Genomic DNA, 114296 nt, shown 5'->3' with positions numbered 1-114296 from the left:
TACTTGTTGAAGTTGATCAGCCATGCGCCGGCCTGATGCGCCACTTCTTTGCGCAGCGGGTTGGATTCCGCCATGGTATCCAGCGCCGAAGTGATCACGTAGCCATCGATGCCTTTAACAAGCCACACGCCCGCCAGCAGGAAGCACACCGCCATGATCAGCGTTGCAATTTGCGCCGCGGCGCGTGACCGCAGGTGGATCTCGCCGGTGGTACGCATCTGCAGGTAGGTCGCGCCCTGCGTGACCAGCATGGTCAGACTGACTACGCCAGCCAACAGACCGAACGGATTCAGCAATTGGAAGAAGTTGCCGGTGTAGAACAGGCGCAGGTACTCGTCCACATGGAACGGCACGCCCTGCAGCAGGTTGCCGAACGCCACGCCGAACACCAACGCAGGCACGAAGGAACCGATGAAGATGCCCCAGTCCCACATGTTGCGCCAGCGGCTGCTCTCCAGCTTGGAACGGTAGTCAAAACCGACCGGGCGGAAGAACAAGGCGGCCAGCACCAGGATCATGGCGACGTAGAAGCCGGAGAAGGCCGCTGCGTACACCATCGGCCAGGCGGCGAACAACGCGCCGCCGGCGGTGATCAGCCACACCTGGTTACCGTCCCAATGCGGGGCGATGGAGTTAATCATCACCCGGCGCTCGGTATCGGTTTTACCGATGATGCGCACCAGGATGCCGACGCCCATGTCGAAACCGTCGGTGACGGCGAAGCCGATCAGCAACACGCCAACCAGCACCCACCAGATAAATCGCAGTACTTCATAGTCAAACATACGTGGACTCCTGTTTAGCGCGCTTCCTGCACGGCGGCAGTCGGTTGTTCAAAGTGGTAGCGGCCGGTTTTCAGGCTGCTTGGACCCAGACGCGCAAACTTGAACATCAGGTACATTTCAGCCACCAGGAACAGGGTGTACAAGCCGCAAATCAGCCCCATCGAGAACAGAATGTCGCCCGCGGTCAGCGAAGAGTTGGCGACTGCGGTCGGCAGCACCTCACCAATCGCCCACGGTTGACGGCCGTATTCTGCTACGAACCAGCCGGCTTCCACCGCGATCCACGGCAGCGGCAGGCCATACAGCGCCGCACGCAACAGCCATTTTTTCTGGCCGATGCGACCGCGCACCACGCTCAGGAAGGACAGGCCGATAATCAGCAGCATCAGCACGCCACAGGCCACCATGATGCGGAAGGCGAAGTACAGCGGTGCCACGCGTGGGATAGAGTCCTTGGTCGCCTGCTGGATCTGCGCTTCCGTCGCGTCGCTGACGTTCGGGGTATAGCGCTTCAGCAGCATGCCGTAGCCCAGGTCTTGCTTGGTTTTATTGAATTCCGCACGCACCGCAGGATCGGTATTGCCGCCGCGCAGCTCTTCCAGCAGCTGGTAGGCTTTCATGCCGTTGCGGATGCGCACTTCATGCTGCGCCAGCAGATCTTTCAGGCCGGTAACCTGAGTGTCCGTGGAGCGGGTGGCGATCAGGCCAAGCGCATACGGGATCTGAATAGAGAAGGAGTTTTCCATCTTGTCCTGATCGGGAATGCCGAACAGGGTGAAGGATGCCGGCGCCGGCTGGGTGTCCCACTCCGCTTCGATGGCGGCCAGTTTGGTTTTCTGTACGTCGCCCATTTCGTAGCCGGATTCGTCACCCAGCACGATCACGGACAGCACCGCAGCCATACCGAAGCTGGCGGCGATGGCAAAGGAGCGTTTGGCGAAAGCGATGTCGCGGCCTTTCAGCAGGTAGTAAGCGCTGATGCCCAGCACGAACATGGCGCCGGTGGTGTAGCCCGCAGCCACGGTGTGAACGAATTTCACCTGCGCAACCGGGTTAAGCACCAGCTCGGAGAAGCTGACCATCTCCATGCGCATGGTTTCGAAGTTGAAATCCGAAGCGATCGGGTTCTGCATCCAGCCGTTGGCGACCAGGATCCACAGTGCGGACAGGTTGGAGCCGAGGGCCACGAACCAGGTTACCGCCATGTGCTGCACCTTGCTCAGACGATCCCAGCCGAAGAAGAACAGGCCGACCAGCGTCGATTCAAGGAAGAACGCCATCAGACCTTCGATAGCCAGTGGGGCCCCGAAGATATCGCCGACGTAGTGAGAGAAATACGACCAGTTAGTCCCGAACTGGAACTCCATGGTCAAACCGGTGGCCACACCCAGAGCAAAGTTAATCGCAAATAACTTTCCCCAGAATTTGGTCATGTCTTTATAGATTTGTTTGCCAGACAGGACATATACCGTTTCCATAATTGCCAGCAAGAACGCCATACCGAGCGTTAATGGGACAAATAAGAAATGGTACATCGCCGTTAAAGCAAACTGTAAGCGCGACAGTTCGACAATATCAAACATCTTGACTCCTTGCTCCTCGCAGGAAGACTCCGACACGCGGTTATCGGCACGCTTCTTTCAAAGCCGCCAGTAACGCCCCGCAGTGAATGCCCTTAAACACAACAAATTTGATCCAGCTTCTCCGCTTTCAACCGCACACTCGGCCAATAGCCCCTCGGGCCGCCGACAAGCACGCCACTGAAAACCGACAACGGGTAACAAATGCAACAAGATCAACCATCCATAATCACAACATGGATGATACTCGCCCAATCCCACACAATAAATAGGTTTTTACGTGACGTGGGTTAGACTTTTGGTTACAGGTCAAATCTTAGCCGAAAGAGGTACTTCGGGCTAATTTGATCTGAGACAATTTAAGCCTATCCGCATCTTATTTCCATATTCATCAGCACATTTCGCATAATTTTCTTAGGGGTATGTTGCGCAATGGTTTAATTGTTTTTTAATGATATTTTTGTGTTAAATAAATGTAATTTAAAAGAGCCGCCATTGTATTATTACGCGCTTATTATGCGACATAATTAACCTTTTATTTCCAATAAGCCGTGACAGTGATAGCAGTCACAAAACAACAAATCTCTCTCCAATATTAGTCTATTTCTCGCGATGGGATCGTAAAGGTTGCTATTTTGTAGCAAAATGACCACTTATGTTAAAATTGCATTGAGTGACAATAACTTATGAAAAAAATCATCTTTGCCTCTGTTTTGGGACTCTCGGGAAACGTCATGGCCGCCGAAACGGTTAATATCACCCTGCTGGGCACCTCCGATCTGCACGGCACCTTCGTGCCCTGGGACTACGCCAGCGACACGGAAAATCTGGCGGGCAGCCTGAGCCAGATAGCCACTCAGGTCAAAAAGGTACGGGCCGAGCAGCCCAACCTAATCCTGGTGGACGCCGGCGACACCATTCAGGGCAACTTTGTCGAAACCTTCAAACATGAGGCCGTCAGCCCGATGATGCTGGGCCTCAACGCGCTCAATTACGATGTCTGGGTGATGGGCAACCACGAGTTCGACTTCGGCCTGCCGGTGCTGGCCACCCCGCTCAAGCAGTTCAAAGGCGCGGCGTTGGCGGGTAATATCGTTTGGGACAACGGTAAACCCTATCTGCCCGCCTACACCATCGTCGAACGCCAGGGCGTGAAAATTGGCATTATCGGCATGGACACGCCGATGACCGCCGAATTCGCCAAGGGCACCGACCGCATCAAAGGACTGAATTTCACCGATCCGGTGCAGGCGGTGAAACAGGTCATCAGGCAAATCGACGGCCAGGTCGACGCCATCGTGCTGGTGGCGCATATGGGCATCGACAACGAAAACCAGCGCCCCGGCACCGGCGTGGCCGACATCGCCAACGCCAACCCGGAGCTGGCGGCGATCGTCGCGGGGCACATGCATGTGAAGATCGACAAAGCGGTGGTTAACGGTGTCATCATCACCGAGCCGGATAAATACGGCCGCGCGCTGTCGCGTATCGATCTTCAGTTTGAACGCCGCGACGGCAAATTCACGCTGATTGACAAAAACAGCTACACCTATCCGATCAAAGAGCTGGCGCCGGACAGCGCCATGCAAGCGCTCTACCGGCCGTACCATGACATTTTGCGCGCCAACGCCAACCGGGTCGTGGCGAAGCTGAGCGGCAGCGATCTGGTGCCCGCCGACGAATTCCGCGGCATTCCTCAGGTGCACGTGCAGGATACCGGCATCAGCGCGCTGTTCCAGCAGGCCGCCCGCCACTATGCGCCGCTGGCGCAGGTGATCGCCCTGCAGATCGACAACGATCGCGCCAAGCTGGACGTTGGCGACATCAAGGCCAAGGATATTGCCTTTAACTATCAATACGCCGGCGGCGAGATCACCGTGTATCAGCTCAACGGCAAAGCGCTTAAACGCTACATGGAGTGGTCCGCCGGCTACTTCAATCAGCTGCAGCCGGGCGATGTCACCTACAGCTTTAACCCGGCGCGACGTTCGTCCAAATATTCCACCAACGATTTCTTCGACGGCGTCACTTACACCATCGACCTGCGCCAACCCGCCGGCTCGCGCATCGTCGATCTGCGCCTGGCTGACGGCACGCCGGTCACCGACGATATGCCGATCCGTCTGGGCATGAACAGTTATCGCATGGGCCACCTGACGCAACAGGGTGGCGCGCTGGAGGGGCAATCCTTCCCGGTGCTGTTCGACAGCAAAGCGCAATACGGTGAAGAAGAAGGCACCATTCGCCACCTGACTCTTCGCTACCTGACGGAGGTCAAACACGGCCACTATCAGGGCGTGCCACCGCAGCGCTGGAAGCTGATCGGCATGGAAGGTTACGAACCGCAGCGGGCGATCGTCAAACGGCTGCTCAATGAGGGCGCTATCCAGGTGCCGACCACCGACGACGGCCGCTACACCAACGTCGCATCGATCAACGTCAAAGACGCGCTGTTCCGCAACACCGACGATTATCGCACCGCCCTCACCTCGCTGGAGCAACAGCGCCAAGCCGCTAGGGATCCGGTGCAACAGCGTCGCCTGCAGGATCGGATCGTATTGATCAAGGCGCTCAACGACTTCTGATCTTCGCCCCATAAAAAAGGCCACCCAATGGGTGGCCAAACATGTCGAGATATTGTTATTTCGTACTAAATTCTTAGCGCTTCAGCACCGCTTTTACCGCGTCGCCGATGTCCGCCAGGCTGCGAACGGTTTTCACGCCGGCTGCTTCCAGCGCAGCGAACTTCTCGTCCGCCGTGCCTTTGCCGCCTGCGATGATGGCGCCCGCGTGGCCCATACGCTTGCCTTTCGGCGCGGTCACGCCGGCGATGTAGCCGACAACCGGTTTGGTAACGTGTTCTTTGATGTAAGCTGCCGCTTCTTCTTCAGCGCTGCCGCCGATCTCGCCGATCATCACGATCGCTTCGGTCTGCGGATCCTGCTGGAACATCTTCAGGATATCGATGAAGTTGGAGCCCGGGATCGGGTCGCCGCCGATACCCACGCAGGTGGACTGGCCCAGACCGGCATCGGTAGTTTGTTTCACCGCTTCATAGGTCAGGGTACCGGAGCGGGAAACGATGCCCACTTTGCCCGGCAGGTGGATGTGGCCAGGCATGATGCCGATTTTGCACTCGCCTGGGGTGATCACGCCTGGGCAGTTCGGCCCGATCATGCGCACGCCGGCTTCGTCCAGCTTCACTTTCACGGTCAGCATGTCCAGGGTCGGGATGCCTTCGGTGATGGTGATGATCAGTTTGATACCGGCATCGATCGCTTCCAGAATGGAGTCTTTGCAGAACGGTGCTGGAACGTAGATGACGGAGGCGGTAGCGCCAGTCGCTTCAACCGCTTCGCGCACGGTGTTGAACACCGGCAGACCCAGGTGCTGAGTGCCGCCTTTGCCCGGGGTGACGCCGCCAACCATTTTGGTGCCGTAAGCGATAGCTTGTTCGGAGTGGAAAGTCCCCTGGCTACCGGTGAAGCCCTGGCAAATTACTTTGGTGTTCTTATCGATTAAAATGGACATTATTTACCCTCCACTGCTGCAACAACTTGCTGAGCCGCATCAGTCAGGCTGGTCGCAGCAATGATATTCAGGCCGCTGTCCGCCAGTTTCTTGGCGCCCAGTTCGGCGTTGTTCCCTTCCAAGCGCACCACCACCGGGACGTTAACGCCCACTTCGGCCACTGCGCCGATGATGCCGTCGGCGATCAGATCGCAACGTACGATACCACCGAAGATGTTAACCAGAACTGCTTTCACCTTGTCGTCAGACAGGATGATTTTGAACGCTTCGGTCACGCGCTCTTTGGTCGCGCCGCCGCCAACGTCCAGGAAGTTGGCCGGTTCGCCGCCGTGCAGTTTAACGATGTCCATGGTACCCATCGCCAGACCGGCGCCGTTAACCATGCAGCCGATGTTACCGTCGAGGGCAACGTAGTTCAGTTCCCACTGAGCCGCACGGGATTCGCGCTCGTCTTCCTGGGAAGGGTCACGCATTTCACGCAGTTCCGGCTGGCGGAACAGGGCGTTGCCGTCGGCGCCCAGTTTGCCGTCCAGGCATACCAGATCGCCCTGCTTGGTGATCACCAGCGGGTTGATCTCAACCATCGCCAGATCGCGCTCCAGGAACAGCGTCGCCAGGCCCATGAAGATCTTGGCGAACTGGCTGACTTGCTTACCGGTCAGGCCCAGTTTGAAGGCCAGCTCACGGCCCTGATAAGGCTGTGGGCCCGCCAGCGGATCGATGGTCATTTTGTGGATCAGTTCAGGGGTTTCTTCCGCCACTTTCTCGATTTCCACGCCGCCTTCGGTAGACGCCATGAACACGATACGACGGGTCGCGCGGTCTACGACGGCGCCCAGATACAGTTCCTTATCGATGTCGGTCGCCGCTTCAACCAGGATCTGGTTAACCGGCTGGCCCAGCGCGTCAGTCTGGTAAGTCACCAGACGCTTGCCCAACCAGGCTTCCGCGAAAGCACGGATATCTTCTTTGCTGTTGACGACTTTAACGCCGCCCGCTTTACCGCGGCCGCCAGCATGAACCTGACATTTCACCACCCACGGGCCGGAGCCGATTTTGGATGCGGCTTCTTCTGCTTCACGCGGAGTGGTACAGGCGTAACCGGTTGGTGCCGGCATGCCATACCGAGCAAACAGCTGTTTTGCCTGATATTCGTGTAAATTCATGATGTTCTATCCATTCAGTTCTGAAGGTTTTTAGCCGGACCATTATTACGCGGTAAACCGCATGGTTTTCCGGCCACATAGCACAGAGTGCGGGCGCGGCATGCCGCGCCCGGCAAGGGTTACTAGACGTCCAGCAGCAGACGAGCCGGATCTTCCAGCATCTCTTTGACCGTCACCAGATAACCGACGGATTCTTTACCGTCGATCAGGCGGTGGTCATAAGACAGCGCCAGATACATCATCGGCTGGATCACCACCTGACCATTGACCGCCATTGGGCGATCTTTGATGGCGTGCATGCCCAGGATGGCGCTCTGCGGTGGGTTGATGATCGGGGTGGACATCAGCGAGCCGAATACGCCGCCGTTGGTAATGGTGAAGTTACCGCCAGTCAGCTCTTCAACGGTCAGTTTGCCGTCGCGGCCCTTAACGGCCAGCTCTTTGATTTTCTTCTCGATGTCAGCCATGCTCATGGCGTCCACATCACGCAGTACCGGCGTCACCAGGCCGCGCGGGGTAGAAACCGCGATGCTGATGTCGAAGTAGTTGTGGTAAACCACGTCGGAACCGTCGATCGACGCGTTCACTTCCGGGAAGCGCTTCAGCGCTTCAACCACCGCCTTGATGTAGAAGGACATGAAGCCCAGACGCACGCCGTGGCGCTTCTCGAAGGCTTCGCCGTACTGCTTGCGCAGGTCCATGATCGGCTGCATGTTGATTTCGTTGAAGGTGGTCAGCATCGCGGTGCTGTTCTTCGCTTCCAGCAGACGCTCAGCGACGCGTTTGCGCAGGCGGGTCATCGGCACGCGTTTTTCGGAGCGGCCGGCCAGAGCTGGCTGCGGTGCGGCTTCAGCGGCAGCGGCCGGTTTGGCAGCAGCGCCACCTTTGGCCAGGTGCGCTTCCACGTCTTCACGCGTGATGCGGCCACCCACGCCGGTGCCTTTGATGGCGCCGGCATCGAGATCGTGCTCGGCAATCAGGCGGCGAATCGCCGGGCTGAGCGCGTCATTGCTTTCTTCTTCCAGGCTCGCGGTAGCGCGCTGTGCAGGCGTGGCCTCTTTCTCCTGGCTCTTCTCAGCGGTCGGCTTGCCGGAGCTGTCGCCCGGACGGATGCGGCCGAGCAGCTGGCGAGACAGCACGGTCGCGCCCTCTTCTTCCACGATAGCATCGAGAATACCCGCTTCACTGGCCGGCACTTCCAACACTACTTTGTCGGTTTCGATTTCAACCAGGACTTCATCACGCTGCACACTGTCGCCCGGTTTTTTGTGCCAGGTGGCTACGGTCGCATCGGCAACCGATTCAGGAAGGTCAGGAACCAGAATATCTACGCTACTCATTTAGCTTTCCCTTAAGTTTTTTATCATCTGCTTGCCGGCCCCTCGGCCGGCAAGCGAGCGAACATTAGTCAATATTCAGCGCGTCGTTCACCAGAGCCTGCTGCTGCTTCTGGTGTACGGACATATAGCCCACCGCCGGAGAAGCGGAAGCCGGACGTCCTGCGTAACGTAAAGAAGCCCCGAACGGCACCACTTCACGGAAGTTGTGTTGGCTGCAGTACCAGGCGCCCTGGTTCAGCGGCTCTTCCTGACACCAGACGAAATCATGCACGTGCGAGTATTGCTCCAGCACGGCCTGCACGGCCTGATGCGGGAACGGATACAGCTGCTCGATACGCACGATGGCCACGTCTTTCTGCTCGTTCTTGCGACGCTGTTCCAGCAGGTCGTAGTAGACCTTGCCGGAGCACAGCACGACGCGCTTGACCGCTTTCGGATCCAAGTCGTCGATCTCGCCGATCGCAGGCAGGAAGGTACCGTTGGCCAGTTCGTCCAGCGAAGAAATCGCCAGCGGGTGACGCAGCAGCGACTTCGGCGACATCACCACCAGCGGACGGCGCATACCGCGCAGCGCCTGACGACGCAGCATATGGTAAACCTGCGCCGGCGTGGACGGGACGCACACCTGCATGTTCTGCTCTGCGCACAGCTGCAGATAGCGTTCCAGACGCGCGGAAGAGTGCTCAGGACCCTGGCCTTCATAGCCGTGCGGCAGCAGCATCACCAGGCCGCACATACGGCCCCATTTTTGCTCACCGGAGCTGATGAACTGGTCGATAACGACCTGAGCGCCGTTGGCGAAGTCACCGAACTGCGCTTCCCAGATGGTCAGCGTGCGCGGTTCCGCCGTAGCGTAGCCGTATTCGAACGCCAGCACCGCTTCTTCGGACAGCACGGAGTCCCAGACCTTGAATTCACCCTGGCCGCTGTGGATATTCGCCAGCGGAACGTAGACCGAACCATTTTTCTGGTTGTGCACGACCGCGTGACGGTGGAAGAAGGTGCCGCGGCCGGCGTCTTCGCCGGAGATGCGGATTGGAATGCCTTCATCCGCCATGGTGGCGTAGGCCAGCGTTTCGGCGGCGCCCCAGTCGAACGGCTTGTTGCCCGCGGCCATCTCGGCGCGGTCCGCGTAGATTTTCGCCACGCGCGACTGCATTTCGATCGCTTCCGGCACGGTGCTGATGCGGCGGCCCAGCTCCTGCAGGCGCTTCATCTCAACCTTGCTCGGGTACTCTTCGTCCCACTCGTGGTTCAGGTACGGCGACCAGGTGAAGGAGTGCAGGTTCATCGGACGCCACTCTTCAACCACGCAATCACCGCGATCAAGCGCGTCGCGGTACAGGTTGACCATTTCCGTGGCATCTTCCAGGCTGGCCACTTTCTGCTCGGTCAGAACGTCAGCGTAGATTTTGCGCGGCGTAGGGTGTTTCTTGATCTTCTGATACATCACCGGCTGGGTAGCGCTCGGCTCATCGGCCTCGTTGTGCCCATGGCGGCGGTAGCAGACCAGATCGATCATCACGTCACGCTTAAAGGTGTTACGGAAATCCAACGCCAGGCGGGTGACAAAGGCCACGGCCTCCGGATCGTCCGCATTAACGTGGAAGATCGGCGCCTGAACCATTTTGGCGATGTCGGTGCAATATTCGGTAGAACGCGCATCCTGCGGGTTGGAGGTGGTGAAACCAACCTGGTTGTTGATGACGATGCGCACGGTGCCGCCCACTTCGTAGCCGCGAGCCTGAGACATGTTCAGGGTTTCCTGAACCACGCCCTGGCCGGTGATGGCCGCGTCACCGTGGATGGTGATCGGCAGCACCATGTTGCTGCGCGCTTCGTCCAGACGATCGCGACGAGCGCGTACCGAGCCCATGACCACCGGGCTGACGATCTCCAGGTGCGACGGGTTGAACGCCAGCGCCAGGTGAACCATGCCGCCTTCGGTTTCCACGTCGGAAGAGAAGCCCTGGTGATATTTCACGTCACCGGTGCCGAGGTGTTCTTTATGCTTGCCGGCGAATTCGTCGAACAGATCGGCCGGCTTTTTGCCCAGCACGTTGATCAACACGTTCAGACGGCCGCGGTGGGCCATGCCCAACACCACTTCGCGCGTACCGTTCTTACCGGCGTGGCGCACCATTTCTTTCAGCATCGGCACCAGCGCGTCGCCGCCTTCCAGCGAGAAGCGTTTAGCGCCCGGGAATTTGGCGCCCAGGTAACGTTCCAGGCCTTCCGCCGCGGTCAGCTCGTTCAGGAAACGGCGTTTTTCGTCGGCGGTAAAGCTGGCGCGCCCCACCACCGACTCAATGCGCTGCTGGATCCAGCGTTTCTCTTCGGTGTTGGTGATGTGCATGTACTCAGCGCCGATCGACCCGCAGTAGGTCTGCTTCAGCGCGGCGTACAGATCGCCCAGCTTCATGGTTTCTTTGCCGATGGCGAAAGAGCCCACGTTGAAGGTTTCCTGGAAATCGGCTTCGGTCAGGTTGTGGTAAGCGGGATCAAGGTCAGGAACTTGCTCGCGCTGCCACAGGCCGAGCGGGTCGAGGTTGGCATGCTGATGCCCGCGGAAGCGGAAGGCGTTGATCAGCTGCAGTACCTTGACCTGTTTGGCGTCGGTTTCCGGATCGGTGATGGTGGTGTTATAGCGCGCGGAGTCTTTCGCCAGGCGGCGGAAGTAATCGCGCGTTTGAGAGTGAAGCTGATCGGGTTTGACACCCGCGGTTGGTAGCTGTTGAAAAATGGAACGCCAGCTATCTTCAACGGAACCCGGATCGGTTAAGAAGTCTTCATAGAGCTGCTCTATGTAAGACTGGTTCGCGCCCGCCAGATAGGAGGAATCCAGCCAGGCCTTCATTGCGCCGTTCTGCATCATGATCCCTTAAGCTTTGAAGCTTTAGTTTTCGCCGTGGTTAACATAATTACCGTGATGAATACGGTTTGCCGTAAAACGGTTCACTCGACGTACTTGCGGCCATGACGGCCCGATACGTTCTGTTATGGACCTTGCGGTCCCTTACAAGGAACCTCTAAAAACCGGCGGAAGAACCAGGCTGCATAGCGCCGCAGCCGCGGGTCAGTTTTTAGAGGTTCCCTCCCCTATGGGATGTGCGCCGGAAAAGAGCCCGGCGCAGCATCTCATTCCGTTTATGCGCCGCGTTGCAGCAGCATGGACTTGATATGCCCGATAGCACGCGTCGGGTTCAAGCCTTTAGGACATACACTGACACAATTCATAATGCTATGGCAGCGGAAAACACTAAAAGCGTCGTCCAGATCATCTAAACGTTCTTGCGTTTCCGTGTCACGGCTGTCGATCAGGAAGCGATACGCCGCCAACAGACCGGCAGGCCCGATGAACTTGTCCGGGTTCCACCAGAACGATGGGCAAGAGGTCGAGCAGCAGGCGCACAGAATGCACTCGTACAGGCCGTCCAGCTTGGCGCGCTGCTCCGGCGACTGCAGGTGCTCGCGCGCCGGCGGGTTCTTGCCGTCGTTCAGCAGGTATGGCTTGATCTTTTCATACTGGGTATAGAACTGGCCCATATCCACCACCAGATCGCGCACCACCGGCAGGCCCGGCAGCGGACGGATCACGATCTTGCCGTTGCCTTTGCGCAGCGAAGAAATCGGGGTGATGCACGCCAGGCCGTTTTTACCGTTCATGTTCAGGCCATCGGAACCGCAGACGCCTTCGCGGCATGAGCGACGGAACGACAGGGTCGGATCTTTTTCTTTCAGCTGGATCAACGCATCCAGCAGCATCATGTCGCGACCTTCTTCCGCTTCCAGGGTGTAATCCTGCATGTGCGGTGCGTCATCGACATCCGGGTTGTAGCGATAAATGGAAAATTCGAGTTTCATCTGTCGATCTCCGCAATTAGTAAGAACGCACTTTCGGCGGGAATGCCGGGCGCAGCTTCGGTTGCATGTTCACTTCACGACGCGTCATGCTTTCCGATTGCGGCAGATACAGCGAATGGCACAGCCAGTTGGCATCATCGCGTTCCGGGTAGTCGAATCGGCTGTGTGCGCCACGGCTCTCGGTACGGAAGTTGGCCGACACGGCGGTGGAATACGCGGTCTCCATCAGGTTATCCAACTCCAGGCACTCGATGCGCTGGGTGTTGAACTCGCTGGAGGTATCGTCCAGGCGTGCGTTCTTCAGACGTTCACGGATCACTTTCAGTTCTTCCAGGCCCTTGGCCATCGCATCGCCTTCGCGGAACACCGAGAAGTTGTGCTGCATGCAAGACTGCAGCGCTTTGCGAATCTCGACAGGGTCTTCGCCGGAACGGGTGTTGTTCCAACGGTTCAGGCGGTCCAGCGAGGCTTCCACGTCGGAGTCACTGGCGTCACGGCTCACGCCCTGCTCTTCCAGCGATTCCTGCAGGTGCATGCCGGCAGAACGGCCGAACACCACCAGGTCGAGCAGCGAGTTGCCGCCCAAGCGGTTGGCGCCGTGCACCGATACGCAGGCGATTTCGCCCACGGCGAACAGCCCCGGGATCACCACGTCTTCGCCTTTCTCGTTCACGGTCAACGCCTGGCCGGTCACCTTGGTCGGAATACCGCCCATCATATAGTGACAGGTCGGGATAACCGGGATCGGCTCTTTCACCGGATCGACGTGCGCGAAGGTGCGCGACAGTTCCAGAATGCCCGGCAGGCGGGATTCCAGCACCTCTTTACCCAGGTGATCCAGCTTCAGCTTGGCGTGTGGGCCCCAAGGACCGTCACAGCCGCGGCCTTCGCGGATTTCGATCATGATCGAACGGGCAACCACGTCGCGACCCGCCAGATCTTTGGCGTTCGGCGCATAACGCTCCATGAAGCGCTCGCCGTGTTTGTTCAGCAGGTAACCGCCTTCGCCGCGGCAGCCTTCGGTCACCAGCACGCCCGCGCCGGCGATGCCGGTCGGGTGGAACTGCCACATTTCCATGTCCTGCACCGGCACGCCGGCGCGCAGCGCCATGCCGACACCGTCACCGGTGTTGATGTGGGCGTTGGTAGTGGACTGGTAAATACGGCCTGCGCCGCCGGTCGCCAGCACGGTGGCCTTGGCTTTGAAATAAACCACTTCACCGGTTTCGATGCAGATAGCCGTGGTGCCGACCACCGCGCCGTCCTGGTTTTTCACCAGATCAAGCGCATACCACTCGGAGAAGATGGTGGTGTGGTTTTTCAGGTTCTGTTGGTACAGGGTGTGCAGCAGCGCATGGCCGGTACGGTCGGCTGCGGCCGCGGTACGCGCCGCCTGCTCGCCGCCGAAGTTCAGCGACTGGCCGCCGAACGGGCGCTGATAGATGCGGCCGTCGTCCAGACGAGAGAACGGCAGGCCCATGTGTTCCAGTTCCAGAATCGCTTCCGGGCCGGTTTTACACATATATTCGATGGCGTCCTGGTCACCGATATAGTCGGAACCTTTCACCGTATCGTACATATGCCATTCCCAGTTGTCCTCGTGGCTGTTGCCCAGCGCGACGGTGATGCCGCCCTGTGCGGACACGGTATGGGAACGGGTCGGGAAAACTTTGGACAGCAGGGCACAGGTCGAGCCCGCTTGGGAAATTTGCAGCGCGGCACGCATGCCCGCACCGCCGGCGCCGATTACGACGGCATCAAACTCTCTGACTGGCAGTTTCATTTAAGCACCCCACACTACGATTGTTCCGTACAGTAAATAGACCAGCAACGCGACCACGACAGCCAGCTGCAACACCAGGCGAACCGCCAGTGGCTTGACGTAGTCCGTCAGCACCTGCCACAGCCCGATCCAGGCGTGTACCAGAATCGACAGCAAGGTCAGCAGAGTGAACACTTTCGTAATGGAAGTGGCGAAGAAACCGCGCCAGATGTCATAAGTGAGTTCCGGAGCCGTGACGAAGAAGCCCAGGATATACAAGACGTACAGGGTGATGATGATAGCGGAAGCGCGCAGCAGCAGCCAATCGTGCACGCCGTTGCGCCCTAATGCAGAAACGTTGTTTACCATACGAGGACTCCAGCCAGAACTGACAGCACGACGGTCAGACCGATCGCCACCTGGGCGGAACGGGTACCGGCGGCCAAACTCTCTTCGATGTAGCCAAAATCCATTAACAAGTGACGGATGCCACCGCAAATGTGATAGGCCAGCGCAGTGAGGATGCCCCAGAATATGAATTTGACGATGAAGCTATTCATGATGGCGGCCGCCTGCAGGAATCCCTCTTGGGAAGAGAGTGACAGGCCCAGCAGCCAGAGGAGGATACCCACGGCAACGAAGGTAATTACGCCAGAGACTCGGTGTAAGATAGACGCTATCGCAGTTACGGGGAACCGGATCGTTTGCAGATCCAAGTTGACAGGTCGTTGTTTTTTCACGTATTTGCCCACACAGCTCTTATTATTTTCCTTCCTCCGGGCCTGGGCGGGGATCAGACAGCGTTAAGAGCCTAAAACCCTTACACGTCACGCGCTCAAACATCAACATCCTCTGTGCTCAAACGGCGCGCATTTATAACGCTGGGTGCTCCTACTTCAGGGTAATCCGGAGACCTGGCGGCAGTATAGGAGGATCACATTCTGATTACAATTCTCATACAACCGCTTTGATAACATTTCCCCCGAACAGTGATTCAGATCACGGATTTCACAATTAGTGCAAAATTAATTATCTGATTTGACAAGAGATCAACATTTCCATTACATATAGGGGCACAAACGGTCCTATGATGCGCTATGGGTCAGCAGATACACTTCCCCCCGGGTTCGAGTTATGCAACAGTGTATTTGACGAACCTATCCCAATAGCCGTTGTTTCCCGCTCGATTTTGCCGGCGTCAAAAAGCAAATAAAGCAAATAAAAACAGATTATTGGGATAGGTTCACATCTCTTCGAACAGCTCATAGGTAAGATTAACAGACTATAACGAATTACTATGAATCGTTAACAACTGGTCACCCGTCTCGTTCGCCTGGTCAGCACTCTGTACCCTACCCGCGCACAGTTGCGCAGTCGCTCACAGAGTTAGCGTCCGCACCATTTTTTTGCGGGCAACCTGCAGAGATTTAAGGTATTTCAGTTGTTAGTGGTTTTTAAAATAAGGCGCTAAGGAGACAGTAAATGACTGATAAGAAAGCGACGCTAATCATTAACGACAGCGAAGCTCCGATCGAACTGGGCGTATTGACACCGACACTGGGCCCCGATGTCCTCGATGTCCGCGCTCTGGGTTCCAAAGGTTATTTCACATTTGATCCCGGCTTTACCTCCACCGCTTCTTGCGAATCCAAGATTACCTTCATCGACGGCGACAAAGGCGTGCTGCTGCACCGCGGCTTCCCTATCGAGCAGCTGGCGAAAGAATCTTCCTATCTGGAAGTGTGCTACATCCTGCTGTACGGCGAGACCCCAACGCCGGAAGAATTCGAAACCTTCAAAACCACCGTCACCCGCCACACCATGATCCACGACCAGATCACCCATCTGTTCCGTGGCTTCCGTCGCGACTCGCACCCGATGGCGGTACTGTGCGGCGTGACCGGCGCGCTGGCGGCGTTCTACCATGATGCGCTCGACGTCAACAACGAGCGTCACCGTGAAATCACCGCGTTCCGCCTGCTGTCCAAAATGCCGACCGTGGCGGCGATGTGCTACAAATATTCCCTGGGCCAGCCGTTCGTTTACCCGCGCAACGATCTGTCCTACGCCGGCAACTTCCTGCACATGATGTTCGCCACCCCGTGCGAAGAGTATGTGGTGAACCCGGTGCTGGAACGTGCCATGGATCGCATCCTGATCCTGCACGCCGACCATGAGCAGAACGCCTCTACCTCTACCGTGCGCACCGCCGGCTCTTCCGGTGCCAACCCGTTCGCCTGCATCGCGGCCGGCATCGCCTCCCTGTGGGGACCGGCGCACGGCGGCGCCAACGAAGCGGCGCTGAAAATGCTGGAAGAGATCAAGACCGTCGACCACATTCCGGAATTCATCAAGCGTGCCAAGGACAAGAACGACTCCTTCCGCCTGATGGGCTTCGGCCACCGCGTTTACAAGAACTACGATCCGCGTGCTACCGTGATGCGTGAAACCTGTCACGAAGTGCTGAAAGAGCTGAACAAGAAGGACGACAACCTGCTGCAGGTGGCGATGGAGCTGGAACACATCGCGCTGAACGACCCGTACTTCATCGAGAAGAAACTGTACCCGAACGTCGACTTCTACTCCGGCATCATCTTGAAGGCGATGGGCATTCCTTCTTCCATGTTCACCGTGATCTTCGCCATCGCGCGTACCATCGGCTGGATCGCCCACTGGAACGAAATGCACGACGAAGGCATCAAAATTGCCCGTCCGCGTCAGCTGTACACCGGCTATGCCGAGCGTGATTTCAAATCCCAGCTGAAAACCAAGTAAGCCGCTTTCCCGGCTGAAACCGCACAGCGCCGCCCCTTCGGGCGGCGTTTTTTTTGCTTATTTCTGGCAGCCCGGGCACCAATAAAACGGCCGCGACGACAGTTCGGTACGCACGATCATCCCACCGCAGCGCTCACAGGGCTCGCCACTGCGATGAAATACCTTGAAGCGAAACAGCGCGCCGTGATGCCGGTTGTCATCTGCCTGCCCGCGCGTTTGGTAAGAAAGACGCGGCACAGCCAGCAACGCCTTCGCCAAGCGGCGCAGCGCTTCTGGCGTCAGGTCCTGCGGTTTGTGCTGCGGCGCCAGTTCAGCCTGCCACAGGATTTCGGCGCGCAGATAATTGCCTAATCCGGCAAGAAACGCCTGATCGAGCAGCATGCCCCCCAATTGCCTGCGGCGAAAACGCGGCGTCAGCAACCGCTTCGCCACATCGTCTACCGTCAACGACATGTCCAACACGTCGGGGCCGATGCGTTGCAAAAACGGGTGTTGCTCTATTTCCTCGCGCGGCCCGACGGTAATGTCTGAAGCGCTGTAGAGCAATATCGCGTTGCTGGCGGTTTCCAGCCGCACCCGCAGATCGCGCCTGGTCTCCGGCGTTTCCCCGGCCGCCGCCACTTTCCACACGCCGTACAGCTGGTTATGGCTGTACATCGTCAACCCATTGGAAAAATGGGTCAGCAGCGCCTTGCCGCGCGGCTCGATGGCGACGATGCGCTCGCCGAGCAGACGCTGACGGTAGTGTTTCAGCTGGGGAAAAGCGAAATCGACGGCGGTCAGCGGCTGGTCGATCACCGCCGCCGCCAGTTTGTCCGCCGCCCGGCGAATCTCCGGTCCTTCCGGCATAGATCACTCCTTGCAGTGACCCGGCGCAGCGCGCTACGCCGGGGATGACATGATTAATGCGTGGCGCCGCCCACCACCTTCAGATCGTGCTCCACCTGCAAAGCGATGGAAACGGCCAGCTCCAATGCAAACAGCACCGTCGAGGCCGCCATGCTCGGCGCACCGGGGTGTGCCGCCGCCTGCTCAGGCAGATACGGGATATGGATAAACCCGCCCTTCACCTCGCGCTGGCCGCTCAACCGGTGCAGCAGCCCATACATCACATGGTTGCACACGTAGGTGCCGGCGGTCTGCGAAACGGTGGCCGGAATGCCGGCCTCGCGCATCGAACTGACCATCGCTTTGATCGGCAGGGTGCTGAAATAGGCCGCCGGGCCACCGGCGACGATCGGCTCGTCCACCGGTTGCTGCCCCTGATTGTCGGGGATACGCGCATCGTCGACGTTGATCGCCACCCGTTCAATCGTGATGTCGGTGCGGCCGCCGGCCTGGCCGATAGCCAGCACCATCACCGGCTGCACTTCGTCGATCGCCGCATTGAGCGCGTCCAACGCCGCGCCGAACACGCACGGCAGCTGGCGCGCCACGATGCGCGTGCCGACCAGCTCCATATCATTGAGCTGCTTCACCACTTCCCAGGAGGGATTGAGGCGCTCGCCGCCAAACGGCTCGAAGCCGGTAATCAATACTTTTTGCATCCTTACTCCTACAGGAACATCAGGAAATACAGCAGGAACACGTTAACCAACAGCAGCAGCACGCCGGTCGGCACCTGCGCCTTGATCACCGCATTCTTGTCCGGCAGCTCCAGCAGCGCCGCCGGCACGATGTTGAAGTTCGCCGCCATCGGCGTCATCAGGGTGCCGCAATAGCCGGAGAACATGCCGATCGCCGCCATCACCGCCGGGTTGCCGCCGTGCTGCAACACCAGGATCGGAATGCCGATGCCGGCGGTGACGATCGGGAAAGCGGCGAAGGCGTTACCCATCACCATGGTCAGCACCGCCATACCGATAGCGTAGACCGCCACGGCGATAAAGCGGTTATCGACCGCCAGATACTCCTGGGTCAAATGCGAAATCGCGGTGCCGACACCGGCGACGGTAAACAGCAGCCCCAGCGTGGCGAGGATCTGCGGCAAAATAAACGCCCAGCCGATCGAATCCAGCAAGCGCCGCGCTTCCTGCACCGGCTGCAGCGCCTTCTCGTGGGTCATTTTCACCGCGATCGCCAAGCCAATCAGGCAGCCGACGGTCATCGAGAACAGGGTAATCAGCGTCGCATGGTTGCCGCTGCCGAACACCGCAGTTTGCAACGCCGGCACGTTGTTGAACAGCAGCACGCCGATCACCGTCACCACCGGGATCGCCAGCGCGGGGATAAACAGCTTGTTGCCCAAACGTTTGGCGCTGGCTTCGCGCTCCTGCGGCGTCCGCTGGTGATAGCTGCCGAGGCGCACGCCGCCGAAGCCGGCAATCAGGGCCATCACCACCACTACCCCGCCAACGATGATATGCAGCATGCGTTTTTCGTTGCTGCCCTCGCCCAGCACGTCGCCCAGCAGGCGGTAAGTCCAGTCGCCGACCAGGAACACCAGGCCGTACAGCCCCCAAAACAACCCGGTAGTGATGCGGCGCGGGTTGGCACGATCGCGGAAGGACATCACCGCCACGATCAGCAGCACCGCACCGGCCAGCCAATAAAGGTATTGTTGCTGGAAGTTCATCGTGCTCCCCCCTTCGCCTGCAGCGCCGCCTGATTCAGCTGCGCCAGTTCGGCGCTCAGCTGTTTATCCATTCGATACAGCCGGAACGCGTGGATCAGGAAAGCGAAAATGGCGGTCGGAATGCCCCACAGCGCGATATGCAGCGGCTCGGTCTGAATGCCGCCGGACTCCAGCATAAAGTTGTGCATGAAGATGATCGCACCGAAGGCCACGAAGATATCTTCGCCGAAGAACAGCCCGACGTTGTCGGTCGCGGCCGACATGGCGCGCAGGCGGTGACGCGTGCGCTCCGGCAACTCGCCGTAGCGGTTTTCCGTCGCCCCTTCCGCCATCGGTGCCAACAGCGGCCGCACCATCTGCGGATGCCCGCCCAGGCTGGTCAGCCCCATCGCCGCGGTAATCTCACGCACGAACAGATAGACGATCAGCAAACGGCCGGCGGTGGCGCTTTTGATCTTGGCGATCCACGCCTGCGCCCGCTCTTTCAGGCCGTGGCGTTCCAGCAGGCCGATCACCGCCAGCGGCAGCAGCAGGATCAGCGGCAGGTTACGGGTGTTGAGAAAGCCCTCACCGAGCTTTTCCAGAATGACGTCCAGCGGCATCAGCGCCGCCAAACCGGTGATGATGCCGGCGGCGATCACCACCAGCACCGGGTTGCAACGCAATACAAACCCGACCACGATGGCGGCGATGCCGATCAGTGGCCAGAGATTCACGGCCTGTTCCATAGTCTTCCCTCGATATTTTCTAATAGTTTTTTGCTTGTGATGTTGTGTCTTGCTTTACTGCTCCGCGCTGACGCGGATGCCCTGCTGAACAAAACTGTCCCGCAGCTTGCGCGCATACGCCAGCGCATGCTCACCGTCCCCATGCAGGCAGACGGTTTCTGCCTGAACGGCGGTCCAGACGCCATCCACGCTGCGCACCCGGTGATGGCGCACCATCTCCAGGGTTTGCGCCAGCGCCTGTTCGTCATCTTCGATCAGCGCCCCCGGCAAACCGCGCGGCACCAGCGTGCCATCGGCCTGATAGCCGCGATCGGCGAACACCTCCTGCCGGGTAGTCAGACCGAGTTTTTCCCCGGCGCGAATCAGCTCGCTGCCGGCCAGCCCCACCAGCCGCAGCGCCGGATCGACCGCCTGCACCGCTCGGGCGATCGCTTCCGCCAGCGCCGGCTCAACCGCCGCCTGGTTGTACAGCATGCCGTGCGGCTTAACGTGCACCATCACCCCACCCTCGGCGCGGGCGATGGCCGCCAGCGCCCCGAGCTGATACACCACCTGCGCGTACACCGTTTCCGGCGGCAGCTGCATGCGGGTGCGGCCGAAATTTTCCCGATCGGGAAAACTCGGGTGAGCGCCGATCGCCACGCCGTACTGCAATGCCCAGCGCACCGATTGACGCATGGTCTGTGCATCGCCGGCGTGGAAGCCACAGGCGATGTTGGCCGAACTCACCAATTGCAGCAGCGCCTGGTCGTTGGCGCAGCCTTCGCCGAGATCGGCGTTCAAATCAACGATCATGTAACCCCCAGGCAATCTGTCGAAGGAAGAGATCCTGCTCGGCTTTGGCGCGCTGCGCCTCCGTCAGTGAGCAGAGAACGAAGTGGATCGGTTCGCCGAGACGGATCTGCGCCAAGTGGTAGAGATCGGCCTCGATCACGCAGGCGATACGCGGGTAACCGCCGGTGGTTTGCGCATCGGCCATCAGCACGATCGGCTGGCCGTTGTGCGGCACCTGCACCACGCCGGGCAGCAGGCCGTGCGACAGCATCTCGCGGTCGGTGGTGCGCTCCAGCGGCGTGCCGCCGTGCAGGCGGTAGCCCATGCGGTTGCTCTGCGGACTGAGCTGCCAGGCGGTGCGCCAGAACGTGTCCTGCGCCTCTTCGCTGAATTCAGCGTACTCCGGCCCCGGCAGCGCGCGGATGCGGTTGGTGAACAGAAGCTGCTTCACGCCGCAGCGGTGTTGCGGCAGCGCGGCGGATTTGCCCAGCGGCAGCCGATCGCCGTCCTTCAGGTTACGGCCTTCGTGGCCGCCAAAGGCGGCTTTCATGTCGGTGCTGCACGAGCCCAGCATTTCCGGCACGGCAATGCCGCCCGAGATCGCCAGGTAGCTGCGCATGCCGCGTTTCGGCGTGCCCAGCGCCAGCCGCTGCCCCTTTTTCACCGGGTAGCGCCAGCCGGTCCACAGCGGCTTGCCGTCCAACTGCGCGTCGCAGCCGGCGCCGGTCAGGGCAATCCAGCCAGGGCGGGTAAACTCGGCGCTGAACTGGCCGAGGGTGATCTCCAGCCCGGCGGCCTCCGGCGCATTGCCCACCAGCAGGTTGGCGATCTTCAACGCCGGTTGATCCAGCGCCCCGCCGGTGCTGATGCCCAGACGGCGGAATCCCTCGCGGCCCAAATCCTGCACCGTGGTATAGATGCCGGCACGCAGAATAATCAGCATACGCCCTCCTTCTGCGGCACGAAGCGCACGTTATCGCCCGGGCGCAGCAGCGTCGGCGGCATTTCATGCGGATTGAACAGCGCCAGCGGCGTGCGGCCGATCAGCTGCCAGCCACCGGGCGTCACCAGCGGATAGATGCCGGTCTGGCCGCCGCCGATGCCGACGGAGCCGGCCGCCACCGCCAGACGCGGTTCGGCTCGGCGCGGCGTCGCCAGTTGTTCCGGCATGCCGCCCAAATAGGAGAAACCCGGCTGAAAGCCGAGGAAATAGACTACGTAGGCCGCCGCCGCGTGGCATTCCACCACCTGCCGCGGCGTCATGCCGGTATGGCGCGCCACTTCATCCAGATCGGGGCCTTGCTCCCCGCCGTAGACCACCGGAATATCCACCTGGCGCGATTCCGGCGTCAGGCTCTCTTTGCTTTCCCAACCTTGCTGCAGCAACGCGAGCATCGCTTCGGCGTCGGCCTGCGGCGTATGCAGCAACAGCGTCAGGTTATTCATCCCCGGCACCACTTCCCGCACGTCGGGGTGGTGATTCAGCTTTTCCGCCAGCGCCCAGATGCGCTGCTGGCTCGGTAAGGTCACCGGCGGCGACAGTTCAAGCACTACCGCTCTTTCACCCAACAGGTAATAACGTGCTTGTTGCACCCTTATTCTCCTTATTATTATCGCGATGAAAAACACACCAGTTATGCGTGACGCGGCCCCGGCTGTCAATAGAACGCAACCATAAGGAAAATAAGGAAATAGCGCGGTAAAAGGATTCAGCCGGCGCACAGGCCGGGCTGGATCCGGGGAAGAAAAAAATCAGGCGGGATTCGGGATATCGATAAAGGTCACATCGAAGCCGTGGTGCTGCGCCAGCCAATCGCCCAGCGCTTTCACGCCGCCGCGCTCGGTGGCGTGGTGGCCAGCGGCGAAGAAGTGCACGCCCATTTCGCGTGCGCTGTGAATGGTCTGTTCAGACACTTCACCGCTGATGAACGCATCGACACCGAAGCGCGCTGCGCTGTCGATAAAGCCCTGGCCGCCGCCGGTGCACCAGGCCACTCGGCGAATGTGCTCAGGCGCGTTATCGCCGCAGTGCAGCACCGCGCGCCCCAGCCGGTTTTCGATACGTTGCTGCAGCGCTTCGCCGGTCAGCGGCTGTTCAAATTCGCCGTGCGGCACCAGCGGCTCGACGTCGCCAATCACCCGAATGCCCAGCGCCTGCGCCAGCTGCGCGTTGTTGCCCAGCACCGGATGCGCGTCCAGCGGCAGGTGGTAGCCGTACAGGTTGATATCATGGGTCAGCAGCGTTTTCAGGCGGTTCCGCTTCATGCCGCGCACCGCCGGTGCCTCGTTTTTCCAGAAATAGCCGTGGTGCACGATAATCGCGTCGGCCTGATGCGCCACCGCGGCGTCCAGCAGCGCCTGACAGGCGGTGACGCCGGTCACGATGCGCTGCACGTGCGGGCGGCCTTCCACCTGCAATCCATTGGGGGCGTAGTCCTGAAACGCCGCGGCGTTCAGTTCCGTGTTGATCAGTTGTTCCAGATCGAGGTTACGCATTCTCTTCTCTCTTCATAGTCAAAATGTCTGCCGGTCGCCCTGCGTCATCAGGATGAATTTCACGCCCAGATCGTTGCCCTGCGCCAGCTGTTGCGCAATGGCGGCGCGCGCGTCTTCGCCCTGCTTCAGGCTGGGCTTGATGTGGCTGATCACCACCGGCAGACCATTCAGCGAGCCTTCGCCGCCGCTGTACTGCGTCAGGTTCTTCAACTCCTTCAGCAGCCAGGCCGGCGTCAAATGGCCGTACAGATGTTTGTCCTCCACCTCGTTAGGGTAAGAGGTTTCGATAATCATGCCCTTGAGCTTTTTCTGCTCGACAAGCGGCCCCAGCACGCGCCAGACGGTATCGAGATCGCGCGACTGCTCCACCTTATCCGGCCCGGTATCGCCGAAATAGGCGAAGAATTCGTTGCCGTTGGAAATCAGCAGCATCGACGACGGATAGCGATCGTGGCTGAGCGGGTACATCACGCCGGTCAATCCGGTCAGGCCGAGAGTAAACCGCTGCTGCGGCCGCACCGTTTGCAGCCGGTAGGTGCCCAGCCGCGAACCGTTGCCGGCGTCGGTAAAGTTCGGCCACGCCTTCCAGTTGAAGTAGTGATTACGCAAGGTCAGCACGGTGTCCGCCTGGGCGTAAACGGTTTTTTTATTGTCCTCAGGCGAGCCGACGATCAGCCCTGCCACGTGGTCCAGATGGCCGTGGCTGATAAAGTAACTGCCGATCAACTGCCGGAACACATAGCCCTGCGGCGTGTAAGGCGCGGCCAGCTCGGGCGTCACCTGCGGGAAACTGCCCTTCGCCAGCCCTTTGGCGATGCCCGGCAGCAGCGAACCGGCGTCCAGCGCCACATATTGCGGCTGATTGTCGCTGCGGATCAGGTAGGAGGTCAGGTTGCCGTCGCTGACGCCGCCGTCAACGCCCAGCGCTACCACGTCAAAGCCGGCGATCGCCAGCGCGGAATAGCCGCTCAGGCACAGGGCCAGCACCTTTTTCATCATTGCATCGCTCCTTGCAGTTGCCTCAAGACTCTCCCCGTTTTGCCGCCTCGAACGCCGCCAGCGTCTCCAGCCGGACTTGCTTGTGATCGACGATCGGCAGCGGATAGTTCAGTGTACACCGCTGCTTTTCCGCCCAGCGATGGGGATGATGGATGTCATTGTCGGGCACATCCGCCAGTTCCGGCAACCATTTACGGATAAAAGTGCCTTGTGGATCAAAACGTTCACCCTGAGTGGTCGGGTTGAAGATGCGAAAATACGGCGCGGCGTCGGTGCCGGTGGACGCCGCCCACTGCCAGCCGCCGTTGTTGGCCGCCAGATCCCCATCCAACAGTTGCGACATGAAATAGCGTTCCCCGGCGCGCCAGTCGATCAGCAGATCCTTCACCAGAAAACTGGCGCTGATCATGCGCAGCCGGTTGTGCATCCAGCCGGTGGCATTCAGCTGGCGCATGGCGGCATCGACGATCGGATAGCCGGTCTCGCCCCGCTGCCAGGCCTGCAGCGTCGCCGCGTCATCGCACCAACGCACCTTGTCCGTCCAGGCGATAAACGGCCGATGGCGGCACAGATCGGGATAGGCCACCAGCAGATGGCGATAGAACTCGCGCCAAATCAGCTCGTTGAGCCAGGCAAAGGCACCGCTTTCGCGATCTTCCAGCAGCTGCGGGCATTCGGCGCGCAGGCGGTTGAAGCACTGGCGCGGCGACAACACGCCGATCGCCAGATAGGGCGACAGGCTGCTGGTGCCGGCGAGGGCGGGCAGATCGCGCTGCCGGAGGTAATCCTGCACCTGCTCGCGGCAAAAGGTGCGCAGCCGCTGCAGCGCGGCCTCCTCGCCGGCGGGATAACCATCCCCCGTCTCCGCCGTAGGGTAATCGAACGCCGCCGGCGCCTCAGGCGCAGGCAACGCGCCACCGGCGCGGATCTTCGGCGCCGGCAGGCAACTCACGTCGGACTCAGTCAGGCGTTGAAGAAAGGCGTTGCGAAACGGCGTATAGACCTTGTACATCTCGCCGCCGCCGGTTAACACGCTGCCCGGCGGCAACAGCAGGCTGTCATCGAAACCGTGGCACCTCACCCGGCCACTCAACCGCTGTTCCAGCCGCGCATCGCGCCGCCGTTCGTTCAGTTCGTACTGGCGATTGTAAAACAGCGCATCCACCTGCTCCCGCTCGCAATAGTCCGCCAGCCAGTCGATCGACGCGGCAAAGTCCTCACAGGAATGGCAATGCAGCGCAATGCCCTTTTGCGCCAGCGCCTGCTGCACCGCCTGCAGGCTGGCGTGGATCAGCGCCGCCTGCCGCGGCGCCATCTCATGTTGCCGCCACTGCTGCGGCGTGGCGATAAACACCGCCAGCACCCGGGCTTCGGGATCGCTGCAGGCGGCGTGCAGCGCTTTGTTGTCGGTGATACGCAGATCGTTACGCAACCAGACCAGATGCGTGGTCATAAAACTCCTTGTCAATCAATGGCCGTAACGCAAACGCAGCGCCTCCGGATAAGGTTCGAAATAGCGTTGTTCCGCCAGATAACGGTCGGGGTATTCCGCCATGTAATGCTTGAGCAGCGCGATCGGCGCCAACAGCGGCTGCATGCCCTGCCGGTAGCGGTCGATCAGGTGCGCCAGCTCCTGGCGCTGCGCCGTACTGAGCTGACGGCGGAAATAGCCCTGCACGTGCATCAACACATTGGTGTGGTTGCGGCGCGTTGCCTTGTGCGCCAACAGCGCCATCAGGCGGCTGCGGTATTCCACGGCGAAGGCCTCCAGCGAGTCCCAGCGGTGAATATCGGCGACGAAGCGCCCCAGCTCGCGATACGCCGGCTGCGAATGCGCCAGCAGCGACAGCTTGTAGCGGCTGTGAAACGCGATCAGCCCGCCGCGGGTCAGCCCCTGACGCCACAGCATGTTCAGCTCGTACAGCGCATACACCCGTTCAATGAAGTTTTCCCGCAGTGCCGCATCCTGCAATCGTCCGTCCTCTTCCACCGGCAGCCACGGCATCTGGCGCAGCAGTTCGGCGGTAAACAGACCGACGCCGTTTTTACGCGAGTCCTTGCCGTTTTCGCTGTAGACCCGTACCCGCTCCAGGCCGCAGCTCGGTGACTTGGCGCAGACGATGTACCCACACAGATGCTGCAAGGCCGCCACGCGCTGCGCGGAGAAGCCGCGCATCTCCTCGGTCAGATCCACGCCGGCGTCGTTGCTGTAGCGCATCGCCGGCCACGGCTGCGCCTGCTTCACCAGGCGCAGCGCCGGGCGCGGCGTGGGCAGGCCAATCGCCATTTCCGGGCAAACAGGCTCAAAGCGCACATAGGGCGCCAACTGTTCCACCGCAAAGGCCAGCCGCTTGTGGCCGCCGTCGAAACGCACCGCTTCGCCCAGTAAACAGGCGCTGATACCGATAGGGATCTTGTCGCTCATACCGCTCTCCCGTGTTGTTGGCCGATGAGGAAAGTGTAGAAGAATGGCTTGCCGAATACGACCTTGCGCTTGATAGGGGTGGCTATAGGCATAAAAAAACCCCCGCCGTAGGGCGAGGGTTTTTCGTGAATCGGCAATGGCTCAGTAGAAATCGCAGGACGCCAGTTCCGCCTGCTGCAGCCAGACCGGCTTATCGCTGGTTTTTGACCAGACGCGGTGCAGGTAGCTGTAAAAACGCCCGCGATCGCTGCGGAACAACATCACCGGCAGGGCCAAAATGCCCGCGAGGACGACTGCGCTGCGGCGCAGGAGAATCCGATGCAGTGAATAAGCGTGATAGGTAGTAGACATGCGAACCTCCTTAAAAACGCCTGCCGTTGATTTGTCAGGGAAAACGGCGTCGGCGTATCAAATGAACAATCGGTAATTTGGTAACTGGACAAAATTTTAGCGCACTTGATGAAAGTTTACTACTCATCCGACCACTAAATCGCACAAAAAATCGCTAATCGCCACGGCGATTCGTAATTTTGTTACATTCAGGTTAATTTTTAACTAAACATCGGTTACATTGTGGTTATTATTCGGGTTGTTATTTCCCGCTTACGCCCGTTCTCCCTCCCCCATCAGGGGCAATCTCGCCACCGGCCTGATGGTTGAAACACCGAATTTCCGCTGAAATTTCAGCCATTTTTATACTTTTTTTACACCCGCCCACGCGATTTTTTCATCTTCTTTCTACCCCTCTCCCTACACTGCCCCTATCAAAAACAACACCTCTGGAGGTGTCCCGTGAGTTTCAGCGTTATTGGTGGTGCGCTGTTGGTTCTGCTGCTGTTGGCCTATTTGGTCTACGCCCTGTTTAACGCGGAGGATTTCTGATGGCGGCTTCAGCCTTTTTACTGATCGCCAGCTTCCTGCTGGTGCTTCTGCTGCTGGCCCGGCCGCTGGGCGGCTTTATGGCGCGCCTGATCGAGGGTGAGCCGCTGCCTGCGCTGCGCGGGGTGGAAGCCGGGGTCTGGCGCGCCTGCGGCATCCGCGCCACCGAAATGAACTGGTGGCAGTACGCGCTGGCGATCCTGGCGTTCAACCTGCTCGGCCTGGCGCTGCTGTTCGCCCTGCTGATGACGCAGGGCTCGCTGCCGCTCAACCCGCAAGGCTTCCCGGGCCTCTCCTGGGATCTGGCGCTCAACACCGCCGTCAGCTTCGTCACCAACACCAACTGGCAGGCCTACAGCGGCGAAAGCGCCCTCAGCTATTTCAGCCAGATGGCCGGGCTGGCGGTGCAGAACTTCGTCTCCGCCTCCACCGGCATCGCCGTGGCCTTTGCGCTGATCCGCGCCTTTACCCGCCGCGCCGGCAAGACCGTCGGCAACGCCTGGGCCGATCTGTTCCGCATCACGCTGTATGTACTGCTGCCGATCGCGCTGTTGATCGCCCTGTTCTTCGTCAGCCAGGGCACGCTGCAAAACTTCCTGCCTTACCTGCACGTCACCACGCTCGAAGGCGCGCAGCAAACGCTGCCGATGGGGCCGGTGGCCTCGCAGGAAGCGATCAAGATGCTCGGCACCAACGGCGGCGGCTTCTTCGGTGCCAACTCGGCGCACCCGTTCGAGAACCCAACCGTGCTGACCAATTTCGTGCAGATGCTGGCCATCTTCCTGATCCCCTGCGCGCTGTGCTTCTCCTTCGGCCAGTTGGCCGGTGAAAACCGCCAGGGCCATGCGCTGATCTGGGCAATGGCGCTGATCTTCGTGGTGGCGGTGGTAGTGGTGATGTACGCCGAACTGGCGGGCAACCCGCACCTGAGCGCGCTGGGCGCCGACAGCAACATCAATATGGAAGGCAAAGAGTCGCGCTTCGGCATTCTTGCCACCAGCCTGTTCTCGGTGGTGACCACCGCCGCGTCCTGCGGGGCGGTTAACGCCATGCACGACTCTTTCACCGCGCTGGGCGGCCTGGTGCCGATGTGGCTGATGCAGATCGGTGAGGTGGTGTTCGGCGGCGTCGGCTCCGGCCTGTACGGCATGCTGCTGTTCGTGCTGCTGACAGTGTTTATCGCCGGTCTGATGATCGGCCGCACCCCGGAATATCTGGGCAAGAAAATCGACGTTTACGACATGAAGATGACCGCGCTGGCGATCCTGGCCACGCCGACGCTGGTGTTGCTGGGCAGCGCGCTGGCCATCGGCACCGACGCGGGCCGTGCCGGCATCCTCAACCCGGGTGCCCACGGCTTCAGCGAAGTGCTGTACGCCCTGTCCTCCGCCGCCAACAACAACGGCAGCGCCTTCGCCGGGTTGAGCGTCAATACGCCGTTCTACAACCTGCTGCTGGCCTTCGCCATGTTCTTCGGCCGCTTCGGGGTGATCCTGCCGGTGCTGGCGATCGCCGGTTCGCTGAGCGCCAAGCCACGCCAGCCGGCGGGCAACGGCACCCTGCCGACCTATGGGCCGCTGTTTATCGGCCTGCTGATCGGCACCGTGCTGCTGGTGGGCGCGCTGACCTTCGTGCCGGCGCTGGCGCTGGGCCCGGTGGCCGAGCATTTGCAGCTTTGGTTGGCAAACTAACAGACGTCACAGAGAGAGAATAAGAGATGACTCGCAAACAACGCGCGCTGTTTGAACCGGCCCTGGTGCGCACCGCGCTGATCGATGCGCTGAAAAAACTGGACCCTCGCGTTCAATGGCGCAACCCGGTGATGTTCGTGGTGTATATCGGCAGTATTCTGACCACCGCCATCTGGCTGGCGATCCTCACCGGCCAAACCGACGGCGCCGCCGCCTTTACCGGCAGCGTCTCCCTGTGGCTGTGGTTCACCGTGCTGTTCGCCAACTTCGCGGAAGCGCTGGCCGAAGGGCGCAGCAAGGCCCAGGCGGAAAGCCTGAAGGGCACCAAGAAAACCAGCTGGGCGAAAAAACTGGCCGGCCCGCGCCGCGACGGCGCCACGGAGAAAGTGGCCGCCGAAAGCCTGCGCAAGGGCGATATCGTGCTGGTGGAAGCCGGCGACACCATCCCGTGCGACGGCGAAGTGCTGGAAGGCGGTGCCTCGGTAGATGAAAGCGCCATCACCGGTGAGTCCGCGCCGGTGATCCGCGAGTCCGGCGGCGACTTCTCCTCGGTCACAGGGGGCACCCGCGTGCTGTCCGACTGGTTGGTAGTGCAGTGCAGCGTCAACCCGGGGGAAACCTTCCTCGATCGCATGATCGCCATGGTGGAAGGCGCCAAACGCCGCAAAACGCCGAACGAGATCGCACTGACTATCCTGCTGGTGGCGCTGACCATCGTGTTCGTCCTGGCCACCGCCACCCTGTTCCCGTTCTCGCAATACAGCGTGGAAGCGGCCGGCAGCGGCAGCGTGGTCACCATCACCGTGCTGGTCGCGCTGCTGGTCTGCCTGATCCCCACCACCATCGGTGGCCTGCTGTCCGCCATCGGCGTGGCCGGGATGAGCCGCATGCTCGGCGCCAACGTGATCGCCACCAGCGGCCGCGCGGTGGAAGCCGCCGGCGACGTGGACGTGCTGCTGCTGGATAAAACCGGCACCATCACGCTGGGCAACCGCCAGGCTTCGGAGTTCCTGCCGGCGCCGGGCGTGAAAGAGCAAGAACTGGCGGATGCCGCGCAGCTGGCCTCGCTGGCGGACGAAACGCCGGAAGGCCGCAGCATCGTGGTGTTGGCCAAACAGCGATTCAACCTGCGCGAACGCGATCTGCAGGCGCTTAACGCCACCTTCGTGCCCTTTTCCGCCCAGACCCGCATGAGCGGCGTCAACGTGCAGGAGCGCATGATCCGCAAAGGTGCAGTGGATGCCATTCGTCGCCACGTCGAATCCAATCAAGGGCACTTCCCGCGGGCGGTGGACGATCTGGTGGAAAGCGTGGCGCGCACCGGCGGCACGCCGCTGGTGGTGGCGGAAGGCGCCCGGGTGCTGGGCGTGGTGGCGCTGAAGGATATCGTCAAGGGCGGCATTAAGGAACGCTTCAATGAGCTGCGCAAGATGGGCATCAAAACGGTGATGATCACCGGCGATAACCCGCTGACCGCGGCGGCGATCGCCGCCGAAGCCGGGGTGGACGACTTCCTGTCGGAAGCCACGCCGGAAGCCAAGCTGGCGCTGATCCGCCAGTATCAGGCGGAAGGCCGCCTGGTGGCGATGACCGGCGACGGCACCAACGACGCCCCGGCGCTGGCGCAGGCCGATGTGGCAGTGGCGATGAACTCAGGCACCCAGGCCGCTAAAGAGGCGGGCAACATGGTCGATCTGGATTCCAACCCGACCAAGCTGATCGAAGTGGTGCACATCGGCAAACAGATGCTGATGACGCGCGGCTCGCTGACCACCTTCAGCATCGCCAACGACGTCGCCAAATACTTCGCCATCATTCCGGCGGCGTTTGCGGCCACCTATCCGCAATTGAACGCGCTGAACGTGATGCACCTGCACTCCCCGGCCTCCGCCATCATGTCGGCGGTGATCTTCAACGCCCTGGTGATCGTGTTCCTGATCCCGCTGGCGCTGAAAGGGGTGAGCTACAAACCGATGAGTGCCGCAGCCCTGCTGCGCCGCAACCTGTGGCTGTACGGGGTCGGCGGTCTGCTGGTGCCATTTGTCGGCATCAAACTGATCGACCTGATCCTGGTCGCGCTGCACGTCGCCGGTTAACCATTGAGGGAAATGAACATGACGTATTTACGACCTGCGCTGGTGATGTTGATCCTGCTGACGCTAATCACCGGCATCGCCTATCCGTTGCTGACTACCGGACTGGCGCAGCTGCTGTTTCCGGGCGCGGCCAACGGTTCGCTGCTGTACCGGGACGACAAGGCAGTCGGCTCCGCGCTGATCGGCCAGAACTTTACGCGCGCCGACTATTTCTGGGGCCGCCCATCGGCCACCGGCGATTCGGCCTATAATCCACTGGCCTCCGCCGGCAGCAACCTGGCGGCCACCAACCCGGCGTTGGATAAGGCTATCGCCGAGCGCGCAACGCAGCTGCGCCAGGCCAACCCTGCGATGAGCGGCCCGATCCCGGTCGATCTGCTGACCGCCTCCGGCAGCGGGTTGGATCCACAGATCTCGATCGCCGCCGCGCAATATCAGCTGGCACGGGTCGCGGCGGCGCGGCATCTGCCGCCGGAACAGGTCGCCAAACTGATCGAAGACAACACCGATCGGGCCACGCCCAACTTTATGGGGGAATCGGTGGTGAACGTGCTGAAGCTGAACCTGGCACTGGACGCATTGAAGTAACGCGCCGTATTCAGCATAGTGATAGGGTTCGGCATGCCGAACCCCTTTTTGCTTGGTAACACAAGGAATTGTCATGGTCGAAGAAGAGCAGCAGCGCCCCGATCCCGATAGCCTGCTGGCGTTGGCCAATGAAAAACCGCGCGGCCGGTTGAAGGTATTCTTCGGCGCCTGCGCCGGCGTCGGCAAAACCTACGCCATGCTGCAGGAAGCCCAGCGTTTGCGCGCTCAGGGGCTGGACGTGCTGGTCGGCGTGGTGGAAACCCACGGCCGTAGCGAGACCGCCGCCCTGCTCGACGGCCTCACGCTGCTGCCGCAAAAACGCATCCAGCATCGCGGCCGGCTGGTGCATGAATTCGATCTCGACGCCGCGCTGGCGCGCCACCCGGCGCTGGTGTTGATGGATGAACTGGCGCACAGCAACGCTCATGGTTCGCGCCACCCCAAACGCTGGCAGGATGTGGAAGAGCTGCTGGATGCCGGCATCGACGTTCTGACCACCGTCAACGTACAGCATCTGGAAAGCCTGAACGACGTAGTGGGCGGCGTGACCGGCGTGCGGGTGCGCGAAACGGTGCCCGACCACGTGTTTGACGAAGCCAGCGAAGTGGTGCTGGTCGATCTGCCGCCGGACGATCTACGCCGGCGGCTGCACGAAGGCAAAGTGTATATTCCCGGCCAGGCCGAGCGCGCTATCGAGCACTTCTTCCGCAAAGGCAACCTGATCGCCCTGCGCGAGCTGGCGCTGCGCCGCACCGCCGATCGGGTCGATGACCAGATGCGCGAGTTTCGCGACACCCAGGGGCGCGAGAAAGTGTGGCACACCCGCGACAGCATTCTGCTGTGCGTCGGCCACAACAGCGGCAACGAAAAGCTGGTGCGCATCGCCGCCCGGCTGGCGGCGCGGCTCGGCTGCCACTGGCATGCGGTCTATGTGGAAACCCCCAAGCTGCACCGGCTGCCGGAAAACCAGCGCCGCGCCATTCTGCGCGCGCTGCGGCTGGCGCAGGAACTGGGGGCAGAAACCGCCACCCTGGCCGATCCGTCCGAAGAGCGCGCGGTGCTGCGCTACGCCCGCGAGCATAACCTCGGCAAAATCATCATCGGCCGCCGCAGCGAGCAGCGCTGGAAGCTGCGCGGCAGCTTCGCCGATCGCCTCGGCCGGCTGGGCCCGGATCTCGATCTGGTGATCGTGGCGCTGGAGAGCGACACCGCACAACCGCCGCCGGGCAAGGAGCACGACGGCCGCAGCTTCAATGATAAATGGCGCATGCAGCTGCGCGGTTGCGTGGTCGCGGTGGCGCTGTGCGCGCTGATTACCCTGCTCTCGCAGTGGCTGCTGCCGGGCTTCGATCAGGCCAATCTGGTGATGGTCTATCTGCTCGGCGTGGCGATCGTCGCCCTGTTCTTCGGCCGCTGGCCGTCGGTGCTGGCGGCGGTGATCAACGTCGCCAGTTTCGATCTGTTCTTTGTCCAGCCCGAATGGTCGTTCGCCGTCAGCGATATGCAGTATCTGCTGACCTTCGGCGTAATGCTCGCCGTCGGCATCATCATCGGCAACCTGACCGCCGGGGTGCGTTATCAGGCTCGGGTGGCGCGCTACCGCGAGCAGCGGGCGCGCCACCTGTACGAAATGTCGCGTGGGCTAAGCCGCGCGCTGACCGTAGCCGACATCGCCAACACCAGCCGCCACTTCCTCTCCAGCAGTTTCCAGGCGAAAACCGTGCTGTTGCTGCCGCAGGAAGACGGCCGCCTGCAACAGATGGTCGGCGAGGAAGGCGGGCTGCTGTCGGTAGACGAAGCCATCGCGCGCTGGAGCTTCGACAAAGGCTTGCCGGCCGGCGCCGGCACCGACACCCTGCCCGGCGTGCCTTACCAGCTGCTGCCGCTCAATACCCCCAAGCAGACCTTCGGCCTGCTGGCGATCGAGCCCAACAACCTGCGCCAGCTGATGGTACCGGAACAGCAGCGGCTGCTGCAGACCTTCGCGGTGCTGATCGCCAGCGCGCTGGAGCGGCTGCACCTGGCGCGCAGCGCCGAAGAAGCCAAGCTGGACGCCGAGCGCGAACAGCTGCGCAACTCGCTGCTGGCGGCGCTGTCACACGATCTGCGCACGCCGCTGACCGTGCTGTTCGGCCAGGCGGAAATCCTCACGCTGGACCTGGCGGCCGAAGGCTCCAACCACGCTACCCAGGCCAGCCAGATCCGCCAACAGGTGCTGAGCACCACCCGGCTGGTGAACAACCTGCTGGATATGGCGCGCATCCAGTCCGGCGGTTTCAGCCTGCGCAAAGAGTGGCAGTCGCTGGAAGAGATCGTCGGCGCCTCGCTGCACATGCTGGAGCCGCTGCTCAGCCAGCATCCGATCGTGGTCGAGCTACCGCCGGAACAGATCCTGGTGAACTGCGACGGCAGCCTGCTGGAGCGGGTGTTCACCAATCTGTTGGAAAACGCCAATAAATACGCCGGCGTCGAGGCTACCATCGGCATTCGCGCCCGCACGCTGCCCGATTGGCTGGAAGTCGAGGTCTGGGATAACGGTCCGGGCATCCCTGCCGATCAGCTGCAGCTAATTTTCGACAAATTTTCACGTGGTAATAAAGAATCGGCGATCCCCGGCGTCGGCTTGGGGTTAGCGATTTGCCGTGCCATTATTGAAGTACATGATGGCCGCATCTGGGCGGAAAACGGCGCCAACGGCGGCGCCAGCTTCCGTTTCGTGCTGCCGCTGGAAAAACCGCCCGAGATCGACGGCGACGCCTTCGATCTGTAATCAACGCAGGGGAAACGTGAGCATAACGCCAACCAACATTCTGATTGTTGAAGATGAAAAAGAGATCCGCCGCTTCGTGCGCACCGCGCTGGAGAGCGAAGGCCTGCGGGTATTTGAAAGTGAAACGCTGCAGCGCGGACTGATTGAAGCCGGCACGCGCAAACCGGATCTGATCATTCTTGATTTGGGCTTGCCGGACGGCGACGGGCTGAGCTACATCCGCGATCTGCGGCAATGGAGCGCCATTCCGGTGATCGTGCTGTCCGCGCGCAACGCCGAAGAGGACAAAATAGCCGCGTTGGACGCCGGTGCCGACGACTACCTCAGCAAACCGTTCGGCATCGGCGAGCTGCTGGCGCGGGTGCGGGTCGCGCTGCGCCGCCACTCCGCCAGCCAACAGGAAAGCCCGCTGATAAGTTTTTCGGAAATCACCGTCGATCTGGTGAATCGCCGGGTGCTGCGCAACAACGAAGATCTGCACCTGACGCCGATCGAGTTTCGCCTGTTGGCGGAGCTGTTGGCCAACGCCGGCAAAGTGATCACCCAACGGCAGCTGCTGAGCCACGTCTGGGGGCCGAACTACGTGGAGCACAGCCACTATCTGCGCATCTACATGGGCCACCTGCGGCAGAAGCTCGAAGCCGATCCGGCTCGGCCCAAACACCTGCTGACCGAAACCGGCGTCGGCTATCGCTTCATGCCTTAACCCGGCTGGCGCGCCTTTACGCCGCCGGCCCCTTCTTCAATCCGACCATAAATTCTTTAAACGCATCGCGCAGCGGAGCGAACACCGGGTGTTTGCGGTTTTCTATCATCACCTCGGAGAACAGCTTTAATCCCACGGCGAAGGCCGCGCTCTGCTCGGGGCCGAAGTTCAGATCGTCACGCGCCCGGATGCGCTCGACGATATCGAGAATATCGTCGTGGTTGGTCACTTCAAAACTCAGCGGCGCTTTCTCGACGGGATTGCCCTGGCGATCGCTCAGGGCTTCAACGGTAATATTGAAACGGTGGCCGGGCATCAGTTCTTCTCCTGTTGTTGCGTGGGTTGAATATGCATTTCGCTTTCGATCGCCGCCACAGCGGTCAGCAACGCGGCGTTGATGCGCTCCACCTGCTGCGGCGTGAGATCGGCGCGCATCACGTTGCCGCGCAGCAGGCTGCGCAGACGGTTCATGGCGTCGTAAATGCCTTCCGCCAGATTGCCGTGCCGATGATGTTCGCGGCCGGCGCCCGCCAGGCGCGCCAGAATGACTTCAACCACCTGTTGATGCTTTTGCAGCTCACCCTCACCCGCCGCAGTAATGCGGTAGCTTTTACGGCCGTTGCCGGTGGTGAGCGGCTCAAGGAAATCCTGTTCTTCCAGCAGCGTCAGCGTGGGGTAAATCACCCCAGGGCTCGGCACGTACAGACCGGAAGAGGCTTCCTCGATCGCCTTGATCAGCTCATAACCGTGGCTGGGCTTGCGCGCCACCAGCGCCAACAGCACCAGGCGCAGATCGCCGTGTTCGAACAGGCGATGACGCCCACCGCGGCCACCGCGCCCTCGGCCGTGCTCTTCGCCGTCGCCGCCGAAATGATGACGCCCTCCGCGATGGCGGCGGCCCTCGCCCGCTTCGCATTCATGGTGGTGATGGTGACGGTGTAAACCTAATCGATGAAACATAGGGTGATACCTCGCTTTAACAGGGAACATCAATACGAGGTTGTTTAGATATATCTAAACAGCGTCGATAACGCTAATCTAGATCGATATATCTAAATGCGCAAGCGCGGGCCAAGAAAAAGATATATCTAAATTACAGGCATAAAAAAAGCGCTGTAAAAACAGCGCTTTCATCAATCAGGAAAAATGATTACTTGGCGGAAGCCAGCACTTCGCTGACGATCTCGACCGCTTCGTGCTCAATCTTCTCGCGGTGTTCCGCCCCGAGGAAACTCTCGCAGTAGATCTTGTAAGCCTCTTCGGTACCGGAAGGACGGGCCGCGAACCAGCCGTTGTCGGTCATCACTTTCAGGCCGCCAATCGACGCGCCGTTGCCCGGTGCCGCGGTCAGACGTGCGGTGATCGGATCGCCTGCCAGGGTATTGGCCTTGACCATCTCCGGCGACAGCTTGGACAGCGCCGCTTTTTGCGCCGCAGTCGCCGGCGCCTGGATGCGGTTGTAGCTTGGCGCACCGAAGCGCTTGGCCAGATCGTCATAGTGATGCTGCGGATTCTCACCGGTTACCGCAGTGATTTCAGCCGCCAGCAGGCACATGATGATGCCGTCTTTGTCCGTCGACCAAGGCTGGCCGTTGAAGCGCAGGAACGAGGCCCCGGCGCTCTCTTCGCCGCCGAAGCCCAGGCTGCCGTCGAACAGGCCGTCCACGAACCACTTGAAGCCGACCGGCACTTCCACCAGCTTGCGGCCCAGGTCAGCCACCACGCGATCGATCATCGCGCTGGACACCAGCGTTTTACCTACCGCGACATCGGCACCCCACTGCGGGCGATGCTGGAACAGGTAGTTGATGGCTACCGCCAGATAGTGGTTCGGGTTCATCAGGCCCTTCGGCGTGACGATGCCGTGGCGGTCGTAATCCGGATCGTTGGCGAACGCCAGATCGAATTTGTCGCGCAGCGCCAGCAGGCCGGCCATCGCCGACTCGGACGAGCAGTCCATGCGGATGATGCCGTCGTGGTCCAGGTGCATAAAGCGGAAGGTCTGATCGATGGAATCGTTCACCAGCGTCAGATCCAGGTTGTAGTGCTCCGCCACGCGCTGCCAATAGGCGATGCCGGAACCGCCGAGCGGATCCACGCCCAGCTTCAGGCCGGCGCGTTGGATGGCCGGCATATCGACCACCTCAACCAGACCTTCAACATAAGGCTGCACCAGATCTTTGGCGTGCAAGTGGCCGCTGTTCCAGGCTTTATCCAGCGACTGACGCTGAACGCCTTTCAGCTGTTGCGCCAGCAGTTCGTTGGCACGCTTTTCGATCACCGACGTCAGGTTGGTGTCAGCCGGGCCGCCGTTCGGCGGGTTGTACTTGATGCCGCCGTCTTCCGGTGGGTTATGGGACGGCGTAATGACGATGCCGTCGGCCTGCGCGCCGCCGCGGCGGTTGTGGCACAGAATGGCGTGCGATACCGCCGGCGTTGGCGTGAAGCCGTTGTTTTCCTGCACGATCACATCGACGCCGTTGGCGGTCAACACTTCCAGCACGGAAATGAAGGCCGGCTCGGACAGCGCATGGGTATCTTTGCCCACGTAGCACGGGCCGGTAGTGCCCTGCTGATGACGAACTTCGGCGATCGCCTGAGCGATGGCGAGGATGTGCGCTTCGTTGAAGCTGTGGCGCTGCGCGCTGCCGCGGTGGCCGGAGGTGCCAAACTTCACCGCATGTGCGGAATTGCCGGCTTCCGGTTGCAGCACATAGTACTGCGACGTCAGCTGGGCTACGTTGATCAGATCGCTTTGGCGGGCGGGCTGCCCGGCACGTGGATTATTCGCCATCGACATATCTCCCTCATCCCTGTCGGTGGCCGGGCAAATACGTCGCGCACGGCCATCATGACGGGCTGTTCGCTAAATTAGACGGTACCGCAAACTTTCTCGATCAGTTCCGCCGGGAACTGCATGGCCTGCATGATGTGTTCGATCATGCTGCGTTTGCGGCCGGTATTGGTATTGGTGATCACCCAGTAAGGGGTGCCCGGTACATGCTTCGGCTTGGTATGCGTGCCGTTGGCCAGCAGGGTCTGCTGATCGCCGGCAAAATAGGTGCGGGTACGGCCGGTCAACGCATCGGTGGCGGCGGCGAAACCGGCGGCATCGAGGGTATACAGCGTGGACAGCACCAGCATGAAACGGTTGACCGCTTTGTTCTGCTCGGCATATTCATCCGACAGCAGCAGCTCACGCATGGCGCGCACGCGATCGCGCGGACGCTGTGCCGGCGCCGTTTTTTCCAGCTCGACGGACTGCGGCGCACTGGCAGCAGGCAACGCGCGCACCGGTTGCCCTGCGGTGAATTTCAACATGCGGCGTAAAATATCGGACGCGCTTTCACCGATGTGTTGCGTGTGGCTGGCAATATAACGGTAAAGCTCTTCGTCGACTTCAATAGTTTTCATCTTTATCCAATACTGTTTTTTCTACTTAGAACCTGAAGCCAGATCCTGCATTCAAGCCATGGGATTATAAGGTTAAAAGCGCTGGGGCGAACACAACAATGTGCCTCCGGACGGAAAATGCAGACTAATACCTATAGCCGGCGCTGCCAAGCCCGCGCCGCGAAAATTCCGCATGATTCATCGTGCGATTCAATCATGATACCCTAATCTGAATCTCTCTCAGCATGAACTTCGCCATGAAATTACATTATCAACTGCTGGCCACCGAGTCAGACGCGCTGCCGGTGCTGCTGATCCACGGGCTGTTCGGCAATCTGGACAACCTGGGCGTGCTGGCGCGCGATCTGCATAAACAGCACAGCGTGATCAAAGTCGATCTGCGCAACCACGGCCTCTCCCCGCGTGCCGACGACATGAACTATCCCGCCATGGCGCAGGACCTGCTGGCGCTGCTCGACGAACTGCAGCTGGAGAAAGCGATCGTCATCGGCCATTCGATGGGCGGCAAAGCGGCGATGGCGCTGACCGCCATCGCGCCCGAGCGCGTCGCCAGGCTGATCGTTATCGACGTCGCGCCGGTGGATTACCAGGCCCGCCGCCACGACGAGATCTTCGCCGCGCTGAAGGCCGTCAGTGCGGCCGGCATCACCCAACGCCAGGCGGCCGCTCAGCTGATGCGCGAGTACCTGCAGGAAGAAGGCGTGATCCAGTTCCTGCTGAAGTCCTTCCACAACGGCGAGTGGCGCTTCAACCTGCCGGTGCTGATCGAACGCTACGAAGACATCACCGGCTGGCAGGAAATACCGGCCTGGCCGCACCCGACCCTGTTCATTCGCGGCGGCCTGTCGCCGTACGTGCAGGACAGCTACCGGGCGGACATCGCCCGCCAGTTCCCGCAGGCCCGCGCACACGTCGTCGCCGGCACCGGCCATTGGGTGCACGCCGAAAAACCGGAAGCGGTGCTGCGCGCCATTCACCGTTTCCTCGACGAAGCCTGAAAAACGCGCTCACCTGGCGAAAAAACGCGCTAAAGATAACGGCTTAGCGCGTTTGCCCCGCAGTTAGGCATTGTCGTCGCTCCATCTGCTGGGGTAATATGGCGCGCTATAATTTTGCCGCCGCGCCAGCGCGTTCGCGAACGCCGGTTCGGGGGTAAATTTGGGTTAGGGTTTATTGGCCCGAAGTGTGTTAACCGATGCCTCCGGAAGCGTGCGAGCGCTTTTTGATGCAAACTCCCTTGCAGTACCGCTACCTATGGCAAAAGAACAAACGGATCGCACGACGCTGGATCTGTTCGCAGATGAACGCCGTCCGGGGCGCCCGAAAACCAACCCGCTTTCCCGCGATGAACAGCTTAGAATCAACAAGCGCAATCAGTTACGGCGCGATAAAGTGCGTGGATTGCGGCGCGTAGAGCTGAAAATCAACGCGGATGCGGTGGACGCCCTGAACAAACTGGCGGAACAGCGCAACATCAGCCGCAGCGAACTCATCGAGCAGATGCTGTTGGCGCAACTGGCGGAAGAACAGCCGGAACATTGATCTCTTCGGCCGCACGCGCGGCGCGGCGTTAAGGACAACGCCGGATCGACCACGCTTTTCTTCATTCTCCGGCATCGCATAAATGCGATAAAACCCCGGCGCCACTTTCTGGCATGATACGCATTTACCGGTAAGAGACTGCGCCTGTCGGCGCCCGCCCCGGAGGCGAAAGGCTCTTGCCATGGCATCATTTTAATCGGCGTCAGCGGCGGCAGTGCCGGCGTCGAGTAATGCAATTACTTGAATTTAAAGGTTATACGCGATATGGCTACTGTAGGCATTTTCTTTGGCAGCGACACTGGCAATACCGAAAACATTGCCAAAATGATCCAGAAAATTCTCCAGAAACAGTTTGGCGACGACGTCTCTGAAGTGCATGACATCGCTAAAAGCAGCAAAGAAGACCTGGAAGGGTTCGATATCCTGCTGCTAGGTATCCCGACCTGGTACTACGGTGAAGCGCAGTGTGACTGGGATGATTTCTTCCCGACGCTGGAAGAAGTCGACTTCAACGGCAAACTGGTGGCGCTGTTCGGCTGCGGCGACCAGGAAGACTACGCGGAATACTTCTGTGACGCGATGGGTACCATCCGCGACATCATCGAACCGCGCGGCGCGGCCATCGTGGGCCACTGGCCGACCAAAGGCTACCACTTCGAGGCCTCCAAAGGCCTGGCGGACGACAACCACTTCATCGGTCTGGCGATCGACGAAGACCGTCAGCCTGAGCTGACCAACGAGCGCGTGGACGCCTGGGTCAAACAGATCGTCGAAGAGCTGAGCCTGGCCGATATCGTCGGCTAAACCCCGGCACTGGCGAAAGGTTGAACAAAGGCCCTGTAAAGTGCATAGTGTGCCCACAGGGCCGTCATCGGCAGCAGGGATTGCTGCGATAGAAGCTACAGATTTGTAACTTCCCACCCCGTCACGGTAGACTGAGATATCGGTTTATCCCACCCATCAAGGCGTTGCATGCAAAACATGCAATAGTGCAATTATATCTTTGTTAACAACCGGCGGTTTCCATTTAGTACAACCGGTTCTATAATGAGACGCATTAACTCTTTGTGCCGACCGATGCCACAGGCGAGTACGCCTCAACTTGATTAGCATAGTAACAGGACTGAATTCGCATGACCGACAACAACATCGCATTGAAGAAGGCCGGCTTAAAAGTCACGCTTCCGCGACTCAAAATCCTGGAAGTACTGCAAAATCCGGAATGCCATCACGTCAGTGCGGAAGATTTGTACAAAAAACTGATTGATATGGGCGAAGAGATCGGGTTGGCAACGGTTTATCGCGTACTGAACCAGTTTGACGATGCGGGCATTGTGACACGTCACAATTTCGAAGGCGGCAAGTCCGTGTTCGAGCTGACCCAACAGCATCACCACGATCACCTGATTTGCCTGGACTGTGGCAAAGTGATCGAATTCAGCGACGAATCCATCGAAGTGCGCCAGCGTGATATCGCCAAGCAACACGGCATCAAGCTCACCAACCACAGCCTGTATCTGTACGGTCACTGTGAAACCGGTGACTGCCGCGAAGACGAAACGCTGCACGACAAGAAATAAGCCTGACCGGCTATGAAAAACCGCCTCACACCGAGGCGGTTTTTTTATGCCCGCCGTGCAACGGGCAAAAAAATCCCCGGACAAGCCGGGGAAAATCATGTCATGAAATATCACAATTGCAGCGGCACAGCGACTCCACGTACTCCTCTCACTTCAACGTCCGCCCTACGCCGACACGCGCGGGCGAACGCATTCCCCCTTCGTTATACGGCCGCCGCCAGGGCAGCAGGCCATTGCACCGAGCTTAGACCTTCTCGGCGCGGCTGTAGCGCTTGCCGTCCGGGCTGACCGAACGCACCTGAACGTCACCCGAGACCGTCGGCTTGGCCTTGGCGTCATAATGTTGCCACTGCTTACCGCCGTCGGTGGAGTACTCGATGCCCAACCCTGGCAGGGCGATATTCGCCTCCAGCTTGCCGCCCGCTACGCGTGCGCCCGGCACCGGCAGACGGTAAGCGACGCCGCCTTTGTCCAGCTTGGCCAGTTCACGCTGCCCCAGGATATTGGCGAAGCGCAGCCAGTCTTTCTCCAGCGTCTTGGTATCGACAAAGTGGGTTTCCCCGCCTTTGTATTCGCGGCCGGCGCGATAGTCCTGCTCCCAACCGGCGCGGTGCCAGGCGCGTTCAGCCACCGACAGCGCGCGTGGGAAAATCATGTATTCCATCTGCGGATCGGTGCGCTGGGTTTCGCTCCACAGCTGAGCGGACAGCCCGTAGGCGCCCGGCCACGGCTTGTCGCTCTTGGCGTTGAAGTGGTTGCCGTCGCGGTCGACCGAGGTTTCCGCGTTCTGCGGCATGTTATCCGGCGCGAAGCTGAACACTTTGCGCTCGTCGCTGAAGCGGGTGCCCCAGTAGTAACCGCGCTCGTCCGGGTTCACCTCGTACGGGAAGTCCATATAGACGTAGTCCGGGTTGGAAACCACCACTTCATACCCTTTGTTGGCCCAGTCATTGACGCTATCGAAACCGCCCCAGTACAGGGTATCCCAGAAGTTGACGCCCACGCGCGAGGTGGCGAACGCCTTCGCGTTCTCGGCGTCTTTCAGACCATCCTGCCAGGCCTGCATTCTGTCGATGCCGTGCGCCTTCACCAGCTTGCTGACCTCTTGGCCGAAGTAGCTCGGCAGGTGCTCCATGTCGGCCACCTTGCCTTCTTTGATCATCGTCTGGCACACCTGCGACTTGGCCCACGGCTTGTCTTCGTTGCTCTGATCGATGATGCCTTTGCCCGGCTCCGGTTTCGCCTTGTCGGTGTAGCCGGCGCCCAGGCGAATGTTTTTCGCTTCGTCGCCGCCGAAGTGCCAGGTCTTGATCGGCTGACCGGCCTCTTTATGCATCTGCGCGATCTCGCCGATTACCTTGTCGACAAAGCGCTGGGAAGAGTCCAGGCACGGGTTCAGATAGCTCTGGCGGTTAAAGAACTGCACGGAGGTGGTGTTGGAGGTATCGGTCGGATCCACCAGGCGGAATTCGTTGGCCTCCTGCTCTTTCCCGGCGGCATGCAGCTTTTTATAGCGCGCTTCCATCGAGACCACCGCGGCGCGGGCGTGCGCCGGCATGTCGATCTCCGGGATCACCTCAATCTGGCGCGCCTGGGCGTATTTGATGATGTCGATATAGTCCTGACGGCTGAAGAAGCCGCCGTAGACGTCCGGCCCTTGGCCGTACTGAGGCAGCAGGCAGGTGGTTTCGCTCAAATCGTGGCAGCGCTGGCCGCCGACTTCCGTCAGCTCAGGCAAACCGGGGATCTCGATGCGCCAGCCTTCGTCATCGCTCAGGTGGAAGTGGAATTTGTTGAGCTTGTAGGCCGCCATCTGATCCAGCAGGCGCAGCACCGCGTCCTTCTTATGGAAGTTGCGCGCCACGTCGAGGAAAATGCCGCGATACTGGAAGCGCGGCGCATCGCTGGCGTCCAGCGTGGCAATCTTGCCGCTGCCGTCGCTCGGCACTAACGACAGGATCGACTGCAGCCCGTAGAACACCCCGGCCTGATCGAAGCCGATCACCCGGGCCTCTTTCTTACCAATTTTCAGCTCATAGGCGCCCGGCACCGCCATCGCGCCTTTAAACTTGCCCGGCTGGATGTCGGTCTTGATCGGATAGCCGTTGGCCTGAACCGGCACGCCCAGCAGTGCGAAGCGCTGGTTGACGACGTCCGCCGCCGGCTTGACCAGCGTGCTCAGATCCGGCGATACCCCTTGGCGCAGATCGGCGTCCTGTGCGTGGACCTTCACCTGCATCGGCGTCGGCACGATCTGGCCGCGCAGTGCGCCGGCAGGCAGCGTCTGCAGATCGGCATTGCTGACAAAGCGCGAAGCCGGCGTCATCAGAATGTTTTTGTCGTCCTTGGTACGCTTCCACTGGTCGCCGGTGAACGGCGCCACAAACTGATCCAGGTTTTCGGTGTCGGTATTCGCCAGCATTTTCGGCTTGGCGTCGCCGGAAGTGGCATACCAGCGCGGCAGGAAGTCGTTTCTGAACAGCTGCCAGTATTCAGCGACCACCGGGATTTCCACCGCCTTCCCGGCCGGGAAACCGCTGAATTTGGCGGTCGGCTCCAGCTTGTACAGATCGCCGGTGAGGTGGGCGATCTTGAACTGGTCGTTGTCTACCCGCAAGGTCTGGCGCGGGCTGTGGAAATAGATGACCCAGTCTTTGCCGTCGATCGCCTGGCCGTCGTTGCTGAGGGTGAACAACACCCGGTTGCAAGAGGCCCAGTCGGCGCCCAGCGCCGCGCAATCCACGCCGTTTTCGCCGGCGCGGTTATCCAGCATTTTCACGTTCAGCTTCAGCTGGCTCAGCTGATCCACCAGCTGTTGATCGGCCATGGCACTTCCCATGCCGCCCAGGAATCCCATCGTTGCCGTCAACGCGGCTAATGCGCTCAGTTTGAATGCGTTCATGTTCTCGTCCTTCTTAATTATTGTTATCGCGAATTTCTTGCCACAGCTTGCCGCACTTGGCGTCGTAAGCCTGTCCGTTACCGCTGTGAACCGCCATAATGCAGTTCTGATAATCCATCACCCGCACCGTTTCCTGCGCGGCGAACTGCTGGTGCTGCTTCTCTTGTTTCAGCACGTTCAGCACCGCCTTGCAGGGCTGCAGACGCTCCGGCGAACCTTCGGCGGTGTTGATACAGGCGCTGTAAGCCTGTTTTAATTTGGCGTCTTCCGGCGGCGCGGCGGGTTGTGCGCAGGCGCTCAGGGCCGCGGCGGCCGCCAACATCAGCATGATTTTTCTCATCGTTGAATTCCCTTAACTGTCCCCGGCGGCGAGGCCGGGGAACGCCTCAGAAGATGGTGAATGGCGCGATGACCATGAACTTGACGTCTTTCTCGTCCTGGAAGATGTTACCGTAACCGCCACCCCAGCTCGGGATGTTGGTGTGGTTGTCATATTGGGTGTAGTGCAGCTTGAGCAGGGTGCCCTTGGCGCGCCCTTCCTGGATGGTGTACATCGCGTCCAGGCTCCAGGCGCTCTCTTTCAGGCGCTGGCTCTGATCATAGATCGGGTTGGTGCTCGGCTTGGCGTCCCAGGCGTAAACGTAGGAACCGCCGACCGCCATGCCCGGCAGGTTCCAGTTGCTGAGGTCATACATCACGCCGGCGTACACCGCTTTCTCGCCGTTGGCGTTAAAGTCGGAGCGGTTATCCCACCACACGTCCAGACGACCGTTGGATGAGGCGTAGGTCGGGGTCATGCGCTGCAGGAAGAAGCCCTGGTTGCCTTCCGCCTTGACCATGGTGCCTTCCAAACGCCAGTTGAACTGCCCGGTGGTGTAACCGAAGGTCAGCGCCTGCAGCCAGGCCAGGCCGTCGTAGATGCTGTTCGGATCGTTCTTGTTGCTGATGCGGTCTTCCGCACCGTAGAACTGGTAACTGGTGGTCAGCGGATTGCCCAGCACATCGAATTTGTAAGACGCCTTGGTGAAGTATTGATTCACATAACCCTGAGCCTGGCCGAAGGCGGCTTCCAGCACCAGATCGTTTTTGAAATCGTACTTGGCGCCCAGCGAGTGCAGGTAGGAGACGCGGGTTTTCTTATCGTTCTGGCGGAAGTCGTCCATCTCGATATGCCACGGCGCCTTGTATTTGTCGGTCCACATGTAGGAGAAGCTCAACGCACCGGCATCGCCGTAGTCGAACTTGGCGCCGGCTTCGGCCCCCTGATAAGTGCCCGGCATAAAGCTCCAGTGCGGCGCCAGCAGGGTTTGTCCGCTCGGCTGAATATAGCCGGCGCGCGCCCAGACCGGTCCGTATTTGAATTTGGCAGCGGCTTTGTAAAGGCTCACGCCGCCTTTATCACCGGAATAGTCTTCGTCATAGGTACGGTTTTTCGAGGAGAACGCGATCTCGTTCGGGTGGCCGCTGGCGCTGGATTCCGCCAGCTCGATGGCGGTAAAGGCGCCGACGTCCAGACCGAACATGTCCCAGGCGTAGCCCGAAGCGAAATCCAGGCTCAGGTTGGCGGTGGAGTGCGACAGGTTGGTGGTGTATTGGTTGTAATCCTTACTGTCCGGATTGAGATCTTTACGGTCGCGCTCACGTTGCCAGTAATAAATACCGCCGGTCAGCGTGGAATCATCGATAAACCCTGCGGCTTTCGCCTCAGGCGCCATGGCAAACCCTGTTCCCAACAGCGCGCCCGCGACTGCGAGCGCCAGCGTTTTACGCTGAGCACCGTGCGTACCCATATTGAAATTCCTCTTTGACTTAACTTAAAAGTTGCAGCCGCCTGTGTTCACCACTGCCCTGCACGACTGCCAATAAAAAACCCGAACGGGTAAAAAATATTGCCGACGAGATGTTATTCCCACAGCACTAATTGCTACAGACAGACTATTTTTCGCGACGCGAATTATCAAATGAAAAATGAGGGAGATTTGTCAAAGTATGACAAGGAGCACATATCAGTGAGATTTTGTTACGTCGATGATCATGGAGGCTGTTGAATAAAAAATTCAATTAAATCAGAATAAATTGAGATACAAGGTCAACCAGAGACGATTAATGGTTTCAGCCTGATTAAATTCGTCAGTCAGACGATAAAAATTGAGAGCGCTCTCCAAATGAAATTAATTCGCATCACGAATATATAAGAAAAAATGAAGACTAATAGAACCAAGATAAGAGAACTAATGGGTTAATGCGTTGCCATTAATTAAACGCATCCCGGATAAAATGAGAGAGGAATAGGTCACGAGCTGAGCGCAGGCATAAAAAAGCGCGGCTTAAAGCCGCGCTGATTCATTAATTTTCGAGGCGAATACGATTAGCCTTCGATTTTCGCCCAGGTGTCACGCAGGCCGACGGTGCGGTTAAACACCAGATGCTCGGCCGACGAGTGACGGTTGTCGGCGCAGAAGTAGCCTTCACGCTCGAACTGATAGGCTTTCTCCGGCTGTGCGGCCGCCAGGCTCGGCTCGACGAAGCCGTGCTTGATGACCAGCGATTCCGGGTTGATGGTGGAGAGGAAGTCCTCCGCCGCGCCCGGATTAGGCACGCTGAACAGGCGATCGTACAGGCGAATTTCCGCCGGCAGCGCGTGTGCCGCTGACACCCAGTGGATCACGCCCTTCACCTTGCGGCCGTCGGCAGGATCTTTGCTCAGCGTTTCTGCATCGTAGCTGCAGAAGATGGTGGTGATCTCGCCCGCTTCGTCCTTCTCGACGCGCTCGGCCTTGATCACGTACGCATTGCGCAGACGCACTTCCTTGCCCAACACCAGACGCTTGTACTGCTTGTTGGCTTCTTCGCGGAAGTCGGCGCGATCGATATAGATCTCGCGGCTGAACGGCACATCGCGGCTGCCCATTTCCGGCTTGTTCGGGTGGTTAGGCATGGTGACCATTTCCACCGCATCGCCCATGTTCTCGATGACGATTTTCACCGGATCCAGCACCGCCATGGCGCGCGGGGCGTTCTCGTTCAGATCGTCGCGAATACAGGATTCCAGCGCGACCATTTCGACGTTATTGTCTTGCTTGGTCACACCGATGCGCAGGCAGAACTCGCGGATAGAGGCGGCGGTATAACCGCGACGGCGCAGACCGGAGACGGTTGGCATACGCGGATCGTCCCAACCTTCGACGATCTTCTCGGCCACCAGCTGGTGCAGCTTGCGCTTCGACATGATGGCGTATTCGAGGTTGAGACGCGAAAATTCGTACTGGCGCGGGTGGCAAGGAATCGTGATGTTATCCAGCACCCAGTCATACAGACGGCGGTTATCCTGGAATTCCAGGGTACACAGCGAATGGGTGATCCCTTCCAGCGCATCGGAAATGCAGTGGGTGAAATCGTACATCGGATAGATGCACCATTTATTGCCGGTCTGGTGGTGTTCGGCAAACTTGATGCGGTACAGCACAGGATCGCGCATCACAATAAACGGCGAAGCCATGTCGATCTTGGCGCGCAGGCAGGCGGCACCTTCGGCGAACTCGCCGTTGCGCATCTTCTCGAACAGCGCCAGGTTCTCTTCCACGCTGCGGTCGCGGTACGGGCTGTCTTTGCCCGGCGCGGTCAGGGTGCCGCGATATTCACGGATCTGCTCCGGCGACAGCTCATCGACGTAGGCCAGCCCCTTGGTGATCAGCTCAACCGCATACTGGTGCAGCTGATCGAAATAGTCTGAGGAGTAACGAACGTTGCCGCTCCACTCAAAGCCCAGCCACTCCACGTCGTGCTTGATTGACTCCACGAACTCGATGTCTTCTTTCACCGGGTTGGTGTCATCGAAACGCAGGTTGCACTGGCCCTGATAGTCCTTGGCGATGCCGAAGTTCAGGCAGATGGATTTCGCGTGGCCGATATGCAGATAGCCGTTAGGCTCCGGCGGAAAACGGGTATGTACCGACGTGTGTTTCCCCGACGCCAGATCTTCATCGACGATCTGACGGATAAAATTGGTTGGGCGGGCTTCAGCCTCACTCATTTCACTGTTCCTCAATGCAAAGCGCTACACATAACCGCCTATGATCCAACAAGCCACGTCTGGAAACAACCGTTTGTTTCACGAAAAATGCGGCGCGTTGCGCCATCGGCGCGCAGCGCACCGCCGTGGGGCGAAACGGAATAAAAAAAGCGGGAAGAGATCGCTCTCTTCCCGCCAAGTCGGGGCAAACTCCGCCATGATGCGTGACCGGCCCCGGGTACTACTCAGGTAAAAACTGCCTTATTTCTGGATCTCGTACAGCTTGGTCTGACCGGCGACCACAGAGCCGCTGGCCAGCGCTGCCAGGCCGGCGTAGTCGTCAGAGTTGCTGACCACCACCGGGCTTATCATCGAACGCGCGTTGGCGTTCAGATAATCCAGATCCAGTTCCAGAATCGGTTGACCGGCTTTCACTTCCGCGCCCTCCTCTACCAGACGTTTGAAGCCCTGGCCTTCCAGCGCGACGGTGTCGATCCCCATGTGCACCACGATCTCGGCGCCCTTATCGGTTTCCAGGCAGAACGCGTGGTTGGTATTGAAGATTTTCACCACGGTGCCGTCCGCCGGCGCCACGACGATGTTGTCGGTCGGGCGAATCGCCAGGCCGTCGCCTACCGCCTTGCTGGCGAAAGCTTCGTCCGGCACCTGATCGAGCGCCACGACTTCACCGGTCACCGGCGCCACCAGCGTTTCAAACGCGGCTTTCGGTGCGTTCGGTACCGCCTGTGGTTTGGCTTCCGCTGCAGGCGCCGCCGCCGGGGCTGCCGCTGCCGCTGCCGCTACCGGGCCGGCGGCAATTACGTTGCGCATGGCGCTGGCGATCAGTTCAGCACGGGTGCCGACGATCACTTGCACGCTCTGCTTGTTCAGGCGGATAACGCCCGACGCGCCGAGGCGTTTCGCCAATGCGTCGTTCACCAGCGCAGAATCTTTCACGTTCAAACGCAGGCGGGTGATGCAGGCATCGATACCGGTCAGGTTGTCGGAACCGCCGATCGCGCCGACGTAGCGACGGGCCAGCGTGGTAGTTTCGTTCTCGTCTTTACCGGCGTTGCTGTTGACGTTGACGTCATAACCGTCGGTTTCGTCACCGGCAACCGCCAGCTCGCGGCCCGGGGTCATCAGGTTGAACTTATTGATGGTGAAGCGGAACACCACATAGTAGATAACGAAGAACACCAGACCTTGCGGGATCAGCATGTACCAGTGGGTCGCCAACGGGTTGCGCGACGACAGCACCATATCCACCAAACCGGCGCTGAAGCCGAAACCGGCAATCCAGTGCATGCTGGCGGCGATGAAGACGGAAATCCCGGTCAAGATCGCGTGAAGCACATACAGCACCGGCGCCACAAACATGAAGGAGAATTCCAGCGGTTCGGTGATGCCGGTAAAGAAGGCAGCGAATGCCCCCGCCATCATGATCCCCAGCACTTTCGCCTTATTCTCAGGGCGCGCGCAGTGATAGATAGCCAGCGCTGCGCCCGGCAGACCAAACATCATGATCGGGAAGAAGCCCGCCTGATAACGGCCGGTGATGCCGACGACCGCTTTACCGGCTTCGATCGACTGCTGGCCGCCAAGGAAGTTAGGGATATCGTTGATGCCGGCCACGTCAAACCAGAACACCGAGTTCAGCGCGTGGTGCAGGCCGACCGGGATCAGCAGACGGTTGAAGAAGGCATAGATGCCCGCGCCGACGGAGCCCAATTTCTGGATGTGTTCGCCGAAGCTCACCAGAGCGCCGAACACCACTGGCCAGACATACATCAGAATGTAAGCGACCAGGATCATCAGGAAGGAAATGAGGATCGGCACCAGGCGGCGGCCGCTGAAGAACGACAGCGCCTTAGGCAGCTCGACGCCGCTGAAGCGGTTGTACACTTCGGCGGAGATGATACCCACCAGAATACCGACGAACTGGTTTTCAATTTTGCCGAACGCGGCAGGCACCTGGTCGAGGGGGATCTTCTGAATCATCGACACGGCGGCCGGTGAACAGAGGGTGGTCAGCACCAGGAAACCGACGAAGCCGGTCAGTGCGGCAGAGCCGTCCTTGTCTTTGGACATGCCGTAGGCCACACCGATGGCGAACAGCACGGCCATATGATCGATAATGGCTGAACCGGATTTGATAAATAATGCGGCAAGCGCGTTGTCGCCGCCCCAACCAACAGGGTCAATCCAGTACCCGACGCCCATCAAGATGGCGGCGGCAGGCAGCGTGGCGACCGGCACCATCAGCGCCCGTCCCACCTTTTGCAAATAACTAAGAATGTTCACCTTTTCCCCCTATGTTGTCCGCGGACGGACCCTATTAGTAGTTTATTTGGAGCTCTCACTACCTTTTTAGAAAAAACGCATGGCACGTATCACTCATGCCGAGTGTAAAAAATTTATTTTGTATCGCAAATTAAAACCTCCCTTTTTGTGATAAATATCACCAAAAAGTAGTCTTTACCTCCCAGATTGCTGGCCATCACACAAAACTTATTTTATCATTCAAAAAATCAACCAGACGGACGATTCACGCGAGAATCATAAAGCTGGGTTACGCTTAGGACTCCTGCAGGCCCGTACAGTATAGCTTTAGTTTACTTATCCCAAGAGGTGTTAGATGAGACTTATCCCACTGAAAGATACCGCACAAGTCGGCAAATGGGCCGCGCGTCATATCGTTCAACGCATCAACGCATTCAAACCCACCGCAGAGCGCCCGTTTGTCCTCGGCCTGCCCACCGGCGGCACGCCGCTGGAAGCCTACAAACATCTGATTGCGATGCACAAAGCAGGTGAAGTAAGCTTTAAGCATGTTGTGACTTTCAACATGGACGAGTACGTTGGCCTGCCGCAGGAACACCCGGAAAGCTACCACACCTTCATGTACCGCAACTTCTTTGACCACGTTGATATCCCTCGTGAAAATATCAACCTGCTGAACGGCAACGCCGCGGATGTCGACGCCGAGTGCCGCCAGTACGAAGAGAAGATCAAGTCTTATGGCAAAATTAACCTGTTCATGGGCGGCGTGGGCATCGACGGCCATATCGCGTTCAACGAGCCGGCTTCGTCTCTGGCTTCGCGCACCCGCATCAAAACGCTGACCGAAGACACCCGCATCGCCAACTCGCGCTTCTTCGGCGGCGACGTCAGCCTGGTGCCGAAATATGCGCTGACCGTCGGCGTGGGCACGCTGCTGGACGCGGAAGAAGTGATGATCCTGGTGACCGGCCACGCCAAGGCGCAAGCGCTGGAAGCCGCGGTGGAAGGCAACATCAACCACATGTGGACCATCAGCTGCCTGCAGCTGCACGCCAAAGCGGTCGTGGTGTGCGACGAGCCGGCCACCATGGAGCTGAAAGTCAAAACCGTTAAATATTTCCGCGAGTTAGAAGCGGAAAGCGTTAAAAGTCTTTAATCTTTGCAGGGGGCTACGATGTTCGCTTTAACCCACGGCCGTATCTATACCGGCCACGACGTACTTGATGACCATGCAGTCATTATCGCTGATGGGCTGATCGAGAGAGTCTGCCCGGCGGCTGAATTGCCCGCCGGCATCGAAACGCGCGACCTGGGTGGCGCCATCCTGGCCCCCGGGCTTATCGACGTGCAGCTGAACGGCTGCGGCGGCGTACAGTTCAACGATTCGCTGGAAGCGATTTCGGAAGAAACGCTGGAGATCATGCAGCGCGCCAACGAGAAATCCGGCTGCACCAGCTATCTGCCGACGCTGATCACCAGCAGCGACGAATTCATGAAGCACAGCGTCGACGTGATGCGCGCCTATCTGAAAAAGCACCAAAACCAGGCGCTGGGCCTGCACCTGGAAGGGCCATATCTCAGCCCGGTGAAAAAAGGCACCCATAACCCGGCGTTCATTCGCAAGCCAACTCAGGAAATGATCGATTACCTGTGCGCCAATGCCGACGTGATCACCAAGGTGACGCTGGCGCCGGAAATGGTTGAGCCGCACTTTATCAAACAGCTGACCGAAGCCGGCATCGTGGTCTCCGCCGGCCACTCGAACGCCACCTACGATCAGGCGCGCACCGGCTTCGCCGCCGGCATCAGCTTCGCCACCCACCTGTACAACGCCATGCCGTATATCACCGGCCGCGAACCGGGGCTGATGGGGGCGATCTTCGATACGCCGGAGGTCTATACCGGCATCATCGCCGACGGTCATCACGTGGCCTGGGCGAGTATCCGTAACGCCAAACGCCTGAAAGGTGATAAATTGGTATTGGTCACCGACGCGACCGCACCGGCAGGTGCAGATATTGACCAATTTATTTTCGCCGGTAAAACAATATACTATCGGGATGGGCTGTGCGTGGATGAAAACGGTACCCTGAGCGGTTCCGCGCTGACCATGATCGAAGCGGTGCAAAACAGCGTCGAGCATATCGGCATCGCGCTGGACGAAGCGCTGCGCATGGCGACGCTGTACCCGGCGCGCGCCATCGGCGTCGAGCAGCGTCTGGGCACCATCGAAGCCGGCAAGGTAGCTAACCTGACCGCCTTCACCCGTGATTTCAAGATCACCAAAACGCTCGTTAACGGTAACGAGGTTTAATTCAATGAACAGCGAGTAACATTATTGATGAGCACTGGCGGACAAGCACAAATAGGGAACGTTGACTTAGTCAAACAACTTAACGGCGCGGCAGTTTACCGCCTGATCGACCAGCAGGGCCCGATCTCGCGCATTCAAATCGCCGAACTCAGCCAGCTTGCCCCCGCCAGCGTCACCAAGATTACTCGCCAGCTGCTGGAGCGCGGGCTGATCAAAGAAGTCGATCAGCAAGCCTCCACCGGCGGTCGCCGCGCGATCTCCATCGTGTCGGAAACCCGTCATTTCCATACCGTCGCGGTGCGTCTCGGCCGCCACGACGCCACCATCACCCTGTATGACATGAGCGGCAAGTCGCTCAGCGAAGAACACTATCCGCTGCCGGAACGTACCCAGGAAACGCTGGAGAATGCGCTGTTCGCCGCCATCGCCCAATTTATCGAAGCGAACCAACGCCGGCTGCGCGAGCTGATCGCCATCGCGGTGATCCTGCCCGGCCTGGTGGATCCGGCGCTGGGCATGGTGCGCTACATGCCGCACATCAGCGTCAGCAACTGGGCGCTGGTGGACAACCTGCAGCAGCGTTTCAACGTCACCAGCTTCGTCGGCCACGACATCCGCAGCCTGGCGCTGGCGGAGCACTACTTCGGCGCCACCCGCGACTGCGAAGACTCGATTCTGGTGCGCCTGCACCGCGGCACCGGCGCCGGCATCATCGTCAACGGGCAAATTTTTCTCGGCAACAACGGCAACGTCGGCGAGATCGGTCATATCCAGATCGATCCGCTGGGTGAACGCTGCCACTGCGGCAACTTCGGCTGCCTGGAAACGGTGGCCGCCAACGCGGCGATCGAACAGCGCGTGCGCCAGCTGCTGAGCCAAGGCTACCCGAGCAAACTGACGTTGGAAGACTGCGGCATCCACGCCATCTGCAAGGCCGCCAACCGCGGCGATCTGCTCGCCAGCGAAGTTATCGAACATGTCGGTCGCTATCTGGGCAAGGCGGTGGCCATCGCCATCAACCTGTTCAATCCGCAGAAGGTGGTGATCGCCGGTGAGATCACCGAAGCGGACAAGGTGCTGCTGCCGGCGATCCAGAGCTGCATCAATACCCAGGTGCTGAAGGACTTCCGCAAAAATCTGCCGGTGGTGACCTCCGAACTCAATCATCGCTCGGCGATCGGCGCTTTCGCCCTGGCCAAACGCGCGATGCTCAACGGCGTGCTCTTGCAGCGATTGCTGGAAAGCTGATCCGCCGCTTCTGGCAGGTGTGTTATCGTCACCCCTTGCCTGCCGTAATCATGAGAAACAGCGACAAATGAAAATCAAAAACGTTATATGCGATATCGACGGCGTGCTGCTGCATGACAATACGCCGGTGCCCGGCGCCGATCTGTTCCTGGCGCGCATCCAGGAACAAGGCATGCCGCTGGTGGTGCTGACCAACTACCCGTCGCAGACCGCGCAGGATCTGGCGAACCGCTTCGCCGCCGCCGGGCTGGAAGTGCCGGAGAGCGCGTTTTACACCTCGGCGATGGCTACCGCCGATTTCCTGCGTCGTCAGGAAGGCAAAAAGGCCTACGTGGTCGGCGAAGGCGCACTGATCCATGAGCTGTATAAAGCCGGTTTCACCATCACCGACATCAACCCCGATTTCGTGATCGTCGGTGAAACCCGCTCTTACAACTGGGACATGATGCATAAAGCCGCCTACTTCGTCAGTAACGGCGCGCGCTTTATCGCCACCAACCCGGATAGCCACGGCCACGGCTTCTCGCCGGCCTGCGGCGCACTGTGCGCCCCTATCGAGAAGATCACCGGCCGCAAGCCGTTTTACGTCGGCAAGCCCAGCCCGTGGATCATTCGCGCCGCATTGAATAAAATGCAGGCGCACTCGGAAGAGACGGTGATCGTCGGCGACAACCTGCGCACCGACATTCTGGCGGGCTTCCAGGCCGGTCTGGAAACCGTGCTGGTGCTGTCCGGCGTCTCCACGCTGAGCGACATCGAAACCATGCCGTTCCGCCCAAGCTACGTCTACCCTTCCGTAGCCGATATCACCGTTTTCTGATTTGTTCATGGCGGCTGTCCGGCCGCCATTATTTATTCTTGCTTATCCTCATCGCAGTTTGAATTTAATTCGTTCATGGCCGCAAAAGGTTTCAGCCTGTCGGCACTAAAAATCCTCATTATAACTTTACGCCCCGTCAACAACTGATATTGCGGCGAGCGAAAACCTTTACCCTAATTAATGAGGCTACCATGAGCACAACTAACATTATTAATGCCCTCGCCGCCGATGACGCGGCCATTATGCCGACTATCGCCAATAAAAAAATCCTGATGGGTTTCTGGCATAACTGGGCCGCCGGTGCCAGTGACGGCTATCGGCAAGGCCAGTTCACCAATATGAACCTGACCGACATTCCCGCCGAGTACAACGTGGTGGCCGTCGCCTTTATGAAAGGCCAGGGCATCCCGACCTTCAAACCTTACAACCTGTCCGACGCCGAGTTCCGCCGCCAGGTGGGCGTGCTGAACAGCCAGGGCCGTGCGGTGCTGATCTCCCTCGGCGGCGCAGATGCGCATATCGAACTGAAGACTGGCGACGAAGACAAGCTGAAAGACGAGATTATTCGTCTGGTGGAAGTCTATGGTTTCGACGGCCTGGATATCGATTTGGAACAGGCGGCGATCGGCGCCGCCAATAATAAAACCGTCTTGCCTGCGGCATTGAAAAAAGTAAAAGACTATTATGCCGCGCAGGGGAAAAACTTTATTATCAGCATGGCGCCGGAATTCCCGTATTTACGCACCAACGGCACCTACCTGGATTATATCAACGCCCTCGAAGGCTATTATGACTTTATCGCGCCGCAATATTATAATCAGGGCGGCGACGGCATTTGGGTGGACGAACTCAACGCTTGGATCACGCAGAATAACGACGCAATGAAAGAGGATTTCCTCTACTACCTGACGGAAAGCCTGGTTACCGGCACCCGCGGCTATGCGAAGATCCCGGCGGCGAAATTCGTCATCGGCCTGCCGAGCAACAACGATGCCGCCGCCACCGGCTATGTGATCGATAAACAGGCGGTATATAACGCCTTCTCGCGTCTCGACGCCAAAAACCTGTCGATCAAGGGCCTGATGACCTGGTCAATCAACTGGGACAACGGCAAGAGCAAAGCCGGCGTGGCCTACAACTGGGAATTCAAAACCCGCTACGCGCCGCTGATTCAGGGCGGCGTTACCCCACCGCCGGGAAAACCTAATGCACCGACGGCGCTGACGGTCGCCGATCTGGGCGCCACCTCGCTGAAACTGAGCTGGGCCGCCGCCACCGGTGCCTTACCGATCGCCAGTTACACCGTTTACCGCGACGGCAACCCGATCGGCCAAACCACCGGCCTCTCGCTGGCCGACAGCGGCCTGACGCCGGCCACCCAGTACAGCTACTTCGTTACCGCCACCGACAGCCAGGGCAATACCTCGCTGCCGAGCAGCGCGCTGGCGGTTAAAACCGCCAACGACGGCACGCCACCCGATCCGGGTGCACCCGAGTGGCAGAACAACCACAGCTACAAAGCCGGCGACGTGGTGAGTTATAAAGGCAAGAAATACACTTGCATCCAGGCGCATACTTCCAACGCCGGCTGGACGCCGGACGCCGCCTTCACCCTGTGGCAGCTCATCGCCTAATCGCTAATCGATTGCCGGTCAAATCGACCGGCAATCCCGTCATCACGCTAAAAATTGCAGAATCGCTAATTTCTCCCGCCAATAACTGAAAATCCGTTAAAAATCGCAACCACGCAAACAACTATTTCTCAGCGTATGGCTAAAATGCTTGCATCTCCTGCAGCTTTAGGCGCATTTTCATAATCACAGCGCAGCAAAACCGCGTTATCGCTGATAAATCGGCAATGTTGCCCATAACAGTAAAAAACAACATCACAGTCATAAAAGCCCGTTAGGAGAGTTGTATGTGTTCTATTTTCGGTGTGCTCGATCTGAAGTCCGATCCCGTTGAACTGCGTAAGAAAGCGCTGGAGCTGTCGCGCCTGATGCGCCACCGCGGCCCGGATTGGTCCGGCGTTTATGCCAGCGACAAAGCCATTTTGGCCCACGAACGCCTGTCGATCGTCGACGTCAACAACGGCGCTCAACCGCTGTACAACGCTGCGCACACCCATGTTCTGGCGGTCAACGGCGAAATTTACAACCACCAGGCGCTGCGCCAACAGTTGAGCGACCGCTACGCGTTCCAGACCGGGTCCGACTGTGAAGTGATCCTGGCGCTGTACCAGGAGAAGGGGCCGGATTTCCTCGACGATCTGCAAGGCATGTTCGCCTTCGCCCTGTATGACACCGAAAAAGACGCTTACCTGATCGGCCGCGATCATCTGGGCATTATCCCGCTGTACATGGGCCATGACGAACATGGCAACCTGTACGTCGCTTCGGAAATGAAAGCGCTGGTCCCGGTGTGCCGCACCATCAAGGAATTCCCGGCCGGCAGCTACCTGTGGAGCCAGGACGGTGAGATCCGCGAATACTATCGCCGCGACTGGTTCGATTACGACAGCGTCAAAGACAATGTGACTGACGCCACCGCCCTGCGCACCGCGCTGGAAGAGTCGGTAAAAAGTCACCTGATGTCTGACGTGCCTTACGGCGTACTGCTGTCGGGCGGATTGGATTCCTCGGTCATCTCGGCGATCACCAAGAAGTACGCCGCGCGCCGCGTGGAAGATCAGGAACGCAGCGAAGCCTGGTGGCCGCAGTTGCACTCCTTCGCCGTCGGCCTGGAAGGTTCGCCGGATCTGCGCGCCGCGCAGGAGGTGGCCAACCACCTGGGCACCGTGCACCATGAAATCCACTTCACCGTGCAAGAAGGCCTGGACGCCATCCGCGACGTGATTTATCACATCGAAACCTACGACGTCACCACTATTCGCGCCTCGACGCCGATGTACCTGATGTCGCGTAAAATCAAGGCGATGGGCATCAAGATGGTGCTCTCCGGCGAAGGCGCGGACGAGGTGTTCGGCGGCTACCTTTACTTCCACAAAGCGCCGGACGCCCGCGAATTCCACGAAGAGACCGTGCGCAAGCTGCTGGCTCTGCATATGTTCGACTGCGCGCGCGCCAACAAGGCGATGTCCGCCTGGGGCGTTGAAGCCCGCGTGCCGTTCCTGGACAAAAAATTCCTCGACGTGGCGATGCGCATCAACCCGAAAGATAAAATGTGCGGCAACGGCAAAATGGAAAAACATATCGTCCGCGAATGTTTTGAGTCCTATTTGCCGGCCAGCGTGGCCTGGCGCCAGAAAGAGCAGTTCTCCGACGGCGTCGGCTACAGCTGGATCGACACGTTAAAAGAGGTCGCTGCGCAGCAAATCAGCGATCAACAGCTCGAAACCGCGCGTTTCCGCTTCCCGTACAACACGCCGACCTCTAAAGAAGGCTACCTGTACCGCGAAATCTTCGAGGAGCTGTTCCCGCTGCCGAGCGCCGCCGAATGCGTACCGGGCGGCCCGTCCGTCGCCTGCTCGTCCGCCAAAGCCATCGAATGGGACGAATCGTTCAAGAAGATGGACGATCCTTCCGGCCGCGCCGTCGGCGTGCACCAGGCCGCCTATAAATAATCGCGCGGTGTTTTCCCCAAGGCGGGCCTTTTGGTCCGCCTTTTTGTTGCCTTTTCCACCCGCCAACTGCCTGAATTGCCGATTTTATCGCCACAATGTTCACAAGCCAGACAAACGGCGCTTCCAGGCGCTTTTTCGGGAAAAAACTTGTTGACGCAAATCGGTCATATACGCATAATGCGCCCCGCAACGCCGATGAAGGCAAAGCAAAAAAAGAGGGCTACGTAGCTCAGCTGGTTAGAGCACATCACTCATAATGATGGGGTCACAGGTTCGAATCCCGTCGTAGCCACCATCTCTTTTTTGCATTTGCGGGAGTGGCGAAATTGGTAGACGCACCAGATTTAGGTTCTGGCGCCGCAAGGTGTGCGAGTTCAAGTCTCGCCTCCCGCACCATTTCTCTTCATCGTCGGCGCAGTATGTTGATGGGGTATCGCCAAGCGGTAAGGCACCGGTTTTTGATACCGGCATTCCCTGGTTCGAATCCAGGTACCCCAGCCATATTCTTTCGGGAATGGGGTTTCAACATAAGATTTGTTTGCAGGTGGGGTATCGCCAAGCGGTAAGGCACCGGTTTTTGATACCGGCATTCCCTGGTTCGAATCCAGGTACCCCAGCCATAACAAACTGCTTGCAAATCAAAGAAGTAAAAAGTAACATCGGCTACGTAGCTCAGCTGGTTAGAGCACATCACTCATAATGATGGGGTCACAGGTTCAAATCCCGTCGTAGCCACCATAATTGGGGTGTCGCCAAGCGGTAAGGCTCTGGTTTCTGATACCAGCATACCCAGGTTCGAATCCTGGCACCCCAGCCATATTTAGAAAAGCCCGCTTCGGCGGGCTTTTTGCTGTCTGGCGTTCAGCCAAACCTAACGGGCCCAGCCGCAGCTGAGCCCTGTCGATTACAATCCCAACGCGTACTTCAACGCATGCTCTTTCAGCTTGCCCGCCCGCTGCGCAGCCATCAGCGCCAGATTGCGCGCAATGTTCAGCGGCGCCAGGTTATTGCTGAAAGCGGCATAGAACAGATCCATGCCGCTCTGCATCAGCAGATTGTCGGTGCGGCGGCGGCGTTGGTAACGCAGCAGTACCGCCTCGCTGCTCCAGTCCTCGCCCTGATCCCGTGCATCGCTCAATACGTTCAGCAAAGCGTCCACGTCGCGATACCCCAGATTGACGCCCTGCCCCGCCAGCGGGTTGATGGTATGCGCCGCATCTCCCAACAGCGCCAGCCCCGGCAGCACGTAGCGCTGAGCATGGCGCCGCGTCAGCGGGAACGAACCGGCGGCGTGCACCTTGACCGGGCCCAGTCGCGCCGGGAAAGCGGCGGCGATCTCACGCTCCAGCTGCGCCGGCGGCATCGCCTGCAGCTGGCGAATGCGCTGCGGGCTGTCATACCACACCAGCGATGCCCAGCTGTCGTACAGCGGCAGGAAGGCGCGCGGCCCGGACGGGAAGAAGCGCTGCCAGGTCACATCCTGCTGCGGTGCGCCGGTATCGACGGTGATCAACATGCACGCCTGACGATACTGCCAGCCGTTGGTGCCGATCGCCGCCAGCTTGCGCACCTGCGAGTTGGCGCCGTCGGCGCCGACAACCAGGCGCGCCTGCAACGTTTCGCCGCCGTCCAGCGTCAGCTGCCAGGCATTGTCCGCCCGCTGCAGCGATTGCAGCCTGGCGGGGCACAGCAGCGTCAAATTGGCGCACTGCGCGAACTGCTGCCACAGCGCCAACTGCAGAATGCGGTTTTCCACCATAAAGCCCAGCTCCGGCAACCCCAGGGACACCGCATCAAACGCCACGCGCGACGACGTCCACTCCCAGGTCTCCAACCGGCGATACGGCGCGGTGCGCATCGCCGTCACGGCCGGCCAGGCGCCGAGCTGTTTCAGCAGCCCCACCGAGGTGCAGCCGATAGCGGAAATGCGCAGATCCGGCGGGCTTTGCGCCTCGAACGCCTGCGGCGCCTGATGTTCCAGCAACGCCACCGACCAGCCCGCCTGCGCCAGCCCCAGGGCCGCCGCCGCGCCGACCATGCCGCCGCCCACCACCACCGCGTCATACCGATTTTGAGATGTCTTCATATTGGCTATGTTTTCTATGTGGATGCTCGCCATCCCACCCGGCATGGCGTTTTACGCAGTGTACCGGATTTTCGCTTCGGCTTCAGGTCGCGTGCCATTTTCCCCCGCGCTGGTCACAACGGCGGCAAATGATTACAATACGCGCCCTGCATGTCGCGTAACGCAACTTTCGCTCCGCACTGAGTAATGGCAAGTCAATGACGAAAAAACTACATATCAAAACCTGGGGCTGCCAGATGAATGAGTACGATTCATCGAAAATGGCCGACCTGTTGAACAGCACGCACGGCTTCGAGTGGACAGAAAACGCCGAAGAGGCAGACGTGCTGCTGCTGAACACCTGCTCGATCCGTGAAAAAGCGCAGGAGAAAGTTTTCGCCATGCTGGGGCGCTGGCGCTTGCTGAAAGAAAAGAATCCGTCGGTGATCATCGGCGTCGGCGGTTGCGTGGCCTCGCAAGAAGGCGAGCTGATCCGCAGCCGCGCGCCCTGCGTCGACGTGGTATTCGGTCCGCAGACCTTGCACCGCCTGCCGGAGATGATCAACCACGTTCAGGGCACCCGCAGCCCGGTGGTCGATATCAGCTTCCCGGAGATCGAAAAATTCGACCGCCTGCCGGAGCCGCGCGCCGAAGGCCCGACCGCGTTCGTGTCGATCATGGAAGGCTGCAACAAATACTGCACCTTCTGCGTGGTGCCTTACACCCGTGGTGAGGAAGTGAGCCGTCCGAGCGACGACGTGCTGTTCGAAATCGCCCAACTGGCGGCGCAGGGCGTACGCGAAGTCAACCTGCTCGGCCAAAACGTCAACGCTTACCGCGGCGCCACACATGACGGCGAGATCTGTTCGTTCGCCGAACTGCTGCGCCTGGTGGCGGCCATCGACGGCATCGATCGCATTCGCTTTACCACCAGCCACCCTATTGAATTCACCGACGATATCATCGCGGTGTACGAAGATACGCCGGAGCTGGTCAGCTTCCTGCACCTGCCGGTGCAGAGCGGCTCGGATCGCATCCTGACCATGATGAAACGCGCCCACACGGCGCTGGAGTACAAGGCGATTATCCGCAAGCTGCGCAAGGCGCGGCCGGCCATTCAGCTCAGCTCTGATTTCATCGTCGGTTTCCCGGGCGAAACCCAGGCCGACTTCGAACAGACCATGAATCTGATCGCCGACGTCAATTTCGACGTCAGCTTCAGCTTCATCTATTCGTCGCGCCCAGGCACCCCAGCGGCGGATATGGTCGACGACGTCAGCGAAGAAGAGAAAAAACAGCGGCTGTATATTCTGCAGGATCGCATCAACCAGCAGGCGCTGCAGTTCAGCCGCCGCATGCTCGGCACCGTCCAGCGTATTCTGGTGGAAGGCACCTCGCGCAAGAGCGTGATGGAGTTGGCCGGGCGCACCGAGTGCAACCGTGTGGTAAACTTCGAAGGCACGCCCGACATGATCGGCCAGTTCGTCGACGTGGAAATTACCGAGGTGCTGACCAATACCCTGCGTGGCGCAGTGGTGCGCACCGAACAGCAGATGGATCTGCGCGTACATGAATCCCCGCAGTCGGTGATCGCCCGTACCCGCAAAGAAAACGCGCTGGGCGTCGGCATTCACCAGCCCTGACGCTGCGGCGGCCGCCTTATCGCCGCCCATTCGCGCTATTCCTTACCGTTTCTCCGCCGGGCGTCCGCGCCCGGTGATTTTCTTTTTAATTTTTTTATTGTTGAAGAGGCGACATAACATGCAACTCCCACACTGCCCGAAGTGCAACTCCGAATACACCTACCAGGACAATTCCCTGTTCATCTGCCCTGAGTGCGCCCACGAGTGGAGCGACAGCGCTCCGGCGGAAGATCAGGACGCGCTGATCGTCAAAGACGCCAACGGCAACCTGCTGGCGGACGGCGATGCGGTTACCGTGATCAAAGACCTGAAGGTCAAAGGCAGTTCCTCGATGCTGAAAATTGGCACCAAGGTGAAAAACATTCGCCTGGTCGAAGGCGATCACAACATCGACTGCAAAATCGACGGCTTCGGCCCGATGAAGCTGAAATCCGAGTTCGTGAAAAAGAACTGATTCACGGCGGCCTTGTTCACTGATAACGCGGCAGGCTTTGCGCCCCGCCGCGTTTTTTCCTTATCTTCCCTTGAATTCCGCCGCTGGCGCACAGATAGATCAGCGGTAAACTTGCGCCGTTGCGGCGCACCATGAATAATTCAAGAAAGAGAGTATTCAGGCTCGCCCTGAACGCGCGCGTCCCGAACGCGCTATGTGACATCAACCAGGCCCGATGTGACCTAGAGGAATAGTTTGAACGTCGCAACACAAGAAATTTTGTTAGAGCCCGCAGACAACAAGCGTTTGCTCAGCCTGTGCGGCCCGTTTGATGACAACATCAAGCAACTCGAGCGCCGATTGGGCATCGAAATCAATCGCCGCGACAACCGTTTCAAGTTGGTCGGCAAAAACCTGTGCGTGGTCGCCGCCGCCGATATCCTGCGCCATCTGTATGTGGATACCGCGCCGATTCGCGGCGTGATCCCGGATATCGACCCGGAACAAATCCACCTGGCTATCAAAGAGAGCCGGGTATTGGAACAGGTGGCCGACAGCGTGCCGGATTACGGCAAAGCGGTCACCATTAAAACCAAGCGTGGCATGGTGAAACCGCGTACGCCCAACCAGGCGCAGTATATCGCCAACATTCTCGATCACGACATCACCTTCGGCATCGGCCCGGCAGGCACCGGTAAAACCTACCTGGCGGTCGCCGCCGCGGTGGATGCGCTGGAGCGCCAGGAAATTCGCCGCATTCTGCTGACCCGCCCTGCGGTCGAAGCCGGCGAAAAACTGGGCTTCCTGCCCGGCGATCTGAGCCAGAAGGTCGATCCTTATCTGCGCCCGCTGTACGACGCCCTGTTCGAAATGCTGGGCTTCGAGCGCGTGGAGAAGCTCATCGAGCGCAACGTGATCGAAGTCGCGCCGCTGGCCTATATGCGCGGCCGCACGTTGAACGACGCCTTTATCATTCTGGATGAGAGCCAGAACACCACCATCGAACAGATGAAGATGTTCCTGACGCGCATCGGTTTCAACTCAAAGGCGGTCATCACCGGCGACGTCACCCAGATCGACCTGCCGCGCAACCAGAAATCCGGCCTGCGCCACGCGGTGGAAGTGCTGTCGGACGTGGAAGAACTGAGCTTCAACTTCTTCCACAGCGAAGACGTGGTGCGCCACCCGGTGGTGGCTCGCGTAGTCATCGCCTATGAGGCCTGGGAAGCAGCCGAACAGAAACGCAAAGATGCGATTGCCGAACAACGTAAGCGCGAGGCGCTCGCCGCCTCCGAGCAGGAGACACCATGAGTCAGGTGATTTTGGATCTGCAGATTGCCTGTGAAAGCAGCGACGGCCTGCCGGATGAGGCCACTTTCCAGCGCTGGCTGGAAGGCGTGCTGCCGCAATTTCAGGAAGAGGCCGAGGTGACCGTGCGTCTGGTGGACGAAGCGGAAAGCCACGAGCTGAATCTGACCTATCGCGGCAAAGACAAGCCGACCAACGTGCTCTCTTTCCCGTTCGAGGCCCCGCCGGGTATCGAGCTCCCGCTGCTCGGCGATCTGATCATCTGCCGCCAGGTGGTTGAACAGGAAGCCATTGAGCAAGGCAAAGCGCTGGAGGCCCACTGGGCGCATATGGTTGTCCACGGCAGTCTTCATCTGCTAGGGTATGACCACATCGAAGACGATGAAGCCGAAGAAATGGAGTCTTTGGAAACTGAAATCATGCACGGACTGGGTTATCCTGATCCGTACCTGACGGAAAAAGACCCCGTCTGACGTCAGCCGATTACCCCACAGCCCCGCAAGGGGCTGTCGCTGACGCCCCTTAACTCTGACATGAGTGACAGTAACGAAAACGCCATGAGCGACGACCATTCCCAAAGCAATGACAGCCCCAGTCCCAAGAAGGGGTTCTTTACTCTTATCCTTAACCAGCTGTTCCACGGCGAACCCAAAAACCGTGGCGATCTGGTCGAGCTGATCCGTGATTCCGAACAAAACGACCTGATCGATCCCGATACCCGCGACATGCTGGAAGGCGTGATGGATATCGCAGAGCAGCGCGTGCGCGACATCATGATCCCCCGCTCCCAGATGGTGACGCTCAAGCGCAACCAGACGCTGGAAGAGTGCCTGGACGTGATTATCGACTCCGCCCACTCGCGCTTCCCGGTCATCAGCGAAGACAAAGATCACATCGAAGGCATCCTGATGGCCAAGGATCTGCTGCCGTTCATGCGCGCAGACTCCGAGCCGTTCAGCATCGACAAGGTGCTGCGCACCGCGGTGGTGGTGCCGGAAAGCAAGCGCGTCGACCGGATGCTGAAAGAGTTCCGTTCCCAGCGCTATCACATGGCGATTGTCATTGACGAATTCGGCGGCGTATCCGGCCTGGTCACCATCGAAGATATTCTGGAACTGATCGTCGGCGAGATCGAAGACGAATACGACGACGAAGACGATCTCGATATCCGCCAGCTCAGCCGCCACATGTACACCGTGCGCGCGCTGGCCCCGATCGAAGACTTTAACGAAGCCTTCGGCACCCATTTCAGCGACGACGAGGTCGATACCATCGGCGGTCTGGTGATGCAGGCCTTCGGCCACCTGCCGGCGCGCGGGGAAACCATTGAAATCGAAGGTTACCTATTTAAAGTTGCCATGGCAGACAGTCGACGTATTATCCAGGTTCATGTAAAAATTCCGGACGATTCTCCACCACCGAAACTGGAAGATTAAATCCAACATGGCTAAAGCCTCATTACTTGAACGCCAGTGGGTTCGCGCCCTGCTGGCGCTGTTGTCAGGTGCCGGCGGGACGCTGGCGTTCTCACCCTACGATTTCTGGCCCGCGGCCATCGTCTCCCTGTTCGGCCTGCTGGCCGTTACCCTCAATCGCACCACCAAACAGTCTGCCCTGCTCGGCTTTGTCTGGGGCTTCGGGCTGTTCGGCAGCGGCATCAACTGGGTGTATGTCAGCATCGCCGACTTCGGCGGCATGCCGTTCGCCGTCAACGTCTTCCTGGTTGTGCTGCTTGCCGCTTACCTATCGCTGTATACCGGGCTGTTCGCCGGGCTGCTGACGCGCCTGTGGCCGGCTACGCGCTGGTGGCGGCTGGCCATCGCCGCGCCGGCGCTGTGGCAGGTGACCGAATTCCTGCGCGGCTGGGTGCTGACCGGCTTCCCGTGGCTGCAGTTCGGCTACAGCCAGATTAATGGCCCACTGAAAGGCATCGCGCCACTGCTGGGCGTCGACGCCATCACCTTTTTGCTGATGGCCATCGCCGGCCTGCTGGTGTACGCCGTCAATCAACGCCGCCTGTCGGCTGGGGTCATCGCCGCCGCGCTGCTGCTGTTGCCGTGGCCGCTGCGCCAGCTGCATTGGTTTACTCCGCAGCCGGAGAAAGCGGTGAACGTCGCCATGGTGCAAGGCAACATCGCCCAGTCGATGAAATGGGATCCGAAAGCGCTGGTCAGCACGCTGCAAACCTATCTGGACGAAACCCGTCCATACGTGGGCAAAGCGCCGATCGTCATCTGGCCGGAGTCCGCCATCCCGGATTATGAAGCCAACCAGAACGGCTTCCTGACCATGATGGACGATCTGATGCGGGCGAAGAACAGCAGCCTGATCACCGGCATCGTCGACGTGCGCGCCACGCCACAGGGCCAGCAAATCTACAACAGCGCCATCGTGCTCGGCGAACCGACGCCGTACAGCTACCCGGCCAAGGATCGCTACAATAAGCACCACCTGGTGCCGTTCGGCGAGTTCGTGCCGCTGGAAACGCTGCTGCGGCCGCTGGCGCCGTTCTTCGATCTGCCTATGTCCTCCTTCAGCCGCGGCGACTACGTGCAGCCGCAGCTCAGCGTACGCGGCTACAACCTGACGGCGGCCATCTGCTACGAAATCGTGCTGGGTCAGCAGGTGCGCGATAATTTCCGCCCGGACACCAACTTCCTGCTGACCATCTCCAACGACGCCTGGTTCGGTCACTCCATCGGCCCGTGGCAGCACTTCCAGATGGCGCGCATGCGAGCGCTGGAGCTCGGCCGGCCGCTGCTGCGCAGCACCAATAACGGCGTTACCGCCGCGGTGGATGCGAACGGCGAGGTGATCGCCGAGATCCCGCAGTTCACCCGTAAGGTGCTCGAAGTGAAAGTCACGCCGACCACCGGCGTCACGCCTTACGCGCGCTTCGGCGCCACGCCGCTGTGGGTAATAACCCTGTTGCTGGGCGGCTGGGCGCTGATGTTGGGCCTGCGCCGCAAATAGTCCTCTTTGCCGGGGCGCGCCCGCCGCGCCCCGCGTTCTGTTCCACATCCCCATCTCGGTCAGAAAACGCCGTTAAATCAACGCGGCTGGCACACTCCTTGCTTTATCTATGGTGACATCGCGCGCCGATTTACTTTTGCTGACGTTTTGTCGCACCTGCGCACATTTTGGGTGCATTGAGCGCACCGCGCAGGTGCGTCAGGATTTCGTTGCATTGATTTGGTGCGCGCGGCGTCTCAAAAAATGAAACATTTTAGTTTCAAGGTATTCACAATCGGTTATTTTTTAACGGCTATCCGTTCTAAGACTATCTTTATAACTTGAGCAATAAATAGTCGGTTTAACCTGACGCTCTTTAGTCAGAGCCACCACAACAGCAAAGGAGTTGGACCATGCAAATGCGTAAATTGGCGTTATCGTTACTGCTGCTCGGTATGGCAGGTAGCGTGGCGCATGCGGAAGACCTGTCCGGTACGCTGAAGAAAATCAAAGACAATGGCGTGATCGTTGTCGGCCACCGCGAATCGTCAGTGCCCTTTTCCTACTACGACAACCAACAAAAAGTTGTGGGCTACTCTCAGGACTATTCCAACCAAATCGTTGAGGCTGTTAAGAAAAAGCTTAATGCACCGAATCTGCAGGTGAAATTGCTGCCGATTACCTCGCAGAACCGCATCCCGCTGCTGCAAAACGGCACCTATGACTTCGAATGCGGCTCCACCACCAATAACCTCGAGCGCCAAAAGCAGGCCGCCTTCTCCGACACCATCTTCGTGGTCGGCACCCGCCTGCTGGTGAAGAAAGGCTCCGACATCAAAGACTTTAAGGACCTGGCCGGCAAACCGGTCGTGGTCACCTCCGGCACCACCTCCGAAGTGCTGCTGAACAAGCTGAACGACAGCGACAAGATGAACATGCGCATCATCAGCGCCAAAGACCACGGCGACTCCTTCCGTACCCTGGAAAGCGGCCGCGCGGTGGCCTTCATGATGGATGACGCCCTGCTGGCGGGCGAGCGCGCCAAGGCCAAAAAACCGGATCAGTGGGAAATCATCGGCACGCCGCAGTCGAAAGAAGCCTACGGCTGCATGCTGCGTAAAGACGATCCTGAATTCAAAAAGCTGGTCGATGACACCATCGCTCAGGCGCAAACCTCCGGCGAAGCGGCCAAGTGGTTTGATAAATGGTTCAAGCAGCCTATTCCGCCGAAAAACCTCAATATGAACTTCGATCTGTCGGACGACATGAAACAGCTGTTCAAAGAGCCTAACGACAAAGCGTTGAACTAAATAGAACAAGAGCCGGGGCGGCCACAGGCCAAACCGGCTCAGTTGATGACTGGGACAGACAGGTATGAGGGGGGCCGTTCCCCTCCCTCATTTTCCCCAACGCGCATCACCGATCTTCGCATACAACAAGCCAGCCAGACTGGCCGCGCGGCGATCGGCGCTCATCAAGTCATCAATCTTCGGCGCTCTGCGCCCGTTTACCGGAGTTTGTTATGTCAATAGATTGGAACTGGGGTATCTTCCTGCAGCAGGCCCCGTTTGGGAACACCACTTACCTCGGCTGGATCTGGTCCGGCTTTCAGGTCACGGTGGCCCTCTCCGTCTGTGCATGGATTATCGCTTTCTTCGTCGGTTCACTGTTCGGTATCTTGCGTACCGTGCCCAACCGCTTTCTTTCCGCCCTCGGCACCTGTTACGTCGAACTGTTCCGCAATGTGCCGCTGATCGTGCAATTCTTTACCTGGTATCTGGTGATCCCCGAGCTGTTGCCGGCCAATATCGGCACCTGGTTTAAAAGCGAGCTGGATCCCAACGTACAGTTCTTCGTCTCCTCCATGCTCTGCCTGGGGCTGTTTACCGCCGCCCGTGTATGCGAGCAGGTGCGCGCCGCCATTCAGTCCCTGCCGCGCGGCCAGAAAGCCGCCGGGCTGGCGATGGGCCTGACGCTGCCGCAAACCTACCGCTACGTGCTGCTGCCGAACGCCTACCGGGTGATCGTGCCGCCGATGACTTCGGAAATGCTCAACCTGGTCAAAAACTCCGCCATTGCCTCCACCATCGGGCTGGTGGATATGGCTGCGCAGGCCGGCAAGCTGTTGGATTACTCCGCACACGCCTATGAATCCTTTACCGCCATCACGCTGGCTTATATCGGCATCAACGCCGTTATCATGCTGTTTATGCGTCTGGTCGAAAAGAAAGTGCAGTTGCCTGGCAACCTGGGGAGTAAATAATGTACGAATTTGACTGGGCGTCGATCGTCCCAAGCTTCCCGTTTCTGCTGCAGGGCATGGCGATCACGCTGAAGATCACCGTGACCGCCATCGTGGTCGGCATTCTGTGGGGTACCGTGCTGGCGGTGATGCGTCTGTCGCCGTTCAAGCCGATCAGCTGGTTCGCCACCCTGTACGTCAACCTGTTCCGCTCGGTGCCGCTGGTGATGGTGCTGCTGTGGTTCTATCTGGTGGTTCCAAGCTTATTACAACAGGTTCTAGGGTTATCGCCGAAAACCGATATTCGCCTGATCTCGGCTATGGTAGCCTTTTCCCTGTTTGAAGCGGCCTATTACTCGGAAATCATCCGTGCCGGCATTATCAGCATCTCACGCGGCCAATCCTCCGCCGCGCTGGCGCTGGGCATGACCCATTGGCAATCCATGCGGCTGGTGATCCTGCCGCAGGCATTCCGCGCCATGGTGCCGCTGCTGCTGACCCAGGGCATCGTACTGTTCCAGGATACCTCGCTGGTGTACGTACTGAGCCTGGCCGACTTCTTCCGCACCGCGTCGACCATCGGCGAACGCGACGGTACCCAGGTTGAAATGATCCTGTTCGCCGGCTTTGTCTATTTTGTTATCAGCCTCGCCGCCTCGGCGCTGGTAAGCTATTTGAAGAAAAGGACTGTTTGATGATATCCCTGAAAAATGTTTCTAAGTGGTACGGTCACTTTCAGGTGTTGACCGATTGCACCACCGAAGTGAAAAAAGGCGAAGTGGTCGTCGTCTGCGGTCCTTCAGGTTCCGGCAAGTCCACCCTGATCAAAACCGTCAACGGCCTCGAGCCAATCCAGCAGGGCGACATCCTGGTGAACGGCACGCCGGTCAACGACAAGAAAACCAACCTGGCGCAGCTGCGTGCCAAGGTCGGCATGGTGTTCCAACACTTCGAGCTGTTCCCGCACCTGTCTATCATCGACAACCTGACGCTGGCGCAGGTGAAAGTGCTCAAGCGCGACAAGAGCGCCTCGCGCGAGAAGGGCCTGAAGCTGCTGGAACGCGTCGGCCTCTCCGCCCATGCCAACAAGTTCCCCGGTCAGCTGTCCGGCGGCCAGCAGCAGCGCGTCGCCATCGCCCGCGCGCTGTGCATGGATCCTATCGCCATGCTGTTCGATGAACCAACTTCGGCGCTCGATCCTGAAATGATCAACGAAGTGCTGGACGTGATGGTCGAGTTGGCGAACGAAGGCATGACCATGATGGTGGTGACCCACGAAATGGGCTTCGCCCGCAAGGTGGCGAATCGGGTGATCTTTATGGACGAAGGCAAAATCGTCGAAGACCGCAACAAAGACGATTTCTTCAACAACCCCGAGTCCGAGCGCGCCAAGGACTTCCTGGCCAAGATCCTGCACTAAATACGCCATCCATGCGCCCCGTCAGGGGCGCATCCTCTCTCCCGGCACTAAAAGCGCTTGTTTCTCCCCGGTTTTGATCCGATGCTCGCTGGATAACAAACAGAGGAGAAAGAACATGCCCCGCCCTATTATCATCGATTGCGATCCCGGCCTCGACGACGCCATCGCGCTGGCCATGGCGCTGCGTTCGCCGGAGCTGGACGTCAAAGCCATCACCACCTCCGCCGGCAACCAGACGCCGGAGAAAACCCTGCATAACGCGCTGGGCCTGTTGACCCTGATGCAGCGCGAGGACATTCCGGTCGCCGCCGGCGCCGGCGGCCCGCTGATGCGCGAACTGGTGATCGCCGACTATGTCCACGGCAAAACCGGCATGGGCAACACCCACCTGCCGACGCCGACCATCAAACCCGATCCCCGCGGCGCCGTCGAGCTTATCGCCGACCTGCTGCGCGCCAGCCCGCTGCCGATGACCCTGGTTGTCACCGGCCCGATGACTAACATCGCCCTGCTGCTGGCCCAGCATGCCGAGCTGAAAAGCCGCATCGAGCGCATCGTATTTATGGGCGGCGGCATGAACGCCGGCAATACCACGCCGGTCGCAGAGTTCAACATCTTCGTCGATCCCGAAGCCGCCGAAATGGTGCTGAAATCCGGCGTGCCGCTGACCATGGCCGGGCTGAACGTCACCCATCAGGCGCTGGTGTTGCCGCAGGATATCGAGCGCATTCGTCAGATAGACAATCCGGTCGCGCAGGCGGTCGCGGAGATGCTCGATTTTTACCTGCCGCTGTACCTCAGCCATCCACGCGGCCTGCCCGGCGCGGCGATGCACGATCCCTGCACCATCGCCTGGCTGCTGGCGCCGCAGTTGTTTACCGGCATAGAGCGCTGGGTGGGGGTGGAAACCAAAGGGGAATACACCGTCGGCATGACGGTGGTGGACTATTTCCAGCAAACCGGCAACGCGGCCAACGTGGAAGTGCTGACCGGCATCAATCGCGAAGGCTTTATCGATCTGCTGGTCGAGCGCGTAGCGCGTTATTGATCCCATCGGGGCGCGCTCGCGCCCCTCATTCAAGTTTTTTGATTTAACTCAGCGAATTTTTGCGCTATCACTGTGCCTGGCTTGCCTCTACCATGCGTTTACACCGACTGACATCGTTACCGATTAGACTTCGCCTGGAGATAAGCCAATGAGCCGCGTACTGGTCCTGAAATCAAGCATTCTGGGTGAATATTCCCAGTCTGGAAAATTAGTCGATTTTTTTGTTGAACAATGGCGTGAAACTCACCCTGAAGACACGTTCACCGTGCGCGATTTGGCCAACCCGACCCTGCCGGAGCTGGATGGCGAAGTGATGGCCGGTTTTACCGCCGGCGAAAAACCGCTGACGCCGCACCAGCAAAGCACCTTGGCGCTGTCCGATGAGCTGATTGCCGAGCTGAAGTCGCACGATACGCTGATCATCAGCGCCCCGATGTACAACTTCAACATCCCGACGCAGCTAAAGATCTATTTCGATCTGATCGCCCGCGCCGGCCAGACGTTCCGCTATACCTCCGCCGGCGCCGAAGGGCTGGTGACGGGCAAGAAAGCGATCGTCATCTCCAGCCGCGGCGGCATCCACGCCGACACGCCGACGGATCTGATCACGCCGTACGTGAAGCTGTTCCTGGGCTTTATCGGCATCACCGACGTTGAGTTCGTGCTGGCGGAAGGCTTCGCCTACGGCCCGGAAGCGGCGGAGAAAGCCGCTCAGGACAGCCGTATCGCGGTCGCGAAGAAAATCCCGGCCGGCGTCGCCGTACCGGCCAGCGCGCCGGCGCAGGCGGAAGCCGCCCCGGCAGCCATCAGCGGCGGTTTCCTGAGCAACCTGCTGAAGAAACTGTTCCGTTAAACGCCGGCCTTAGCGTTCCCCGCCATGGCGGGGAACGTCATCAAGGTTCAAACGGCCGACGCTGGAACTGATCGTGACCGCATTTCGGGCAGAGCGGCAGCACCTCCGGCGTGTAGAACGCCAGATGATAGTGACACTGCTCGCACACCAGATTGCCCAGCCCCACCACTTCACCGCTGTGGTAAACGCCGTGGTGGCTGACATCCTTGAACACCTCACGCCACTCCAACTGGGTTTTGTCGGTGATATCCGCCAGCTCCTGCCATAGGCTCTCTTTGATCACCCGCATAAACACGCTATCGCTAAACTCGTCACGGCTCTCCTGGTAGCTGCGAGCGAATTCTTCCAGATCGCGCCGCACAGCCTGCGTTACCTGCCGAACCTCATCGCGGGTCAGATCTTCGGCCTCGTTCAGCTGCCGCTCGGCGCTGGCCACCAGTTCGTCGATATCGCGTTCACCGTTTTTCAGACGTTCGGTGAGCGATGCCACCAATTCGCGGTAATACTGAGCAACCTTGTTCATAGACTCTCCTCGATAAACGCTGCGCCGGACTTGGCTGTAGGGATACCCCTAAGCTACTTGTTCTTATTTTAGCCGTAAATGACTGATGTCACTTGGCAAGATGCGGGATCAGCAGGTTGTGAGCCGCGTCATGGCGGCGTTTTTTTTAAATGCGTCGAGTCGGGCGCTTGGAGTTGTTGCCGGGAGGTCTTATCAGCTATGCTATGCGGATCTACGAATACTAAATGTTCATTGCGTTGCCTCTAATAACCGGGGCAACGGTTTACACCTACAGGACCACCGGCCGCCATGCAAGAGCAATACCGTCCAGAAGACATAGAATCGAACGTACAGCTTCACTGGCAAGAGAAGCAGACTTTCAAAGTTACCGAAGACGACAGCAAGGAAAAGTACTACTGCCTATCCATGCTGCCTTACCCGTCCGGCCGACTGCACATGGGCCACGTTCGTAACTACACTATCGGCGACGTGATCTCTCGCTATCAGCGCATGCTGGGCAAAAACGTATTGCAGCCGATCGGCTGGGATGCGTTCGGCCTGCCGGCGGAAGGCGCGGCGGTGAAAAACAACACTGCACCGGCCCCGTGGACCTACGACAACATCGAATACATGAAGAACCAGCTGAAACTGCTGGGCTTCGGCTACGACTGGGATCGCGAAATCGCCACCTGCCAGCCGGAATACTACCGCTGGGAACAGTGGTTCTTCACCAAGCTGTATGAAAAAGGCCTGGTCTACAAAAAGACCTCGGCGGTGAACTGGTGCCCGCACGATCTGACCGTGCTGGCCAACGAACAGGTTATCGACGGCTGCTGCTGGCGCTGCGACACCAAGGTCGAGCGTAAAGAGATCCCGCAGTGGTTCATCAAAATCACTGCCTACGCCGATCAGCTGCTGAACGATCTGGACACGCTGGAAAGCTGGCCGGAGCAGGTGAAAACCATGCAGCGCAACTGGATTGGCCGCTCCGAAGGCGTGGAAATCACCTTCGACGTGGCTGGCAGCGAAGAGAAGCTGACGGTTTACACCACCCGTCCCGACACCTTCATGGGCGCCACCTACGTGGCGGTCGCCGCGGGCCACCCGCTGGCGCAACAGGGCGCGCGCAACAACCCGGCGCTGACCGACTTCATCGACGAATGCCGCAACACCAAAGTGGCCGAAGCCGAAATGGCGACGATGGAGAAGAAAGGCATGCCGACCGGCCTGTTCGTTGTCCATCCGCTGAGCGGCGAAAAGCTGCCGGTGTGGGTCGCCAACTTCGTACTGATGGAATACGGCACCGGCGCCGTGATGGCGGTACCGGCGCACGACCAGCGCGACTGGGAATTCGCCACCAAATACGATTTGCCGATCAAACCGGTGATCCTGAACCTCGACGGCAGCCGGCCTGACGTGAGCGCCGAAGCGATGACCGACAAAGGCGCGCTGTTCAACTCCGGCGAATTCGACGGGTTGGATAATGAGGCGGGCTTCAACGCCATCGCCGACAAACTGGTCGCCAAGGGCGTGGGCCAGCGCAAGGTCAACTACCGTCTGCGTGACTGGGGCGTCTCCCGTCAGCGTTACTGGGGCGCGCCAATCCCGATGGTGACGCTGGAAGACGGCACCGTAATGCCGACGCCGGAAGACCAACTGCCGGTGATCCTGCCGGAAGACGTGGTCATGGACGGCATCACCAGCCCGATCAAGGCCGATCCTGAGTGGGCGAAGACCACCGTCAACGGCCAGCCGGCGCTGCGTGAAACCGACACCTTCGACACCTTCATGGAGTCTTCCTGGTACTACGCGCGCTACACCTGCCCGCAGTATGACCAAGGCATGCTGGATCCGGCCGCCGCCAACTACTGGCTGCCGGTCGATCAATATATCGGCGGCATCGAGCACGCCATCATGCACCTGATGTATTTCCGCTTCTTCCACAAGCTGATGCGCGATGCCGGCCTGGTGGATTCCGACGAGCCGGCCAAGCGCCTGCTGTGTCAGGGTATGGTGCTGGCCGACGCCTTCTACTACACCGGCAACAGCGGCGAGCGCGTCTGGGTATCTCCGGTTGATGCCACCGTCGAGCGCGACGACAAGGGCCGCATCATCAAGGCCACCGATCCGCAAGGCCGTGAACTGGTCTATGCTGGCATGAGCAAAATGTCGAAGTCGAAAAATAACGGCATTGACCCGCAGGAGATGGTGGAAAAATACGGCGCGGACACCGTGCGTCTGTTCATGATGTTCGCTTCGCCGGCAGAAATGACGCTGGAGTGGCAGGAATCCGGCGTGGAAGGGGCTAACCGCTTCCTGAAACGCGTGTGGAAACTGGCCTACGATCACGTGGAAAAAGGCGCGGTGCAACCGCTGGACGTGGCGGCGCTGAACGAAGATCAGAAAGCGCTGCGCCGCGATCTGCACAAAACCATCGCCAAGGTAACCGACGATATCGGCCGCCGCCAGACCTTCAACACCGCGATCGCCGCCGTGATGGAGCTGATGAACAAGCTGGCCCGCGCGCCGCAAGAGAGCGAGCAGGATCGCGCGCTGCTGCAAGAAGCGCTGCTGGCCGTGGTTCGCATGCTGTATCCGTTCACCCCGCACGTGTGCTTCACCCTGTGGCAGGCACTGGGCGGCGAAGGCGACGTGGACACCGCGCCATGGCCGGTTGCCGACGAGCAGGCGATGGTCGAAGACTCCAAGCTGGTGGTGGTGCAGGTAAACGGCAAGGTTCGCGCTAAAATCACCGTATCTGCCGATGCGACCGAAGAGCAAGTGCGCGCGCGCGCTGCCGAAGAGCATCTGGTGGCTAAATATCTGGACGGCGTCACGATTCGCAAAGTGATCTACGTTCCGGGCAAACTGCTTAACCTGGTTGTGGGTTAACACAAGGAGGAGTTGTGCGACAACGTATTCTGACGCTGTTGCTGGGGTTGGCGGTGCTGGTCACCGCCGGCTGCGGTTTTCACCTGCGTGGCACCACGCAGGTGCCGAATGAAATGAAAACGCTGATCCTGGACAGTTCGGATCCTTACGGCCCGTTGACGCGCGCGGTGCGTGAGCAGCTGCGTCTGAACGATGTGACTATCGTCAGCGATCCGAAGCGTAAAGACGTGCCTTCCCTGCGCATCGTCGGCGCGACGGAAAGCCAGGATACCGCTTCGATCTTCCAGGACGGTAAAACCGCCGAGTACCAGCTGGTGCTGACCGTGCAGGCACAGGTGCTGCTCCCGGGCCATGACCTGTATCCGCTGTCGGTGAAAGTGTTCCGTTCCTTCTTCGACAACCCGCTGACCGCGCTGGCCAAGGACTCCGAACAGGAGATCATTCGCCAGGAAATGCGTGAGCAGGCGGCGCAACAACTGGTGCGCAAACTGCTGACCGTGCATGCGGCGGAAGAAGAGAACCGGCAGAAAGCCGCTGCCGCCGGTGAACGAGCGGCAAGCCAAACCGCACAATGATCCGCATTTACCCGGAACAACTTGCCGCGCAGCTCCGAGAGGGGCTGCGCGCTTGTTATTTATTGAGCGGCAATGAACCGCTGCTGCTGCAGGAGAGCCAGGATTTGCTCCGGCAGGCCGCGCAACAGCAGCAGTTCAGCGAGCACTACAGCATTTCCCTCGACGCCCATACCGACTGGGACGCCATCTTCGGCATCTGCCAGGCGATGAGCCTGTTCGCCAGCCGCCAGACACTGTTGCTGATCTTCCCGGAAAACGGCCCGACGGCGCCGATCGGCGAACAGCTGGCCAAGCTCGCCACGCTGCTGCACGAGGATATTCTGCTGATCCTGCGCGGCCCACGCCTCACCAAAGCGCAGGAAAACAGCGCCTGGTTCAAGGCGCTCAGCCCGCACGGCGCCCTCGTCAGTTGCCAGACGCCGGAACAGACACAGCTGCCGCGCTGGGTCGCCACGCGCGCCAAGGCGATGAAGCTGGAGTTGGACGACGCCGCCAATCAGCTGCTGTGCTACTGCTACGAAGGCAATCTGCTGGCGCTCTCGCAGGCGTTGGAGCGGCTGTCGCTGCTGCACCCGGACGGCAAGCTCACGTTGCCGCGCGTCGAACAGGCAGTGAACGACGCCGCCCACTTCACACCGTTCCACTGGCTGGATGCCCTGCTGGCCGGCAAGAGCAAGCGCGCCTGGCATATCTTGCAGCAGCTGCAGCAAGAAGACGTGGAGCCAGTGATCCTGCTGCGCACTCTGCAACGCGAACTGCTGCTGCTGCTGACGCTGCAGCGCCGCATGGCTTCCGCGCCGCTGCGCACGCTGTTCGATCAACACAAGGTTTGGCAGAACCGCCGCCCGCTGGTGACCCAGGCGCTGCAACGTCTCTCCGGCCCCCAGCTGCAACAGGCGGTACAGCTGCTGACGCAAATCGAGCTGACCCTCAAACAGGATTATGGCCAGTCGGTCTGGCCGGAACTGGAAACCCTGTCGATGCTGCTGTGCGGCAAACCCTTGGCCACGAGTTTTACCGATGCCCACTAATCCGGAACACCCCACCGTTTTGCACGCGCTGTTCGGCGGCACCTTTGACCCGATCCACTACGGCCACCTGCGGCCGGTGGAAGCGTTGGCTACCGAAGTGGGCCTGAATCGCGTTACGCTGCTGCCTAACCACGTGCCGCCGCACCGCCCGCAGCCGGAGGCCAATGCGCAGCAGCGCCTGAAAATGGTCGAGCTGGCGATCGCCGGCAATCCGCTGTTTGCGGTCGACGATCGCGAACTGCACCGCACCACTCCCTCCTACACCATCGAGACGTTGGAAACGATTCGTAAAGAGCGTGGCGCCGCGCAGCCGCTGGCGTTTATTATTGGCCAGGACTCGCTGCTGACGCTGCATAAGTGGCATCGCTGGCAGGCGCTGTTGGACGTCTGCCATCTGCTGGTGCTGGCGCGCCCGGGCTATAACGATCGCATGGACACGCCAGAACTGCAGCAGTGGCTGGAACACCATCGCACCGCCGACCCGGCATTGCTCAGCCGTCGCCCGCACGGCCATATCTATTTGGCCGATACGCCGGAGCTGGAAATTTCCGCCACCGAGATCCGCCAGCGCCGCCATCAGGGCCTCAACTGCGACGACCTGCTGCCACGCCCGGTGCAGCGCTATATCGAGTTGCAGGGTTTATATCGCTAGCGAAAGGTGCGTGATATACTGCGCCGCTATTTTTCAGGTATCCGCTGAAAACCCCGGAAACCTTAGCTGGCCGGGCAGTCACCAGTTAGCTGGCTTTCAGCGGCAGCCTGCCGAAACCATTATCCGGTTACGCCGCGGCGCGCGCATTTTGCCCGCCGCAGCCGACTGAACAGAACACACCCGAGGGGGAACCTTTGCAAGGTAAAGCGCTCCAAGATTTCGTCATCGATAAAATCGATGATCTGAAAGGCCAAGACATTATCGCTCTGGACGTCCAGGGCAAATCCAGCATCACCGATTGCATGATCATCTGCACCGGCACTTCGACTCGCCACGTGATGTCGATCGCCAGCCACGTCGTGCAGGAATCTCGTGCCGCAGGCATGGAGCTGTTCGGCATGAAAGGCCAGGAAGCCTCGGACTGGATCGTGGTCGATCTGGGCGAAGTGATCGTGCACGTGATGCAGGAAGAAAGCCGTCGCCTGTACGAGCTGGAAAAACTCTGGAGCTAAGCGGTGAAACTGCAATTGGTGGCGGTCGGCACCAAAATGCCAGACTGGGTGCAAACCGGCTTTATGGATTACCTGCACCGCTTTCCCAAAGATATGCCGTTTGAGCTGACCGAGATCCCGGCGGGCAAACGCGGCAAAAACGCCGACATCAAGCGCATTCTGGACAAGGAAGGCGAGCAGATGCTGGCGGCGGTGGGCAAAGGCAACCGCATCGTTACGCTGGATATCCCAGGCACGCCGTGGGAAACGCCGCAGCTGGCGCAGCAGCTTGAGCGCTGGAAGCAGGATGGCCGTAACGTCAGCTTGCTGATCGGGGGCCCGGAAGGGTTGGCGCCCGCTTGCAAAGCCGCTGCCGAGCAGAGCTGGTCACTTTCTCCGTTGACATTGCCGCATCCTTTGGTGCGCGTCCTGGTGGCCGAAAGCCTCTACCGCGCCTGGAGTATTACTACAAATCATCCTTACCACCGGGAATAGCCGGTGGTGACCGTGACAGAGTGAAATAAAGCAGCGGGATGAAAATAGAACGTAACCCTTTTCGCGACTATACGGCTGAATCCGCCCTGTTTGTACGCCGCGCCCTGGTGGCGTTCTTGGTCATCCTGGTGCTGACCGGCATCCTGATCGCCAACCTGTATAATCTGCAAGTGGTCCGCGTCGAGGATTACCGCACCCGCTCCAACGAAAACCGCATCAAGCTGGTGCCTATCGCGCCCAGCCGCGGCATTATCTACGATCGCAACGGCACCCCGCTGGCGCTCAACCGCACCATTTATCAGCTGGAGCTGATGCCGGAGAAGGTTGACGATCTCAAGGCCACGCTGCAGGCGCTGCGCACGGTGGTCGACCTGACCGACGACGACATCACCAATTTCGAAAAAGAGCGCAAGCGTTCGCGCCGTTTCGTTTCCATTCCGGTGAAGACCGCGCTGACCGAAGTGCAGGTCGCCCGCTTTGCGGTCAATCAGTTCCGCTTCCCCGGCGTGGAAGTGAAAGGCTACCAGCGCCGCTACTACCCTTACGGTTCCGCCCTCACCCACGTCACCGGCTACGTGTCGAAGATCAACGACCGCGACGTCGAACGCCTGGACAAAGACGGCAAGTTGGCCAACTACGCCGCCACCCACGATATCGGCAAACTGGGCATCGAACGCTATTACGAAGACACGCTGCACGGCAAAACCGGCTACGAAGAGGTCGAGGTCAACAACCGCGGCCGGGTGATCCGCCAATTGCACGAGCAGCCGCCTTCCGCCGGTCAGGACGTCTACCTGACGCTCGATCTCAACCTGCAGCGCTATATCGAACAGCTGCTGGTCGGCAGCCGCGCCGCGGTGGTGGTGAGCGATCCGCGCACCGGCGCCATCCTGGCGATGGTGTCCAACCCGAGCTACGATCCAAACCTGTTCGTGGACGGCATTTCCAGCAAAGACTATCAGGGTCTGCTGAACGATCCGAATCGCCCGCTGATCAACCGCGCCACGCAAGGGGTTTACCCGCCCGCGTCGACGGTGAAACCTTATATCGCGGTGTCGGCGCTCAGCGCCGGGGTGATCACCAAGAATACCGTGGTGTTCGATCCTGGCTGGTGGCAGCTGCCCGGCTCGGAAAAACGCTTCCGCGACTGGAAAAAATGGGGCCACGGCCGCCTGAACGTCACCAAAGCGCTGGAAGAGTCCGCGGATACCTACTTCTATCAGGTCGCCTATGACATGGGGATCGATCGGCTGTCGAGCTGGCTGACCAAATTCGGTTATGGCCAATACACCGGCATCGATCTGTCCGAAGAGCGCTCCGGCCTGATGCCGACGCGCGAGTGGAAGCTGAAGCGCTATAAAAAGCCGTGGTATCAGGGCGACACCATTCCGGTGGGCATCGGCCAGGGTTACTGGACTGCCACGCCGATCCAGATGGCCAAGGCGCTGAACACCCTGATCAACGACGGTAACGTCAAAACGCCGCACCTGCTGCAGAGCACCCGCGTCAACGGCGCGCTGGTGCCGTTCAAACAGGAAGAAGACACGCAGATCGGCGATATTCACTCCGGCTTCTGGGAAATCGCCAAAGACGGCATGTACGGGGTGGCCAACCGTCCGAACGGGACGGCGCGCAAGTACTTTGCGGACGCACCTTACAAAGCCGCGGCGAAATCGGGTACCGCACAGGTATTCGGCTACGAAACCTACAACGCCCACAAACTGGCGGAGCACCTGCGCGATCACAAACTGATGACCGCCTTCGCGCCGTTCAACAACCCGACGGTGTCGGTCGCCATCATTCTGGAAAACGGCGGCTCCGGTCCGGCGGTGGGCACCATTACCCGCCAGATCCTCGACCATATTCTGCTGGGCGACAACAATACGCAATTGCCAAGCGAGGCCCCGCTGCCGCCTGGCGTAGAAGGTGACTAAGGTAGAACATGACTGAAAGCCAACAAAAAGGCTCGATCTGGACCAAAATCCACATCGACCCGACGTTCCTGCTGCTGATCCTGGCCCTGCTGGTCTACAGCGCCTTCGTGATGTGGAGCGCCAGCGGCCAGGACATCGGCATGATGGAACGCAAGATCGGGCAGATCGTCATGGGGCTGATCGTGATGGCCGTCATGGCGCAAATTCCGCCGCGCGTATACGAAAGCTGGGCGCCCTATCTGTATATCTTCTGCGTGATTTTGCTGATCCTGGTGGACGCCTTCGGGCAGATCAGCAAAGGCGCGCAACGCTGGCTGGATCTCGGCGTGGTGCGCTTCCAGCCGTCGGAAATCGCCAAGATCGCCGTCCCGCTGATGGTGGCGCGCTTTATGAACCGCGACGTCTGCCCGCCTTCGCTGAAAAACACCGCCATCGCCCTGGTACTGATCTTCCTGCCGACGCTGCTGGTGGCCGCGCAGCCGGATCTGGGCACCTCGATCCTGATCGCCGCCTCCGGCCTGTTCGTGCTATTCCTGTCGGGCATGAGCTGGAAACTGATCGCCGTTGCCGCCGTCGCGCTGGCGGCCTTTATCCCGGTGCTGTGGTTCTTCCTGATGCACGGTTATCAACGCGACCGCGTGATGATGCTGCTCGATCCGGAAAGCGATCCGCTCGGCGCCGGCTACCACATCATTCAGTCGAAGATCGCCATCGGCTCCGGCGGCCTGTCCGGCAAGGGCTGGCTGCACGGCACCCAGTCGCAGCTGGAGTTCCTGCCGGAACGCCATACCGACTTTATCTTCGCCGTGTTGGCCGAAGAGCTGGGGCTGATCGGGGTGTTGGTGCTGCTGGCGCTCTACCTGCTGGTAATCATTCGCGGGCTGATGATCGCCGCCAAGGCGCAAACCACCTTCGGCCGCGTGATGGTCGGCGGCTTGATGCTGATTTTGTTCGTTTATGTCTTTGTTAACATCGGTATGGTCAGTGGCATTTTGCCGGTAGTTGGCGTACCTTTGCCTCTGGTCAGTTACGGGGGTTCGGCGCTGATAGTGTTGATGGCCGGTTTCGGTATCATCATGTCGATCCACACGCATCGGAAAATGCTGTCTAAAAGTTTATAAGAGGTGAGTAATGCGTAAGGAATGGCTTTGGATCGGCGTCGCGGCGGTGTTGCTCTCCGCCTGTAGCGCACCGACCACGGAACAGCAGGCGCCACAGCAGCCGTACAACGGCCCGGTGGTGGAAATCGGTGGCGTCGAGCCTCAATATGAACCCTATAACCCTAATAACATGCAGGATTATAAGGTTAATGGCGATACTTACCGCATCGTAAAAGATCCGCAGAACTTCTCGCAGACCGGCCTGGCGGCCTGGTATGGCGAAGAAGCCAACGGCAACACCACCGCACTGGGCGAGCAGTTCGATCCCAACGGCCTGACCGCGGCGCACCCAACCTTGCCGATCCCAAGCTATGTGCGCGTCACCAACCTGGCCAACGGCCGTCAATTGGTGGTGCGCGTCAACGATCGCGGGCCTTACACCAAGGGCCGCATCATCGATCTGTCGAAAGCCGCCGCCGATCGCCTCAACCTGTCCAACAACACCAAGGTCAAAGTGGACTTCATCAACGTGGCGCCGGACGGCACGCTGAGCGGCCCGGGCACCATCGGCACCATCGTGGCGAAACAGAGCTACGCCCTGCCGGCGCGCCCGGATCTCGGCTCCAGCGGCATGGGCACCCCGATCCAGCAGGACGTACCGGTCGCCAGCGGCGCGGCGGTGCGCCCGATCGATAACAGCACCCTGCGCACCGACGACAACAACGCTCCAGCCGCCGGCGGCACAACTGGCCGCAGCGGTTTCCTCGGCGCGCCGAGCGCTGTACCGGCCGGCGTGCTGGAAGGTTCCGAACCTGAAGCCGCCGCCGTGGCCGCTCCGGTCGCGGCCGGCGCCGCAGCTGCCGGCATGGCTGCCTCCTCTTCTGCCTCCGGCAGTTACGTGGTGCAGGTCGGTGCGCTGAGCAGCGCCGAGCGCGCCCAAAGCTGGCAGCAAAGCCTGAGCCAACAGTTTGGCGTACCGGGTAAAGTGGCAGCCAACGGCAACGTTTATCGCGTCCAGCTCGGCCCGTTCAGTAGCCGTCAGCAGGCGGCCCAGCTGCAGCAACGCCTGGCCAGCGAAGCGCAACAACAGTCTTTCGTTACTGCTGCACCTTAAGCATTAAGCCCGGCGGGCATTTGCGCTGATAAGCGGTTATTTAGCTGAAACATTTTCTTGCAGCTAAAAGTTCTCTAACCGCAATTAGTCAGATGAATGGGTAATGCCTGCCGGGATCGCATCTGCTATAGTGTGGCTCGTTTTTTAACTTTACTTTCACGGATGTTGTAGTCCCGATCATGAAACAAGTAACTTCTTTTCGCTTAATCAAAAGCATCGCACTCGGCACCGTTATCGCAATGAGCGCAGCCTCCGTTGCACATGCCGATGACGTTAACATCAAAACCATGATCCCAGGTGTCCCGCAGATCGATGCGGAAGCGTACATCCTGATTGATTACAACTCCGGCAAGGTGCTGGCCGAGATGAACGCCGACGCGCGTCGCGATCCGGCCAGCCTGACCAAAATGATGACCAGCTACGTCATCGGCCAGGCGCTGAAAGCGGGCAAAATCGGCCAGGACGATCTGGTGACCGTCGGTCAGGACGCCTGGGCGACCGGTAACCCGGTGTTCAAAGGCTCCTCGCTGATGTTCCTGAAGCCGGGCGATCGCGTGCCGGTCTCCAAACTGACCCGCGGCATCAACCTGCAGTCCGGTAACGACGCCTGCGTGGCGATGGCCGACTACGTCGCCGGCAGCCAGGACGCGTTCGTTAACCTGATGAACACCTACGTCAGCAAGCTGGGCCTGCAGAACACCCACTTCCAAACGGTGCATGGCCTGGATGCCCAGGGCCAGTACAGCTCGGCGCGCGACATGGCGCTGATCGGCCAGGCGCTGATCCGCGACGTGCCGGAAGAGTACGCGATTTATAAAGAAAAAGAGTTTACCTTCAACAATATCCGCCAGATGAACCGCAACGGTCTGCTGTGGGATAACAGCCTGAACGTCGACGGCATCAAAACCGGCCACACCGACGCGGCGGGTTACAACCTGGTGGCTTCGGCGACCGAAGGCCAGATGCGTCTGATCTCTGCCGTGATGGGCGGCCGCACCTACAAAGGCCGCGAAGCCGAGAGCAAGAAACTGCTGACCTGGGGCTTCCGCTTCTTCGAAACCGTGGCACCGCTGAAAGTCGGTAAAGAGTTCGCCTCCGAGCCGGTCTGGTTCGGCGATGCCGACCGCGTTGAGCTGGGCGTGGACAAAGACGTCTACCTGACCATCCCGCGCGGCCGCATGAAAGATCTGAAGGCCAGCTATGTGCTGAACACCCCTGAAATTCACGCGCCGCTGGCGAAAAACCAGGTGGTAGGCAGCATCAACTTCCAACTGGACGGCAAAACCATCGACCAGCGTCCGCTGGTAGTGATGAACGAAGTGAAAGAAGGCGGTTTCTTCAGCCGCATCGTGGACTACATCAAACTGATGTTCCACCACTGGTTCGGTTAACGGTTGAAACGGGCGAAATTGCCCCCATATACTGAATAACATTAACTCCCGCCCCGGCGGGAGTTATAATTTATAGATTAGCTAGCACTCTGGAGCGCACGCACATGCAAAAAACTAAACTGAACGAACTGCTCGAATTCCCTTGCTCGTTTACCTACAAGGTGATGGGCCTGGCGCAGCCTGAGCTGGTTGACCAGGTAGTTGAAGTGGTGCAGCGCCATGCACCGGGCGATTACAACCCGCAGGTTAAGCCAAGCAGCAAAGGCAACTACCACTCTGTTTCCATCACCATCAACGCCACCCACATCGAGCAGGTCGAAACCCTGTACGAAGAGTTGGGCAACATTGAAATTGTTCGCATGGTGCTGTAATTCCAGCACAAACCCCTGCTTATCAACCCGGGATGGCGCAGCGTCTTCCCGGGTTGCGCATTTTTGGTCAGCGAAAGGCTGGTCGCAGGCCGGAGCGCCCGGTATAATGGCTTTACCACTTCTGTAACCTGACGATGACTCTTTTGCAACCAGACAAGATCATTTTGCGTCAGCTGGGGTTGCAGCCCTACGCGCCTGTATCCCAAGCCATGCATAACTTCACCGACAGTCGTACCGAGACTACGCCGGACGAGCTGTGGCTGGTGCAGCATCACCCGGTATTCACCCAGGGCCAGGCCGGCAAAGCCGAACACGTGCTGATGCCCGGCGATATCCCGGTTGTCCAGAGCGATCGCGGCGGCCAGGTGACCTACCACGGTCCTGGCCAGCAGGTGATGTACGTGATGGTCGATCTGAAACGCAACAAGGTCGGCGTACGCCAATTGGTCACGGCGATAGAAGATACGGTTATCAACACCCTCGCCCACTTCCGCCTCGAATCGCGCGCCCGTCCGGATGCGCCCGGCGTGTACGTGGGGGAGCAGAAAATCTGTTCGTTGGGTTTGCGGATCCGCAAAGGCAGCTCATTCCACGGCCTGGCCTTGAATGTGGCAATGGATCTCAGCCCCTTCCAACGCATCAACCCTTGTGGTTACGCCGGCATGCAGATGACGCAGGTCAGCGCGCTGGCGCCCGGCGTTGGCATTGAAGACATACACCCAATCCTGGTACAGGAATTTGTTCATTTACTCGGCTACCAGACGGTCGAGCTTCGTAACTGGAACCTGCACGATTATGAGTAAACCAATTCAGATGGAACGCGGCGTCAAATACCGCGATGCTGACAAAATGGCGCTGATCCCGGTCAAAACGGTGGTCACCGAACGGCAGGAGCTGTTGCGTAAACCCGAGTGGATGAAGATCAAACTGCCTGCCGACTCAACGCGTATTCAGGGCATCAAAGCCGCCATGCGTAAGAACGGCCTGCACTCCGTCTGTGAGGAAGCCTCGTGCCCTAACCTGTCCGAGTGCTTCAACCACGGTACCGCCACCTTTATGATCCTCGGTGCTATCTGCACCCGTCGTTGCCCATTCTGCGACGTAGCCCACGGCCGCCCGATCGCACCGGACACCAACGAACCGGAAAAGCTGGCGCAAACCATCGCCGACATGGCGCTGCGTTACGTCGTGATCACCTCGGTTGACCGCGACGATCTGCGCGACGGCGGTGCTCAGCACTTTGCCGACTGCATCTCGGCCATCCGCGCCAAGAGCCCGAACATCAAAATTGAAACGCTGGTGCCGGACTTCCGCGGCCGTATGGACCGCGCGCTGGAGATCCTCACCGCCACGCCGCCGGACGTGTTCAACCACAACCTGGAAAACGTGCCGCGCATTTACCGCCAGGTGCGCCCAGGCGCCAATTACGAGTGGTCGCTGAAGCTGCTGGAGCGCTTTAAAGAAGCGCACCCGGATATCCCGACCAAATCCGGCCTGATGGTCGGCCTGGGTGAAACCAACGCGGAAATCGTCGAAGTGATGCGCGATCTACGTCGCCACGGCGTAACCATGCTGACGCTGGGCCAATACCTGCAGCCGAGCCGTCACCACCTGCCGGTGCAGCGCTACGTCAGCCCGGCCGAGTTCGACGAGATGAAAGAAGAAGCGATGGCGATGGGCTTCACCCACGCCGCCTGCGGCCCGTTCGTGCGTTCGTCTTACCACGCCGATCTGCAGGCCAAAGGGATGGAAGTGAAATAACGCGTAATAGTTTGTTACGCTAAATACGGCGGAAACGCCAAAAAACGGATGTCCGCAAGGCATCCGTTTTTTTATTGCGCGCCATCAGACGAAATTAAACGTCTTTCTTTTCGACGCTCTGCTGAGCGGACTGGCTCTCGGCGGTGTTGTTGCCGGCGGCCGGCGGCGTGCTGTCGTCGCCCACGGCTTTTTTAAAGCCTTTCAGCGCCGCGCCAAGATCGGCGCCGAGCGTGCGCAGTTTGCTGGTGCCGAACAGTAAAATCACCAACACCGCAATCACCAGAAGTTTGGTAATGCTGATACCTTCCATACTCACCTTCTTATCATAGAGCGCTGCGTGAACAGCGAGAAAAACTGACCTTGCCTGCGAATATTTAGCGACTTTCCCCTGGCTCGCACAACTGCAACATGTAACAGAGTGAGATCCGTCGCAGGAATGCCACGCGGCCTCACGGCGTGAATCCCAGACTATTCTTAGTTTATCACCCGCATGATACGCTGCCGTGATACTCATCAGGGAGATGCCGGATGTATATTGCGCCCCCCGTTTTCGATGCCCGAAAATCCGGCCTCAGCTTCGCCAAACGCACCTACCTGCCCCGCACCGTCGGTTTGGGGCTTGGCTTCATCTGCGTCTTCGCCGCGCTCTCCCCCTTGGATCCATCTGTAGAGGTTTGGCTATTGCTGGCCTTTCACGGCTTTCTCTGGCCGCATCTCGCCTACCGCCTGGCCTGCCGCGCTAAAGATCCGTTCAAAGCCGAGCTCCGCAACCTGCTGATCGACTCCGCCTTCGGCGGGTTCTGGGCGGCGATGATGGCGTTCAATGCGCTGCCGACGATCGTCATCCTGTCGATGATGAGCATGAACAACATCGCTTCGGCCGGTAAGGCATTATTTGTCAAAGGCTTGGCGATTCAATTAGCCGCGGCGGCGCTGACCGGCGCACTGCTCGGCTTCCCGTTTTACCCGCACAGCACAGCGCTGCAAATCTATCTGTGCCTGCCGATGATCTACCTTTACCCGACGCTGCTTGGGCTGGTGACCTATCGCACCGCCAAACGGCTGGCGGAAAAGAAACGGGAGCTGCAACGCATCAGCACCCGCGATGGGCTGACCGGCTTGTACAACCGCCGCCATTGGGAGCATCTGCTGCATCGCCAGTTCGACAGCTGCCGCCGCTACCAGGACAACGCCACGCTGATCCTGATGGATATCGATCGCTTTAAAACCATCAACGATACTTTCGGCCATGCGCTGGGGGATGAGGCTCTGGCGGCGCTGGCGGAAGAATTGCTGATTGGCTTGCGCAACGTGGATATCGTCGGGCGCTACGGCGGCGACGAGTTTGGCGCAGTGCTGCCGAACACCAGCGCCGAACAGGCGGAAACCGTCCTGCGGCGCATCCAGCAGCGGCTGGACGCCGTGATCTTTAAAGAGGCGCCACAGCTGCGGCTGCAGATCAGCGCCGGCATCGCCAACTATCATCCTGCGCTGGGCAGTTATCTGGACTGGTTGAAAGCGGCCGACGGCGCACTTTACCGGGCGAAGCAAAATGGCCGCAATCGCCTGGAAACGGCGACGCCGACGGGCGACTAACTTACTGGTTTAATAACTTGGCAAAATACTTCGGCGCTTCGACAAAGCCTTCACGCTGGTAAAACGCATGCGCCCGCTCGCGGCGGCTGTGGCAATGAACTTCCAGCCGATCGCAGCCGCGACGGTGCGCCAGCGCCTCGCCCTCCGCCAACAGCCGCCGCCCTACGCCCGCCCCGCGCGCTCGGTCGTCGACGCAAAAATAGCTGATGCGGCCAATGTCGCCGGCCAACGCCAGTTGCGGCAGAAAATGCAACGACAGCACGCCCAGCACCCGCTCGCCCTCCACCACCACCAGCAGCGCCTCGTCCGGATGCGCCAGCAGCTGGTGCATCCGCTGCGCCAGAAACGCCTCGGTGCCGGGATAATCCAACGCCGTCATTAATTCGGCAATAGCCTGGCGATCGCTCAGGCGCGCCGTTCTGATTTCCATGGGATGACCTCGCAGATTGTCGATACTACAAAATAGGCGGCGTTAGGTGTAACATCCACCGGGTACGGCGAAAAAGGCCGTGCGGCATGCTGGAGATGACATTCCTCCCTAACCGCCTTCACAGGCTGATGATGTCTACGTAACCTCTCGGAGAGGGGCGCGTAGCGTTACGTCTGTCCCTTTCCGAGTCCCGTGAATTTCTCTGATTGAAAGGGAGTTGCCCCATGTTGAGCTCTTTACTGGCCGTATTTATCGGCGGCGGCGTCGGCAGCGTATTGCGCTGGGCGGTAAGCATGAAAATGAATCCGCTGAACGCCCACATTCCGCTCGGTACGCTGATGGTCAATCTGATCGGCGGTTTTATCATCGGCCTGGCGATGGCAATTTTCACCCGCATGACGCATCTGGATCCCACCTGGAAATTACTGATCACCACCGGGTTCTGCGGCGGCCTGACCACCTTCTCCACCTTTTCGCTGGAGGTAGTGTACCTGATGCAGGATGGCCGCTTCGGCTGGGCGCTGGCCAACATGCTGCTCAACCTGGCCGGCTCGCTGGCGATGACGCTGCTGGCTTTCATGCTGGTGATGTGGGTCAACGGGCGCTAAGCCCTTAATGTTTCCTTAATCTTGCATGCGCATAATCTCATCCAGTACTCCTGACTGGATGAGAAACCGCTATGTTTAGCCTGCCGAAAACCGCCGCCGAAGCGTTTGCCGTTGCGCTGTGCGTGCTGATCGTCGCCGCCTTTATCAAATCCTACCTGTTCGCTTAAGCGCCTTTTCCCCGCAGCACGCGTTCATCTTGCGTCTTTCCCGTCGGTTACACTACAATTGAGAATGAACGTTCACACCCAAAAATGTGAATCCGGCTCACGCGTAGCAAAGGATCGGGCAGATGCTCTCCCCCAACGACAGTAAACAAGCCAAGGTGCAGGCCCGCCGCGATCAGATCGTCGAAGCGGCGAAAATCAGCTTCCGCCGCCACGGTTTCCACGCCGCCAGTATGGCGGAAATCGCCCAGGGCTCGCAGCTCAGCGTCGGGCAAATCTATCGCTATTTCGCTAATAAAGACGCGATTATCGAGGAAATCGTCAACCGCATCATCGCCAGCAAGATGCAGCGGTTGGAAAACCTTGGCGATCACATTAACCTGATCGCCGGCACGCTGGCGGCGCGCACGCTGTTTCAGCAGCCGGGCGAGAGCGAAACCGATCATATGCTGATGCTGGAAGTGACCGCCGAGGCCACGCGCAACCCGGTGGTGGCCAAAATGCTCAGCGACGCGGAAGCGCGGCTGTTTCGCCACGTGTGCCACAATCTGCAGCGACTGTATCCCCATTTCAGCGCGGAAGAGATCGCCGCGCGGGTGGAGTTTATCGCCGTCATGAGCGAAGGCACCGGTTACCGTATCCTTACCACGCAAAAAGCCGATGCGTCCCTGCTGCGCGATCTGTATCAGCAGGCCATTTCTCACCTGTTCAGGAAACTCTAATCTCTCATGACCAAACACTTAGCCAGACAACGTCTGGTGTACGCCGTCGTGCTTGGCCTGTTGGCCGCGCTGGGGCCGCTGTGCACCGATCTCTACCTGCCCGCCCTGCCGGAGATGGCGGGCGAGCTGAATACTTCCACCGCTGCCGCGCAGCTCAGCCTGACCGCCGGGCTGCTTGGCCTGGGCGTCGGCCAGCTGATTTTCGGCCCTTACAGCGACAAACTGGGCCGTATGCGTCCGCTGTTGCTGTCACTGATCCTGTTGCTGGGTGCTTCCCTGTGGTGCGCGCTGGCACCCACCATCGACCAGCTGCTGATCGCCCGTCTGCTGCAGGGCATCGCCGGCGCCGGTGGGGCGGTGATTTCCCGCGCCATCGCCCGCGATCTGTATGCCGGCCATGAGCTGACCCGCTTCTTCGCCCTGCTGATGCTGGTCAACGGCTTGGCGCCGATCGTCGCGCCGGTGTTGGGCGGCGTCATGCTGCAGGTGATGAACTGGCGCGGCATCTTCGGTGTGCTGGCGGCTATCGCCGTGCTGCTGTTCAGCCTGTCAGCGCTTAAACTGCGCGAATCCCTGCCGGCCGAGCGCCGCAGCCAAGGCGGTATCCTGGCGATGCTGATGTCGCTGGGCAGTCTGTTGACCCAACGCTATTTCATGAGCTTGTGCCTGACGCAGGGCTTCGTGATGGCCGGCATGTTCGCCTATATCGGCGCCTCACCTTTCGTCTTGCAGCAAATCTACGGCCTCAGCCCTCAGATGTTCAGCCTGTGCTTCGCCATTAACGGCGTCGGGCTGATCATTGCGGCGCAGTTGGCCAGCCGCCTCAGTTCGCGTTGGGGGGAGCGCCGGGTGTTGAAGAGCGGGCTGACGTTGGCGGCCGTCGCGTCGCTGTTGCTGCTGTTGGCCGCCGCGCTGCATGCGCCGCTGGTGTTGCTGCTGGTGCCGCTGTTCTTCTCGGTGGCGGTGATCGGCATCGTCGGCCCAACCGCCTCTTCGCTGGCAATGCAAAGCCAGGGTGACAAAGCAGGCAGCGCTTCGGCCTTGATCGGCGTGTGCATGTTCGCGCTCGGCGCCTGCGCCGTGCCGCTCACCGGGCTGGGCGGCACTTCCAGCCTGTCGATGGCGCTGACCATCGTCGGCTGCTACGCCGTCGCCATCCTGCTGTTCAGCCTGTTAGGCCGCCGCAGCAAGGCATAACGCACCCAATAAAAAACCCGCTCAATGAGCGGGTTTTAAGAAATTCAGCTACGCAGCTTAGATAGCAGTAACGTTAGCGGCAGATGGGCCTTTGGCACCGTTCGTGATTTCAAATTCTACACGCTGGCCTTCAGCAAGCGTTTTGAAACCGTTGCTAACGATGGCAGAGAAGTGAACGAAAACGTCCTTGCTACCATCTTCCGGAGTAATGAAACCGAAGCCTTTGGATTCATTAAACCACTTAACGCTACCTTTAATCTTAGACATCAAACTTACCTTTAACGTGAATGAAAGACACAAAACCTGTGTCGATCACAGTACAGCAAGCAGGCAAGATTTTGTCCACCACCGCGATCACAGAAATCCGATAAAGAGTGAAAAAATCCGTGTTGTCCGGTGTAAATTGATTGCACCGGTTGCGATAAGTTACCGTTCCAGGTCAATCCTCTCCATGCGCCGGCGAATAACGAGCGAACGCCCAAACCAGCCCACTTACCCCAGCGTTGACGTCCCTATGCAGACGCAATCGCTATGAAATATAACCAGATGGTCTTTTTGCATCGGCGGCCTCTGCACTAGGGTTAGGGTTTATTTCCCACTGTGAGCCAAACCTATGACCAGCCAGTTGGCAGACAAAATCATCGCCTATCGGCGTGAGCTGCACCAAAACCCCGAGCTTTCCAATCACGAGTTCGCCACCACCGCCCGACTGACGCGCTGGCTGCAAGAAGCGAGCATTCGTCTGCTGCCGTTGGCGCTGAAAACCGGCGTCGTGGCGGAGATCGGCAGCGGCAAGGGGCCGATCATCGCGCTGCGCGGCGACATTGACGCCCTCCCGATCGACGAAATCGCCGACGTGCCCTTCAGCTCGCAAAACCGCGGCGTGATGCACGCCTGCGGCCATGACTTTCATACCTCGGTGATGCTCGGCGCCGCGCACCTGCTGAAAGTGCGTGAGGCCGACCTGCCCGGCACGGTACGCATCTTCTTCCAGCCGGCAGAAGAGACCTTCAACGGCGCCCGTCACTTGATCGATGCCGGCGCGCTGGATAACGTCGCCGCGGTGTTTGGCCTGCATAACGCGCCGGAGCTGCCCACCGGTACCTTCGCCACTCGCGCCGGCCCGTTCTACGCCAACGTCGATCGCTTCCAGATCCTCATCACCGGTAAAGGCGCCCACGCCGCCAAACCGGAACAGGGCGTAGATACCATCGTCACCGCCAGCCAGATCGTCGGCGCGCTGCAGACGCTGCCCAGCCGCAGCTTCAGCTCGCTGGAATCGCTGGTGGTGAGCGTAACGCGCATCGAAGGCGGCAATACCTGGAACGTGCTGCCGCAAACCGTGGAACTGGAAGGCACAGTGCGTACCCACAGCGACGCGGTGCGCCGCCAGGTGCCGGACAAGATTCGCCAAGTGATCGACGGCGTTGCCGCCGCGCTGGGTGCGCAAGCCGAACTCCGCTGGCAGCCGGGGCCGCCCGCGGTGATCAATGACCCACATTGGGCGGCGTTCAGCAAAACCGTCGCCGCCGAGGCCGGCTACCGGGTCGAAGAGGCGGAGTTGCAGATGGGCGGTGAAGATTTCGCCCTGTATCTGCACCATGTGCCGGGCGTCTTCGTCAGCATTGGCTCCGCCAGCGAATTCGGCCTGCATCATCCGCGTTTCAATCCCGATGAGCGGGCCCTGTTCCCCGCTGCGCAATATTTTACGCTGCTGGCGGAACGCACGCTGCAACAATTAGCCATCGCGCCAGAAAAAGCCCTCAGCAATGCCTGAATAACGGAAAAGAATTATTTCCCCGACGCTGCGGATGCCGCGTCGGGTCTTATTATTTTGCCCGCCGTGATATTTGCAATTTTCAACATTTGAATATGCTGTTTTGTTGTTTTACATCCCGCTGCCGCTCATCAATAGTGGATACATCAGACACCGCGCGCCCCTGCGGCGCATGACAGGATAATTACAATGAGCGACAACACGAATAAACAACGGCAATTGCGCCTGGGCGCCATTCTGCATGGCGCATCGGGAAATATGTCCGCCTGGCGTCATCCGGACGCCACCGCCGACGCCAGCATCAATCTTGAATTTAATATCGCTACGGCGAAAAAAGCCGAACAGGGGAAATTCGATTTCGTGTTTGTCGCCGATGGATTATATATCAACGAAAAATCCATTCCGCATTTTCTTAATCGTTTCGAACCGCTCACCCTGCTGGCCACGCTGTCCGCCGTCACCGACAAAATCGGTCTGGTGGGCACCCTCTCCACCTCCTACAGCGATCCGTTCACCGTCGCCCGCCAGTTCGCCAGCCTCGATCATCTGAGCAACGGCCGCGCCGGTTGGAACGTGGTGACGTCGCCGCTGGAAGGCTCGGCCAAAAACTTCTCTCGCGCCGAACACCCGGAACACAGCCTGCGTTACCGCATCGCCGGCGAGTTTCTCGACGTCGCCAAAGGGCTGTGGGACTCCTGGGAAGACGACGCCTTCGTGCGCAATAAAGCCAGCGGCGAATTCTTCCGCGCCGGCAAACTGCACACTCTCAATCACCAGGGGGAATTTTTCTCGGTACAGGGGCCACTTAACATCGGCCGCACGCCGCAGGGGCGCCCAATCCTGTTCCAGGCCGGCGCCTCTGACGACGGCAAACGGCTGGCGGCCCAACACGCCGATGCAATCTTCACCCATCACGACACGCTGGAGCAGGCGCAGGATTTCTACCAGGACGTGAAGCGGCAGCTGGTGGAACAGGGGCGCGAACCGGACGACCTGCGCATCTTCCAGGGCGTCAGCGTGATCGTCGGCGACGACGATGCAGACGTCGAGCGCCAGTACCAGGAGACCGCCCGCCTGGTCAGCATCGAAAACGCCCTCAACTACCTCGGCCGCTACTTCGAGCATTACGACTTCGCCCGCCATCCGCTGGACGCCCCCTTCCCGGACATCGGCGATCTGGGGCAAAACAGTTTCCGCAGCACCACCGACGCCATCAAGCGCAGCGCCCGCGAGCGTAACCTCACGCTGCGCCAGGTGGCGCTGGAAGCCGCCTCGCCGCGCCCGGTGTTCAGCGGCACGCCGGAAGCGGTGGCGGACGGCCTGCAACGCTGGTTCGACGGCGAAGCCGCCGACGGCTTCATCATCAGCGGCGGTACGCCCAACGCCTTCGGCCAGTTTGTCGATCGGGTGGTACCCATCCTGCAACAACGTGGCCTGCTCCGCCGAGAGTACCACGGAACCACGCTGCGCGAGCATCTGGGCCTGAAGCGCCCGTTGAACAGATTCACCCAATAATAAGATCGCTTTCAGGGATACCCGCTATGCAGAAAACCGTTACCGCCGCCCTCGTGGCGGCCTTGCTGAGCCTGACCGGCGCCGCACTGGCGGGCACCGGCATCGATTTGCAGGCCAATGAAACCCCGATCCACGCGCCGAAAAACCCGCAGGCGATCGCCAAACTGCCGGCCGATTTCCACTTCGTGAAGCCGGGCCAATTCACCGTCGCGATCGCCGCGCTCAACACGCCGCCGCTGGCGCTGTTCGCCGCCGACAACCGGCGGCTGATCGGCAGCGAAGTGGATATCGCGCAGCTGGTGGCCGACAGCCTGGGCCTAACGCTTAACGTAGTGCAAACCTCGTGGGAAGACTGGCCGCTGGGGGTGGTCTCCGGCAAGTATGACGCGGCCATCACCAATGTCACCGTGACCAAAGAGCGCAAAACCCGCTTCGACTTCGCGACCTACCGCATCGACTCGCTCGGCTTTTACGTCAAAACCGGCGGTAAGATCGCGACGATCAAACAGCCTGCCGATATCGCCGGATTAAAGATCATCGTCGGCTCCGGCACCAATCAGGAAGCCATCTTGCTGGCGTGGGACAAGCAGAATCGGCAGCAGGGGCTCAAACCCTTCCAACCGATCTACGTGACCGACGATGCGGCCGCCACGCTGGCGATCCAGTCCGGCCGGGCCGATGCCTACTTCGGGCCGAACGTGCTGGGCGCCTATAAAGCGGCGCTGAACGGCCGCACCCGGCTGGCGGGTACGGTGGAAGGCGGTTGGCCCAAGGCGGCGCACATCGCCGTCACCACCCGTAAAGGCAACGGGTTGGTGCAGGCGGTGAATGAAGCGCTGAACGGCGCGATCCGCGGCGGACAGTACGATCAAGTGCTCAACCGCTGGGGCGAGAGCGTCGAACGCCTTGCGCAGTCGGAAATCAACCCGCCCGGTCTGGGCGATTAGGAGCGCGCGATGACGCAAGACACCTTCATTCAGACACTGCCGACCGACCCGCTGATCGCCCCGGTGATCGAGGGGCTGTTCGGCGAATATCGTCAGCGTTATGGCAACTATTTTGGTGACCAGGAACCGGAACCGCTGGATCTGTACGCGCCGCCGCAAGGGGCCTTCATCGTGCTGATGCGCGCCGGTGCGCCGATCGCTATGGGCGCCTTTAAACGCTATGACGCACAAACCGCCGAGCTGAAGCGCATCTGGACGCGGGGCGATCTGCGTCGCCAGGGCCTGGCGCAGCGGGTGTTGCAGCAGCTCGAAACGCTGGCGCTGGCGCAGGGGTACCGCCGGCTCTATCTGACCACCGGCTTTCGCCAGCCCGAAGCGGTGGGCCTGTATCTGAGCAACGGTTATCAGCCGCAGTTCGACCCCACCGTCGACAGCGAGGTTTACAGCCGTCCGCCCTACGATGGCCGCCTGCCGTTCCGCAAAAGCCTGATTGCAGAGGATGCGTGTTGTTGCGCGTCGGAAAGGAAAATCGCCTAAGGCCCCTTTATCTGTATCAGGAGACATGACATGTCCAAACAAGAAGTCTTGAAAGTGGTGCCCGCCCGCTATCCGCTGCGGCTGATTGGCGCGCTGTTTTCGCTGTTTATTCTGGCCGCCATCGTGCAATCGGTGGCGGGCAACGCACGCTGGGAATGGGGTGTGTTCGCCGAGTGGTTCTTCGCGCCGGCGGTGCTGGCGGGGCTGGGGCAAACCCTGCTGTTGACGCTGCTCGGCACGCTGTTCAGCATCCTGTTCGGCACTCTGCTGGCGCTGGCGCGGCTGTCGCGCTCTTACCTGTTGGCGTCGCTGGCCTGGGGGTATATCTGGTTGTTTCGCTCCCTGCCGCTGATCCTGGTGCTGATCATTCTGTACAACTTTTCCTACCTGTACGACGCCATCTCGCTCGGTATTCCCTTCACATCCGTGGTGTTCACCAGCTATCCGACCATCGACATTCTCGGCCAATTCGCCGTGGCGGTGCTGGGCCTGACGCTGGTGCAGTCCGCCTACACCGCCGAGATCATCCGCGGCGGCATCCTGGGCGTGGATTACGGCCAGCACGAAGCGGCGGCGGCGCTGGGCCTGCCGGGCTACCGCCGCACCTTTCGCATCATTCTGCCGCAGGCGCTGCGCTCCATTATTCCGACCGGTTTCAACGAAATCATCAGCCTGGCGAAAGGCACCTCGATCGTTTATGTGCTGGCGTTGCCTGAACTGTTTTACACCATCCAGGTGATCTATAACCGCACCCAGCAGGTGATACCGCTGCTGATGGTCGCCACCGTCTGGTATCTGTTCATCACCACCGCGCTGTCGGTGATCCAATACTACATCGAGCGCTATTTCGCCCGAGGCGCGGTGCGCGAACTGCCGCCGACGCCCTGGCAGAAACTGGCCGGCTGGCTAAAACGTTAGGAGACCCGCATGTCTGAAGCCATTGATTATTACGCCTTGCCCGAGCAGCCTGCGCGCAATCTCACCCCGGTGCCGGCGCGCGGCCTGATCGAAATCAGCAACGTCAGCAAATTCTTCGGCAAACACAAGGCGCTGGACGACGTCAGCCTGACGCTGCAGCCAGGCACCGTGACCGTGATCCTCGGCCCTTCCGGCTCCGGCAAATCGACGCTGCTGCGGGCGATCAACCACCTGGAGCGCGTGGATGAAGGCTTTATCCGCATCGACGGCGACTACGTCGGCTACCGCCGCAAGGGCAACCGACTGTATGAGCTGAAGGAAAAGGCCATCCTTCGGCAACGCATCAACGTCGGCTACGTGTTCCAGAATTTCAACCTGTTCCCGCACCTGACGGTGTTGGAAAACATCATCGAAGCGCCGGTGGTGCACAAGATCCACTCCCGCGAGCGCGCGAAAACGGTAGCCTATGAGCTGCTTGATACCGTCGGGCTGCGCCACAAGGCGGACGCCTACCCTCGCCACCTCTCCGGCGGCCAACAGCAGCGCATCGCCATCGCACGGGCGCTGGCACTAAACCCGAAGGTGATCCTGTTCGACGAACCGACCTCCGCGCTCGATCCCGAGCTGGTCGGCGAAGTGCTGGACGTGATTAAGGGGTTGGCGGATCTGGGCGTCACGCTGGTGGTGGTCACGCATGAAATCGGCTTTGCACGCGAAGCGGCGGATCGGGTGGTGTTTATGGTCGATGGGCAGATCGTCGAACAGGGCGACGCCAGGCAAGTGCTGGCTCAGCCGCAGCATCCGCGCACCGTAAACTTCCTCAACAAAGTGCTGTGATCGTCGGGGCGCCGCGGCGCCCCGCATCTGAGCCCCTACAGGCCGGCGAAACGCCGCTTCTCGGCGGCGAAATCCAGCGGGCGGATCCCCTGCTGGTTTTTGTCCTCTTCGGTCAGTAAAGCCGGGGGAATAAACCAGGTCACCTCGAACAGCAGCCCATCCGGATCATGGCCATAAATGCTTTTGTGCACACCGTGATCCTCTTCCAGCCCGAGAATGCCGCGTTCGGCCAGCTGGTGACGAATGCGCTCCAGCTCTTCCAGGCTGTCCACTTCCCAGGCCAGATGGTACAGCCCGGCCGGAGGCTCATGCTCCGCCGGCGGCTCGCTGTTGGCGCGAAATACCCCGGCGCGCTGCTGGCCCAGGTTCTTGCTGAACAACGCCAAATCGTGATCGTTATCCGAATCGGCGGCCTGGGTAAACACCGCCCGATCGGGGCTGTCGGACGGCTTCAGCTTGAACCCCAACACCTGATGATAAAAGTCGGCGCTCTGCCGCACGTCGCTGACATACAGCACGGCGTGATTGAGACGTTTGATGCCCATCGATATTCCTTTTTCGCATTGAATGAAGTCAGCCTGAACATAGCATGTGGGGGGAAAGCCGCTAAATGCCGTTATCGCATGACTAAATGCCGCCCGCGCAATCTGTCGCTGCAAGGCATTCCGCGCTATCATAAGCGCTGTATTGAACCCTTTTGTGAGAATAGCGATGAACGGCAAGATAACGACTTTTTTTGAAGACAAAGGCTTCGGCTTTATTACCGACGAGAACGGAGAAAATCGTTATTTTCACGTGATTAAAGTGCAGAACCCGGAGCTGATTAAGAAAAACGCGGCGGTGACTTTCGAACCGACCAACAACACCAAAGGCCCGTCGGCTTATGCGGTCAAAGTGTTGGCGCCCAGCAAATACATCATCATCGCCAACGAAAGAATCAAGATCACCAGCATCAAGTCTTTCAATACCTTCACCAAGGAAGTGCCGGTCAAAGCCGACGTGGATAAAGAGAACACCGTGCTGTCGGTCGGCCTGCTGATGAACCGCATTCGCCCGCAGTCAGAAGACCAGGCGCAGACCATGCAAACGCTGCGCATGCTGACCATCACCACCTTCCAGAACACCACCCATACCTTCTCCGAGCACGAGATCGATATGGATGAGACCATCAAGGCGTTGAAAAGCCTGTAAGCGCCGCTTGCCCCGCGTCGAGCCCTAACGGAACAGGATATGCTCGACGCTGTTGCCGTTCACCACGTTGAACGACTCCACCCGATTACGCCCCTGAGACTTGGCGCGATACAGCGCGATATCCGCCATATTCATCAGTTGCTCCAGCGATTTCACCTCTTTCATCGCCAGGCTGGCGACGCCGACGCTGATGGTGATTTTCAAGGTCTGATTACCTTCCGCCTGCAGCTCCGTCTGCTCCACCAGCCGGCGCAGATGTTCCCCCAGCGCCACGCCCTGCGCCGCCAGCGCGCGCGGCAGCATGATGGCGAACTCTTCCCCGCCCAAGCGGCCGAACAGCTGATCGTGGCGCAGCTCGCGCCGCACGATGTGCGCGAACGACGCCAAAACCTGATCGCCGGCGCTGTGGCCGTGCGTATCGTTGATCTGCTTGAAATAGTCGATATCGATCAGCAGGAGCGACACCGCCTCTTTGGAGCGGTGCTTATGCTCCAACAGTTCGCCCGCTTTGCGCGTCATCGCGCTGCGCGCCAGCACCCCGGTCAGAAAATCGTGGTTGGCACTGTGCTCCAGACGCCGCATCAGCTTGCGGTTGGCAGCGATAGAGCTGGCAAGGATCAGCGGGCCCATCACCAGCATGGCGATGCCCAATCGGGCGGACATCAGCGTATCGAGGAAGGCGTTATGATTGTTCGGCGTTTCATACAGCACCAGGTTAGCGGAAATGCTGCTGATCTCGGTCATGCCGGTCAACAGCGTCAGCAACGTCACGGGGAACAGCTGGTAGCGCACCGCGCACCACAGCAATGCCGGGATCGGGAAGGCGATAGCGCCCGGCCCGCCGATATAGACGCTGAACGCCAGCGATAGCAGTAGCGCCAGCAGCGGCAGGCAACCTTTCAAACGCCAACGCACCTGCATGCGCAACAGTTGCTTCAGCCGCGGCGCCGCCATCAGCACCGGCAACAGCAGCAAGGTCGTCGAGAACTGCTCGCTAAACCAGGCCAGCCAGGCAACCACGACCGTGTTGTTATACAGGCTGTCGTTGCGTAGCACCGACAGCGTCGACGCCACCGCCGCGCCGGCCAGACTGGCGCTGAACATATAGAGTATCGCCTGGGGTTTGCCCATGCGCCGTTGAGATTGGGGCAGCATCAGCATGATGCCGTAACCGACGGCGATCAGCGACATGTTGCAGGCGTTCAGCCACAGCGCCAGAGACCAGCCTTCGCCGGTGCTGAGATCGGCGGCGACCATGCCCAGATAGGTGGTGAACCAGCCAAGCGGCGTGGCGTAAACGGGTTTGCGCAACAGCAGGCCAAGCAGAATCGCATTCACCGGCCAAAATAAGGAAAGCGAGCCAATCGGCCGGCTAAGAATACCCACCAGGGAAAGTAAAAAGGCCAGCATGAAAAGATTGATCAGCTGAACCGTTAGCGGCAGGCCATGCCTGGCGTTTATTCTGGCGTTCATCGCCTCGCCCATATTTTGCTAATAACCAGAATAATAATGTGCATACTCTCTCGCCCGGCCAGTGAGGGATAATCAACTCGGATTTCAACCAAAAAAGCCAGACAAATCAATAATAAAAAACATTAACATTTAATTAACAGACTTTTCTTAGCCTCATGCATCCGCGGCGGGATCGCCGCACAGCGTTAGCAAATAATGCCAACTCTGCTGTCAGCATAGCGCATAGCGTAATAGGCCGCCGACGGCGTTAATTACATTAATAAGCTTGTGGTTATTGGTCATTGAATAATGTTTGAATAACTACGCGATTATTTTCCTGCAACTGGGTCGTCCGTGCAATAACAACCCAAAAAAAGCCCGCATATAGCGCGGGCTTGCTTGAACAACAGCAAATCGACAGTTACGACACAGCCATGCATTGCATGCCCGTGCTGCCGCGCAGTATAGCGGTGAAAGCTTAAGCGGACCTTAGCAACAAAAAACCCGGCCTAGGAACCGGGAATATTTGTACGAAATGCAGTGTTAGCCCAAGCAGGCTAATAACATTTCGCAGCTTATACACCAATTGTGCAGAGAAAATGAACGCGGCATCCGTTCAGCCGCGTCAGCGCCCCATCCGCACGGAAGATCTTACGCCAGTTTGGCGGCAAAACCCGCTACGCGCTGGCCATAGAGCTTGGCGGTCGCCAGATCGCCCGACAGCATCTCATCCACGCCGGCATCCGCCGGGGTCTGCACCAGCAGCCCCACCGAACCGCCCAGGTTATTGACGTCGGTGCGCTGCGCCGATTTGGTGTTGGCCGGCAGCAGCCCCAGGCTGACCCACAGGCCGCCGTGTTGCGAAGCCAACGTCTGCAGCGCGATCAACGTTACCTGCTTGTCTCCGTTCAAGCTGGCGCTGTTGGTAAAGCCGCCGAACACTTTGTCCTGCCACTTGCGGCCGAACCAAGCCTTAGAGCTGGCGTCGGCGAATTTCTTGAACTGCCAGGATGGGCCACCCATATAGGTCGGCGAACCAAAGATGATGGCGTCCGCCTCATCCAGCGTCTGCCAGGCTTCGTCGCTGATATCACCGTTCTGATCGATGGCGATCAGCTCCGCCCCGGCGCCTTCCGCCACCACTTTCGCCAAACGCTCGGTATGGCCGTAGCCGGAATGAAACACCACTACTGTCTTCGCCATAGAAATTCTCCACTCATTGCACACAGGCGCCGACGGCGCCCCTCTCGCGTTCAATCTAATCAAGCGCGCAACGGCTGAATACCGAATAAAACTGACGGTGTTATTCAAAAAAATCGCGTTACGCCATCCGGCAGCGCAGATAAAAAAAATCCCGCGCAAGGCGGGATAAACTTAACAGGGATGGGGTAATACACTACAGGGAATGGATAACACACAACATCATCGGGTAGAGCTACAGTACCAATCCCAATGTATAGAACTGTCATCCCCGCGTAAGTTTGCTCGGTCAGATGTAACGCCTAATGGGAAATATGACATTTCGCTCAACGCGCCGTTTTGGTGTCGCGCACCACGAACAGGCGCGATTCGAAACCGCCGCTCTTGAAGGTGCCGGTATTGACCCACCCCGGCGGCGAACGGCCGAAATCCTGATTGAAATCCCCGCCGCTGACCAGCCAGACCCGGCGATGGCCTTGCGATAAAACGCTGAGCTTATCGACATAGGTCTGCGCCGCCCGATCGTGGAAGAAGGTGCCGAAGCCATAGGCATTAGGCTTACCCGAAATGCCGTTGGGCCTGGCCGGGGTATACAGCAAAGCGCGATAGCCCTTCTTGTTGTAATACACGTAGCTCAGGTAGTTGAACATGTTGCTGACCACCACCGCATCGTTAGGCTGATAGTGGCTGTTGATATAGTGCACCATCACCTTGAACTCATCTTTCTCGACCGGGTAGTCGTTACGCACGCCGCAGCCGAACAGCAGGCTGAAGAACAACAGCAAAGAGATCCCGCGCACCCGGCTTTTCGTTCCGGCAATCAGCACGCCCAACACCAGCGGAATGCCGAGCGCGGCGGAATAGAGGTAGCGATCGACAAACAGCGGCGTGCGCCAGGAAATGGCGAATACCAGCGTTACCGGGATCAGAATACCGCCAAGCAGCAGCAGCGAGAATGTCCTTGGCATCGCGCGCCGTTTCAGCAGCAGCGCGCACAACGCGACAAACATCGCGGGCAGCAGCCAGAGAATAGCCGCCGGGTAATTGCCGCCATCATCGCCGGTAAAAAATCGCCAGTACATCGCCGGCAGATCGCGCCAGGTAACCTGAGGGATCCAACCGACGTCGCCACCGACCCGCAGTTCGGCGATATGCGCCAACAGATTGAACAGCACCAGCAGCCAAGGAATGTAGGCCACACCGATGGCTGCATTGGCCAGCCACCACGCCGGCTGCTTGATGTAACTTACGCCTTCGCGGCGGCACGATAGCACCAACACCACCAGCCAGTGAGCGATCAGCGTGAAAATAGTGAAGTAATGGGTATAAAAACTCAGCGTCATCAGCAGCGCATACAGCGCCAGATAGCGGCGGTTATCCGGCGTTTTCAGCCACTTCGCCAACACCATGGCGGCGGCGATCGCCAGCAACCCCATCAGCGCATACATCCGCGCCTCCTGGCTGTAACGCACCGCCATCGGCATGATTGCCATCAGCCATCCCGTTATCAGCGCCGCCCGCTCGTTAGCCAACCACCGGGTAAAGCGCATCGCCAGCGCCACCGTCGCCACGCCGAACACCAGGCTCAGCGAACGGGCCGCCATGATGCTGTCGCCAAACAGCACCATCCAGCCATGCAGCAACAGGTAATAAAGCGGCGGGTGAACATCGAAGGAGGCGTGGTACAGCAAAGCGCCCACATCATAGCGGCTGGTCAGCACGCTGGAGGCTTCATCACACCAAAAGTACCGATCCGTTAAGGAAATAAACCGCACGATCGCCGAAAACGCCACGATCGCCAACGCGTAATGTTTGTAACCGATGCCCTTTAAGCCGTTGTTGCTCAAGGAGACATTCGATACCTGTTGCAGTGACATAACCGCATTCCGCCAAAAAGAACCACACAGTGTGGAGACGCTGCGTCATCATTGCTGACGGCGGGTAAATGGCGGGTAAATCAGTGTGAAAAAGTCGGCGCAATCACCGCCGCGGCGCACGGCCTTCAGCGGATTTCAACGCTGATATCCGGGTAGGCCTTCTCGCCGTCGCTGAGATAATGCCCCAGCGCCCGGTATGCCATGACATACAGCACAGCGGCGGCGCACAGGCACAGCAAGGTCACGAGAAAGAATCTGGATTTGCGCACGATAGGCTCCATGGGGAAATTTTCGCCTATTGTAGCGCGGCAAAATAAACGAAAGTTCAATTGCCGGCGGGTCAAGCGCCTCGCACCCACTCGGCGAGGCGGCTCATATCATTTCTTCAACATGTAGATAAACGAATCGACGGTTTCGCCGCCGGCGGTGGTGACGCTGACCGCTACCCGTTCATACCCCTCGCCTTCGAACGCATCGAGAGTCGGCCAGTGGTTGACGAGATTAGCTGAACGGAACAGAAAACCATTCACCCGATTTCCGCTGTTATCCAACACGATGCCTGGGTAGCCCATCTCGGCGCCCCAGCCTTCGTTAAGCAGCGATCCGCCAACGCTGCCTTCTTCCCAGCTGCCGCCGATGGCTTCCATAATGTGCGCGTTGGGTCTGCCCGGCCCCAGGGTGCCGTAAACGAATAAGCTTTGCATTTTTCACTCTGCAACTGACTGAAAGTTAGCGCATGAACATAGCACGACGCTCAGCAGCCAGCCAACGGGCGTATGGGTTACGCAATCGAGTTTTTGAGGGAACACGTGTGGGGATGAAAATCAAGGGAGTAATGGCACGCCCTATAGGATTCGAACCTATGACCTACGGCTTAGAAGGCCGTTGCTCTATCCAACTGAGCTAAGGGCGCATTGAGATGCGGCAACCTGCGGCTGCGGGTTGGGATTATACGGTCAGAGGTTAACGAGTCAATGCCTTTTCATGACGTGACGGCGGCGGCCGTGCTTTATGGCGTTTTTTCCGCCAGCGCCCGTGCGGCTAGGGTTTCCGACAGCCGGGCGCCGCGATGCCGAACCAGGCCGACGCCCAGGTAAACCGGCGCGCGCTCGGACCACTGCCGCCCGTCACCCCACCACCGGCAAAGGCGAGCGGACTGCACCACCGCCGCGATGTCGCTCCAATCGGCGCGCTCAACCACCCGCGCGTTGCAGGTCGCCGCCACCCTTTTTCCCAGCGTGGCGTCAGGGCGTGAGCTGTTTAAAGAAGCCAGGCTCTCCGATGCCCAAAACAGCAACAGCATGCAGCCTGCCCAGGCGCAGCCCTTCATGCGCACAGCCTCCGCCACAGCGCACTCAGGCGCGCACGCCACGACGGCGCTACTTCATGCTTACTAAGCTGATGCAGCGCGGTGAGCTGGGCGCTGTCCGCCGGATGCAGCGAAGAATCGAACACCGTTTCCCCCACGTGTTTAGGCTCCGTCGGTTGCTCGTCAGGCTGGTGATGCAACGGATAAAGCCGGGTTATCGCTCTCATGATCCTACCCTCTTTCACCCTGTGAACGGCCCCAGCGTATCCAAATGCAGGTAAAAATGGCGTAGAGGATCCTGAGGCCGGCATAAAAAAAGCGTAAATCGGCGTCGGCAACGGCCGCGAGGGTGATTCTGCGCCTGACAGCGCGCTCAGCTTCTGCCAGAATAGCGGCATCCCCGCTTTTCTTAATTGATGGATTTCCACACTGATGTCAGCAAAGATTATTGATGGTAAAACGATTGCGCAGCAGGTTAGAAACGAAGTGGCTGAGCAAGTGAAACAACGTCTGGCGGCCGGCAAACGCGCCCCAGGGCTAGCGGTTGTGCTGGTCGGCGAGAACCCGGCTTCGCAAATTTACGTCGCCAGCAAGCGCCGCGCCTGCGATGAAGTCGGCTTCCTTTCCCGCTCCTACGACCTGCCCGCTGCCACCAGTGAAGCCGAGCTGCTGGCGTTGATCGACCAGTTGAACGCCGATGAGGAAATCGACGGCATTCTGGTGCAGCTGCCGCTGCCGGCCGGTATCGATAACGTCAAGGTACTGGAACGCATCCACCCGGACAAAGACGTCGACGGCTTCCACCCGTACAACGTCGGCCGCCTGTGCCAGCGCGCGCCTAAGCTGCGCCCGTGCACGCCGCGCGGCATCGTCACCCTGCTTGAGCGTTATAACATCGATACCTACGGCCTGAACGCCGTGGTGGTCGGCGCGTCCAACATCGTCGGCCGCCCGATGAGCATGGAGCTGTTGCTGGCCGGCTGCACCACCACCGTCACCCACCGCTTCACCAAGAATCTGCGTCATCACGTTGAGAACGCCGATCTGCTGGTGGTGGCGGTCGGCAAACCGGGCTTCATTCCAGGCGACTGGATCAAACCGGGCGCCATCGTGGTGGACGTCGGCATCAACCGTCTGGAAAGCGGTAAAGTGGTGGGCGACGTGGATTTCGATGCCGCCAGCGAGCGCGCCGCCTACATCACCCCAGTGCCGGGTGGCGTCGGCCCGATGACCGTTGCTACACTGATCCAAAATACCTTGCAGGCCTGCGAGGAATATCACGACGTTCAACCTAAATAAGTAAGGCAGTATGGAAATTTTCAATCTGGACAATCATCCCCACGTCGAACTGTGCGATCTGCTGAAGTTCCAGGGGTGGTGTGAAAGCGGCGGCGCCGCCAAAGAAGTCATCGCCGAAGGGCGGGTGAAAGTCGACGGCAAGGTCGAAACCCGCAAACGCTGCAAGATCGTCGCAGATCAGATGGTGGAATTTGATGGCGGCAAGGTCATGGTCAAGCCATAACCCTCAGTTATCGCAATAGAAAAAGGCGCTTAATTCAGCGCCTTTTTTGTTTTTCCCTGCGGCCGGATTACTTACGGCGCCAGGTGGTGCCCTGCGGGCCGTCTTCCAGCACGATGTTCATCTCGTTCAACCGATCGCGAGCGGCATCCGCCAGCGCCCAATCCTTGGCAGCACGCGCTTCGTTACGCTGTTTGATCAGCGCTTCGATCTCCGCCACTTCGCCGTCGTCAACCTGAGCGCCCCCTTGCAGGAACTGTTCCGGCTCCTGCTGCAGCAGGCCGAGCACGTTCGCCAGCTTGCGCAGTTCCGCCGCCATACCATTAGCCGCCGCCATGTCTTCACCCTTGAGGCGGTTAACCTCGCGCGCCAGATCGAACAGCACCGAGTAGGCTTCCGGGGTGTTGAAGTCGTCGTCCATCGCTTCGCGGAAGCGGGCTTCGAATGCTTCGCCGCCGGCCGGCACGGCATCGGCGTCGGTGCCGCGCAGCGCAGTATAGAGGCGCTCCAGCGCGGTGCGCGCCTGCTTGAGATTCTCTTCGCTGTAGTTCAGCTGGCTGCGATAGTGGCCGGACATCAGGAAGTAACGCACCGTCTCCGCATCGTAATGGCCGAGCACGTCGCGAATGGTGAAGAAGTTATCCAGCGATTTGGACATCTTCTCTTTATCGATCATCACCATGCCGGAGTGCATCCAGTAATTGACATACGGGCCGTCGTGGGCGCAGCTCGACTGTGCGATCTCGTTCTCGTGGTGCGGGAACATCAGATCGGAACCGCCACCGTGGATGTCGAAGTGGGTGCCCAACTGCTTGCAGTTCATGGCGGAACATTCGATGTGCCAGCCCGGACGGCCCGGCCCCCACGGCGACTGCCAGCTCGGCTCGCCCGGCTTGGACATTTTCCACAGCACGAAGTCCATCGGGTTGCGCTTCACGTCGTCGATCTCTACGCGCGCGCCGGCCTGCAGTTGATCCAGATCCTGGCGCGACAGCAGCCCGTATTGCGGATCGCTGTCGATGGAGAACATCACGTCGCCGTTGCTGGCCACATAGGCGTGATCGCGATCGATCAGGCGCTGGGTGATCTCAATGATCTCGGCGATATGCTGGGTCGCGCGCGGTTCACTGTCCGGGCGATCGATCAGCAGCGCGTCAAAGTCGGCGTGCATTTCCGCCAGCATGCGTTCGGTCAGCTGGTCGCAGGTCTCATGATTTTCCGCCGCGCGGCGGATGATTTTGTCGTCCACGTCGGTGACGTTACGCACGTAGTTCAGCGAATAGCCGAGATAACGCAGGTAACGCGCTACCACGTCGAAAGCGACAAAGGTACGACCGTGGCCGATGTGACACAGGTCATAGATGGTTACCCCGCACACGTACATGCCCACTTTCCCGGCATGAATGGGTTTGAATTCCTCTTTTTGACGACTCAGGGTATTAAAAATCTTTAGCATCGGGAGATTCCGTGGTGTGCGTGATAACAAAAAAGATAACCGGGCCTCAGGTTTTCCGCCCGGTAGCGTATTGAAACCTGAAGCCTGATCTATTGCAAGGTTAAGGCCATGCTTTGCTGATTTCACGCGAATAAAATGCGCGAAATTCGGCGATCGGCATAATTGTTATAATATAACATAAATACAATTACCACAGACAGTGCGCGGTTGAGCCACTGCTGACTCGTTGGGGTGGATATGTTATAAGGGCGGTCTGAATGTTCACTCGCTTTACGTGACGTCTCACTTCACCTTGTTAGGATTAAAACTATGGTTACTTTCCACACCAATCACGGCGATATCGTTATCAAGACCTTTGCTGACAAAGCGCCGGTTACCGTTGAAAACTTCCTGAACTACTGCCGCGCCGGTTTCTACGACAACACCATCTTCCACCGTGTGATCAACGGCTTCATGATCCAGGGCGGCGGTTTCGAGCCGGGCATGAACCAGAAAGCGACCAACGCGACCATCAAGAACGAAGCCAACAACGGTCTGAAAAACACCATCGGCACCCTGGCAATGGCGCGCACCAACGATCCGCACTCCGCCACCGCACAGTTCTTCATCAACGTGGCAGACAACGACTTCCTGAACTTCCGCGGCGAAAACGTGCAGGGCTGGGGCTACTGCGTGTTTGCTGAAGTGGTTGAAGGCATGGACGTGGTCAACAAGATCAAAGGCGTGAAAACCGGCCGCAGCGGCATGCACCAGGACGTACCGGTAGAAGACGTGGTGATCAACAGCGTGACCGTCAGCGAGTAATCGCGGCTGCATGAGTACGCTGTTCATCGCAGATCTGCACTTGTGCGCACAGGAACCGGCAATCACTGCCGGTTTTCTGCGTTTTTTACGGCGCGAAGCGGTCCACGCCGACGCGCTTTACATCCTCGGCGACCTGTTTGAAGCCTGGATCGGCGACGACGATCCCGAGCCGCTGCACGCGGAGATCGCCGCGGCGCTGAAAGCGCTGCAACAGGCCGGCGTGCCCTGCTATTTCATCCACGGCAACCGCGATTTTCTGCTCGGCAAGCGCTTCGCCCGCGCCAGCGGCATGCAGCTGCTGCCGGAAGAAAAAGTGCTGGAGCTGTACGGCCGCAGGATCCTGATCCTGCACGGCGACACCCTGTGCACCGACGATCAAGCCTATCAGCAGTTCCGCCGTAAAGTGCACAACCCGCTGATTCAAAAATTGTTCCTGGCGCTGCCGCTGCGCTGGCGACTGAAGATCGCCGCCAACATGCGCGCCCGTAGCCAGCAATCCAACCAGTACAAATCGGAAGCCATCATGGACGTCAACCCGCAGGCAGTCGAACAGACGATGCTGCGCCACGACGTGCACTGGATGATCCACGGCCATACCCATCGCCCGGCAGTGCACCGGCTGGCGTTGAGCAACGGCGAAGCCCATCGCGCGGTGCTGGGCGCCTGGCACGTCGAAGGATCGATGATCAAAGTCAGCGCCGACGCCGTCGAGCTGATCCAATTCCCATTCTGAACCCCGGACTGGCGCGCGAGTGAAAATTCGCGCTTTCGGCGGTGAAAACCGGCGACGCAACCGTTTTCCTCGCCGTGCGCTCATGGTATGCTCTACGCCCTCATTCGGCCCTCAGCCGACGCCAGACAAATCACAGGAGCCTTACACCCATGGGAGCCAACGCCGCTTCAGCCGCCACTACCGGGGCGAAAATCGCAATTGTAATGGGTTCGAAAAGTGACTGGGCCACCATGCAGTTCGCCGCCGAAGTCCTGACCCAGCTCGAAGTCCCCTTCCATGTCGAAGTCGTTTCCGCCCACCGCACGCCGGACAAGCTGTTCAGCTTCGCCGAGCAGGCTACCGCCAACGGTTTTGACGTGATCATCGCCGGCGCCGGCGGTGCGGCGCATCTGCCGGGCATGCTGGCGGCGAAAACCCTGGTGCCGGTGCTGGGTGTGCCGGTGCAAAGCGCCGCGCTGAGCGGCGTAGACAGCCTCTACTCCATCGTGCAGATGCCGCGTGGCATTCCGGTGGGCACGCTGGCGATCGGCAAAGCCGGCGCCGCCAACGCCGGGCTGCTGGCGATGCAGATCCTGGCATTGCACGACGCTGCGCTGGCACAGCGTTTGGCGGACTGGCGCCGGGCGCAGACCGAGGACGTATTGAACCACCCCGATCCGCGGGAGGACGCATGAAGCCGGTTTGCGTACTGGGCAACGGCCAGCTGGGGCGCATGCTGCGCCAGGCCGGCGAACCGCTGGGCATCGCCGTTTACCCCGTCGGCATCGATGCCGAGCCCGAGGCGGTGCCGTATCAGAACAGCGTCATTACCGCCGAGATCGAACGCTGGCCGGAAACCGCGCTAACGCGCGAATTGGCGACCCACAGCGCCTTCGTCAACCGCGACATCTTCCCGCGCCTGGCGGATCGCCTGACGCAAAAACAGCTGCTCGATCAGCTCGACCTGGCGACCGCGCCGTGGCAGCTGCTGGCGAGCGCCGCCGAATGGCCGCAGGTATTCGCTTCGCTGGGCGAGCTGGCGATCGTCAAACGCCGGGTCGGCGGCTATGACGGCCGCGGCCAATGGCGCTTGCGCCCGGGCCAGGAAGCCGAACTGCCGGCTGACGCCTATGGCGAGTGCATCGTCGAGCAAGGCATCAATTTCTCCGGCGAAGTGTCGCTGGTGGGCGCGCGCGGCCACGACGGCCGTTCGGTCTTCTACCCGCTGACCCACAATCTGCATGAAGACGGCATCCTGCGCACCAGCGTGGCGCTGCCGCAGCCCAACCCGGCGCTGCAGCAACAGGCCGAGCAGATGCTGGCGGCGATCCTGAACGAGCTGAACTACGTCGGCGTGATGGCGATGGAGTGCTTTATCGTCGGCGATCGGCTGCTGATCAACGAACTGGCGCCGCGCGTGCACAACAGCGGCCACTGGACGCAAAACGGCGCGTCCATGAGTCAGTTCGAACTGCATCTGCGCGCCATCCTTGGCCTGCCGTTGCCGCAGCCGGTGGTGAGCACGCCGTCGGTGATGGTCAACCTGATAGGCACCGGCGTCAACCCACAGTGGCTGTCGCTGCCGCTGGTGCATCTGCACTGGTATGAGAAAGAAGTGCGCCCGGGCCGCAAGGTCGGCCACCTCAATCTGAACGACCCGAACGCCGCCGATCTGCGCCAGGCGCTGCAGGCGCTGGCGCCGCTGCTGCCGGGCGAATACCAAAGCGGGCTGGCCTGGGCACAGCAGAAGCTGGCCTAAGGCACCGCCGCCGAAAGTAAAAGGGGTTAGCCTTAGGCTAACCCCTTTTTTCATCCCGCTAAGCCAACATCACCCCTCATAACTGCGGAACAGCGCCCGGCCGCGCAGCAGGCGCACGCCCAGCCAGCCGCCGCACAGTGACAGCAGCAGCGCGCTGGCCAGCGGCAGCGCCCACCACAGCACCGGCGTCGGCGTCCACGGGAAGTCAAACACCCGGCTCTGCAGCAGCCACAGCGCCGCCTCGGCGCCCACCGCCGCCGCGATGCCCGCCACCAGCCCCAGCAGGGCGAACTCGCACCACAGCGTGCGGCGCAGCAGCCGTTTGCCGGCCCCCAGCGTGCGGTAAACCACCAACTCCTGGCGGCGCTGGCGCATGCCGACCTGCACCTGCGCCAGCAGCAGTAAGCCGCCGCACAGCACTACCAGCACCACCATCACCTCCAGCGCGCGGCTAACCTGCTGCAGTACGCCGCCGACCTGTTTCAGGATCGCGCCGATGTCCAGCAGGCTGAGCGTCGGGAACTGGCGGTTGAGCTGGGTCAGCATCTGGCCGTCGCCGTCGTAGCGGAAGCTGGTGAGCCAGGTCTGCGGCTGGCCGTCCAGCGCGCCCGGCGGGAAGATGAAGTAAAAGTTCGGCTTCAGGCTTTCCCAATCCACCTGGCGCAGGCTGGTGACCTTGGCGCTGAACGCCTGGGTATCGCCGCTGAAGGTCAGCGTGTCGCCCAGCTTGATCTTCAGCCGCCCGGCAATGCCTTCATCCATCGAGACTTCGCCGCTTTTCGGCGGCCAGCTGCCCGCCACCAGCGGATTATGATCCGGCAAATCGGCCAGCCAGGTCAGGTTCAGCTCGCGGTTCACCGCCTCGCCGCCCGGATCGTCTTCATGCACCCGCTCGGTCGCCAGCTGCTGGTTTATCTCAGTCAGGCGCACCCGGACGATCGGATAATAGGTTTCCGGCTTGATCTGGTGCTGTTGCAGGAAGGTTTTCACCTGAGGCACCTGCGCCTCGGTCATGTTGAGCAGGAAATAGTTCGGGCTATCCGGCGGCAACTGTTGCTGCCAGCGTTCGAGCAGATCGCCACGCAGCACCAACAGCAGCGCCAACAGCATGAACGACAGCGAGAATGCCGCCAGCTGGCTGATGGTCACCCACGGCTGATGCAGCAGGCGGTTAACCGCCAGCCGCAGCGCCAGGCTCTTGAGCGTGATGCGGCGCAGCAGCAGCAGACTGCCCCAGCCGATGCCGCCCAGCAGCAGCGCCAGCACCGCCATACCGGCCAGGATCGCCCACAGCAGCGTGCTTGCCCCCATCAGCATCACCAGCAGCGCCACCACGATCGCCGCCGTCACCGGCAGAAAGTAGCGCAGCGGCCAGACGTTGGCCGCCACGTCGCGGCGCAGCACCCGCAGCGGCTGGGTAGCCAGCAGCTGGCGATACGGCCGCAGCCCGACCAGCAGCGAAATCAGCACCAGCGCGCCGAGCGCCCATAGCCACGGCCAGGCGCCGGCGGCCGGCAGCGCGGCCGGCAATACCGGCTTGAGCAGGCGGAGCAGCAGCGCTTCAAACGCCAACCCGATCGCCCCGCCGCACACCGCCGCCAGCGCCATCACCGCCAGCCACTGGCCGACGATCAATTTGCGCAGCGCGCCGCGCCCGGCGCCAAGGGTTTTCAGCACCGCGATCAGATCGTAGCGGCTGCGGCAATAGTGGCTCATCGCCACCGCCACGGCGGCGATCGACAACAGCAGCGTCAGCAGGGCCGACAACAGCAGGAACTGTTGGGATCGCTGCAGCGATTTGCCGAGCGCGCTACCGGACTCCTGCAGCCCGAACCAGCGCTGATCCGGCGTCAACTGCGGCGTCAACCGCGCTTCGTAACGCTGAATATCCGGTTCGGCGCCGGCGAACATGTAGCGGTAGGTCAGGCGACTGCCCGGCTGCACCGCGCCGGTCTTATCGACGTCCGCCAGGTTAATCATGATACGCGGCGCGGTCTGGAACGGGTTGAAGCCGGCGTCCGGCTCCTGAATAATTTCACCGGCGATGCGCAGCGTGGTGTCGCCCACCTCGAGCGAATCCCCCACTTTCACGTTCAGCAGCGCCAGCAAACGCGGCGCCACCAGCACGCTGCCCGGTTCAGGCTTGATGTTGACCGGGCGCGTTTCCAGCTTGCCGTACAGCGGATAGGCCAGATCGGTGGCTTTCACGTCCGCCAGCTGCGGTCGATCGCCGGCATAGGTCATGGTAGTGAACGACAGCTGACGGCT

General features: G+C 59.7%; 107 protein-coding genes, 7 tRNA genes and 1 riboswitch (2 of these 115 cut by a window edge). Of the genes, 66 read left to right on the top strand and 48 right to left on the bottom strand.

The window, feature by feature from the left end; translation table 11 throughout:
* A protein-coding gene (gene cydB / locus EGY12_RS13015) for a cytochrome d ubiquinol oxidase subunit II (protein ID WP_015376980.1) crosses the window boundary here: on the bottom strand, positions 1-785 show its 5' portion. The gene continues 355 nt to the left of window position 1, outside the view; 785 of the gene's 1140 nt are visible here — the first part of the coding sequence; its start codon is at positions 783-785; its stop codon lies off the left edge, out of view.
* Between the two features lie 14 nt (positions 786-799).
* Complete coding sequence (gene cydA / locus EGY12_RS13010) at positions 800-2368, bottom strand: cytochrome ubiquinol oxidase subunit I (protein ID WP_004939873.1); 1569 nt, start codon at positions 2366-2368, stop codon at positions 800-802.
* Positions 2369-3051: 683 nt separating this feature from the next.
* On the opposite strand from cydA, the gene EGY12_RS13005 reads away from it, so the two are divergent.
* On the top strand, positions 3052-4950 hold the full coding sequence (locus EGY12_RS13005; RefSeq protein WP_123893980.1) for a bifunctional UDP-sugar hydrolase/5'-nucleotidase: 1899 nt from the start codon (positions 3052-3054) through the stop codon (positions 4948-4950).
* A 73-nt stretch (positions 4951-5023) separates the two neighbouring features.
* On the opposite strand, the gene sucD is transcribed toward EGY12_RS13005, so the two are convergent.
* From sucD to sdhC, 8 genes are all read right to left on the bottom strand, one after another.
* A complete protein-coding gene (sucD, locus tag EGY12_RS13000; RefSeq protein WP_004939878.1) occupies positions 5024-5896 on the bottom strand; it encodes a succinate--CoA ligase subunit alpha in 873 nt (290 codons plus the stop codon).
* Positions 5896-7062 (bottom strand): ADP-forming succinate--CoA ligase subunit beta, encoded by a 1167-nt coding sequence (sucC, locus tag EGY12_RS12995; protein ID WP_015376978.1) that lies wholly within the window; start codon positions 7060-7062, stop codon positions 5896-5898. Before sucC ends, sucD begins: the two co-directional genes overlap by 1 nt.
* Before the next feature lie 122 nt (positions 7063-7184).
* Positions 7185-8402: a 2-oxoglutarate dehydrogenase complex dihydrolipoyllysine-residue succinyltransferase gene (gene odhB / locus EGY12_RS12990; protein WP_033637469.1), complete on the bottom strand. Its 1218-nt coding sequence runs from the start codon at positions 8400-8402 to the stop codon at positions 7185-7187.
* 64 nt (positions 8403-8466) lie between these two features.
* Positions 8467-11274, bottom strand: coding sequence for a 2-oxoglutarate dehydrogenase E1 component (sucA, locus tag EGY12_RS12985; RefSeq protein ID WP_123893978.1), 2808 nt, complete (start codon positions 11272-11274; stop codon positions 8467-8469).
* Positions 11275-11549: 275 nt separating this feature from the next.
* A complete protein-coding gene (locus tag EGY12_RS12980) occupies positions 11550-12266 on the bottom strand; it encodes a succinate dehydrogenase iron-sulfur subunit (RefSeq protein ID WP_004939885.1) in 717 nt (238 codons plus the stop codon).
* A gap of 16 nt (positions 12267-12282) precedes the next feature.
* Positions 12283-14049, bottom strand: coding sequence for a succinate dehydrogenase flavoprotein subunit (sdhA, locus tag EGY12_RS12975; RefSeq protein ID WP_015376974.1), 1767 nt, complete (start codon positions 14047-14049; stop codon positions 12283-12285).
* Complete coding sequence (gene sdhD / locus EGY12_RS12970; protein WP_004939891.1) at positions 14050-14397, bottom strand: succinate dehydrogenase membrane anchor subunit; 348 nt, start codon at positions 14395-14397, stop codon at positions 14050-14052. It abuts the gene before it with no gap.
* Positions 14391-14780 (bottom strand): succinate dehydrogenase cytochrome b556 subunit, encoded by a 390-nt coding sequence (gene sdhC / locus EGY12_RS12965; protein WP_004939893.1) that lies wholly within the window; start codon positions 14778-14780, stop codon positions 14391-14393. Before sdhC ends, sdhD begins: the two co-directional genes overlap by 7 nt.
* Before the next feature lie 730 nt (positions 14781-15510).
* Between sdhC and EGY12_RS12960 the strand changes: the two genes are divergently transcribed.
* Positions 15511-16803 (top strand): citrate synthase, encoded by a 1293-nt coding sequence (locus tag EGY12_RS12960; RefSeq protein ID WP_123893976.1) that lies wholly within the window; start codon positions 15511-15513, stop codon positions 16801-16803.
* 57 nt (positions 16804-16860) lie between these two features.
* On the opposite strand, the gene nei is transcribed toward EGY12_RS12960, so the two are convergent.
* The 12 genes from nei to EGY12_RS12900 form a co-directional block, all read right to left on the bottom strand.
* Entirely contained in the window at positions 16861-17652 is a 792-nt protein-coding gene (gene nei, locus EGY12_RS12955; protein WP_123893974.1) for an endonuclease VIII, read from the bottom strand.
* Between the two features lie 53 nt (positions 17653-17705).
* Positions 17706-18350 (bottom strand): pyroglutamyl-peptidase I, encoded by a 645-nt coding sequence (gene pcp / locus EGY12_RS12950; protein ID WP_123893972.1) that lies wholly within the window; start codon positions 18348-18350, stop codon positions 17706-17708.
* 8 nt (positions 18351-18358) lie between these two features.
* Entirely contained in the window at positions 18359-19378 is a 1020-nt protein-coding gene (locus EGY12_RS12945; protein WP_038877526.1) for a DUF979 domain-containing protein, read from the bottom strand.
* Positions 19375-20106, bottom strand: a complete 732-nt coding sequence (locus EGY12_RS12940) for a DUF969 domain-containing protein (RefSeq protein WP_123893970.1) — start codon at positions 20104-20106, stop codon at positions 19375-19377. The genes EGY12_RS12945 and EGY12_RS12940 overlap by 4 nt, the downstream gene beginning before the upstream one ends.
* A gap of 54 nt (positions 20107-20160) precedes the next feature.
* Positions 20161-20901 carry a 5-oxoprolinase subunit PxpA gene (pxpA, locus tag EGY12_RS12935; protein WP_033655166.1) on the bottom strand — a complete coding sequence of 247 codons (741 nt, stop codon included), beginning with the start codon at positions 20899-20901 and terminating at the stop codon, positions 20161-20163.
* Entirely contained in the window at positions 20891-21823 is a 933-nt protein-coding gene (gene pxpC, locus EGY12_RS12930) for a 5-oxoprolinase subunit PxpC (RefSeq protein WP_123893968.1), read from the bottom strand. Before pxpC ends, pxpA begins: the two co-directional genes overlap by 11 nt.
* The gene (gene pxpB, locus EGY12_RS12925; RefSeq protein ID WP_004939909.1) at positions 21817-22473 is read right to left on the bottom strand and encodes a 5-oxoprolinase subunit PxpB; all 657 of its coding nucleotides are present in this window, start codon (positions 22471-22473) and stop codon (positions 21817-21819) included. Before pxpB ends, pxpC begins: the two co-directional genes overlap by 7 nt.
* Positions 22474-22632: 159 nt before the next feature.
* Positions 22633-23376 carry a type 2 GTP cyclohydrolase I gene (locus EGY12_RS12920; protein ID WP_047568877.1) on the bottom strand — a complete coding sequence of 248 codons (744 nt, stop codon included), beginning with the start codon at positions 23374-23376 and terminating at the stop codon, positions 22633-22635.
* 18 nt (positions 23377-23394) lie between these two features.
* Positions 23395-24375 (bottom strand): MBL fold metallo-hydrolase, encoded by a 981-nt coding sequence (locus EGY12_RS12915; RefSeq protein WP_123893966.1) that lies wholly within the window; start codon positions 24373-24375, stop codon positions 23395-23397.
* A 22-nt stretch (positions 24376-24397) separates the two neighbouring features.
* Positions 24398-25828: a deoxyribodipyrimidine photo-lyase gene (phrB, locus tag EGY12_RS12910; protein WP_123893964.1), complete on the bottom strand. Its 1431-nt coding sequence runs from the start codon at positions 25826-25828 to the stop codon at positions 24398-24400.
* Between the two features lie 15 nt (positions 25829-25843).
* Positions 25844-26800 (bottom strand): DUF523 and DUF1722 domain-containing protein, encoded by a 957-nt coding sequence (locus EGY12_RS12905; RefSeq protein ID WP_038877513.1) that lies wholly within the window; start codon positions 26798-26800, stop codon positions 25844-25846.
* 141 nt (positions 26801-26941) lie between these two features.
* The gene (locus tag EGY12_RS12900; RefSeq protein WP_038877512.1) at positions 26942-27151 is read right to left on the bottom strand and encodes a YbfA family protein; all 210 of its coding nucleotides are present in this window, start codon (positions 27149-27151) and stop codon (positions 26942-26944) included.
* 441 nt (positions 27152-27592) lie between these two features.
* Between EGY12_RS12900 and EGY12_RS12895 the strand changes: the two genes are divergently transcribed.
* From EGY12_RS12895 to kdpE, 6 genes are all read left to right on the top strand, one after another.
* Positions 27593-27682: a K(+)-transporting ATPase subunit F gene (locus EGY12_RS12895; protein WP_016928742.1), complete on the top strand. Its 90-nt coding sequence runs from the start codon at positions 27593-27595 to the stop codon at positions 27680-27682.
* Positions 27682-29370, top strand: a complete 1689-nt coding sequence (kdpA, locus tag EGY12_RS12890; RefSeq protein ID WP_123893963.1) for a potassium-transporting ATPase subunit KdpA — start codon at positions 27682-27684, stop codon at positions 29368-29370. Before EGY12_RS12895 ends, kdpA begins: the two co-directional genes overlap by 1 nt.
* Before the next feature lie 26 nt (positions 29371-29396).
* On the top strand, positions 29397-31466 hold the full coding sequence (gene kdpB / locus EGY12_RS12885; protein WP_123893961.1) for a potassium-transporting ATPase subunit KdpB: 2070 nt from the start codon (positions 29397-29399) through the stop codon (positions 31464-31466).
* An 18-nt stretch (positions 31467-31484) separates the two neighbouring features.
* Positions 31485-32054: a potassium-transporting ATPase subunit KdpC gene (kdpC, locus tag EGY12_RS12880; protein WP_123893959.1), complete on the top strand. Its 570-nt coding sequence runs from the start codon at positions 31485-31487 to the stop codon at positions 32052-32054.
* Positions 32055-32127: 73 nt separating this feature from the next.
* The gene (gene kdpD / locus EGY12_RS12875) at positions 32128-34824 is read left to right on the top strand and encodes a two-component system sensor histidine kinase KdpD (protein WP_123893958.1); all 2697 of its coding nucleotides are present in this window, start codon (positions 32128-32130) and stop codon (positions 34822-34824) included.
* A 16-nt stretch (positions 34825-34840) separates the two neighbouring features.
* The gene (gene kdpE / locus EGY12_RS12870) at positions 34841-35530 is read left to right on the top strand and encodes a two-component system response regulator KdpE (RefSeq protein ID WP_123893956.1); all 690 of its coding nucleotides are present in this window, start codon (positions 34841-34843) and stop codon (positions 35528-35530) included.
* A gap of 16 nt (positions 35531-35546) precedes the next feature.
* Here kdpE and EGY12_RS12865 read toward each other — a convergent pair whose 3' ends face one another.
* From EGY12_RS12865 to seqA, 4 genes are all read right to left on the bottom strand, one after another.
* Positions 35547-35846: a DUF3861 domain-containing protein gene (locus EGY12_RS12865; RefSeq protein WP_123893954.1), complete on the bottom strand. Its 300-nt coding sequence runs from the start codon at positions 35844-35846 to the stop codon at positions 35547-35549.
* Entirely contained in the window at positions 35846-36490 is a 645-nt protein-coding gene (locus EGY12_RS12860; protein ID WP_123893952.1) for a PadR family transcriptional regulator, read from the bottom strand. The genes EGY12_RS12865 and EGY12_RS12860 overlap by 1 nt, the downstream gene beginning before the upstream one ends.
* Before the next feature lie 190 nt (positions 36491-36680).
* The gene (pgm, locus tag EGY12_RS12855; RefSeq protein WP_123893950.1) at positions 36681-38324 is read right to left on the bottom strand and encodes a phosphoglucomutase (alpha-D-glucose-1,6-bisphosphate-dependent); all 1644 of its coding nucleotides are present in this window, start codon (positions 38322-38324) and stop codon (positions 36681-36683) included.
* 77 nt (positions 38325-38401) lie between these two features.
* Positions 38402-38944 (bottom strand): replication initiation negative regulator SeqA, encoded by a 543-nt coding sequence (seqA, locus tag EGY12_RS12850; RefSeq protein WP_123893948.1) that lies wholly within the window; start codon positions 38942-38944, stop codon positions 38402-38404.
* Between the two features lie 224 nt (positions 38945-39168).
* Between seqA and ybfF the strand changes: the two genes are divergently transcribed.
* The 4 genes from ybfF (at position 39169) to fur (ending at position 42066) form a co-directional block, all read left to right on the top strand.
* Positions 39169-39942: an esterase gene (gene ybfF, locus EGY12_RS12845; protein WP_123893946.1), complete on the top strand. Its 774-nt coding sequence runs from the start codon at positions 39169-39171 to the stop codon at positions 39940-39942.
* Positions 39943-40198: 256 nt separating this feature from the next.
* Positions 40199-40486 (top strand): LexA regulated protein, encoded by a 288-nt coding sequence (ybfE, locus tag EGY12_RS12840; protein ID WP_004939936.1) that lies wholly within the window; start codon positions 40199-40201, stop codon positions 40484-40486.
* A 264-nt stretch (positions 40487-40750) separates the two neighbouring features.
* Positions 40751-41290, top strand: a complete 540-nt coding sequence (gene fldA / locus EGY12_RS12835; RefSeq protein WP_004939938.1) for a flavodoxin FldA — start codon at positions 40751-40753, stop codon at positions 41288-41290.
* 329 nt (positions 41291-41619) lie between these two features.
* Positions 41620-42066, top strand: coding sequence for a ferric iron uptake transcriptional regulator (fur, locus tag EGY12_RS12830; protein ID WP_019454058.1), 447 nt, complete (start codon positions 41620-41622; stop codon positions 42064-42066).
* Positions 42067-42310: 244 nt separating this feature from the next.
* Here the strand turns inward: fur and EGY12_RS12825 are convergent, their stop codons facing one another.
* The 5 genes from EGY12_RS12825 to nagE all read right to left on the bottom strand — a co-directional run bounded on the left by EGY12_RS12825 (position 42311) and on the right by nagE (position 51284).
* Entirely contained in the window at positions 42311-44968 is a 2658-nt protein-coding gene (locus tag EGY12_RS12825) for a beta-N-acetylhexosaminidase (RefSeq protein WP_123893944.1), read from the bottom strand.
* Positions 44969-44981: 13 nt separating this feature from the next.
* A complete protein-coding gene (gene chiQ, locus EGY12_RS12820) occupies positions 44982-45308 on the bottom strand; it encodes a ChiQ/YbfN family lipoprotein (protein ID WP_123893942.1) in 327 nt (108 codons plus the stop codon).
* A gap of 46 nt (positions 45309-45354) precedes the next feature.
* The gene (locus EGY12_RS12815; protein ID WP_123893940.1) at positions 45355-46758 is read right to left on the bottom strand and encodes an OprD family outer membrane porin; all 1404 of its coding nucleotides are present in this window, start codon (positions 46756-46758) and stop codon (positions 45355-45357) included.
* A gap of 578 nt (positions 46759-47336) precedes the next feature.
* Complete coding sequence (gene glnS / locus EGY12_RS12810) at positions 47337-49001, bottom strand: glutamine--tRNA ligase (RefSeq protein ID WP_123893938.1); 1665 nt, start codon at positions 48999-49001, stop codon at positions 47337-47339.
* Between the two features lie 240 nt (positions 49002-49241).
* A complete protein-coding gene (nagE, locus tag EGY12_RS12805; RefSeq protein ID WP_123893936.1) occupies positions 49242-51284 on the bottom strand; it encodes an N-acetylglucosamine-specific PTS transporter subunit IIBC in 2043 nt (680 codons plus the stop codon).
* A 334-nt stretch (positions 51285-51618) separates the two neighbouring features.
* Here nagE and nagB point away from each other — a divergent pair, with 334 nt between their 5' ends.
* The 12 genes from nagB to EGY12_RS12745 all read left to right on the top strand — a co-directional run bounded on the left by nagB (position 51619) and on the right by EGY12_RS12745 (position 60045).
* A complete protein-coding gene (gene nagB, locus EGY12_RS12800) occupies positions 51619-52419 on the top strand; it encodes a glucosamine-6-phosphate deaminase (RefSeq protein WP_004939952.1) in 801 nt (266 codons plus the stop codon).
* An 18-nt stretch (positions 52420-52437) separates the two neighbouring features.
* The gene (gene nagA / locus EGY12_RS12795) at positions 52438-53577 is read left to right on the top strand and encodes an N-acetylglucosamine-6-phosphate deacetylase (protein ID WP_123893934.1); all 1140 of its coding nucleotides are present in this window, start codon (positions 52438-52440) and stop codon (positions 53575-53577) included.
* A 27-nt stretch (positions 53578-53604) separates the two neighbouring features.
* Positions 53605-54825, top strand: coding sequence for an N-acetylglucosamine repressor (locus tag EGY12_RS12790; RefSeq protein ID WP_148085320.1), 1221 nt, complete (start codon positions 53605-53607; stop codon positions 54823-54825).
* Between the two features lie 67 nt (positions 54826-54892).
* Positions 54893-55645 carry an HAD-IIA family hydrolase gene (locus EGY12_RS12785; protein ID WP_049201968.1) on the top strand — a complete coding sequence of 251 codons (753 nt, stop codon included), beginning with the start codon at positions 54893-54895 and terminating at the stop codon, positions 55643-55645.
* A gap of 191 nt (positions 55646-55836) precedes the next feature.
* A complete protein-coding gene (locus tag EGY12_RS12780) occupies positions 55837-57279 on the top strand; it encodes a carbohydrate-binding protein (RefSeq protein ID WP_123893931.1) in 1443 nt (480 codons plus the stop codon).
* Positions 57280-57563: 284 nt separating this feature from the next.
* A complete protein-coding gene (asnB, locus tag EGY12_RS12775; RefSeq protein WP_033637446.1) occupies positions 57564-59228 on the top strand; it encodes an asparagine synthase B in 1665 nt (554 codons plus the stop codon).
* A 218-nt stretch (positions 59229-59446) separates the two neighbouring features.
* Positions 59447-59523: transfer RNA gene (locus tag EGY12_RS12770), tRNA-Met, on the top strand.
* A 16-nt stretch (positions 59524-59539) separates the two neighbouring features.
* Positions 59540-59624: transfer RNA gene (locus EGY12_RS12765), tRNA-Leu, on the top strand.
* A 30-nt stretch (positions 59625-59654) separates the two neighbouring features.
* Positions 59655-59729: transfer RNA gene (locus tag EGY12_RS12760), tRNA-Gln, on the top strand.
* Between the two features lie 44 nt (positions 59730-59773).
* Positions 59774-59848, top strand: a tRNA-Gln gene (locus tag EGY12_RS12755).
* 41 nt (positions 59849-59889) lie between these two features.
* Positions 59890-59966, top strand: a tRNA-Met gene (locus EGY12_RS12750).
* 4 nt (positions 59967-59970) lie between these two features.
* Positions 59971-60045: transfer RNA gene (locus EGY12_RS12745), tRNA-Gln, on the top strand.
* Between the two features lie 87 nt (positions 60046-60132).
* Here EGY12_RS12745 and ubiF read toward each other — a convergent pair.
* Positions 60133-61314, bottom strand: coding sequence for a 3-demethoxyubiquinol 3-hydroxylase (ubiF, locus tag EGY12_RS12740; RefSeq protein ID WP_123893929.1), 1182 nt, complete (start codon positions 61312-61314; stop codon positions 60133-60135).
* A gap of 197 nt (positions 61315-61511) precedes the next feature.
* On the opposite strand from ubiF, the gene miaB reads away from it, so the two are divergent.
* Positions 61512-62936, top strand: coding sequence for a tRNA (N6-isopentenyl adenosine(37)-C2)-methylthiotransferase MiaB (gene miaB / locus EGY12_RS12735; protein WP_123893927.1), 1425 nt, complete (start codon positions 61512-61514; stop codon positions 62934-62936).
* Between the two features lie 118 nt (positions 62937-63054).
* Complete coding sequence (locus EGY12_RS12730) at positions 63055-63390, top strand: zinc ribbon domain-containing protein YjdM (protein WP_123893925.1); 336 nt, start codon at positions 63055-63057, stop codon at positions 63388-63390.
* A 16-nt stretch (positions 63391-63406) separates the two neighbouring features.
* Here the strand turns inward: EGY12_RS12730 and EGY12_RS12725 are convergent, their stop codons facing one another.
* Positions 63407-63592, bottom strand: coding sequence for a hypothetical protein (locus tag EGY12_RS12725; protein WP_123893923.1), 186 nt, complete (start codon positions 63590-63592; stop codon positions 63407-63409).
* Between the two features lie 32 nt (positions 63593-63624).
* Between EGY12_RS12725 and EGY12_RS12720 the strand changes: the two genes are divergently transcribed.
* The 10 genes from EGY12_RS12720 (at position 63625) to EGY12_RS12675 (ending at position 73192) form a co-directional block, all read left to right on the top strand.
* On the top strand, positions 63625-64680 hold the full coding sequence (locus EGY12_RS12720) for a PhoH family protein (RefSeq protein WP_025301852.1): 1056 nt from the start codon (positions 63625-63627) through the stop codon (positions 64678-64680).
* Positions 64677-65150, top strand: a complete 474-nt coding sequence (gene ybeY / locus EGY12_RS12715) for an rRNA maturation RNase YbeY (RefSeq protein ID WP_123893921.1) — start codon at positions 64677-64679, stop codon at positions 65148-65150. The genes EGY12_RS12720 and ybeY overlap by 4 nt, the downstream gene beginning before the upstream one ends.
* 84 nt (positions 65151-65234) lie before the next feature.
* Positions 65235-66113, top strand: coding sequence for a CNNM family magnesium/cobalt transport protein CorC (corC, locus tag EGY12_RS12710; protein ID WP_004939973.1), 879 nt, complete (start codon positions 65235-65237; stop codon positions 66111-66113).
* 7 nt (positions 66114-66120) lie between these two features.
* Positions 66121-67650: an apolipoprotein N-acyltransferase gene (gene lnt, locus EGY12_RS12705; protein ID WP_123893919.1), complete on the top strand. Its 1530-nt coding sequence runs from the start codon at positions 66121-66123 to the stop codon at positions 67648-67650.
* Positions 67651-68042: 392 nt separating this feature from the next.
* Positions 68043-68939 carry an amino acid ABC transporter substrate-binding protein gene (locus tag EGY12_RS12700; protein WP_055311929.1) on the top strand — a complete coding sequence of 299 codons (897 nt, stop codon included), beginning with the start codon at positions 68043-68045 and terminating at the stop codon, positions 68937-68939.
* A gap of 212 nt (positions 68940-69151) precedes the next feature.
* Complete coding sequence (locus tag EGY12_RS12695; RefSeq protein WP_019454074.1) at positions 69152-69892, top strand: amino acid ABC transporter permease; 741 nt, start codon at positions 69152-69154, stop codon at positions 69890-69892.
* Positions 69892-70566, top strand: a complete 675-nt coding sequence (gltK, locus tag EGY12_RS12690) for a glutamate/aspartate ABC transporter permease GltK (RefSeq protein ID WP_019454075.1) — start codon at positions 69892-69894, stop codon at positions 70564-70566. The genes EGY12_RS12695 and gltK overlap by 1 nt, the downstream gene beginning before the upstream one ends.
* A complete protein-coding gene (locus tag EGY12_RS12685; protein ID WP_123893917.1) occupies positions 70566-71291 on the top strand; it encodes an amino acid ABC transporter ATP-binding protein in 726 nt (241 codons plus the stop codon). The genes gltK and EGY12_RS12685 overlap by 1 nt, the downstream gene beginning before the upstream one ends.
* 115 nt (positions 71292-71406) lie before the next feature.
* Positions 71407-72339, top strand: coding sequence for a pyrimidine-specific ribonucleoside hydrolase RihA (rihA, locus tag EGY12_RS12680; RefSeq protein ID WP_123893915.1), 933 nt, complete (start codon positions 71407-71409; stop codon positions 72337-72339).
* A 148-nt stretch (positions 72340-72487) separates the two neighbouring features.
* On the top strand, positions 72488-73192 hold the full coding sequence (locus EGY12_RS12675) for an FMN-dependent NADH-azoreductase (RefSeq protein WP_123893913.1): 705 nt from the start codon (positions 72488-72490) through the stop codon (positions 73190-73192).
* 40 nt (positions 73193-73232) lie between these two features.
* Here the strand turns inward: EGY12_RS12675 and EGY12_RS12670 are convergent, their stop codons facing one another.
* Positions 73233-73715 carry a zinc ribbon-containing protein gene (locus tag EGY12_RS12670; protein WP_123893911.1) on the bottom strand — a complete coding sequence of 161 codons (483 nt, stop codon included), beginning with the start codon at positions 73713-73715 and terminating at the stop codon, positions 73233-73235.
* A gap of 288 nt (positions 73716-74003) precedes the next feature.
* On the opposite strand from EGY12_RS12670, the gene leuS reads away from it, so the two are divergent.
* From leuS to lipA, 13 genes are all read left to right on the top strand, one after another.
* Positions 74004-76586 (top strand): leucine--tRNA ligase, encoded by a 2583-nt coding sequence (gene leuS, locus EGY12_RS12665; protein ID WP_123893909.1) that lies wholly within the window; start codon positions 74004-74006, stop codon positions 76584-76586.
* 14 nt (positions 76587-76600) lie between these two features.
* Positions 76601-77161 (top strand): LPS assembly lipoprotein LptE, encoded by a 561-nt coding sequence (lptE, locus tag EGY12_RS12660; protein ID WP_123893907.1) that lies wholly within the window; start codon positions 76601-76603, stop codon positions 77159-77161.
* Positions 77158-78192 carry a DNA polymerase III subunit delta gene (gene holA, locus EGY12_RS12655; protein WP_123893905.1) on the top strand — a complete coding sequence of 345 codons (1035 nt, stop codon included), beginning with the start codon at positions 77158-77160 and terminating at the stop codon, positions 78190-78192. The genes lptE and holA overlap by 4 nt, the downstream gene beginning before the upstream one ends.
* Positions 78182-78844 (top strand): nicotinate-nucleotide adenylyltransferase, encoded by a 663-nt coding sequence (gene nadD, locus EGY12_RS12650; RefSeq protein ID WP_123893903.1) that lies wholly within the window; start codon positions 78182-78184, stop codon positions 78842-78844. The genes holA and nadD overlap by 11 nt, the downstream gene beginning before the upstream one ends.
* Positions 78845-79038: 194 nt before the next feature.
* Complete coding sequence (gene rsfS / locus EGY12_RS12645) at positions 79039-79356, top strand: ribosome silencing factor (RefSeq protein ID WP_123893901.1); 318 nt, start codon at positions 79039-79041, stop codon at positions 79354-79356.
* Positions 79357-79359: 3 nt separating this feature from the next.
* Positions 79360-79830 (top strand): 23S rRNA (pseudouridine(1915)-N(3))-methyltransferase RlmH, encoded by a 471-nt coding sequence (rlmH, locus tag EGY12_RS12640; protein ID WP_004940002.1) that lies wholly within the window; start codon positions 79360-79362, stop codon positions 79828-79830.
* A gap of 38 nt (positions 79831-79868) precedes the next feature.
* Positions 79869-81764 carry a peptidoglycan DD-transpeptidase MrdA gene (gene mrdA / locus EGY12_RS12635; RefSeq protein ID WP_123893899.1) on the top strand — a complete coding sequence of 632 codons (1896 nt, stop codon included), beginning with the start codon at positions 79869-79871 and terminating at the stop codon, positions 81762-81764.
* Between the two features lie 8 nt (positions 81765-81772).
* The gene (gene mrdB, locus EGY12_RS12630; protein ID WP_004940006.1) at positions 81773-82885 is read left to right on the top strand and encodes a peptidoglycan glycosyltransferase MrdB; all 1113 of its coding nucleotides are present in this window, start codon (positions 81773-81775) and stop codon (positions 82883-82885) included.
* A 10-nt stretch (positions 82886-82895) separates the two neighbouring features.
* Positions 82896-83978 (top strand): endolytic peptidoglycan transglycosylase RlpA, encoded by a 1083-nt coding sequence (gene rlpA, locus EGY12_RS12625; protein ID WP_123893897.1) that lies wholly within the window; start codon positions 82896-82898, stop codon positions 83976-83978.
* Positions 83979-84157: 179 nt separating this feature from the next.
* Positions 84158-85369 carry a D-alanyl-D-alanine carboxypeptidase DacA gene (gene dacA / locus EGY12_RS12620; protein ID WP_004940010.1) on the top strand — a complete coding sequence of 404 codons (1212 nt, stop codon included), beginning with the start codon at positions 84158-84160 and terminating at the stop codon, positions 85367-85369.
* A 104-nt stretch (positions 85370-85473) separates the two neighbouring features.
* Complete coding sequence (gene ybeD / locus EGY12_RS12615; RefSeq protein WP_004940012.1) at positions 85474-85740, top strand: DUF493 family protein YbeD; 267 nt, start codon at positions 85474-85476, stop codon at positions 85738-85740.
* 134 nt (positions 85741-85874) lie between these two features.
* Positions 85875-86543 carry a lipoyl(octanoyl) transferase LipB gene (gene lipB, locus EGY12_RS12610; RefSeq protein WP_049199992.1) on the top strand — a complete coding sequence of 223 codons (669 nt, stop codon included), beginning with the start codon at positions 85875-85877 and terminating at the stop codon, positions 86541-86543.
* Positions 86536-87501, top strand: a complete 966-nt coding sequence (lipA, locus tag EGY12_RS12605; RefSeq protein WP_123893895.1) for a lipoyl synthase — start codon at positions 86536-86538, stop codon at positions 87499-87501. Before lipB ends, lipA begins: the two co-directional genes overlap by 8 nt.
* A gap of 94 nt (positions 87502-87595) precedes the next feature.
* On the opposite strand, the gene tatA is transcribed toward lipA, so the two are convergent.
* Positions 87596-87811, bottom strand: coding sequence for a Sec-independent protein translocase subunit TatA (tatA, locus tag EGY12_RS12600; RefSeq protein WP_060440524.1), 216 nt, complete (start codon positions 87809-87811; stop codon positions 87596-87598).
* 218 nt (positions 87812-88029) lie between these two features.
* Here tatA and EGY12_RS12595 point away from each other — a divergent pair, with 218 nt between their 5' ends.
* Positions 88030-89097 carry a diguanylate cyclase gene (locus EGY12_RS12595; RefSeq protein WP_123893893.1) on the top strand — a complete coding sequence of 356 codons (1068 nt, stop codon included), beginning with the start codon at positions 88030-88032 and terminating at the stop codon, positions 89095-89097.
* A gap of 1 nt (position 89098) precedes the next feature.
* On the opposite strand, the gene EGY12_RS12590 is transcribed toward EGY12_RS12595, so the two are convergent.
* On the bottom strand, positions 89099-89527 hold the full coding sequence (locus tag EGY12_RS12590) for a GNAT family N-acetyltransferase (RefSeq protein WP_123893891.1): 429 nt from the start codon (positions 89525-89527) through the stop codon (positions 89099-89101).
* Between the two features lie 82 nt (positions 89528-89609).
* Positions 89610-89672: riboswitch (Fluoride riboswitch) on the top strand.
* A 79-nt stretch (positions 89673-89751) separates the two neighbouring features.
* On the opposite strand from EGY12_RS12590, the gene crcB reads away from it, so the two are divergent.
* From crcB to EGY12_RS12575, 3 genes are all read left to right on the top strand, one after another.
* Positions 89752-90135, top strand: a complete 384-nt coding sequence (crcB, locus tag EGY12_RS12585; protein WP_004940022.1) for a fluoride efflux transporter CrcB — start codon at positions 89752-89754, stop codon at positions 90133-90135.
* Positions 90136-90424: 289 nt separating this feature from the next.
* Entirely contained in the window at positions 90425-91021 is a 597-nt protein-coding gene (locus tag EGY12_RS12580) for a TetR/AcrR family transcriptional regulator (protein ID WP_123893889.1), read from the top strand.
* Positions 91022-91027: 6 nt separating this feature from the next.
* Complete coding sequence (locus tag EGY12_RS12575) at positions 91028-92218, top strand: multidrug effflux MFS transporter (protein ID WP_049273651.1); 1191 nt, start codon at positions 91028-91030, stop codon at positions 92216-92218.
* 57 nt (positions 92219-92275) lie between these two features.
* Here EGY12_RS12575 and cspE read toward each other — a convergent pair whose 3' ends face one another.
* On the bottom strand, positions 92276-92485 hold the full coding sequence (gene cspE / locus EGY12_RS12570; protein WP_004940030.1) for a transcription antiterminator/RNA stability regulator CspE: 210 nt from the start codon (positions 92483-92485) through the stop codon (positions 92276-92278).
* A 346-nt stretch (positions 92486-92831) separates the two neighbouring features.
* Between cspE and EGY12_RS12565 the strand changes: the two genes are divergently transcribed.
* The 6 genes from EGY12_RS12565 to EGY12_RS12540 all read left to right on the top strand — a co-directional run bounded on the left by EGY12_RS12565 (position 92832) and on the right by EGY12_RS12540 (position 98749).
* Positions 92832-93995: a M20 peptidase aminoacylase family protein gene (locus EGY12_RS12565; protein ID WP_123893887.1), complete on the top strand. Its 1164-nt coding sequence runs from the start codon at positions 92832-92834 to the stop codon at positions 93993-93995.
* Positions 93996-94184: 189 nt separating this feature from the next.
* Complete coding sequence (locus tag EGY12_RS12560) at positions 94185-95510, top strand: LLM class flavin-dependent oxidoreductase (protein WP_123893885.1); 1326 nt, start codon at positions 94185-94187, stop codon at positions 95508-95510.
* 26 nt (positions 95511-95536) lie between these two features.
* Complete coding sequence (locus EGY12_RS12555) at positions 95537-96457, top strand: ABC transporter substrate-binding protein (protein WP_070914120.1); 921 nt, start codon at positions 95537-95539, stop codon at positions 96455-96457.
* Between the two features lie 9 nt (positions 96458-96466).
* Entirely contained in the window at positions 96467-96994 is a 528-nt protein-coding gene (locus tag EGY12_RS12550; protein ID WP_123893883.1) for a GNAT family N-acetyltransferase, read from the top strand.
* Between the two features lie 30 nt (positions 96995-97024).
* Entirely contained in the window at positions 97025-97912 is an 888-nt protein-coding gene (locus EGY12_RS12545; protein ID WP_123893881.1) for an amino acid ABC transporter permease, read from the top strand.
* Between the two features lie 9 nt (positions 97913-97921).
* Positions 97922-98749, top strand: coding sequence for an amino acid ABC transporter ATP-binding protein (locus EGY12_RS12540; protein ID WP_123893879.1), 828 nt, complete (start codon positions 97922-97924; stop codon positions 98747-98749).
* 35 nt (positions 98750-98784) lie between these two features.
* Here EGY12_RS12540 and EGY12_RS12535 read toward each other — a convergent pair whose 3' ends face one another.
* Positions 98785-99294, bottom strand: a complete 510-nt coding sequence (locus EGY12_RS12535) for a VOC family protein (protein ID WP_123893877.1) — start codon at positions 99292-99294, stop codon at positions 98785-98787.
* Positions 99295-99460: 166 nt separating this feature from the next.
* Between EGY12_RS12535 and EGY12_RS12530 the strand changes: the two genes are divergently transcribed.
* On the top strand, positions 99461-99940 hold the full coding sequence (locus tag EGY12_RS12530) for a cold-shock protein (protein ID WP_025301823.1): 480 nt from the start codon (positions 99461-99463) through the stop codon (positions 99938-99940).
* Between the two features lie 24 nt (positions 99941-99964).
* Here EGY12_RS12530 and EGY12_RS12525 read toward each other — a convergent pair whose 3' ends face one another.
* The 8 genes from EGY12_RS12525 to EGY12_RS12495 form a co-directional block, all read right to left on the bottom strand.
* A complete protein-coding gene (locus EGY12_RS12525; RefSeq protein WP_253722797.1) occupies positions 99965-101413 on the bottom strand; it encodes a sensor domain-containing diguanylate cyclase in 1449 nt (482 codons plus the stop codon).
* Between the two features lie 630 nt (positions 101414-102043).
* Positions 102044-102595 carry a flavodoxin family protein gene (locus EGY12_RS12520; RefSeq protein WP_004940045.1) on the bottom strand — a complete coding sequence of 184 codons (552 nt, stop codon included), beginning with the start codon at positions 102593-102595 and terminating at the stop codon, positions 102044-102046.
* Positions 102596-102918: 323 nt separating this feature from the next.
* Positions 102919-104469 carry a glycosyltransferase family 39 protein gene (locus EGY12_RS12515; protein WP_123893873.1) on the bottom strand — a complete coding sequence of 517 codons (1551 nt, stop codon included), beginning with the start codon at positions 104467-104469 and terminating at the stop codon, positions 102919-102921.
* A 125-nt stretch (positions 104470-104594) separates the two neighbouring features.
* Positions 104595-104738, bottom strand: a complete 144-nt coding sequence (locus EGY12_RS23365; protein ID WP_015376917.1) for a hypothetical protein — start codon at positions 104736-104738, stop codon at positions 104595-104597.
* A gap of 108 nt (positions 104739-104846) precedes the next feature.
* The gene (locus EGY12_RS12510) at positions 104847-105173 is read right to left on the bottom strand and encodes a gamma-glutamylcyclotransferase family protein (protein WP_033647222.1); all 327 of its coding nucleotides are present in this window, start codon (positions 105171-105173) and stop codon (positions 104847-104849) included.
* 132 nt (positions 105174-105305) lie between these two features.
* Positions 105306-105382 (bottom strand) — tRNA-Arg (locus EGY12_RS12505).
* Between the two features lie 96 nt (positions 105383-105478).
* Entirely contained in the window at positions 105479-105817 is a 339-nt protein-coding gene (locus EGY12_RS12500; protein ID WP_123893871.1) for a hypothetical protein, read from the bottom strand.
* On the bottom strand, positions 105796-106005 hold the full coding sequence (locus EGY12_RS12495) for a hypothetical protein (RefSeq protein ID WP_172962921.1): 210 nt from the start codon (positions 106003-106005) through the stop codon (positions 105796-105798). The genes EGY12_RS12500 and EGY12_RS12495 overlap by 22 nt, the downstream gene beginning before the upstream one ends.
* Before the next feature lie 205 nt (positions 106006-106210).
* Between EGY12_RS12495 and folD the strand changes: the two genes are divergently transcribed.
* Both folD and ybcJ read left to right on the top strand, forming a co-directional pair.
* Entirely contained in the window at positions 106211-107077 is an 867-nt protein-coding gene (folD, locus tag EGY12_RS12490; RefSeq protein WP_004940177.1) for a bifunctional methylenetetrahydrofolate dehydrogenase/methenyltetrahydrofolate cyclohydrolase FolD, read from the top strand.
* Positions 107078-107087: 10 nt separating this feature from the next.
* Positions 107088-107300: a ribosome-associated protein YbcJ gene (gene ybcJ, locus EGY12_RS12485; protein ID WP_123893870.1), complete on the top strand. Its 213-nt coding sequence runs from the start codon at positions 107088-107090 to the stop codon at positions 107298-107300.
* A gap of 67 nt (positions 107301-107367) precedes the next feature.
* Here ybcJ and cysS read toward each other — a convergent pair whose 3' ends face one another.
* Complete coding sequence (gene cysS, locus EGY12_RS12480) at positions 107368-108753, bottom strand: cysteine--tRNA ligase (RefSeq protein WP_123893868.1); 1386 nt, start codon at positions 108751-108753, stop codon at positions 107368-107370.
* 309 nt (positions 108754-109062) lie between these two features.
* Here cysS and ppiB point away from each other — a divergent pair, with 309 nt between their 5' ends.
* The 4 genes from ppiB to purK all read left to right on the top strand — a co-directional run bounded on the left by ppiB (position 109063) and on the right by purK (position 112028).
* Positions 109063-109557, top strand: a complete 495-nt coding sequence (gene ppiB / locus EGY12_RS12475) for a peptidylprolyl isomerase B (RefSeq protein ID WP_004940183.1) — start codon at positions 109063-109065, stop codon at positions 109555-109557.
* A 10-nt stretch (positions 109558-109567) separates the two neighbouring features.
* Entirely contained in the window at positions 109568-110290 is a 723-nt protein-coding gene (locus EGY12_RS12470) for a UDP-2,3-diacylglucosamine diphosphatase (RefSeq protein WP_015376912.1), read from the top strand.
* Positions 110291-110439: 149 nt separating this feature from the next.
* Entirely contained in the window at positions 110440-110964 is a 525-nt protein-coding gene (purE, locus tag EGY12_RS12465; protein WP_038875095.1) for a 5-(carboxyamino)imidazole ribonucleotide mutase, read from the top strand.
* Positions 110961-112028, top strand: coding sequence for a 5-(carboxyamino)imidazole ribonucleotide synthase (purK, locus tag EGY12_RS12460; protein ID WP_123893866.1), 1068 nt, complete (start codon positions 110961-110963; stop codon positions 112026-112028). The genes purE and purK overlap by 4 nt, the downstream gene beginning before the upstream one ends.
* A gap of 69 nt (positions 112029-112097) precedes the next feature.
* Here purK and ybbP read toward each other — a convergent pair whose 3' ends face one another.
* Positions 112098-114296 carry the 3' portion of a putative ABC transporter permease subunit YbbP gene (ybbP, locus tag EGY12_RS12455; RefSeq protein ID WP_123893864.1) on the bottom strand. 234 nt of this gene lie beyond the right edge of the window, so 2199 of the gene's 2433 nt are visible here — the last part of the coding sequence; its start codon lies off the right edge, out of view — the gene reads right to left on this strand; the stop codon is at positions 112098-112100.

The organism is Serratia sp. FDAARGOS_506, assembly GCF_003812745.1.
Taxonomy (GTDB): domain Bacteria; phylum Pseudomonadota; class Gammaproteobacteria; order Enterobacterales; family Enterobacteriaceae; genus Serratia.
This window is presented reverse-complemented; position numbering and strand designations above follow the sequence as displayed.

Coding starts and splice junctions, on each gene's coding strand:
- EGY12_RS12960 (WP_123893976.1), top strand. CDS start 15,511: ATGACTGATAAGAAAGCGACGCTAATCATTAACGACAGCGAAGCTCCG.
- EGY12_RS12980 (WP_004939885.1), bottom strand. CDS start 12,266: ATGAAACTCGAATTTTCCATTTATCGCTACAACCCGGATGTCGATGAC.
- cspE (WP_004940030.1), bottom strand. CDS start 92,485: ATGTCTAAGATTAAAGGTAGCGTTAAGTGGTTTAATGAATCCAAAGGC.
- EGY12_RS12785 (WP_049201968.1), top strand. CDS start 54,893: ATGAAAATCAAAAACGTTATATGCGATATCGACGGCGTGCTGCTGCAT.
- EGY12_RS12915 (WP_123893966.1), bottom strand. CDS start 24,375: ATGATGAAAAAGGTGCTGGCCCTGTGCCTGAGCGGCTATTCCGCGCTG.
- EGY12_RS12525 (WP_253722797.1), bottom strand. CDS start 101,413: ATGAACGCCAGAATAAACGCCAGGCATGGCCTGCCGCTAACGGTTCAG.
- EGY12_RS12470 (WP_015376912.1), top strand. CDS start 109,568: ATGAGTACGCTGTTCATCGCAGATCTGCACTTGTGCGCACAGGAACCG.
- nei (WP_123893974.1), bottom strand. CDS start 17,652: ATGCCGGAAGGACCGGAGATTCGCCGGGCGGCGGACAAACTGGCGGCG.
- ybcJ (WP_123893870.1), top strand. CDS start 107,088: ATGGAAATTTTCAATCTGGACAATCATCCCCACGTCGAACTGTGCGAT.
- EGY12_RS12545 (WP_123893881.1), top strand. CDS start 97,025: ATGTCCAAACAAGAAGTCTTGAAAGTGGTGCCCGCCCGCTATCCGCTG.
- EGY12_RS12675 (WP_123893913.1), top strand. CDS start 72,488: ATGAGCCGCGTACTGGTCCTGAAATCAAGCATTCTGGGTGAATATTCC.
- tatA (WP_060440524.1), bottom strand. CDS start 87,811: ATGGAAGGTATCAGCATTACCAAACTTCTGGTGATTGCGGTGTTGGTG.
- crcB (WP_004940022.1), top strand. CDS start 89,752: ATGTTGAGCTCTTTACTGGCCGTATTTATCGGCGGCGGCGTCGGCAGC.
- miaB (WP_123893927.1), top strand. CDS start 61,512: ATGACGAAAAAACTACATATCAAAACCTGGGGCTGCCAGATGAATGAG.
- EGY12_RS12590 (WP_123893891.1), bottom strand. CDS start 89,527: ATGGAAATCAGAACGGCGCGCCTGAGCGATCGCCAGGCTATTGCCGAA.
- ubiF (WP_123893929.1), bottom strand. CDS start 61,314: ATGAAGACATCTCAAAATCGGTATGACGCGGTGGTGGTGGGCGGCGGC.
- fur (WP_019454058.1), top strand. CDS start 41,620: ATGACCGACAACAACATCGCATTGAAGAAGGCCGGCTTAAAAGTCACG.
- pxpC (WP_123893968.1), bottom strand. CDS start 21,823: ATGCTGATTATTCTGCGTGCCGGCATCTATACCACGGTGCAGGATTTG.
- EGY12_RS12495 (WP_172962921.1), bottom strand. CDS start 106,005: ATGAGAGCGATAACCCGGCTTTATCCGTTGCATCACCAGCCTGACGAG.
- ybfF (WP_123893946.1), top strand. CDS start 39,169: ATGAACTTCGCCATGAAATTACATTATCAACTGCTGGCCACCGAGTCA.
- phrB (WP_123893964.1), bottom strand. CDS start 25,828: ATGACCACGCATCTGGTCTGGTTGCGTAACGATCTGCGTATCACCGAC.
- EGY12_RS12865 (WP_123893954.1), bottom strand. CDS start 35,846: ATGCCCGGCCACCGTTTCAATATTACCGTTGAAGCCCTGAGCGATCGC.
- ybeD (WP_004940012.1), top strand. CDS start 85,474: ATGCAAAAAACTAAACTGAACGAACTGCTCGAATTCCCTTGCTCGTTT.
- cydA (WP_004939873.1), bottom strand. CDS start 2,368: ATGTTTGATATTGTCGAACTGTCGCGCTTACAGTTTGCTTTAACGGCG.
- EGY12_RS12685 (WP_123893917.1), top strand. CDS start 70,566: ATGATATCCCTGAAAAATGTTTCTAAGTGGTACGGTCACTTTCAGGTG.
- EGY12_RS12580 (WP_123893889.1), top strand. CDS start 90,425: ATGCTCTCCCCCAACGACAGTAAACAAGCCAAGGTGCAGGCCCGCCGC.
- ppiB (WP_004940183.1), top strand. CDS start 109,063: ATGGTTACTTTCCACACCAATCACGGCGATATCGTTATCAAGACCTTT.
- pcp (WP_123893972.1), bottom strand. CDS start 18,350: ATGCAAAAAGTATTGATTACCGGCTTCGAGCCGTTTGGCGGCGAGCGC.
- mrdA (WP_123893899.1), top strand. CDS start 79,869: ATGAAAATAGAACGTAACCCTTTTCGCGACTATACGGCTGAATCCGCC.
- EGY12_RS12555 (WP_070914120.1), top strand. CDS start 95,537: ATGCAGAAAACCGTTACCGCCGCCCTCGTGGCGGCCTTGCTGAGCCTG.
- odhB (WP_033637469.1), bottom strand. CDS start 8,402: ATGAGTAGCGTAGATATTCTGGTTCCTGACCTTCCTGAATCGGTTGCC.
- glnS (WP_123893938.1), bottom strand. CDS start 49,001: ATGAGTGAGGCTGAAGCCCGCCCAACCAATTTTATCCGTCAGATCGTC.
- EGY12_RS13005 (WP_123893980.1), top strand. CDS start 3,052: ATGAAAAAAATCATCTTTGCCTCTGTTTTGGGACTCTCGGGAAACGTC.
- EGY12_RS12560 (WP_123893885.1), top strand. CDS start 94,185: ATGAGCGACAACACGAATAAACAACGGCAATTGCGCCTGGGCGCCATT.
- EGY12_RS12900 (WP_038877512.1), bottom strand. CDS start 27,151: ATGTCTACTACCTATCACGCTTATTCACTGCATCGGATTCTCCTGCGC.
- mrdB (WP_004940006.1), top strand. CDS start 81,773: ATGACTGAAAGCCAACAAAAAGGCTCGATCTGGACCAAAATCCACATC.
- nadD (WP_123893903.1), top strand. CDS start 78,182: ATGCCCACTAATCCGGAACACCCCACCGTTTTGCACGCGCTGTTCGGC.
- kdpD (WP_123893958.1), top strand. CDS start 32,128: ATGGTCGAAGAAGAGCAGCAGCGCCCCGATCCCGATAGCCTGCTGGCG.
- EGY12_RS12670 (WP_123893911.1), bottom strand. CDS start 73,715: ATGAACAAGGTTGCTCAGTATTACCGCGAATTGGTGGCATCGCTCACC.
- EGY12_RS12815 (WP_123893940.1), bottom strand. CDS start 46,758: ATGGGTACGCACGGTGCTCAGCGTAAAACGCTGGCGCTCGCAGTCGCG.
- EGY12_RS12575 (WP_049273651.1), top strand. CDS start 91,028: ATGACCAAACACTTAGCCAGACAACGTCTGGTGTACGCCGTCGTGCTT.
- sucD (WP_004939878.1), bottom strand. CDS start 5,896: ATGTCCATTTTAATCGATAAGAACACCAAAGTAATTTGCCAGGGCTTC.
- kdpA (WP_123893963.1), top strand. CDS start 27,682: ATGGCGGCTTCAGCCTTTTTACTGATCGCCAGCTTCCTGCTGGTGCTT.
- EGY12_RS12940 (WP_123893970.1), bottom strand. CDS start 20,106: ATGGAACAGGCCGTGAATCTCTGGCCACTGATCGGCATCGCCGCCATC.
- kdpC (WP_123893959.1), top strand. CDS start 31,485: ATGACGTATTTACGACCTGCGCTGGTGATGTTGATCCTGCTGACGCTA.
- holA (WP_123893905.1), top strand. CDS start 77,158: ATGATCCGCATTTACCCGGAACAACTTGCCGCGCAGCTCCGAGAGGGG.
- EGY12_RS12535 (WP_123893877.1), bottom strand. CDS start 99,294: ATGGGCATCAAACGTCTCAATCACGCCGTGCTGTATGTCAGCGACGTG.
- fldA (WP_004939938.1), top strand. CDS start 40,751: ATGGCTACTGTAGGCATTTTCTTTGGCAGCGACACTGGCAATACCGAA.
- lipA (WP_123893895.1), top strand. CDS start 86,536: ATGAGTAAACCAATTCAGATGGAACGCGGCGTCAAATACCGCGATGCT.
- folD (WP_004940177.1), top strand. CDS start 106,211: ATGTCAGCAAAGATTATTGATGGTAAAACGATTGCGCAGCAGGTTAGA.
- EGY12_RS12730 (WP_123893925.1), top strand. CDS start 63,055: ATGCAACTCCCACACTGCCCGAAGTGCAACTCCGAATACACCTACCAG.
- EGY12_RS12780 (WP_123893931.1), top strand. CDS start 55,837: ATGAGCACAACTAACATTATTAATGCCCTCGCCGCCGATGACGCGGCC.
- EGY12_RS12700 (WP_055311929.1), top strand. CDS start 68,043: ATGCAAATGCGTAAATTGGCGTTATCGTTACTGCTGCTCGGTATGGCA.
- rihA (WP_123893915.1), top strand. CDS start 71,407: ATGCCCCGCCCTATTATCATCGATTGCGATCCCGGCCTCGACGACGCC.
- EGY12_RS12920 (WP_047568877.1), bottom strand. CDS start 23,376: ATGCGTAACCTCGATCTGGAACAACTGATCAACACGGAACTGAACGCC.
- EGY12_RS12825 (WP_123893944.1), bottom strand. CDS start 44,968: ATGAACGCATTCAAACTGAGCGCATTAGCCGCGTTGACGGCAACGATG.
- EGY12_RS12790 (WP_148085320.1), top strand. CDS start 53,605: ATGAGCACTGGCGGACAAGCACAAATAGGGAACGTTGACTTAGTCAAA.
- leuS (WP_123893909.1), top strand. CDS start 74,004: ATGCAAGAGCAATACCGTCCAGAAGACATAGAATCGAACGTACAGCTT.
- asnB (WP_033637446.1), top strand. CDS start 57,564: ATGTGTTCTATTTTCGGTGTGCTCGATCTGAAGTCCGATCCCGTTGAA.
- gltK (WP_019454075.1), top strand. CDS start 69,892: ATGTACGAATTTGACTGGGCGTCGATCGTCCCAAGCTTCCCGTTTCTG.
- EGY12_RS12945 (WP_038877526.1), bottom strand. CDS start 19,378: ATGAACTTCCAGCAACAATACCTTTATTGGCTGGCCGGTGCGGTGCTG.
- dacA (WP_004940010.1), top strand. CDS start 84,158: ATGAAACAAGTAACTTCTTTTCGCTTAATCAAAAGCATCGCACTCGGC.
- EGY12_RS12565 (WP_123893887.1), top strand. CDS start 92,832: ATGACCAGCCAGTTGGCAGACAAAATCATCGCCTATCGGCGTGAGCTG.
- kdpB (WP_123893961.1), top strand. CDS start 29,397: ATGACTCGCAAACAACGCGCGCTGTTTGAACCGGCCCTGGTGCGCACC.
- EGY12_RS12905 (WP_038877513.1), bottom strand. CDS start 26,800: ATGAGCGACAAGATCCCTATCGGTATCAGCGCCTGTTTACTGGGCGAA.
- sdhA (WP_015376974.1), bottom strand. CDS start 14,049: ATGAAACTGCCAGTCAGAGAGTTTGATGCCGTCGTAATCGGCGCCGGC.
- sucA (WP_123893978.1), bottom strand. CDS start 11,274: ATGCAGAACGGCGCAATGAAGGCCTGGCTGGATTCCTCCTATCTGGCG.
- EGY12_RS12520 (WP_004940045.1), bottom strand. CDS start 102,595: ATGGCGAAGACAGTAGTGGTGTTTCATTCCGGCTACGGCCATACCGAG.
- EGY12_RS12695 (WP_019454074.1), top strand. CDS start 69,152: ATGTCAATAGATTGGAACTGGGGTATCTTCCTGCAGCAGGCCCCGTTT.
- EGY12_RS12540 (WP_123893879.1), top strand. CDS start 97,922: ATGTCTGAAGCCATTGATTATTACGCCTTGCCCGAGCAGCCTGCGCGC.
- nagB (WP_004939952.1), top strand. CDS start 51,619: ATGAGACTTATCCCACTGAAAGATACCGCACAAGTCGGCAAATGGGCC.
- purK (WP_123893866.1), top strand. CDS start 110,961: ATGAAGCCGGTTTGCGTACTGGGCAACGGCCAGCTGGGGCGCATGCTG.
- EGY12_RS12550 (WP_123893883.1), top strand. CDS start 96,467: ATGACGCAAGACACCTTCATTCAGACACTGCCGACCGACCCGCTGATC.
- purE (WP_038875095.1), top strand. CDS start 110,440: ATGGGAGCCAACGCCGCTTCAGCCGCCACTACCGGGGCGAAAATCGCA.
- pxpA (WP_033655166.1), bottom strand. CDS start 20,901: ATGATCGTTGATTTGAACGCCGATCTCGGCGAAGGCTGCGCCAACGAC.
- ybfE (WP_004939936.1), top strand. CDS start 40,199: ATGGCAAAAGAACAAACGGATCGCACGACGCTGGATCTGTTCGCAGAT.
- nagA (WP_123893934.1), top strand. CDS start 52,438: ATGTTCGCTTTAACCCACGGCCGTATCTATACCGGCCACGACGTACTT.
- EGY12_RS12510 (WP_033647222.1), bottom strand. CDS start 105,173: ATGCAAAGCTTATTCGTTTACGGCACCCTGGGGCCGGGCAGACCCAAC.
- corC (WP_004939973.1), top strand. CDS start 65,235: ATGAGCGACGACCATTCCCAAAGCAATGACAGCCCCAGTCCCAAGAAG.
- EGY12_RS12725 (WP_123893923.1), bottom strand. CDS start 63,592: ATGTCACATAGCGCGTTCGGGACGCGCGCGTTCAGGGCGAGCCTGAAT.
- EGY12_RS12860 (WP_123893952.1), bottom strand. CDS start 36,490: ATGTTTCATCGATTAGGTTTACACCGTCACCATCACCACCATGAATGC.
- cysS (WP_123893868.1), bottom strand. CDS start 108,753: ATGCTAAAGATTTTTAATACCCTGAGTCGTCAAAAAGAGGAATTCAAA.
- seqA (WP_123893948.1), bottom strand. CDS start 38,944: ATGAAAACTATTGAAGTCGACGAAGAGCTTTACCGTTATATTGCCAGC.
- EGY12_RS12530 (WP_025301823.1), top strand. CDS start 99,461: ATGAACGGCAAGATAACGACTTTTTTTGAAGACAAAGGCTTCGGCTTT.
- sdhD (WP_004939891.1), bottom strand. CDS start 14,397: ATGGTAAACAACGTTTCTGCATTAGGGCGCAACGGCGTGCACGATTGG.
- rlpA (WP_123893897.1), top strand. CDS start 82,896: ATGCGTAAGGAATGGCTTTGGATCGGCGTCGCGGCGGTGTTGCTCTCC.
- sucC (WP_015376978.1), bottom strand. CDS start 7,062: ATGAATTTACACGAATATCAGGCAAAACAGCTGTTTGCTCGGTATGGC.
- ybeY (WP_123893921.1), top strand. CDS start 64,677: ATGAGTCAGGTGATTTTGGATCTGCAGATTGCCTGTGAAAGCAGCGAC.
- lipB (WP_049199992.1), top strand. CDS start 85,875: ATGACTCTTTTGCAACCAGACAAGATCATTTTGCGTCAGCTGGGGTTG.
- pgm (WP_123893950.1), bottom strand. CDS start 38,324: ATGGCGAATAATCCACGTGCCGGGCAGCCCGCCCGCCAAAGCGATCTG.
- lnt (WP_123893919.1), top strand. CDS start 66,121: ATGGCTAAAGCCTCATTACTTGAACGCCAGTGGGTTCGCGCCCTGCTG.
- EGY12_RS12595 (WP_123893893.1), top strand. CDS start 88,030: ATGTATATTGCGCCCCCCGTTTTCGATGCCCGAAAATCCGGCCTCAGC.
- chiQ (WP_123893942.1), bottom strand. CDS start 45,308: ATGAGAAAAATCATGCTGATGTTGGCGGCCGCCGCGGCCCTGAGCGCC.
- EGY12_RS12515 (WP_123893873.1), bottom strand. CDS start 104,469: ATGTCACTGCAACAGGTATCGAATGTCTCCTTGAGCAACAACGGCTTA.